Consider the following 113,138-nt stretch of genomic DNA (forward strand, 5'->3'; position numbering starts at 1 on the left):
GCCGACGCCGGTGCTGGGGGTCAACCTGGGGCGGCTCGGGTTCCTCGCGGAGGTCGCCGTCGAGGACCTGCCGGCGGCGCTGAGCTCGATCGACGCCCACCGGTACACCGTGGAACCCCGCATGGCGATCCGCACCCGGCTGCCCGACGGCACCGACGTCACCGCCTTCAACGACATCGCACTGGTGCGGGTGCCGGGGCAGGGCCTCGCCGCGGTCGGCATCTCGATGCAGGGCTACCCGTTCGTGCGCTACTCCGCGGACGCGCTCATCGTCGCCACGCCGACGGGGTCGACCGCCTACAGCTTCTCCGCCGGCGGGCCGATCGTCTCGCCGAACGTCGAGGGCATCCTGGTCGTGCCGGCGGCGGCGCACTCCGCGTTCAACCGGGCGATGGTCCTCTCCCCGGACGAGGTCCTCGACCTGGAGCTCCTGCCGACCAGCGGCCGCCTCGTGATGGAGGTCGACGGCATCCTCAGCGGCGAGCTGCAGGCCGGTGACACGCTCACGGTGTCGGCGGCCCCGTCCGCGGCGAAGGTGGTGCGCCTCGGGTACACCACCTTCTACGAACGGGCCCGCCGCAAGCTGCAGGTCAACGGCAGCCTGGAGGTCGAGGAGCAGTAGCTCACCCGAAGGCGACGTGACCCAGCCAGTGGCGCAGCACGCCGGCGTCGCCGTCGACCGCCAGACCGTCGGCGTCGCGGCGCCGGTACACCAGCAGCAACAGCTCCCGCAGTGGCGCCCGGACGGTGACGGCCGCGGGCCCACCGCCGCGACGCCACGTGTTGACGTCCCCGGTCAGGTCGACGAACCAGGCGGCGGGCAGATCGTCGGCGCGCAGCGCCAGGGTGCGGCCGGGGCCGAGGATCGCCCGCTTGCCGGGGTTGAGGTCGAAGTGGACCGGGTGCGCGTCGAGCTCCATCCACTCGTCGAGCGCGTCGGCGGCGACGTCCGCCGAGACCACGAACGGCACCCCGGCGGCCAGGCACGCGTCGGCCCGGTGCATGAGCGTCTCGTGCGCGAAGCGGCGCGCCCAGAAGGGCATGCCACCGACGTCGAACGGGGTCCACACCGGCGCGTCCGGGCCGGCCGCACGGAGCGCGCCGGCGAGCTCGCGGGCGCCGTCGAGGAGCCACGCCGCCGGGACGGGCCCGGTGTCGTCGCCGGTGACCTCGCGGACGATGCCGTCGGGCAGGAACCCGGTCGCCCTGGTCCGGACGATCTCCGCGGCCCAGCGGTGCCCGCCGCCGACGTGCCGCAGCAGCGCGCCGAGGGTCCAGCCGGGGCACGACGGCACGGGCGCCGCCAGAGACGCACCGGACAGGCCCCCGACCAGCAGCTCGGTCTGGGTGACGATCCACTCGCAGTGGTCCTCGAAACGCATGGCTCTCCTCGTGTACGCGACGATGACGCTGTCACGAGGAGGTCGGAACCACCACGGATTCCTCGACATACGCCGACGACCCCGGAGACCCAGGAGACCCAGGGGAACCAGAGGACCCGGGAAGCTCCGGCGCCGCGGCGACCGCGATCGACTCCATCGCCCACAGCATCGCCTCGGCGTCGTCCGGGGCGAGGAGGTGGCTGTCCACGTACATCGTGATCTCCACCGCCTCGTCGGAGCCGTCGACGCTGAGGAACAGCGCCGAGGAGGGTTCGTCGGAGCGGTCGATCCAGGTGAACTCGCTGCGTTCGGGGCGCGGCACGTCCTGCAGCTCGCCGCCGAGGCGGCGGTCGTTGAGGCTGAGGTCCAGGGCGAACTGCGGCCCCCGGTCGGCGACCACGGCCGCGATCACCGCGTCGAGGTCGAAGCGGTTGAAGTACGCGTGCTTGTACGCGGCGAGCGCGGCCCGGCGGGTGCGGTGCAGCACGTCGGTGAAGTCGCCGGCGGTGTCGATGACGCACAGCCCCATCTGCGAGACGGGGGCGACGACGCCGGCCAGCCCGGACCGGTAGCGGTTGCTCGAGATCAGCCGCAACGGCACCACTGTGACGCCGGTGACCTGCGCGAACGCGATGGCGAACGCGGCCGGCAGGGCCGGCGCCGGCTCGACACCGGCCCGCAGCGCCGCCGCGCGCAGCGCCGACGGCAGGAGGGTGGAGCGCAGCACGCCGGTCCAGTGCCGCGGGGTGCGCACGTCGCGGGACGGGGCGAGACCCGGGTCGGGGATGGCCCGCAGGTGGGTGTCCCAGTGCCGCAGCGAGGCGGCGTTCTGGCGGACCCCGGCCGGCGACGCCTGCCGCCGGGCCTGCTCGAGCGCGGAGTGGCCCTCGACGGGGGCGTCGGTGCGGGCGTCGGTCTCGGCCATCATCCGGACCGCGCCGGCACCGTCCATGACGAGGTGCGACATGATCAGGACCGCGTGGGAGCACACCCCGGCGGTGCGGACGACGGCCATACGGACCGGCCACTCGCGGACGTGGTCGAAGGGGACGGCGCGGTAGCGGGCCTCGACCTCAGCGGGGTCCACGTCGTCGAGGACCTCGAGGTCGATCGAGCCGGCGCCGTGCACGACCTGGTGCGGCGGCCCGTCGCCGTCGAAGACCAGCCGCGTGCGCATGCTCTCGTAGCGGCTCATCAGGTAGCGCAGCTCGCCGGCGACGTCCTCGGGCGAGGTCCCGGGCGGCAGCGGACGGGTGCCGCCCAACGCCAGGGAGTGCCCGAGCGTGGTCATCTTGAGCCAGATGTCCAGCTGGCCCCAGGACAGCGGTCCGGTGCCCGCGCCGCCGCCTTCGAACGTCACCCGCATCCGCTTACTTTAGGACGCGAAAAAATGCCGGTCTATGGGTGGGACCGCGACGGCAGGCCGTCGACCTTGAGCAGGGCGTCGTCGGCGTAGCACCACACCCACTCCTCGCCGGGCTCGAACGACTGCACCAGAGGGTGGCCGTCGGCGTGGAAGTGCGCGGTGGCGTGCTTCGCCGGCGACGAGTCGCAGCAGCCGACGTGCCCGCAGGTCAGGCACAGCCGCAGGTGCACCCAGCGGCCGCCGGTGGCGAGGCAGTCCTCGCAGCCTTCCGCGCTCGGCTGGACGTCGTGGATCTGGTCGAGGTGCTCACACGGGTTGCTCACCGGCACACAGTATCCAATGGGCGATCGAGGAAACCCGTGGTTGGATTGGCACCATGGCCAAGCCAGCGATCTTGACCGTTGACGACGATCCCGCGGTGTCCCGGGCCGTCGCCCGTGACCTCCGGAAGCAGTACGCCGAGGACTACCGCATCATCCGCGCCGACTCCGGCCAGGAGGCTCTGGACGCGCTCAAGGAGCTGAAGCTGCGCGGCGAGCAGGTCGCGGTGCTGCTCGCCGACTACCGCATGCCCAACATGACCGGCCTGCAGTTTCTCGAGGCCGCGATGGACCTGTTCCCGCGCGCCCGGCGGGTGCTGCTGACCGCGTACGCCGACACCGATGCCGCGATCCAGGCGATCAACGTCGTCGACCTCGACCACTACCTGCTCAAGCCGTGGCACCCGCCGGAGGAGAAGCTGTACCCGGTGATCGACGCCATGATCGAGGCGTGGAAGGCCGCCCCCGACCGGCCGGTCGCCGACGTGAAGGTCGTCGGGCACCGTTGGTCGGCGCCGTCGTTCAAGGTGCGCGACTTCCTGGCCCGCAACATGGTGTCGTACCGCTGGTACACCACCGACGACGCCGAGGGCCGGCGGCTGCTGACGGCGGCCGGGCTGACCGAGGCCGACGTCCCGCTCGTCGTCACCCAGGAGGGCAAGACCCTGGTCGCGCCGGGTGAGGCCGAGCTCGCGGCGCAGGTGGGCCTGACCACGACGCCCGCGTCCGACTTCTACGACCTTGTCGTCGTCGGCGGCGGGCCCGCCGGCCTCGGCGCGGCCGTCTACGGCGCCTCCGAGGGCCTGCGCACCGTGCTGCTGGAGGAGCGCGCGACGGGCGGGCAGGCGGGGCAGAGCAGCCGGATCGAGAACTACCTCGGCTTCCCCGACGGCGTGTCCGGCGCGCAGCTCACCGACCGGGCCCGCCGGCAGGCGGTGAAGTTCGGCGCCGAGCTGCTCACCGCGTGCAAGGTCACCCGCCTGGCGGTGCAGGGCTCGGCCCGGGTGCTGCACTTCGAGGACGGCACGACGATCGCGGCGCACAGCGTCATCCTGGCCACCGGGGTCGCGTACCGGCGGCTGCACGCACCGGGGCTGGAGCAGTTCCACGGCCGGGGCGTCTACTACGGCTCCGCGTCGACGGAGGCGCCGAGCTGCTCCGACCAGGACGTCTACATCGTCGGCGGGGCCAACTCGGCAGGGCAGGCCGCGATGTTCTTCAGCCGGTACGCGCGCCGCGTCCACCTCGTCATCCGCGCCCCCAGCCTGGACGCGTCGATGTCGCGGTACCTGATCGAGCAGATCGCGGCGGTCCCGACGATCGTGGTCCACCCGTGCACGGAGATCGTCGGCGCGGACGGCGACGAGCACCTGGAGCGGCTGACGCTGCGGACGGTCGACGGCACCGAGCGTACCGTCGACAGCTCCTGGCTCTTCATCTTCATCGGCGCGGAGCCCCGCACCGACTGGCTGGAGGGCGTGGTGCAGCGCGACGCCCGCGGGTTCGTCCTGACCGGGCCGGACGTCGCCGCGGGCAGCGACCACCTGGCGCTCGGCCGTGACCCCTATCACCTGGAGTCGAGCGTTCCAGGAGTGTTCGCCGCGGGCGATGTGCGCGCAGACTCGGTGAAGCGGGTCGCCTCGGCGGTCGGCGAAGGCGCGATGGCGGTGTCACTGGTGCACCGGTACCTGGTGGAGGCGCAATGAGCAGGTCTCTGGACGTCGCGGAACTGCGGACGCTGTTCCTCTTCGAGGCGCTCGACGACGCCCAGCTGGAGTGGCTCGCCGCCCGTGGCACCGTGGCGCGCTACGGCGCGGGGCAGCCGGTGTACCGGGAGGGCGAGCCGGCGACCTGCTTCGTGGTGCTGCTGTCCGGCACCGTGAGCCTCAGCCGGAACGTCCGGGGCGACGACATCGAGCTCAGCCGCACCGATCAGGTCGGCGTCTACGGCGGCGCCACGCAGGCGTACCTCGGCGACCGGGTCCCGCAGGTCTACAACAACACGATGCACGCGATCACCGACTCCGAGCTGTACGAACTGCCCGCCGTCGAGCTCGGCGCCGCGATGCGCGAGTGGTTCCCGATGGCGATGCACCTGCTCGAAGGCCTGTTCTTCGGCATGCGCAACGTCAACAACGCCGCCGCCGAACGGGAGCGGCTGCTCGCGCTCGGCGCGCTGTCCGCCGGCCTGACCCACGAGCTCAACAACCCGGCCGCGGCGGCCGTGCGCGCCACCGCCGTCCTGCGGGACCGGGTCGCCGGGATGCGGCACAAGCTCGCGATGATCGCCGACGGCCGCCTCGACGGCGAGCAGCTGCACGGCCTCGTCGAGCTGCAGGAGCGTGCCGTCAAGCTGGCCGCGAACGCCCCGAAGCGCTCCGCGCTGGACGCCAGCGACGCCGAGGACGCCATCGGCGACTGGCTCGACGAGCGCGGCGTCAACGGCGCCTGGGACCTCGCCCCGACCCTCGTCGCCGGCGGCGTCGACGTGCCGTGGCTGGAGGACGTGAAGCTCTGCGTCGGCAAGCTCGACCTCGAGCCGGCCGTGCGCTGGCTCGTCTACACCATCGAGACCGAGCTGCTGATGGGCGAGATCGACGATGCCGTCACCCGCATCTCCGGCCTCGTCGGCGCGGCGAAGCAGTACTCGCAGCTGGACCGCGGCCCGTTCCAGGTCGTCGACGTGCACGAACTGCTCGACGCGACCCTCATCATGCTCAACGCGAAGATCTCCAAGCGGGGCGTCCGCGTCGTCACCCGCTATGACCGCGACCTGCCGCACATCCCGGCGTACGCGGCCGAGCTCAACCAGGTGTGGACGAACCTCATCGTCAACGCGGTCGAGGCGATGGACAGCGGCGGCACGCTCACCATCACCACGTCGCGCGACGGCGACTGCCTGGCGGTCGAGTTCGCCGACACCGGCACCGGCATCCCCGCCGAGGTCCGGCCGCGCATCTTCGAGCCGTTCTTCACCACCAAGCCGGTCGGTGAGGGCACGGGGCTCGGGCTGGACATCTCGTACCGCATCGTGGTGAAGAAGCACCACGGTGACATCCGCGTCACGTCGAGCCCCGGCGACACCCGCTTCCAGGTGCTGCTCCCGCTGACCGAGGCGGCACCGACGGCGTGACGGCGCTGTCCGCGGGGTGTTCCTGGGACGGCGACGGCGACGGCGACGGCGGTGCGGTGGACACGGTGCGGTGGGTCAGCAGCGTGATCGCCGCCGCGGCCACCGCACCGGCCAGGGCCACCGCGACCGCGGCCCTGGCCGCCGTGCCGTCGACGGCCGCGCCCGCGAGCGCGCTGCCGAGGGCCGCCCCGGCCGCCGTCGCCGTGCTCGTCCACATGCGGGCCTCGGTGCCGGTGCCCGGCGGGGCGGCCAGGTCGGTCAGCTCGTAGGCGAGCGCGTTCAGGGGCGCGAGGGGCACCCCGGCCAGCACGAACAGCCCCGCCAGCCACCACAGGCCGGCGGGCAGGAGCAGCGGCGCCAGCACCAGTGCCATCGCGGCCGACAGCAGGGTGAACCTCGCCGGCGCCGCGTGCGGCCCGAGGCTGCCCAGCAGGCTGCCCGCCGCGAACCCGCCCAGCAGCACCCCCGCGAACCCGGCCCGCCCGCCGGCGGTGGCGAACGCGGCCGCCGCCACCTGCACCGCGCCGATCGCGACACCGAGCGCCGCCCGCGAGCCGACCAGCGACAGCACCGCCGGGGCCCGCAGCGGCCCGAGGACGCCCGACCGTGCCCCGCGCGCCGCCGGCCGCCACGCCCTGGCCGGCGGCAGCAGCGCAAACCCTGTCGTCGCCACCGCCGCGAGCCCCGCCGTGAGCACCAGCCCGAGCGCCGGCCGCCCCACCGCCACGACCGCACCCGCGACGACCGGCCCGGCGATGAACCCGACCTCCAGCAGGGCGCTCTCGAGCCGGTACGAGGCCCGCAGCTGCGCACCCTCGCCCAGCATCGCGATCCAGATGCCGCGCATGCACGCCGCGACCGGTGGCCGTGCCGCGCCCGCGACGCCGGCGAGCGCGGCGAGCACCCACAGCGGCGCCGACGGCCGTGCCGCCACGCCGAGCAGGGACCCTCCGTGCAGCGCCGCGGTCGCGAGCAGCACCGGTGTCTGGCCGGTCCGGTCGACGAGCCGCCCGACGATCGGCGCCGCGGCGGCGGTACCGACGGCGAACACACCGGCGACGAACCCCGCCGCGCCGAAGGACCCCCGCTCGTGCTGCACCAGCAGGACCAGCGCGAGGGCGACCGCCCCGGCCGACAACCGGGTGAGCAGGTTCGTGACCGCCAGGGCCGTCGCGAACGGCCGCCGCAGCACCGCCGCCCAGAGTCGTAGCACCCGGCAGTTCTACGCGACCGGCCCCGCAACCCGCACGCGCATTTTCCCGTGCCCGTGTATGGTGCGAGCGCCGTTCGTCGATCGGGGAGATCACAAGCATGGACACGCCGGATCCCGCACCGGGGTCGCGCCGCAGCTGGGTCGGGTGGGCCACCGGGCTCGCCGGTGCGCTCACCCTCGGCGCGCTGGGCGCCGGCCTCGGCGGCTGGCTCGCCTGGTCGGTCTCGCCCGACCTGCCCAGCGACCGGGTCGCGCTCTCAATGTCCCAGCCCCTCGTGCCGGGCACCCGCCTGCACGCCCCCGACCGCCGGCACGACCCGGCGTTCGGCTACGACCCGCCCGAGGGCGTCCAGGCGCTGCTGTTCGGCGGCGACGACTACAACGGCGGCTACGTCGTCTACCGCGTCGATCCTCCGGCGCAGAACGTCACGGGCGCGATCGGCGTCGCGCGGGAGGATCTCGTCAAGGGCAACTGGACGGTGAGCACCCGCGCCCCGGACCTTCCCGGCCAGGCCGAGGGCGTCACCGCGGTCAGGGGCGAGCTGGTCATGCAGGTGTACCAGGAGGGGGCGGGCATGCTCATCCTGGAGATCGGCCGGCGGGAGCCCTCGGCGGTCACGCCGCTGGTCACCCTCCTCGGCCTGGGCGGGCTCGCCCTCGGCTGGGCCGGGATGCGCCGGGCCGCGGGCGACCGGGTGGCGGCCGTGACCGCCTGGGCCGGCGTCGGGTTCCTGGCCCCGTGCACCCTGCTGACCTACGCGGTCGTCGCCACGATGTACCTGTCGCCGGTGACCGGGCCGGTCGCATCATGGGACGCCTACACCGGCATCGGCCTCCGCCTCCTGGCCAACATCGGCGTCCTCCTGCTCCTCGTCGCCACCGCCAGCACCGTCCTGACGGAACGCCGCCGCCGTCTCGTGCTGGCCTGACGCTGCGGTCGTCGCTCGATCCACCCACCTGAGGAGGCCGAGTCATGCGAACATGTGTTCGTGTCCGACGGGGCCTCGATCCTGCACGCTGACCTGGACGCGTTCTACGCGTCGGTGGAGCAGCGGGACGATCCGCGCCTGCGGGGGCGGCCGGTGATCGTGGGCGGCGGGGTGGTGCTCGCGTGCAGCTACGAGGCGAAGCGGCGCGGGGTGCGCACCGCGATGGGCGGGCGGCAGGCGCGGCAGCTGTGCCCGGAGGCGATCGTCGTGCCGCCGCGGATGCGGGCGTACTCGGAGGCCAGCCGGCGGGTGTTCGAGGTGTTCCGGGACACGACACCGGTCGTGGAGGGGATCTCGATCGACGAGGCGTTCCTCGACGTGCGGGGGCTGTGGCGGATCGCCGGGACGCCGCGGCGCATCGCTGAGCGGCTGCGGGCCGACGTGCTGCGGGAGGTCGGGCTGCCGATCACGGTCGGGGTGGCGCGGACGAAGTTCCTGGCGAAGGTGGCCAGCGGGGTCGCCAAGCCCGACGGGCTGCTGGTCGTGGAGCCCGCCGACGAGCTCACGTTCCTGCACGCGCTGCCGGTGCAGCGGCTGTGGGGCGTCGGGGCCGTCACGGCGGCGAAGCTGCACGCGCACCGGGTCATGACCGTGGGGCAGGTCGCCCGGCTCGGTGAGGCGACCCTGGTGTCGATGCTCGGCGAGGGCACGGGCAGGCACCTGCACGCCCTCGCGCACAACCGGGATCCGCGGCCGGTGCAGCCGAACCGGCGCCGCCGCTCGATGGGGGCGCAGCGGGCCCTCGGCCGCGGGCCGCACGAGCCGGCGTTCGTCGACGCGGTCCTCGCGGAGCTGGTCGACCGGGTCTGCCGGCGGCTCAGGGCCGCCGAGCGGGGTGGTCGCACGGTGGTGCTCAGGCTGCGGTTCGCGGACTTCACGAAGGTGACCCGCTCGCACACGCTCGCCAAGGAGACGTGGCACACCGCGACGATTCTGGACGCCGTGCAGCGGCTGCACCACAAGGAAGCGTCGTTGATCGCGAACCGGGGGCTGACGCTCATCGGCATCGCCGTCGCGAATCTGGACGGCGACGGCGCCGTACAACTGGAGCTGCCGCTGCGGGCGCACACCGGCGGTGAGCTCGACACCGCCATGGACCAGGTCCGGGACAGGTTCGGCTCGGCCGCGCTGACGAGGGCGTCGCTGCTGGGCCGGCAGCAGGGGCCCACAACTCCCCTGCTGCCGGACCCGGTCAACCCCGCAGGGCCTTGATGGTGTCGCGGTACCAGAGCGCGGACTGCTTCGGGGTGCGCTCCTGCGTGTCGTAGTCGACGTAGACGATGCCGAAGCGCTTGTCGTAGCCGTACGCCCACTCGAAGTTGTCCATGAGCGACCATGCGAAGTAGCCGCGGATGTCCGCGCCCTGCTGGCGGGCCAGGGCGACCGCGCCGATGTGGGAGTCGAAGTAGGAGATCCGGTCGTCGTCGCGGACGAAGCCGGTCTCGTCGGGCTCGTCGTAGAAGGCGGAGCCGTTCTCGGTGACGAAGATCGGCAGCCGGTAGTCCTCCCACAGGCGCACGAGGAGCTGGGTGAAGCCCTCGGGGACGATCTCCCAGCCCATCGCGGTGATCGGGCGGCCGGTCGGGACCGGGCGGCTGACGGGCAGGCCGGTGGCGTCGTGGGTGTTGCCGTCCTCGTCGACGCCGGAGACCGTCTCGCTGAAGTAGTAGTTGACGCCCAGGACGTCCAGCGGCGTCTTGATGACCTCGAGGTCGCCGTCCTGCACGGGCAGCTCGATGCCCCGCGCGGCGAGGTCCGCGACGAGGTCCGCGGGGTACCGGCCGTGGACGAGGGGGTCGAGGTAGATGCGGGTGCTGAGCGCGTCGCTGCGCCGGGCGGCGTCGCGGTCGGCGGCGCTGTCGGTCTCGGGGGTGCTGACGCCCATGTTGAGCGTGATGCCGAACTCGTGGTGCGGGGCCGCCGCCTCCTTCATGCGCTGGGTCGCGAGGCCGTGACCGAGCAGGAGGTGGTGCACGGCGTGCATGCTGGCGGCGAAGTCGCGCCGGCCGGGTGCGTGCACGCCGTAGGCGTAGCCGAGCATCGCCGAGCACCACGGCTCGTTGAGCGTCGTCCAGGTCTTGACGCGGTCCTTGAGTGCGTCGAAGACGAGCATGCTGTAGTCCGCGAAGCGGTAGGCGGTGTCGCGGACGGGCCAGCCGCCCGCGTCCTCCAGCTCCTGCGGCAGGTCCCAGTGGTACAGGGTGATCCACGGCTCGACACCGTTGGCGAGCAGCTCGTCGGTGAGCCGGTCGTAGAAGCCGAGCCCGGCCGGGTTGACCGGGCCGCGGCCGCGGGGCTGGACCCGCGGCCACGCCACAGAGAACCGGTAGAGGTCGACGCCGAGGTCGCGGATCAGCGCGACGTCCTGCGGCATGCGGTGGTAGTGGTCGCAGGCGACCTCGCCGGTGTCGCCCTTGTCGATCGCGTCGGGCACCTCGCAGAAGGTGTCCCAGATGGACCGGGTCCGCCCGTCCTCGTCGACCGCGCCCTCGATCTGGTAGGCCGAGGTCGCCACTCCCCAACGGAAGGCAGGCGGGAGTGTGGCGATCGGGTTCTGCACATCGAGGGGTGTCGCGGTCGTGTCCATTGTTCTCCTGTTTGCAGTTACTGGGACGGTGTGCCCGCTGGCAGGCTCAGCCGGCGGTGACCGGATGCAGCCAGCAGGCGACGGTGCGGGGCTCACCGACGTGATCGTCGGGCTTGCCCAGGATCGGCAGCTTGGTCGGGCACGGCTCGAACGCCTTCGGGCAGCGCGGGTGGAACGAGCAGCCGGACGGCATGCCGCGCAGGTCGGGCGGCGAGCCGGGGATGCCGGCCAGCTCCCGGCGGGCGCCGCGCAGCGCCGGGAACGAGCGCAGCAGCCCTTCGCTGTAAGGGTGCTTCGGGTCGCGGTAGATCGCCGCCGAAGGCGCCTCTTCCACGATCCGCCCGCCGTACATGATCGCGATCCGGTCGGAGAACTCGACCAGCAGCGACAGGTCGTGCGTGATGAACAGGACGGAGAAGCCGAGCCGCTCGCGCAGCTCGACGAGCTGGCCGAGGATCTGCCGCTGCATGACGACGTCGAGCGCGGTGGTCGGCTCGTCCATGATGACCAGCTGCGGCTCCAGGGCGAGCGCCATGCCGATCATGACGCGCTGGCGCATGCCGCCCGACAGCTGGTGCGGGTACGCGTCGAGCCGGTCCTCGGCGATGCCGACGAGCCGCAGCAGCTCCTTGGCCCGCGCGACCCGGGCCGCCTTGCTGGAGCTCGGGTCGTGCGCCTTGATCGCGTCCATCAGGCCGACGGAGATCTTGTGCACCGGGTTGAGCGAGTTCATCGCGCCCTGGAACACGATCGACGTCTCCGCCCACCGGTACTTGCGCAGCTCCTCGTTGGAGAGGTTCAGCACGTCGTACGGGTCACCGGTCGGCGGGTGGTAGATGACGGAGCCGTTGGCGACCACGCCGGGCGGCGGGAGCAGCCGGGTGACGCCGTAGGCGAGGGTCGACTTGCCGCTGCCGCTCTCACCGGCGAGGCCGACGACCTCGCCGCGGTGGATGGTGAGGCTGACGTCGCGGACCGCCTTGACCCCCTCCTCGCCGAGACCGTAGTCGACGTCGAGGTTCTTGATCTCCAGCAGCGGCCGGGTCAGGGTACGGGTCATGGCTTCGCTCCATCGGTGCCGGTGCTGTGACCCTCGATCGCCGCGTACTCCACCGAGCCGACGGCGTCGTCGCGGGCGTCGGTGTCGCGCGGGTGCTTGATCTCGATCTCGGGGGTGGTGTCGGCGCGGCCGCGGATGACGGGCGTGAACCCGACCCGCATGGTGACCTTGTCGCCGTTGGGGGCGCGCCGGGAGCCCGCGCCGGAGGTGCGCAGGCGGGGGCTGACGAACTCGTCGATACCGAAGTTGATCAGGCTGAGCGCGGTGCCGAGGAACGCGATGGCAAGACCGGCCGGCACGAACCACCACCAGGCGCCCTGCGCGAGGGCCTGCTGCCCCTGCGCCCAGAACAGGATCGTGCCCCAGTTCCAGGTCGACACCGACGAGATGCCGATGAACGCGAGGGTGATCTCGGACATGACGGCGAAGATGACGGTGCCGACGAAGCTGGACGCGATGATCGCGGTCAGGTTCGGCAGGATCTCGAACAGCACGATCCGCCAGGTCTTCTCACCGGTCGCGCGGGACGCCTCGACGTAGTCCCGCCGTCTCAGCGACAGGGTCTGTGCTCGCAGCACCCGGGCGCCGTACGCCCAGGACGTACACCCGATGACCAGCGCCACGACGATGTCGCCGGCGTTGGTGATGGTGGACGTGACGATGATGATCAGCGGCAGGCCCGGGATGACCAGGAAGACGTTGGACACCGCGGAGAGGCTCTCGTCGGCGGCGCCGCCCAGGTAGCCGGACGTGACGCCGATGAGCACCGACAGGACCGTCGCGACGATGCCGGCGATCGCGCCGACCACGACGACGCCGCGGGCGCCGACGAGGATCTGGCTGAAGATGTCCTTGCCGAGGTGGTCGGTGCCGAACCAGTGCGAGCCGGACGGCGCCTGCAGCTTGTCGGCCGTGATGAGGTCCGGGTCGTAGGGGGAGATCCACGGCCCGATGATCGCGATGAGCACGTAGATGCCGAGCACGATCAGGCCGGTCGCGGCCTTGCCGTTGGCGATGAACCGGAACCGCTTGCGCTTCGCCTTCGACGCCGGCTTCACGCTCGGCTGGGCCATCGAACCCTGGCCCGGGATCACCTGCTCGATGCTGGACGGGGTGACGGTCATCTCAACCACTCTTTCGGGTGCGCGGGTCGAGCAGCAGGTAGGCCACGTCGGCCAGCAGGTTGGCCACCAGCACCGAGATCGTGATGACCAGGAAGATGCCCTGCATCAGCGGGTAGTCGTAGGCCTGGACACCCTGGAAGAGCTGGTAACCCACGCCCGGGTAGGAGAACACGATCTCCACCAGGAGCGTGCCGCCGACGATGTAACCCAGCGACAGCGCGAAGCCGGACACGTTGGGCAGCAGCGCGTTGCGGGCGGCGTAGCTGAAGGCGACCCGCTTGTCGGACAGGCCCTTGGCGTGCGCGACGGTGATGTAGTCCTCCGAGGAGACGGTGACCATCATGTTGCGCATGCCGAGGATCCAGCCGCTCATCGAGGAGATGAGGATCGTCGCCGCGGGCAGGATGCTGTGGTTGAGCGCGCTGCCGATGAAGTACTGGTCGAACGCCGGCACCAGGCCGGGGGTGAAGCCGCCGGACGACGGGAACCAGCTGCCGGGGCCGGCGAGCAGGGCGATCGCGACGAGACCGAGCCAGAAGTACGGCACCGAGGACAGGAACGTGGTCGCCGGCAGCAGGCTGTCGATCCAGGAGCCGCGCTTCCAGCCGGCGCCGACGCCCAGCGCGGTGCCGATGAGGAAGCTCAGGATCGTGGTGATGCCGACCAGGCCGATCGTCCACGGCAGGCTCTGGCCGATGACCTCGGACACCGACGTCGGGTAGAACGTGAACGACAGGCCGAGGTCGCCGTGCAGCAGCTGCTTCCAGTAGCCGATGTACTGGTCCCAGAGGCTCTGGTCCTTGTCGAGACCGAACAGCACCTTGATGGACTGGATCGCGTCGCTGGACAGCCGGCCCTGGTTCTTGGAGATCAGGGCGCTGACCGGGTCGCCGGGCATGACCCGCGGGATGAAGAAGTTGAGAGTGATCGCCGCCCACGCCGTGAACAGGTAGAAGGCGATGCGTTGCAGCAGGAACTTCATCGTGCCTCCTCCGTCAGCGTCAAAGCCGGCGGCGTGGGGATGGCGGCGCTGCCGTCGGCCCCTTGACCGGCAGCGGAGCCGATGCCTTCCTTGGCGACGGTGTCCGCGTCGTACAGCCAGCAGGCGGCCCAGTGTCCGTCCCGGTCACCGATCTCCAGCCGCGGCGGCAGGTCGACCTTGCAGCGGGGCATGGCGTGCGGGCAGCGGGGGTTGAAGCGGCAGCCGGCGGGGGGCCGGATCAGGCTCGGCGGCTCGCCGTTGCCACGGTCCAGGTTCGCCGGGTCGGCGATGCCTTCGATGCGGTCCGGGTCGGGCGCGGACTCGATCAGCAGCCGGGTGTAGGGGTGCGCGGGGTTCTGCGTGACGGTCTCGCTGTCGCCGCCCTCGACCATGCGGCCGGCGTACATGACCATGGTCTCGTCGGCGAAGTAGCGGGCCGAGGCGATGTCGTGCGTGATGTACAGGATGGCGAGGTTGAGCCGTTCCTTCAGGTCACGCAGCAGGTTGAGGATGCCGAGGCGGATCGACACGTCCAGCATGGAGACCGGCTCGTCGGCGAGCAGGGCCTCGGGGTCGGCGCCGAGGGCGCGGGCGATCGCGACACGCTGGCGCTGGCCGCCGGACAGCTCGTGCGGGAACTTGTCGATGTAGCGCTCGGGCGGGGTGAGGCTGACCCGGGTGAGCAGGTTCGCGAGGGCCTCCTCGAGCTCGGCCGCGGTCCTGCCGGCGTTGCCGTGGATCTTCAGCGACCGGGTCAGGTGGTAGCGGACCGTGTGCACCGGGTTGAGCGAGCCGAACGGGTCCTGGAAGATGAGCTGCACGCGCTTGACGTAGGCGCGGAAGCGACGACCGCCGTTGACCTTGGTCGACGTGCCGTGCAGCAGGATGTCGCCGCCGGTGCGCGGGTAGAGCTGCGCGAGCAGCCGGGCGACTGTGGACTTGCCGGAGCCGGACTCGCCGACCAGTGCCGTGACTCTGCCCCGTCGCAGAGTGAAGGAGACGTCGTCCACCGCGTGGACGGCTGCCTTGGTGCCGGAGAAAAGGTCACGCATCCGCCTGCGGACGGGGAAATGCTTGGTCAGGCCGACAGCCTCCAGCACCACCTCGCCGACCGGCGCCGCCGTGCTTTCGCTCAACGTCATGCCGATGTTCCTGTCTTGGGGTGTCGTCACGGGGTGGCGCTCCCCGGGTTGCCCGTGCGGGCAACCCGGGGAGCGCCGTCACTAGCGACCGGTCAGGAGGCCGGCTTGAGGTGCAGGATCACGTCGAGCGCGTTCGCCTGGGTGGGCTGGGCGGCGCCGTAGGGGTTGGCGTCGTCCGGCCAGCCGGTCCACTGCTTCGTGGAGTAGGCCCCACCGACATTGTCGGCGCCGACGGGGATCATCGGCATGTGCTCGACGAAGATCTTCTGCAGCGTGTTCATCGCCGCGACGCGGACCGAGTCGTCGGTCGCCGACTGGTAGTCGCGCAGCGCCTTGGTGGCCTCGGGGTTGTTGAAGCGCCCGAAGTTACCGGCGGGGCTGGCGGTGCCGATCGGCTTGAGCAGGTCGCCGTCCATGATCGTCTGGTAGATGTCGTACGGCGTGTTACCGCCGTTGGTCCACCGGAAGCCCGCGTCGAACTGGCCGGCCTCGACGTTCTTGAACCACGCGTCCTGGTTGGCCTTCTCGACCGTCGCCTCGATACCGATCTTCTGAAGGTTGGCCTTCACGATCTCCAGCGAGGTCTGGTAGTCCGACCAACCGGCCGGGTCGGTCAGCGTCAGGGTGACGGCCTTGCCCGTCTTGTCCTTCAGCGTGGTGCCCTCGTACTTGTAACCGTTGGCGGTCAGGAGCGCCTTGGCACCCTCGACGTCGATCTTGTAGTCCTTGCCCTTGAACTCCGGCGCGAGGAACGCGTCGCCGGCGGGGCTGGGCAGACCGGTCACGCTCTTCACCAGCGGGTGGAAGTAGCCGGCCTCGGCCGTGTTGAAGATGTCGTCACGGTCGATGACCATGCTCATGGCCACGCGCAGGTTCTTGTCGTCGAACGGCGCCTTGGTGGTGTTGATGTACAGGCCGTGGATGCCGAGGACCGGCGGGGCCCAGATCTTGTGGTGCGCGGCGTCCTTGTCGATGAAGACCGTCTTCACATTGGGGATGAAGACGAAGCTCCACTCCGACTCACCGTTGGCGAGCGCGGTGGTCTGCGCGTTGTTGTCGGTGTAGGAGGTGTACCGCAGCTCCTTGACCTGCGGCAGCGCCTGCCAGTAGCCCTTGTCGCGGACCGTCAGCGTGGCGGTCTGCGGGGTGAACGACTTCAGCGTGTACGGGCCGGAGCCGATCGGGTTCTTGGCGAGCTCCGCCTTCGGGTCCGAGACCTTCTCCCAGATGTGCTTGGGGACGATCGGCACCTGGGCGATGGCCTTGTGCTGGCTGACGAACTGCGGGTTCTTGAACGTGATGGTCACGTCCGCGCCGCTGGCCGAAGCGTCGGAGATGGTGAGACCGCCGGTGTTGAGCGCCTCGTTGTCGCGCAGCAGCTTGTACGTGAACGCGACGTCCTCGGCCGTGACCTTCTGGCCGTCGGACCAGGTGGCGTTGTCACGGATGGTGGCCTTGACCGAGGTGTAGTCCTTCGACCACTCCGCCTTGGTGGCGAGCCACGGCTTCATCGGGTCGGCCGGCTTGACCGGGTTCCACATCATCAGCGGCTCGTAGAGCGCCCAGCGGTAGCCCGACTTGGACGCCGCGGAGGTGCTGAGGAACGGGTTCTGGTTCTCGGTCTGCGGGCCGTTCGGCATGCCGACGTTGAGGACCGTCGGGCCCTTCTTCGCGTTTTCGGCGTTCGGCGAGTCGCCACACGCGGCGAGGGCGCCGGTGGCGAGCAGGCCGGCGAGGCCGAGCACAACGGAGCGTCTGGTATGCACGGGGGTGTCTCCTTACGTACCTGGATCGACAGGTGGGGCGGGCATTCGGGGTATGACGACGGGGCCTTCTTGCGGCAGGTCCCGCCCTTTGGTGCGGTATCGGTGGTGCGTCGTGCCGGGTGGTACGGGGTGGTGCGGGATGGCGCGGTGGAGCGCTCGGGCTACGCCGGGATGGTCGAGGACCGCACGACGAGCGTGGTGGACAGGATGTTGGGCTCACTCGTCAACGGCGTGCCGTCGAAGTGTGCGATGAGCCGCCGGGCCGCCATCTCGCCCATCTGCCGCATCGGCTGGCGGATGGTCGTGAGTGGGGGCTCGGTGTGCGCGGCGTGGACGATGTCGTCGAAGCCCACGAGGGCGACATCCTCCGGCACCGCGCGGCCCGCTTGGCGCAGCGCCTGGAGGGCGCCCGCCGCGGACAGGTCGTTGTGGGCGAAGACCGAGTCGAACTCCAGCCCCAGACCCAGCGCCCGCCGGATCGCCTGGGAGCCGCAGTCGTACGTGAAGTCGCCCTCCATCACGAAACGCGGGTCGACCGGGTGACCGGCGGCCGCGAACACGTCCGCGAAGCCACCGAGCCGGTCCTGTGTGCAGCCGAACTTCTCGGAGCCGGTGATGACGAGGGGACGCCGCCGGCCGATCTCGAGCAGATGCCGGGCGGCGAGGGCCCCGCCGGCCCGGTTGGTGGTCCCCACCGACGGCATGAGCGGCTTGTCGCCGCGGTCGTCGATCAGCACCACCGGCAGGCCGCCGGCATACAGGTCGGCGAGGTAGTCCAGGGTGCCCTCCGGCTCGATCGCCAGCAGGCCGTCGAAGGCCTTGCCGGAGACCTGCGCCGAGAACTGGCGCATCGACTCGGCGCCACGGTTGCACGTGAAGAGCAGCAATCCGTAACCCTCCGCCTCGACGACATCAACGGCTCCCTGCACGATCTCGCCCATCCAGGGCCAGATCAGCGAAGGCACCAACATCCCGATGACCCTGGTGTGGCCCCGGGCGAGGTTGACCGCCCGCGCGCTGGGCGTGTAACCCAGCTCGTCGATGACCCTCCGCACCCGTGCCGCGGTCGACTCGTCGACCTCGCCTTTGCCGTTGAGCACCCGCGAGACGGTGGTCTTGCTGACCCCGGCTCGTGAGGCAACATCGGCGATGGTGATCGGCACGCCGCGATCCTCTCTGTGAGAGCGCTTTCTGGCAAGAGAGCGTTTTCTGGAACCGGTTCCGCAACCGGTTCCGGGACACTAAATCCGATTGCGGACTGTGGTGTCAATAACACGGTGGTAACGAAAGGTAACGCCTACGAAAAGCTTGCCAAGGCGCCAGAGGGTGGTGTTTGCTCGGCAGCGCGCCGGCGCGCTCGCGGCCACGGCGGCGGGCGATCGCGCCCGCCGCAGCCCGTGCGGCCCGCACGGCTCTCGTGAAAGCGCTCTACCGGCTGGGGAGGCGGATGACCGTGCCGTCGCTGAGCGGCTGCTGCTTGACCACCAGGACGTCGAACCGGAGCCCCTTCGGCACGTCGAAGACGAGCGTGCCGGTGACCGGTTTGCCGGCTTTGATTTCCCCGTAAAGCGGTCGGGTGGCAGCGTTGTAGAGCCACGACCAGTCGTCGGCCTTGTGGTCGTTGCCGTCGGTGTCGCGCAGCCGCTGCGAGCCCTGATAGATGCGGGTGCTGCCGGTCCCGAGGTTCTCGACCCGCACCTCGACCAGGCAGAACTCGCCCTCGGCGTCCTTGACGATCGGCCACTCGCCGATGCGTCGCACGCCGCACTCGAAGCCGGTGACGGTGAACCGGACGCCCCCGTCGGTGCCGACCGGGCTGGGCTTCTTCGACGGCGCCCGGCTCGCCGGCGCGGCGGTGCTGGGGCCGGCCTTCGCGGCGCCGTCCTCGCCCGCGCCGACCGAGCCGGCGAGGTCGAACACGCCCCACAGGCAGCCGAGCACGATCAGCACCGCGACGACGCCGGCCACCGCCCTGCCGATGCGGCGCGGCGGCCGGCGGGGCGGCGGCGGCACCGGCGGCAGCGGCGGGCGCCCGTGCCGGATGTCCGCATGTTGGGACGACAGCGGGACGCCAGAGGCCGGGTCGAGCATCGTCGGGCTGACCGGCACCGGCGAGACGGGCATCGCGTGCACCGCCGTCGGCGACACCGGGATGACGGGCGCCGCGCCGGGCGCGAACCGGCCACTGGCCGGCCGGTGCGGCCGGGGCGGCGCCACGCCGCGGACCGCCGCCATGGGGCGGGTCGCGGGGCGGGTCGTGGTGCGGGTCGTGGGGTCGGCGCGCGGCGACGTCACGTGCACCGCCGCCGGGTCGTCGTCGCCGACGAGCGCGAGCAGCAGCTGGCGGGCCGTCGGCCGGGCAGCCGGGTCGGGCCGCAGCGCCCGGGCCACGATCTCGGCGATGCCGGGCGCCAGGCCGTCCGGGACGGCGCCCGCCGGCATCACGCCCGTGCCCGCCCACGCGACGAGGACGCCCCACGCGTACACGTCGGAGGCCTGGCTCGGCGGGGCACCGCGCTCCTGCTCGGGCGCCAGCCAACCCGGGGTGCCGAACAGCTGCCCGACAGGCCCGTCGTGGCCGTGCGGGCGGGCCACGCCGAAGTCGATGACCTTCGGGCCGAACGGTGACAGCAGCACGTTGCGCGGGCTCAGGTCGGCGTGCACGAGCCCAACGGCGTGGATCGCGGTCAGCGCCGCGGCCACCCCGACCGCGACCGCCTCGACCTGCCCGCCGAGCGGCCCGTTGACGGTCGCGTAGTCGTGCAGGGACGGCCCGGACACGTACTCGGTCACCAGGTGCGGCACCGGGCCGTCCAGCGCCACGTCGAGAACCCGCGCGGTGCAGAACCCGGCGACCCGCGACGCGGCGGCGGCCTCGGCCGCGAACCGCTGCCGGAACTGCGGGTCGCCGTGCCAGACCGGGTTGATGACCTTCAGCGCGACCCGGCGGTCGCCGGGGCCGGCGGCGAGGTAGACGGTGCCCATGCCGCCGACGCCGAGCACGCCGAGCAGCCGGTAGGACCCGACGGTCGGCGGGTCCTCGGCACGCAACGGCGCGGGCATGTCCCCCATGCGACCCATCGTGCCCTATGCGCGCACGCGTGTGTGCTCAGTGCGCCCGTCTCGACGCGAGCAGCGCCGCACCGACGATGCCGGCGTTGTTCTGCAGGGCGGCCGGGACGACCTTCGTGGGCACCGAGACGTGGTGCAGCCACCTGTCCGTCTTCTTGCTCACGCCACCGCCGATGATGATCAGGTCGGGCCACAGCAGCGCGTGCAGGTGGCGCAGGTAGACCTGCACCCGCTCGGCCCAGTCCTGCCAGCTGAGGTCCTCGACCTCGCGGATGCGGTCCGAGGCGTAGTCCTCGGCGTCGCCGCCGTGCAGGTGCAGCCCGCTCATCTGCAGGTGCCCGAACTCGGTGTTGGGCACCAGCTTCCCGTCGATGAACAGCGCACTGCCGATGCCGGTGCCGAGGGTGACCATCACGACCAGGCCGTCGACACCCTTGCCGGCGCCGTACTCGATCTCGGCCACCCCGGCCGCGTCCGCGTCGTTGAGGACCGTCACCGGCATCCCCAGCTTGTCGCTGAACAGCTGCTCCGCCGGCGCGTCGACCCACGACGCGTCGACGTTCGCCGCGGTCTTCGTCACGCCGTGCTGCACGACGGCAGGGAACGTGATCCCGACGCTGCTCGCCGGCGGGAACTGCCCGACGACCGCCGCGACCGTGTCGACGACCGCGGCGATGTCCGCCGGCTGCGGGGTCTCGATGCGGTGCCGATCGGCGGTGAACTCGCCGGTCGCCAGGTCGACCGGCGCTCCCTTGATGCCCGAACCGCCGATGTCGATACCCAGGACCACCACAGCTGCTCCTCCGACGTGTGCCTCAACCAATGCCCTGCTGCTCCAAGACCCAATCATGCAGGGCACTGGCAAGGATCACCCGGGGTACGCCTCCACGGTGTCGCGGATCTCCAGACCGAGCGTGCTGTCGGCCGTGCGGGCACAGTGCGCGCTGCAGTAGAAGCTGCCGGACACCTCGGCGCCGTGGCCGACGATCTTCGTGCCGCAGTGCTCGCAGACCGGCGCGAGCCGGTGGATCGCGCACTCGAAGGAGTCGAAGACGTGCACACCGCCGCCGACCGTCCGGATCTCGAAGCTCATGTAGTAGTCGTTGCCGCAGGTCTCACAGACCGCCATGATGATGCCCCCCATTTTCGGTTCACCGCAGCGTGTGCGGCCGGTGGGCACCGGCGCAACCGGTTCAGCCGGAATCCACCCTGCGAATCACCAGGAGGGCCACGTCGTCGTCCCCGGACCCCGCGCTCAGGGCGCGCAACAGCCGGTCGCAGAACTGCTCCAGGTCGTCCTCGACGTCGCCGACGGCGCGGCACAGCGCGTCGAGACCCTCGTTGAAGGTGTGCCCGCGGACCTCGATCAGCCCGTCGGTCACCAGGATCAGGGTCTCCCCCGGCGCCAGCGTCAGCCGGATCTCGTCCTCGTGCGAGGTCGGCACGCCCAGTAGCGCCACCCGCCCCTCGACGATGCTGACCCGCCCGTCCCGGACCCGCAGCGGCGGCGGGTGCCCGGCGTTGGTGAGCCGCACCTCACCGCTGGCCGGGTCCATGCTGAGCAGGCACATGGTCGCGATCTCCTCCGGCAGCAGCCGCAGCATCATCCGGTTGAGCCGCTCCATGCTCGGCCCCGGCGACGCGTCCTCCACCAGATAGGCGCGCAGCGCGTGCCGGACCTCCGCCATGATCGTGGCGGCGCGCAGCGAGTGCCCGGCCACGTCGCCGATCGCCGCGACGAGCCGGCCGTCCACCTGCAGGATCTCGTAGAAGTCGCCGCCGACCGACGCGTGCTCGCTGGCCGGCTGGTACCGCACCGCGAGCTGCACGCCCGGCACCGCGGGCAGCCGCCGGGGCAGCATGCTCTGCTGCAGCGTCAGCGCGGTGCGGCGCTCCTCGTCGTAGCTGCGCAGCGCCTCGACCGCGAGCGCGACCGCCTGGCCGAACTGGCGCAGCAGGTCGGCGTCGTCGTCGCTGAACCCCTCCGCGGGCACGGCGACGTGCACCGGCTCCCGGCCCCGCTTGGCCCGCGCGACGACCCGCCACACCGCGCCCGGCCACCACGGGCCCTCCTCCAGCCGGAACAGCACCATGCCGGCCTGACCGTCGAGCGGGTCGTGCTCGTACTGCTCGCGCATCGCCGGACGCAGGACCGGCTCGCCGGCGCCGGGGTCGGCCTGCACGGCGATCGGCCCGGACTCCTCCGAGGAGGCGGCGACGGCGGCGGGTCCCTCGAAGACCCGGGCGGCTCCGGTCGCCGCCGCCAGCAGCAGGTCGGTGAGGCTGGTCGCGGCGTTGAACTCGGTCGTGGTGTCCACCAGCCGCGTCAGCCGGCCGGCGAGCCGCTCGGCGCGGCGGCGGGCCCGGTACTCGCGCAGCTTCGCCCGGACGGTGGCGAGCAGCTCGTCCGGGTCGATCGGCTCGGCCAGGTACGCGTCGGCGCCCCGGTTGAGACCCTGGGTGCGGTCCACGACGTGGACGGCGGTCGCCGAGATGTGGATCACGGGCACGGCGGTGGTCCGCGGGTCCTCCTTGATCCGCTCCGCGACCTCGAACCCGTCGACGTCCGGCAGCCGCACGTCGAGCACGACCAGCTCCGCGTGCAGTCCTTCGGCGTGCAGCAGGTGCAGGGCCTCCGTGCCGGTGGCGGCCTCGGTGACGCGGTGCCCGTCGCGGCGCAGCCAGCTGGTGATGACGTACCGCTTGGAAGGACTGTCGTCGACCACGAGAATGTCGGCGGCCGCCTCCCCGGTCACGACGCCACCTCCGCTACGCTCCGGCGCCGCCGCGACCCAAGACTGCACCCATGGTGACCAGCTCCTCCGCTACGCTCCGGGCCGGTCACGACGCCACCTCCGCTACGCTCCGGCGCCGCCGCGACCCAAGACTGCGCCCATGGTGACCAGCTCCTCCGCTACGCTCCGGGCTGGTCACGCTGTGACCCGGGCGACGACGTCGGCGACCAGCCGGCGGGTCAGCGCCGGCTTGGCCAGGACGGCGGCGGCGCCCTCGACATGCCCCACGTCGGCGCCGGTCACCACCACGACGGGCACGTCGCGCAGCTCCGGCACGCCGGCCAGCGCGGCGATCAGCTCCCCGCCGTCACCGCCCGGCATCCACAGGTCCAGGAAGATCACCGACGGCCGCTCCCGCGCCGCGATCGCGAGCGCCGAGCGGGTGTCGGCGGCCTCGTGCACGTGCTCGGCGATGCCGGTCAGGTGCTCGCGCAGCATCTGCCGGGCGGCCGCCTCGTCGTCGACGACGAGGACCGCGGGCACGTGCGGCAGGTTCTGGTCGTCCTCCCGCGTGGGGCGCAGCGGCAGGTCGAGGGTGAAGGTGCTGCCCTCCCCCGGCTCGCTGACCATGCTGAGCCCGCCGCCGAGCAGGGTCGCCAGGCGCCGCGCGTAGGGCAGCCCGAGGCCGGTCCCGCCCGTCTGGTGCGCGCCGCGCACCTGATGGAACTCCTCGAAGACGCGGCGCTGCTCGGCGAACGGGATGCCGATGCCGGTGTCGGCGACCGCGATGTGCAGCCGGCCGTCGAGCACGAGCGCGCTCATCGCGATGCTGCCCGCGTCGGTGAACTTGAGCGCGTTGGTGAGCAGGTTGCGCAGGATCTGGGTGAGCAGCAGCTCGTCGGTGACCAGGTCCACCGGCTCGGCCGGGTCGGCGATCTCGAACCGCACGCCCGGCTTGGCGAGGGGGCGCAGGGTGCCGCGCAACTGGCCGAGGACCGCGCCGAGGTCGACCGGCGCCCAGTTGGGCTCGATCCGGTTGGACTCGGCCTTCGCGAGGTCCAGCAGGTCGTTGACGCGGCCGAGCAGGTCGGCGGCGGAGCCCTGGACCAGCTCCAGCTGGTGCGTCTGGTCGGCGGTGAGCGGCTCGGAGCGGGGGTCGAGCAGCAGTCGCGTCAGGCCCATGATGGCGGTCACGGGCGCGCGCAGCTCGTGCGACACGTTGGCCAGGAAGCGGCTCTTCGCCTCGTTGGCCTGCCGCAGCTGCGCGGAGCGCTCCTCCAGCTCCGCGTACAGGGCGACGACACCCTGATTGGTCTGCTCCAGCTCCTCGGACAGCTGCGTGTAGAGCGCCATCACCCCGCGGTTGGTCTCCTCCAGCTCCGCGTTCAGGGTGAGCAGCTCGTCGCGGTGCGCCTGGACCTCCTCCAGGGCGCTCACGAGCTGCCGGTTCTGCACACTGAGCTCGTCCAGTGCGGTGGTGGGCCGGCTGGCGGCCAGCTCCTCCCGTGCCACGGCCAGCCGTTCCGGACCGACCTGGGCGGGCAGCCTGCGCACCAGGCTGATCCGGTCCCGTTCCACGTGCACCTCGTCCATCAACCGCCCTGCAGCCCCTGTGCCCTCGGGCGGACTGATCCCGATGCCGTCCGCTGCTACAACGATGACCAATCGGGGCCGTCCGGAAACCTCGGCGGTGAACGTCACGGTGGCGCCGATCGCGTGCCGGCCGATCTCGCTGAGCGCGGTGGCGACCCTGACCTGGTCCTGATGCTCCATGCCGACGGCGGCGGCGACCTCACGGCCGCGCTGGCGCACCACGAACACGTCCTGGTCCTCGTGCAGTGTCATGCGCAGCAGCGGCGCAGGCTCCGGCTCCCTCGGCGCGTTCACGGGCGCACCGCCGCCACGCAGGCGTCGTCGCGGCGCACCCCGGCGTCGCGCAGCAGGGTGCCGGCGATGAGCAGCGGGTCCTGGCGGCTCAGGCCCGGGTAGTCACGCAGGTTCCAGCGGTCCGACACGCCGTCGGAGTGCAGGACGACCACCGCCTCCGGCGGCAGGTCGTAGGTGAACTCGCGGACGCCCCGCGACTGGTGCCCGACGATGCCCGGCATGCTGACCATGCCTCGGCGCTCCCCGGCGGGCGAGGCGATCACGCCCGCCACGTTGCCCAGGCCGGCGAAGCGCACCGTGCCGCCCTCGACCCGGGCCACCGACACGGCCGCGCCCCGGGTGTGCGAGATCACCCGGTGCAGGTGCCCCACGATCGCCGCGGGCGCGTCGAGGTCATCGGCGGCGAGGAACGCGTCGACAGCGGCGGACGCGGCCGTCGCGGCGAGGGCGCCGTGCCCGAGACCGTCGGCGACGAGCACGAGCAGCGCGTCGCCGCGCACCCGCGCCGCCCAGCGGTCGCCGCACAGCGTCTCACCGGTGATCGGCCGGGTCAGGCCGGCGACGACCGGCACCCCGGCGTCCCGGCGGTCGGGCCACAGCTGCGCGGTCAGGACGGTGCCACGGCCGGGCAGCGAGTAGCCGCCCGAGTGGCTCGACAGCCGGCGCACCGCGCCCAGCCCGATCCCCAGGGTGCCGGCGGTGCTCGTACCGTCGGAGCCGCTGAAAACCAGGTCCGCCATGCCCGGACCGCTGTCGACGGCCACCAGCTCCACCGCGCCGATGTCACCGCTGCGCAGGCAACGCACCGACAACGCTCCCACGTCGGCATGCCGGTGCAGGTTGCTCGCCAGCTCGGCGGCGACGATCGCCACCTCGCCGGTGCGCTCGTCGCTGAAGCCGAGCCGGCGGGCCAGGTCGACGGCGACGCGCCGGGCGACACCCGCCGCGCCCGCCTCGTCGACAGGGATCCAGCCGAGCTCCTCGACGAGCGGGATGTGCCTGGGGACCTGCGTGGGCGGCGTCACCGTGCCCACTTGGTCACCGTGATCCGGGTGCCCTCCCCGGCGGCGGTGACGATGTCGAACTCGTCGACGAGGCGGCGCGAGCCGCTGAGGCCGAGCCCCAGGCCGCTGCCGGTGGTGTAGCCGTCGGTGAAGGCCAGGTCCAGGTCGGCGATGCCCGGCCCGGTGTCGGCGAACTCGGCGCGAACCCCGGCCCGCCGCCCGTTGTGCACCTGCCTGACCACGGCGTGGCCGCCGCCGCCGTGGATGAGCGTGTTGCGCGCCAGCTCGCTCGCCGCGGTGACCAGCTTCGTCTGGTCGACGAGCGGCAGCTTCGCGGCGATCGCCATGACCCGGACCGCCTGGCGCACCCGCACCACGTCCTTGTCGTCGGCGATCTGGAGCCGCTGCTCGTCTTGCTGCTGCTGGGTCATACGGGCACGTCGTCGGAGCCACGGAAGCCCAGCACACCCACGCCGCGGACCTGCTTCGCCTCGGCGAGGATCTCCAGGGCCTTGTCGACGTTGAGCGCGGTGCGGACGCCGCTGAGCGACAGGCCCAGCTCGACCAGGGTGATCGCGACCGCCGGGCGCATGCCGACCACGACCGTCTCGGCGTCCAGCACCCGCGACACCGACGCGATCGTCGACAGCATCCGGCCGATGAACGAGTCGACGATCTCCAGTGCTGAGATGTCGATCACCACGCCGTGCGCGCCGGTCTCCACGATCCGGTCCGACAGGTCCTCCTGCAGCTGCAGGGCGGTCTGGTCGTCGAGGTCGATCTGGATCGAGACCAGCAGGATCTCGCCGATCTTCAGGACGGGGACGCGGTCCATTACAGTGCCTTGTCGCGGCTCGCCCGGCGGACCAGCTCGACACCACTGGCGCGCAGCGCGTGCAGCAGCGCGTCGGCGAGGTTGGACTTCGTCACGATGTCGCCGAACTCGATGCCCAGGGCCACCACGGTCTGCGCGATCTGCGGCCGGATGCCGGAGATGATGCACTCCGCACCCATCAGCCGCGCCGCCACGACCGTCTTCAGGATGTGCTGCGCGACCTGCGTGTCCACCGCCGGCACGCCGGTGATGTCGACGATCGCATACCCGGAGCCGGTCTCGACCAGGGTCTGCAGCAGCTTCTCCATGACCACCTGGGCGCGGGCCGAGTCGAGCGTGCCGACCAGCGGCACCGCGACGACGCCCTCCCACAGCTTCACGACCGGCGTCGACAGCTCCAGCAGCTGCTCGGTCTGGTCGGCGATCACCGACTCGCGGGCCTTCGTGTAGGTCTCGAACGTGAACAGGCCCATGTCGTCGACGAGCAGCGACAGCACGAGGAAGTCGGTCGTCGCCAGGTCACCCGCACCGGCCGCACCGGCCTCGCCCAGGCCGAGCACGACCTCCTTGACGGCGAAGACGAGGCTCGCCGTCTCGCTCGGCGTGAAGCCCTGCCGGGCCCACGCCCGGGACAGCTCCGCGAGGGCCGCCCGCGACTCGCCGCTGTCGGCACCCGCGACATCGCCGTCACTGTCCGTGCCGAGCATCGCCTGCAGCGCGTCGAACACGTCCCGCACCTGCCGGGTCAGCTCGATGCTGGTGAGCCGGCCACGCAAGGTGCGGGCGGAGATCTCCGTCCAGTGCCGCACGATCGCTTCCTCGTGCGCCGCCAGGAACGCACTCAACCGCTGCCGCGCGTCGGCATCCACCTTCACTCGTGATCTCCTTCGACCTCGTCCGTCGGACCAGACGGTACCGTCCCGCACAGCCAGCGGCGAACGTTGCACCAGATCGGTGTGTCACAACCGCGCCACCCGGGAACGAATACGGCATGGAGACGACCTGGAGACCATTCGAGGCACACGGCACCCTGTCCGAGGAGACCCGCGAGCGCCTGCCCGACAGCGTCTACGCGTTCCCGGAGCAGCGCAAGCTGCCGCTCACCGACGCCAAGCACGTGCGCAACGCGGTCGCGCGGTTCGACCAGGTTCGCGGCGTCAACGACAAGGACCGCGACCTCGCCTTCGCCAACCTGGCGGTGGCGGCGAAGCACTATGACGTGGAGCTGTCCGAGTCGAGCTGGCACGAGCTCGGCCGCACGCCCCACTGAGACCGCTGGCCCGCTCACCGTGCGGGGTGGGCGGGCCAGCGCACTTCCGCAGGGCTCAGATCAGGCCCAGGCGCTCCACCGCGGTGCGCTCCTCGGCCAGCTCGGCGACCGACGCGTCGATCCGGGCCCGGGAGAACTCGTCGATCTCCAGACCCTGCACGATCTCCCACTTGCCGCCCCGCGAGACGACCGGGAACGACGAGATCAGGCCCTCCGGCACGCCGTAGGAGCCGTCGGACGGCAGCGCCACCGACGTCCAGTCGCCCTCGGCGGTGCCGTTCACCCAGTCGTACACGTGGTCGATCGCGGCCGACGCGGCCGACGCGGCCGACGACGCGCCGCGCACGTCGATGATCTCCGCGCCGCGCTTGGCGACCCGCGGGATGAACTCGTCGGCGTACCACTGCTGGTCGCCGACGGCCTCGGCCGCGTTCCGCCCCGAGACCTCGGCGTGCAGGATGTCCGGGAACTGCGTCGCGGAGTGGTTGCCCCAGATCGTGACCTTGCGGATCTCCGACACCGGCACGCTCAGCTTCTGCGACAGCTGCGCCACGGCCCGGTTGTGGTCCAGGCGGGTCATCGCGGTGAACCGGTCCGCGGGCACGTCCGGCGCGTTGCGCTGGGCGATGAGGGCGTTGGTGTTGGCGGGGTTGCCGACGACCAGGACCCGGATGTCGTCGGCGGCACCGGCGTTGATCGCCTCGCCCTGCGGCTTGAAGATGCCGCCGTTGGCCTCCAGCAGGTCGCCGCGCTCCATGCCCTTCGTGCGGGGGCGGGCACCGACGAGCAGGGCGACGTTGGCGCCCGAGAACGCCTGCTTCGGGTCGTCGAACACGTCCACGCCGGCCAGCAGCGGGAACGCGCCGTCCTGCAGCTCCAGCGCGGTGCCCTCGGCGGCGCGGGCGGCCTGCGGGATCTCCAGCAGGCGCAGCTTGACGCGGGTGTCGGCGCCGAGCAGCTGACCGGACGCGATGCGGAACAGCAGCGCGTAGCCGATCTGGCCGGCGGCACCGGTCACGGTTACGTTCACGGGCTCACTCATCAGAGTTTCTCCTGCGGCAGCGGCGGGTGTGCTTCTCCACACAAACTATCCCCGCCCCCAACGACCGTTCACCCACTGTCGTGCCGATGTGGCTTGCAGCACTCGATCAGGTAGCGGGTGGAGTACGCGACGAACGGCCCGTCCGCCCGGATCCGCTCGTGCAGGGCGCGCAGCTGCTCGCGGTACGCCGCCACGGTGAACCCCGGCACGATCCAGATCACCTTCCGGAGGAACACCGCGACGGCGGCGACGTCGCGGAACTCCATCCGCAACCTCACCTCCCGCAGGTCGCGCACCTCGAGGCCGGCGGCTCGCGCGTCGGCGGCCGCGGTGTCCGGGTGGCGGCCCTGGCCGACTGGGGTCGGGCCGAGCATCGCCTCGGTGACCTCGTGCGCGGAGCCGACGCCGACGTGCTGGGCGAGGTAGGTGCCGCCGGGGCGCAGGACCCTGGCGATCTCCGGCCAGACCGCGACGACCGGGTGCCTGGCGCTGACGAGGTCGAACGTGGCGTCGCCGAACGGCAGCGGATCCTCGTCGGCGACGTGGGCGACGGTGCCGCCGTACGGTGCGAGCGCCCGCCTGGCGAGCTCGACGTTCGGCTCCCAGGACTCGGTCACCGCCAGCGGCGAGGGGGCCCGCTCGGCCGTCTGGCCGGCCCGGCGCAGCGCCCAGGCGACGACCTCGCCGCCGCCGGTCTGCACGTCCAGGGCGCTGCCGGTGGTGCGGTAGCGCTCCGCGAGCAGCTCCGCGTAGCCCCAGGGCGGCCGCTCCTCGGTGGCGCGGCCGGAGAACCAGGAGAAGTCCCAGCCCTCGACGGGGACGGACGCGCCCTCCTCGAGCAGGGCTTCGAACTCTGACATGACGTGGTTGCACCTTCCGTTGCCGGGGAATCACTGACAGCATGACGATCATTCCGCAGACCCAGACGTTGTGGCTGGCCACGGCCGCCGACGAGGACATCCAGGCCGGCCGGGTCATCGGCTGGGAGACCGAGCACGTGCAGCCGCTGCCGCTGGTGGCGTGGACCGACGAGACCGGCCTGCTGAGCCGGGTGGGCACACCCGTGAACGCGGTCGTGTGGCTCGGCGAGACCCGCGGCGAGGTCATCGAGTCCGCGCAACGCGAGACCCGGCAACCCGCGTTGCGTTAGCGGCTCCTGTACGACTGACGCCACATCACGCACGCAGGGGGCGGCCCGGCCGGGTTCGTCCACGCGGGTGCCCTGGACGCACCGCGGCGCTCGCGTCGCCCGCTGCTCAGGCGGCGGTGCGGGGCCGGGCGGTCGCGCCGCGGACGAGCTCGGGTCGCTCCCGCATCAGCTCGTTGAGCCGGACGTGCCACGTCGACATGTGCCAATGCTGCGCCGTCCTCGAACCGTGACGCAACCCACTTCGCGTCCCGGAGGTCTACGAGTTCACCGTGGGTGTCTGGCCGGGTGGCGGGTGATCGTGAGGGCCGGGGGGCTTGACGATCGCCCGCTGCTCGACCTCCCGCCGGTGCCAGCCATCGAAGGTCTGGCGCTTGGTGGCGGCGCGCTCGGCGACCGCTGTCTCGATGCCGTTGGCCGCCGCGAGGTAGCCGAGCGCCGCGAGCAGGTCGCCGCACTCCTCGATCAGGCGGTCGCGCAGGTCCGTGCCGTCGTGGTGCTCGGGACGCCCGCCCATGGCCACCAGTTTGCCGGCGACCTGGAGCAGCTCGCCGGCCTCCTCGGCGACCTTCGCCAGCCCCGGCCACACCTCGGCCCCGATGCCGAACGGCTCGGTCACCGCGGCCCACCGCCCGCCGCGCGCCGCTCATCGACCGCCGCCCGCCGCGCACAACCCGGCGCTCGGTGCCGCCGCGGCGGACGCCGCTCATCGCCCGACGCGCAGGCCCTCCGCGGCGACGAACTCGAGGAAGTCGTCGGCGGCCGGTTCGACGGCGCCGTCCTCGTGGTACCGGAAGCTGACCGCGTCCTCGCAGATCCCGTCGCGGACCACGAACCCCCAGTAGTCGCCGGTGCCGACCGGGGCGACCGCGACGAACCCGGATCCGTGCTCGTCGACGGGCTCGTTGGCGCCGAGCAGCGTCTCCACCCAGCGGCGGCCCTCGTCGGCTGGGAGGAGCTCGACGAAGAGGAAGCGGCCGGCACCGTACCGCAGCAGGAACCCGCGATACTGCTCCGGCAGCCGCACGCCCAGCTGCCGCTGGACCCGGACCAGGTCGGCCTCGGTCGCCCGCCAGTGGTCGAAGACGGCGACGTCACCGTCGCGTTCGAGGGCCGCGTAGCGCCGCAACGCCTGCCGCAGCAGGACGTCGAAGTCGGCGAATCGCATTGCGGCAGTCTGCCACCGGCGGCCGCTCCGGCGGCGCCCGGCCCTTGTCCACCGGCCACGCCGGCCATGCGGCGGGCGTCGCCGGCGGCCACGTCAGCGACGCCGAGCCCTTCTCCGGTGGTCACTTCAGCAGTGCCCTGGCCTTCTCCGGGTCGAGCTCGCCCTTGCCGCCGAGGCCGGCCGACGGGCACTCCTCGGCGAGCGGGCAGGCGCCGCACGCGGGCTTGCGGGAGTGGCAGGTGCGCCGCCCGTGCAGGATCAGCAGCAGGTTGACCGGCACCCAGTCCTTCTGCTCGAACAGCGCCGCGACGTCGGTCTCGGTCTTCTCCACGTCCTTCTCCGGCCCCCACGCGAGCCGGTGCGCGACCCGGCCGACGTGCGTGTCGACGGAGATCGCCGGCGTGGCGAACGCGTTGCCCAGCACCATGTTGGCCGTCTTGCGGCCCACCCACGGCAGCTCGATGAGCTCGTCGAGGGTCTTCGGCACCTCGCCGTCGTGCCGCTCGACGAGCGTCGCCGCGAGCTTCATGACGATCTGCGTCTTCTTCCGGAAGTACCCGACGGGCTGGAGGATCTCCTCCATGTCGGCCGGGTCGGCGGCGGCGAGGTCGGCCGCGGTCGGGTACTTGGCGAACAGCACCGGCGTGACCAGGTTGACCCGCTCGTCGAGCGTCTGCGCGGCGAGGACGGCGGCGACGAGCAGCTGCAGCGGCGACTCGAAGTCCAGCTCCAGGACCGGGTCCGGATACCGGGTGGTGAGCAGCTTGAGGATCCGCCGGGCCCGGCGCGTCTGCTCGAGGTCCGGACCGGCCGCCACGACCGCCACGGCCGCCTCGGCGACGGTCCCGGCGGCCTTCGCGGCCTTCTTCGCGGCGGCCTTCTTCGCCGGCGAACCCTCGGTGGCGGCCGTCGCCCCGGCCTTCCTGGCGGTGGCCTTCTTCGCCGGCAGCGCCTCCGTGGCGGTCGTCTCCGCGGCCTTCCTGGCGGTGGCCTTCTTCGCCGGCAGCGCCTCCGTGGCGGTCGTCGCCGCGGCCTTCCTGGCGGCGGCCTTCTTCGGCGCTGCCTTCCGCGGCGCCGCGTTCTCGACCGGCGTGGCGTTCACCGCTGCGGCGGTGGCGTCCGTCGGTGCGGTGGCAGCTGTCGTGGTCCTGTTCCGGCTCGGCACGCTGATGAGCCTACGTCGGAACGCCGGCCCGCCGGGGACCGCCGCGCGCAGTCCCCGGCGAACATGCCGGTCAGTGTCTGAAGCCGCCCACGATCGCGCGCAGCTCCTCGGACATGGCGGTCAGCTCGACGGCGGCGGTGTGGGTCGCCTGCGCGCCGTGCATGGTGTTGTCGGCGGCCTGCACGACCTCGCCGATGCCGCTGTTGATGCGGTCCGCGCCGCTCGCGGCGACGTTCAGGTCGGTGGCCATGCTGGTGGTGACCGCGCTCTGCTGCTCGACGGCCGAGGCGGTCGTCGTCTGGTACTCGTTGATGCGGCCGATGACCCGGGCGATCTCCCGGATGGAGGCGTTCATCTCCTCCGCGCCGGACGCGACGGCCTGGACGCTGCTGGAGACCTCGTGCGACGAGCCGCTGATCTTCGACACCTCACCCGCGGTGCGCTCGGCGCCGTCGACGAGCCCCCGGCTGGCCTGCTGCAGCTCGCCGGCGCGGTCGGGAGCTGAGCAGTACCCGACAAACCGGGCAGTCACAGTGAGGCGGCGACCATCCGGAGCGCCTCGGCGAGGTCGCGGCCGGAGGGGGCGTTGGCCGGGTCGATCAGCCACTGGGTCAGCACGCCGGTGATCAGCGCCTGGTAGAACGAGCCGAGCTGGAACGCCTTCTGCGGCTCGGCCGCGGCGTCGACGCCGTGGAACACCGACGCCCACAGGCCGCGGGCGTCCTGCATGCCCTCCGAGATCATCGCCCGGATCGCCGGCGCGTGCTCCATCTGCACGAACGCGTCGAACGACGCCATGAACGCCGGGCGGTGCGTGCCCATCGAGGCGATGACGCTGCTCCAGTACGCCTCGAAGCGCTCACGGCCGTGCAGCCCGTCGGCGTCGGTGGCGAGCAGCGCGGTGGCCAGCTGCCTGCCCCAGTCCTCGAGGGCCTTCTCGAGGGCCGCGTTGAGCAGCGCCTCGGTGGATCCGTAGTGGTAGCCGATCGAGCCGAGGTTGGTGCCGGACGCGGCGACGATGTCGCGGGCCGTGGTGCGCCCGTAGCCCTTCTCGTAGATGCAGCGCACGGCGCCGTCGAGGAGGTCCTCGCGATGTCCCATGGTCCAGATCCTAGGGTCTATACAAGCGTATAAGACGAATGTATATTTCCGATCCATGGACATCCTCATCTCCGGAGCGAGCGTCGCCGGCCCGTCCCTCGCCCTGTGGCTGCACCGCACCGGCCACCGGGTCACGGTCGTGGAGCGCGCCCCCTCGCTGCGCGGCGGCGGGTACGCCGTCGACTTCCGTGGCCGCGTCCACCTCGAGGTCCTGCGGCGGATGGGCCTCCTCGACGCCCTGCGGGCGAGGGCCACGCACATGGGCGACATCGCGGTCGTCGACGCGGCGGGCACGGTCAAGGCCGCCATGCCGTCGGCGATCTTCAGCGGCGACCTGGAGGTGCTGCGCGGCGATCTCGGCGCGGTGCTGCACGAGGCCACCCGCGACGACGTCGACTACGTCTTCGGCGACTCGATCGCCTCGATCACGCAGGACGCGGACGGCGTCGACGTCACCTTCGAACGCGGCGCGCCGAGGCGGTTCGACCTCGTCGTCGGCGCCGACGGGGTGAACTCCAGGGTCCGCGAGCTGGTCTTCGGCCCGGTGCCGCAGCAGTCCCTCGGCGTCTACGGCTGCATCTTCACGATGCCCAACGAGTTCGGCCTGGACCGTGCGGCGCTTATGTACAACGAGCCCCGCCGTACCGTCACGATCGCGGGCGTCACACCCGACAAAGCCGTTGTCTCTCTGTTCTTCACCTTGGATCAGGCACCGGCGCGCAGCCGCGACGTCGATCAGCAGCGACGCCTCGTCGCGGACGCGATGCAGGGAACCGGCTGGCGGGTGCCGCGCCTGCTCGAGGCCATGCGCACCGCGCCCGACTTCTGGTTCGACGGCACCGCGCAGATCCGGATGGACCGCTGGTCACACGGCAGGGTGGCGCTGCTCGGCGACGCCGGCTACGCGGGCGGGCCCGGCGGCAACGGCACCGGCCTCGCGGTCGTCGGCGCCCACGTGCTCGCCGGCGAGCTGGCCACGCTCCCCCATCCGCAGGCCTTCGCGGCGTACGAGCGGCGCCTGCGACCCTACGTCGCCACCTGCCAGAAGCAGGCGTCCGGCGGCGCCGACTTCCTCGTCCCGTCCACCGAGCGCAAGATCGCCCAGCGGGACCGCTTCTTCCGCACCATCCGCTACCTGCCGCCGGTGAAGCACCTGTTCAGGCACCTCGCGACACGGACCGCGACCGCCTTCGACCTGCCGGACTATGGTGTCCTGGGTCACACACGGGACCTTTCGGGGAACAGAGGGAACGCTTTGTAACTTAAGCCTGACACGCTCAACCCCACAGTGATGGCAGGTGTCTGACATGGCTACTCTCCCGGTTCTTCCCCTGACCGACGACGTCCTGCTCCCCGGCATGGTCATCCCCGTGACGCTCGACGCCACCACGCAGGCGGCCGTCGACGCGGTGCGCCTGAATGCAAGCACTGGCGGCGACAAGCGGGTCCTCGCGGTGCCGCGGGTCGACGGCGCATACGGCTCGTTCGGTGTCGTCGCCGTCCTCGAGAAGGTCGGCCGGCTGCCCAGCGGCGAGCCCGCGGCGGTCGTCCGCGGCCTGTCCCGGGCCCGCATCGGCGCCGGCGTCCCCGGCCCCGGCGCGGCGCTGTGGGTCGAGGCCACCCTGCTCGACGAGCCCGCCCCCGCCGGCAAGGCGAAGGAGCTCGCCCGCGAGTACAAGGCCCTCGTCATCGGCGTGCTCCAGGAGCGGGGCGCGTGGCAGGTCATCGACACCGTCGAGCGCATGACGGACCTGTCGGAGCTCGCCGACTCCGCCGGCTACGCGCCGTGGCTGACCCTGGAGCAGAAGATCCAGCTCCTCGGCGCCCCCGACGTCACCGCCCGCCTGGAGCTGCTCGTCGAGTGGGCCCGCGCGCACGCCGCCGAGCAGCAGGTCAACGAGAAGATCAACCACGATGTCCGCGAGGGCCTGGAGAAGACCCAGCGCGAGTTCCTGCTGCGCCAGCAGCTCGCCGCGATCCGCAAGGAGCTCGGCGAGGACGAGCCGTCCGGCTCGGCCGACTACCGGGCCCGGGTCACCGAGGCGACGTTGCCGGATGTCGTACGCGAGGCGGCACTGCGCGAGGTCGGCCGCCTGGAGCGGGCCAGCGACCAGTCGCCGGAGGCCGGCTGGATCCGCACCTGGCTCGACACGGTGCTCGAGATGCCGTGGGACGTCCGTACCGAGGACAACACCGACCTGGCGCAGGCCCGGGCGATCCTCGACGCGGACCACGCCGGCCTCGCCGACGTGAAGGACCGCATCCTCGAATACCTGGCGGTCCGCAACCGCCGGGCGGCGCTGGGCAAGGAGGTCGTCGGCGGCCGCGGCTCCGGCGCCGTCCTCGCCCTCGCCGGCCCTCCCGGGGTCGGCAAGACCAGCCTCGGCGAGTCCGTCGCCCGCGCGCTGGGCCGCAAGTTCGTCCGCGTGTCCCTCGGCGGCGTCCGCGACGAGGCCGAGATCCGTGGCCACCGCCGCACGTACGTCGGGGCCTTGCCGGGCCGGATCGTCCGCGCCCTGCGTGAGGCCGGTTCGATGAACCCGGTCGTGCTCCTCGACGAGGTCGACAAGCTCGCCGTCGGCTACGCCGGCGACCCGGCCGCGGCCCTGCTCGAGGTCCTCGACCCGGCGCAGAACCACACCTTCCGCGACCACTACCTCGAGGTCGACCTCGACCTGTCCGACGTGCTGTTCCTGGCCACCGCCAACGTGGTGGACACCATCCCCGGCCCGCTGCTGGACCGCATGGAGCTGGTGACCCTCGACGGCTACACCGAGCAGGAGAAGGTCGCCATCGCCCGCGACCACCTGTGGCCCCGCCAGCTCGACCGGGCGGGACTGTCTTCCGACGAGGTCACCATCAGCGATCATGCTCTGAGCACGATCGCCGGCGAGCACACCCGTGAGGCGGGCGTCCGGCAGCTGGAGCGGGCCCTGGCGAAGGTCCTGCGCAAGGTGGCGGTCGCCTACGACGGCGCGCCGGTGCACGTGGACGACGTGGTCAAGTACCTGGGGCGGCCCCGGTTCACGCCGGAGTCGGCCGAGCGCACCGCCGTTCCCGGCGTCGCGACCGGCCTCGCCGTCACGGGCGCCGGCGGCGACGTGCTCTTCATCGAGGCGACCTCGATGGAGGGCGAGCCCGGCCTCACCCTCACCGGCCAGCTCGGTGACGTGATGAAGGAGTCGGCGCACATCGCCCTGTCGTACCTGCGCTCCAACGGCCGTCGCCTCGGCATCGACCCGAACGAGCTCGCCGGCCGCCGCATCCACCTGCACGTCCCGGCGGGCGCGGTGCCGAAGGACGGCCCCAGCGCCGGCATCACGATGGTCACGGCGCTGGCGTCCCTGGCCACCGGCCGGCCGGTCCGGCCCGAGTTCGGCATGACCGGCGAGGTCACCCTGGCCGGCCGGGTCCTGCCGATCGGCGGGGTGAAGCAGAAGCTCCTGGCGGCGCACCGGGCCGGCCTCACCGAGGTCATCATCCCGAAGCGCAACGAGCCCGACCTCGACGACCTGCCGGAGGAGGTGCGGTCGCAGCTGACCGTGCACGCCCTCGCCGACGTCGCCGACGTGCTCGCTCTCGCCCTGCGCCCCGCGGACGTCTCCACCCTGGTCCCGTCCGCCTGACGACGACGCCCGAGCCCGCGGTGGTGGCTTCGCTTCCAGGGCCGCCACCGCGGGCTCCCGGCTGTCCGGAGCATCGACCCTGCTCCGTCGCCCTGCTCCGTCGCCCTGCCCCGTCGCGCCGAGGCCGGCGGTAGCATCACGGCCGTGCTGGACGGCGCGCTGTACGCGATCACCGACGCGCAGGAGCGGTGGCTGCTCGCCCTCGACGCGGCCGAGGTTCGGCACTTCGCCGAGACCGCCGACGACGCGCCCCCGCATCTGTACCCCGTGACCGCCGGGGTCGGCACCGCCTGGGCGCCGATCCAGCGGTGCCTCGGCGAGGAGTACCCGCTGTCGCACGCCCTTCTCGGCGGGCGGGCGCTGTGCGACGGCGAGGCGGTCGTCCGGCACGTCACCGCCGCGCAGGCGCAGGCCGTCGCGCTCGCGCTGCGGCAGGTCGACGAGCAGTGGCTGCGGCACCGGTACGAGCACCGCGTCGGCGGCGACCCGGATCCCGCGATGGCCGTGTTCCGGCGCCTGCGTGACTTCTACGCCGCCGCGGCGAAGGCCGCCCGGGCCGTGATCTTCACCGCCGTCTGACCGCCTGCGTACCTCCGGATCGCGGTGCGTTAGGTTGGGCGGCGTGGATGATCAGCTGGCGTGCCGCCTGCGTGTCGCGGGGGACGTGTTCGACCTGGCCGGACCGGCGGACGCCCTCCGGGAACTCGCCGCCCGGCTGCGGACTGCGGGCGACGTGCACGAGCAGCGCATCCTCAACGGCACCTTCGTCCAGCGGCGAGCCGGTGGGCCGGTCACGGTCGCGCTGCGGGGCGGTCCTGCCCTCGAGGTCACCGGCTCGGACGAGGCGCTCGAAGCGCTGTGGGACGCTCTCGAGATCGTCGCCTCGGAGGCGGACGCCGCTCCTGACGCAGACGGTCCGGCACCGCACCGGCACGTGGAGGCGCTGACCGTGACCGCCGAGCGACCCGCCGCCGAGCTGGTGATCTGAGGCTCCCGTCCGCGGTCCGGCGCGGCCTCAGAAGACCTTGACGACGACGGCGGTGGCGTTGTCGCGGCCGCCGGCCTCCAGGGACGCCGCGACCAGGGCGGACGCCATCGCGTCCGGGGGCGCGCCGGAGCTCAGCGTCGCCTCCATGCGCTGGTACGGCACCTGTTCGGCGATGCCGTCCGTACACAGGCAATAGACGTCGCCCGGGAACATGGTGACGCTCAGGACGTCCGGCTCGGGCAGGCCCGGGTGACCGATGAAGCGGTGCAACTGGTAGCGGGCGGCCTCGGCCTGCGGCGAGTCGGCGGGGAACCAGCCGTGCACGGCGCCGAGCCACGCCTCCGTGTGGTCGATGGTGAGGAGCTCGAGGAGGCCGCCGCGCAGCCGGTACACCCTGGAGTCGCCGATCTGCGTGACCCACGCCCCGGTGGCGTCGGCGACCAGGGCGGTGAGGGTGCAGCCGGTCAGCTCGCGCAGGGACTTGCCGGCGGCGCGGACCTGCCGCTGGGCGTCGGCGACCGCGGCGAAGAGCGGCTGCGGTGCGAACGGCCCCCGGTGCTCCTGCACGGCGGTCGTGAAGATGTCCACGGCGGTGCGGCCCGCCGTGCGGCTGCCCTCGCCCGCGCCCATGCCGTCGGCGACGACCGCGCACAGGCCCGGCCGGCGCTGCAGCTCGGCGGTGTGCAGCACGTCGAAGTTGGCCGGATACCGCCGGCCGATCTCCGTGGCGGTGCCGACCTGCAAGCGGCGCCCCGCGCCCTGGACCTCGATCGTCATCGACGTGAGCGTAACCCGGGCAGACCCCGGAGGTGACCCGGGTTCATGTGCCGTCCACCTCACCGCCGCCGAAGGGCGGAAAGTTGCACCGCGTGGTATCCGCGCCGCTGCGGACCGTGTCTACCGGCGGGACTCGACGCGCCAGGTGCCGTCCTCCAGGCGCTCCCAGCCGTCGACCTCACCGCCGAGCTCGGCGAAGAGCACGACCCGGTCGTAGATCCAGTCGGCGAACTCGTCCTGCTCGTCCTCGTCGAGGCCGGCCCGGATCACCGCGCCGAACGTGATCAGTCCGGTGCCCTCCAGCGGCGACGCGCCCAGGATGCCGATCACCGACAGGTCGTCGGGGGCGATGTCGGTGCGCTCCTCGACCTCCAGGAACCCACCGTCGGGCATCTCCACCAGAAACGCCATCGTGGGTCAGCGCCTCGCCGCGGCGTGCATCCTCATGAGCAATCAATACCTCCCCGAGGTCCCCGGCGACCAGCGACACGCTCGCACCATTGGGGCGTTTCGGCTGGTGCCGGCGGGTTGGGCCACCCCGGTACAGTGCCGGCATGGAGTCCGCCGCGGCGCTACCTGCCCCGCTGACCAGCCTGGTCGGCAGGGACGCGGAGGTGCGCACCGCGGGCCGTCTGCTCGCCTCACCCGACCACCGGCTGGTCACTCTCGTCGGCCCGGCGGGCAGCGGCAAGACGCGCCTGGCGATCGCGGTCGGCGCGGCCGCTACGACGCCGGTGTGGTTCGTCGACCTGACCACCATGCTCCCGTCCCCGCCCGCTCGCCAGTCCCCCTCCTCACCCCCGGATAAATCCAGGCGCAAGCGCCCGGATTTATCCGACATTTCGTATTTGTCGCCGGATGAAGAGGCGGAAGACGGAGCCACGCGTGAAGAGGCGGTAGACGCAGCCACGCGTGAAGACGCGGAAGACGGAGCCACGCGTGAAGAGGCGGTAGACGCAGCCACGCGTGAAGACGCGGAAGACGGAGCCACGCGTGAAGACGCGGAAGACGGAGCCACGCGTGAAGAGGCGGAAGACGCGGCCACGTTCGCGCTCGACGCGTCCGAGACGGCGCGCCAGTCCAACCCCGACATGACACGCCACGAAGAGATAGAAGACGCCGCCGGGTTCACGCTCAACGCGTCCGGAGCGGCGCACCGGCCCGACCTCGACTCGACGCGCGATGAAGAGGCGGAAGACGCCGCCGCGTTCGCGCTCGACGCGTCCGCAACAGCAACAGCAACAGCACGCCAGCCCAACCCCGACACGACACGCCACGCAGCGACGGAAAACACCGCCGCGTTCGCGCTCGACGCGTCCGTAACAGCACGCCGGCCCGACCCCGACACGACGCGCGATGAAGAGGCGGAAGACGCCGCCGGGTTCGTGCTCGACGCGTTCGGAGTGGCGCGCCGGCCCGACCTTGGCGCGACCGGCACGCTGCTCGCCACGCTCGGCGACGGGCCCGTGCTGCTCCTGCTGGACAACTGCGAGCACGTCACCGTCCCGGTCGCCGCGCTCGTCGCCCGCCTCCTCGGAGCGGCGCCGGCCCTGCGGCTGCTCGTCACCGGCCGGCAGGCGCTCGGCCTGCCCGACGAGACCGTGGTCGCGGTTGCGCCGCTGGACGAGGCGACCGCGCTGCGGCTGTTCGAGACGCGGATGTTCGAGCGGACCGGCCGCCCGCTTCCCGGCGAGCACCGGGCCGGCGCCGCCGCGATCTGCCGGGCGCTGGACGGCCTGCCGCTCGCCGTCGAGCTCGCCGCCGCGAGGGCCGCGCTGCTGTCGGTGCCGGAGGTGCGCCGGCTGCTCGCCGACCGGTTCCGCGTCCTGGCCGACGCCAAGGCGACCGGACCCGAGCACCATCGCACGCTCCGGGCGGCGCTGGACTGGTCGTACCAGCTGCTCTCCCCGGACAAGCAGGCGCTGCTGCGGCAGCTCGCCGTGTTCCAGGGGGGCTTCACGCCCGCGGCGGCCGCGGTCCTGCCCGCGCACGGGCCGGGCCTCCTCGACGCCCTCACCGAACGCTGCCTGGTCTCCTCCCCGGTCGGCGGGCCCAGGCGGCGGATGCTGCAGACCGTCGCGGCGTACGCGGCCGCCCGCCTCGCCGAGCTCCCCGACGAGGCCGCCGCCGCCCGGGACGCGCACGCCCGCCACTTCGTCGCCCTCGCCGAGCACGCCGCCGACGGCATCCGCGGCCCGGGCCAGCGGGACCTCCTGCGCACCGTCACCCTCGAGCAGGACAACCTCCGCGCCGCCATGGCCTGGCTGGCCACCCGCCCCGGCGCCGAGGACCTGCGTCTCGCGACGGCCCTCGCGCCCTTCCAGCATTTCACCGGCGTGTACCGGCAGGGCCGCGACTGGCTGGCCGCGGCCCTGCACCGCCACCCCGACGCACCTTCGTCGCTCCGCGTCGCCGCCTGCTCGGCCGCCGCGAGCCTGGCGATGCTCGACTGCGACTACCCGGCCGCCGCCACCCTCGCCTCGCAGGCCCTCGCCGGCTCCCCTGAGGTGCAGGTCCGTGGGCGGCTGCTCACCCTGCTCGGCTGCGTCGAACGTGAACGCGCCGACTACCTCCGCTCCCGCCGCCACCTCGACGAGGCACTGGCCCTCTACCGCGCTGCCGGCGACGCGTGGGGCGAGGGCCGCGCCGGCCAGCTCGCGGGCGGCACCGCCTGGCTGTCCGGCGACCTCACCGCGGCCGCCGCGCTGCTGGACGCGAGCCTCACCGCGTTCCGGGACCTCGCCGACGACGAGTCGGTCGCCTCGACCCTCACCCACCTCGGCGCGGTCGCCCACTTCGGCGGCGACCAGCCCCGGGCCCGCCGCCACCTGGTCGACGCCCTGGACCGCTTCACCGAGCTGTCGTTTCCCGAAGGGATCGGCTGGGCCCAGGACCTGCTCGGCCGCGTCGACCTCGCCGACGACGCGGTCGCCTCCGCCGCCGAACGCCTGCGCGCCAGCCTCTCCATCCACCGCCGCGTCGGCGACCGCTGGCGCTCCGCCAGCGTCCTGGAGGCCCTCGCCGAAGCCCGCCGCCGCCTCGCCGACCCGGCCCACGCCACCGCCCTCCTCGCCGCCGCCGACGCCATCCGCCACGAGATCGGCGCCCCGACCCCCGCCTGCGAGCTCCCCGCCCGCCGGGCCACCGAGGAGGCTCTGCACGCGACGCTGCCGGAGGCGGCCTTCTCCCGCGCGTACCGCTTCGGCACCCGGACCCCCGTCGACGACCTCCTCGACCTGTCCGGCTCCCCCGCCCCCTTGGCCCTGCACCCCGCCCCCTGACCTCGCGGCCAGCCGGGCGGTAACCAGACCTTAAGTGGCGGCCAAGTGGGAGGCGGTCTGCTGGAGGCAGGAAGCAATTGAGCTGAGGAGCGGATCGTGCCGAATCTTGTCGGGATCACTGTGAACCACCGGTCGATGCGCGGGGATGCGCGGCGGTTCGCGGCGTTGTTGCGGGACATGGCGGACGGCAGGGCGGTGAACACGGCGGCGCGGGCGAAGGCCATCGCGAGCTACCTGGAGACGCTGTGCGACGGGATCCACCACCATCACCAGGCGGAGGACGACGTGCTGTGGCCGGTGCTGGAGGCCAGCGCGGGCGCCGAGGTGGACCTGCGGGAGCTCACCGAGGACCACCGGCAGCTCGACCCGCTGCTCGACGCGATCCGGCGGGACGCCAGGGCCCTCGCCGTCGCGCCCGGGGACAGGGACGCGGCGGAGCGCCTCGCGGGTGCGCTGGCCCTGCTGCGGGACATGCTGGACGAGCACATCGAGGACGAGGAGCGGACCTTGTTCCCGGTGATCCATCGGTACGTGTCCGACGCCGACTGGAACAAGGTGGAGACGGCGGTCCGCAAGGGCGGCAAGATGGGCTTCGAGCTGCCGCGGATCGAGAAGTACGCCACCCAGGCCGAGCTGGCGGAGCTCAAGCGCATGGCGGGGCCGGTGCTGCGGGTGCTGCTCGCCGTGACCCGCCGCGGTTTCGCCCGCCGCGAGGCCGTGATCTTCGGCGTCTGACCCCGCCGGGCCCACGGGAGCGCACCTGTCCCCGGCGGGCCCCACGGGAGCGCGCCTGTCTCCGGCGGGCGCCACTGGAGCGTGGCAGACCCCGGCGGCCCCACGGGAGCGTGCCGTGTCGCCGGCAGGCACCACGGCACCACGTCAAACCCCGGCGAACAGCACGGGAGCGCGCCTCACGCGGGCGGGCACCACGGCAGCGCGCCCGTCGCGGCGGCGAGGGCGTGGCCGGCCGTACGGTGCCCGGCGGCCGCACCGGTGTCGCCCAGGACCTCGGCCAGGGCCGCGAGGACCAGGTCGACCGGCGGGCCGCACAGGGATCCGCTCGCCAGGCCCACGAACTGACCCGCCCACGGCAGCAGGTCCGCGTACAGCGCGCGGGCATGCGGCACGGAGCGCAGCGCGGCGGCGTTCAGGGCGCGCAGCCCGGTCCAGGCGAGCCAGTAGTAGTCCTCGCGGACCGGCGCCGTGTCGGGCGACCACATGGCGCGGGCCTCGTCGGCGCGGCCCGCGTCGAGCAGGGCACGGACCATGAGATCGTTGACGGCGTCGGGGATCCGCTCGTACACGGGCTGCAACAACGGCAGGAGATCTCCTGTCGTGCCGTCGGCGAGGTGCACGAAGAAGACGCCCGCGATGCCGACGAGGGCGGCGTTCGGCTGGCCGGTGCGGGCGATGCGGGCGGTGAGGTCCGTGTAGAGGCGTTCGGCGGTGGCGAGGTCGCCGGCGAAGAGGGCGCGCACCGCGGCGAACAGCGCCATCACCGACAGCGCCACGCCGAGCTGACCGGCGGTCGCGTGCCGGACGGCGCGGTCGACGTGGTCCTGGGCGGCGGTGAGGTCGTTGCGTTCGAGGGCGGCCTGGAACAGCACGTGGTGCGCCTGCGCCTGGAACTGCACCAGCCCCGCGGCGGTCGCGACCTCGAGCAGCTGGGCGCCGACGGCGGGGAGCTCGTGCCGCCTGGCGGGGTTGAGCACCGCGAAGTAGCGGGCGTTCAGCGCGTGGCAGCGCAGCAGTGGGTCGTCGCCGGCGAGGGTGAGGGCCTCGGCGCTGGCCGCGTCGCAGCGCTCCAGGTCATCGCCCTCCAGCTCGTAGACCAGCGCGACGAGCAGCCGGCACCGGACCGCCGCGTCAGCCCCCGCCAGCACCGCCCCGGCCGGCGAACCAGACGGCAGCGCCGAATCGGCCGGCGAACCGGACGGCAGCGCCGGATCGGCCGGCGAGCCGGACAGCAGCGCCGCTTCGAGCTGCGCGACGAGCGCGGTGTCGACGGCGCGGTCGGCGCGGATCGTCCAGGCGACCGGGGCGTCGTACGCGGTCAGCGCCGCCGCGGACGGCACGCCGGCGCGCTCGGCGGCAGCGATGGCCTCGGCGCGGGCGGCCCGGGCGGCGATGACGTCGCCGGCGTTGGCGAGCGCCGACGTGAGCCCGCACAGCAGGTCGTGGCGCAGCGCGGGCGGCAGCGGACCGGCGTCCAGCGCGCCGCGGAACAGCCCGGCGGCCTCCCGGTGCGCGTACAGCGCGGCGGCCTGCCGCGCTGCCGCCGCCGCATACCCGGCCGCGACTGCGGCGGTGGCGGGGGTGGCGGCGGCCAGGGCGTGGTGCCCGAGCGCGGCGACGTCCGGCTCCGCGGCGGCCGACAGCACGTCGAGCACCCGGGCGTGCAGGCGGCGCCGGCGCAGCAGCGGCATGTCGTCGTAGAGGACGTCGCGCAGCAGCGCGTGCGTGAACCGGACCCGCCCCGCCGCCGGCTCTTCGAGCAGCCCCGACACGACACCGGCCTCGAGGCCGTCGAGGACGGCGTCCTCACCCGAGCCGTCCGCGGCGACGAGCAGGTCGATGTCGACGTCCCGGCCGAGGACCGCGGCGTGCCGCAGCACCGTCTGCGCGGGAGCGGGGAGCCGGGCGAGGCGCCGCCGGAGGACGTGGCCGATGCCGGACGGGATGGCGCGGACCGCGCTGTCGGCGCCCTCGGCGGAGACGAGCCGGGCGGTCTCGGTGAGGAACAGCGGGTTGCCGCCCGTGCGCGTGACCACGTCGTCGACCGCGTCGGAGGGCACGCCGAGGTGCTGGAGGAGCGCCGCGCCGGCGGAAGCGTCGAGCCCGCCGAGGTCGACGTCGACGGCCCGGTGCCCGGCGAGCGCGGCCCGCACCGGGTCCAGGTCGGGCAGTGCCTCTCCGGGCCGGTGGGTGGCGACGAGCAGCAGCGGCCGGTCGGCGAACGCGACCGCCACGTGCCGCAGCACCTGCAGCGTCTCGCCGTCGGCACGGTGGACGTCGTCGAGCACGACGAGCAGCGGCCCGAACCCGGCGAGGTGCTCCCCGACGGCCTGCGCGAGCGCGAACTGCCCGCCGCCGCCCCCCGTGCTGCCCTCCGTCCCCAGCAGCGGGGCGAGCCGCACATCCGGCCGGTCCGAGGGCAGCGCGCCCAGCACCTCGCTCCACGCCCACGCCGGCGGCGCCCCGTCGACCTCCGGGCACCGTCCCCACGCGACCTTCCAGCCGGGCCCGAGCCCCGCCGCGAACATCCGCAGCAGCGTCGTCTTCCCCGCGCCCGCCTCCCCGCCGACCCACACGACCCGCAGCCCGTCCCGCAGGACCTCCTCGGCGACGTGGCCGAGCGTGGCCAGCTCCTCCGCGCGGCCGAACGTTCCCCTGTTCGCGTTCGCGGCAGATGTACCGCGTAGCCTCCCGGACGGATCGGCATCCAGCAGCGACCCGGACGGAGGGGGTCCCAGCGGTGCCTCCCGCCACGGCCAGTCCGGTGCTGCGGCCGCCGCGCCGGACGCACCCGTCCCGGTCGGCGACAGTTGCTCCGCCGCGCCGCCCCCGTGCCCGTGCCCGTGCCCGTGCCCGTGCCCGTGCGGAGCTGAGCCACCTGCCTGCCCGTGCGAAGCGCCGCCCGCCTGTCCACGCGCGGCGGCACCATCCGCCTGCCCGTGTCCAAGACCGCCGGCCTGCCCGTGCGGAGCAGCGCCACCCGCCGGCCCGTGTGCGACACCGCCAGCCACCTGTCCGCGCGGAGCGGCACCAGCTCCCTGCCCGTGCGGAGCCGCAGCCGCCTGCCCGTGCGGGGCGGCGTCGAGGTGCGGGGCGTGCGCGAGGACGTCCGCCTCGAGCGCCCGCAGCGCCGGCCCCGGATCGACCCCCAGCTCCGCCGCCAGCCGGTCCCGGGCGGACCGCAGCACGGCGAGCGCATCCCCTTGCCGGCCGGCCGCGTACAGCGCCGACGCGAGCAGGTGCACGGCCTCCTCCCGCAGCGGATGCGCGGACACGTGCCGCTCCAGCGACGGCACGGCCAGCGAGGCCCGGCCGAGCCGCACCGCGACCCGCCCGCCCTCCTCCACGCAGACCAGCCGCAGCTCCTCCAGGCGCCCGGCCTCCGGGACGGCCCACGGCTCGTCGGCGAACTCCGCGTACGCCGGACCCTCCCACACCGAGAGGGCCTCCCGCAGCAGCGCGTCGGCCCGCCCGGGGTCGGCGCCCGCGACCGTGGTGCCCTCCCGGAGCAGCGCCTCGAACCGCCACGCGTCGACGGCGTCCGCGGGCAGGTGCAGCGCATACCCGGGCGCCGCCGTCACGAGCACGGTGGCGGGGGTGCGCGGCGGACGGCCGGGCTCCAGCACCCGGCGCAGGTTCGACACGTACACCTGCAGCGCGGCGAGCGCCTTCGGCGGCGGCACGCCCTGCCACAGGTCGTCGATGAACCGGTCGGTCGGCACGACGTGCCCGCCGGCGACGACGAGCCGCGCGAGGACGGCCCGCTGGCGGGGCCCGCCGAGGTCGACCGGCCGCCCGCCGATCAGGCCCCGCATCGGCCCGAGCACGCCGAGCACCGGCTGTTTCATGTGCATGAGGAGCTTCAGTGGAACAGCGAGCTGACCGACTCGCCATTGTGGATGCGGCGCATCGCCTCGGCCATCGCGGGCGCGATCGACAGCACCCGCAGCTTCGGCACCCACTTCTCCTTCGGGATGGGCACGCTGTTGGTGCAGACGATCTCGAGCACGTCGGGCTGGGCGGCGAGCCGGTCGAGGGCGCCGTCGGTGAACAGGCCGTGCGTGCAGGCGACGCGGATGCTCGCGACGCCCCGCTCGCGGAGCCGGTCGATCAGCTCGATGACGGTGCTGCCGCGGGCGATCTCGTCGTCCAGGACGATGACGTCCTTGCCCTCGATGTCGCCGATGACGGCGCTGATCACCACCCGGTCGTCGCTGAAGCGCTGCTTGGCGCCGGCGGCCACCGGTACACCCAGCAACCGCGCGAACGCGGAGGCCACCTTCGCGTTGCCCAGGTCGGGCGAGACGACCACGCTGTTGGAGAGGTCGAGGCCGCGGAAGTGGGTGGCGAGCTCACGCAGCGCGTGCAGGTGGTCGACGGGCACGCTGAAGAACCCGTGGACCTGCGGCGAGTGCAGGGTCAGCGTCAGCACCCGGGACGCACCGGCGGCGCTGAGCAGGTCCGCGACGAGCCGGCCGCCGATGGAGATGCGCGGCTCGTCCTTCTTGTCGGAGCGGGCGTAGGCGTAGTGCGACATGACCACGGTCGTGCGGGCGGCGGAGGCCCCGCGGGCGGCGTCGAGCATCAGCAGCAGCTCGACGAGGTGCTCCTGGACGGGCGGGACGAGCGGCTGGATGAGGAACACGTCCCGCTCGCGGCAGTTGGCCTGCAGCTGCACCTCGAGGCAGTCGTTGGCGAACCGGTCGACCCGCACGGGCTGCAGCGGCACCTCGAGATGAGTGCAGATCTCCTCCGCCAGCCCGGGATGGGCGCTGCCACTGAACACGGCGATGTCCCGCACTGGTCCGGCTCCTCGGTGTGGTCGCGCGCGTGGGCGCTGGGGATCGTCACCCCGTTGATACCACACCCGAGGTGCCAGACTACCGCCTCGTCCCACCACGCCGGGCCTCATCCACCCGTGCCGGTCCGGACCTCCGCGGCCCGCCCGCGGCGCATCGGCCGACGCCGGCAAGCGTCTTCGGGGCGCTGCTCGCGGCTCATCCGCCGGCGCCGACGCGGACCTTGCGGCGCTGCTCGCGGCGGTCCTCGCCCGGGCAGGAGCCGCGCGCCACGTACCGGTCGGTGAACTCGGCGACCGCGTCCCGCACGGCGAGCGGGGCACCCTGCCGGCGCAGGACTTCACCCGCGGCGGTGAAGCAGGTCAGGGCGGCGGCGGCGAGCGCCGGGTCGGCGAGTCCTTCGCGGGCGGCACCGAGCCAGTCGCGGTGCCGGCGCAGCGGGGAGCGCAGCGGCTCGGTCGCGGCGGCGGCCGCCTCGGCGCCCTGCGGGTCGTCGAGCAGGGCGGTGACGACCGCGACGGGCACGACCCAGCCGTCGCCGGGCTGCTGGTCGATCATCCGCAGCTCCAGGTAGCCGCGGGGGCGCACCGGCGGGACGAGGGTGCCGAGGTGCCGCTCGAGGTCGTCGAGGGTGACCGGCCGGGGGCCGTGGCCGCGCAGCCAGGCGCGCATCGTCAGCCCTGCCGGCACGTGCCAGCGGCCTGAGCCGGCGACCATGGCGACGTTGGCGGCGAGGGCGTACCGGGACCAGGCGGCGCGCGGGTCGTCGTCGCGGCGCGGCGCGCGGGTGCGGCTGGCGTCCGTGCCGAAGCGCAGGCCCTGCCGGTGCGACACCCAGCGCCGGCCGGATTTCGAGCGGTGCGGCGAGTTCGCGAACGCGGCCATGACCACCGGGCCGATCGCGTCGGCGAGCCACCAGCGGCGCCGGTAGTGGCCCCAGTCGTCGGGGTCGTCGCTGCCCGCGTCCAGGCAGACCTGGATCGACGCCGAGTTGCACATGACCGCGAGCCCCTTCGGGCCGGACCGTTCGTGGTACTCGGCGAGCGCCACGTAGCGCGGGTGGTCGGTGACGAGCAGCGGCGCCCGCACGTCGTCGAGGCCGGTGCCGTCCAGGACGAGGCCGTGGCCGGCGAGGACGGCGCGGACGAGGGCGAGGTCGGCGGCGAGCGCGGCGACGCAGTCGGCCATCGACGCGCCGACGGCGGAGGACAGCTCCAGCTGCCCGCCGGGCTCGATCGTGACGCCGCTGCCGCCGGGCAGCGGGTTGCCGAGGTGGGCGAGCAGGCCGAGGAGACGGTCCGGCTCGGGCCGGTGCATCGGATCGCTCAGGTCGCGCACGCAGTACTCCAGCTCGACGCCGACGCGGCCGACAGGACCGACCCGGAACCCGGCGGCGGCCACGTAGGCGGCGGCGGTTGCCTCGGTGAGGATGTCGTTCACGGCGGGCCTCCCGTTCAAGGGGTGCGTGCTACCCAGGGTGGTGTTGCGGTTGAGTGACGCGTGCGGCGGCGGTTTCGGTTGTACTCGGTTCTGCGAGCCGTGCGGGCGCTGCTGCCGGTCCGGCGAATCCCGGATGTGCGGCGACGGCTGGCTGAACAGTGGTTGGGCAGGGTTGTGCGGGGTGCTCCGAGGGCCGCCGGGTTGCGGGCCCGGCGGGGTGCATTCCATTAGGCGGTCCGGCGCCCGATCTGTCCAGCCCACCCGGGCAACACGTGGTGAACCCTGGCTGTGAACTGGCTGAATGCCGCAAGATCTGCTGCGGTCCACCGGCGCCGGCCGAGAGCTTGCGGCCCGCGCCAATTCTGCCGGTCCGCCAAAACAAGATCGACTGTTATGGTTTTCTCGTCACTTTCTCAACGACGATTCGCCGACGTTTGGAGGAAAGTGCGCCATGACTATTCCCACCGGGAACGCCGGCCCACTGCCCCGCTCGGCGGGCGTGCGGGAAATGATCGCGAAATACGACGCCGGTGAGCTCACGGCCGAAGATCCGCACCGAGTGCGGCTCGATTCGGCGATCCGTATGGAGGCGACCTGATCGCCGATCAGGTCCGACGGGGAGCAGTGCGCGGCGAGCTTCGACGTTTCCGCTCACCTGCGCCGCTCAACCCGATCATCGAGCCGCCCGGACGGGGTCCGCGACGCGCGCATCACCGCCGCCGCGACCAAGAGGCGCCCCGGCGCCGCCGACGACCAAGAGGCGCCTCGGCGCCGACGACCACGTCGCTTTCCGGCGAGGTTCCCGCGGGCGGTCGTCGTGCCCGCGGGAACCTGGTCCCACCCTCAGCGTGGGCTGGCGAAGTCCTGGGTCCAGTAGGGCACGCCGCGTCCGTTGTACGCGACCGCGACCCCGACGTTGCGGAACCGGCAGTTGAGGATGTTGGCCCGGTGACCGGGGCTGTTCATCCAGTCGTCCATGACCTCGCGCGCGCTGCGCTGGCCCCAGGCGATGTTCTCGCCGTACGACGACCACCGGTAGCCGACGGACGCCACTCTGCTTCCCGGGCCGCTACCGCGGGGCGACCCGTGGGAGAAGTAGCCGCGGTCGGCCATGTCCCTCGAGTGCAGCCACGCGGCATAGCTCAGCCGCGGGCTCAACGTGACCGGGCCGCAGCCCGCCCGGGCGCGTGCACTGTTGGTCAAGGCGACCACACCGCGGACCACGCCGTGGTCGGCCGCGAACGCCGGCACGGCATGGACGACGGCTCCGGCCGCGACGGCACCCGCCGCCACGGCGACGGCGACACCCTTCCGGATTCCCATCTCACCTCCACGAAGTAGGGCAGATGACCCGAAGCTAAACGACCACCATGACGTTGCCAGCAATCTGACAAAACTCGCATTTTTCGGCCGTTCGTACGCTACGACGCGCACGAACGGGCCATCGCGCGCCCGCTTGTGTCACCCGTTCGAGTGATGGCGGCTCACGCCGCCGCGACCCGGACGCGGTCTTCGGGCACGCCGGCGGCCACGACCCGGGCCCGCACCTGCCCGACGCCCGCCGGGTCGTCGGCGACGAACGCGTCGTGACCCGTCCAGTCCTCGTCGTGGCCCGCGGGGAACCGGCCGCGGATCACGACGGTGCCTTCGGCCGCGACGTCGACCAGGCGGTACAGGTCCCGCTCCACCGCCGCCGGCCAGAACACCGTCACCGCCCGCGGATCTCCCGTCGCGCGGAGCATGCCCAGCAGCGCCCGCACCGGCGCCACCGCGTCCCGCCCGGCGACGACGAGCAGCGGCCGGGCCGACAGCGGGTCGGCGGCGGGCTGCCCGTACACCGGCCGCAACCGCAACACGTCGCCGGTCGCGGTCCGCTCCACGAGCGCCGCCCCGACCGGATCGATGCCGTGCGGGACGACGTGCAGCGCGACGACGTTGCCCGCGGCGGGGTCGGGCTCGGCCCAGCAGTGCCGCCAGCGCCCCGGCAGCAGCGCCGACTCGACCACCGCGAGCTGCCCGGGCAGGCACGGATACGGCAGGTACGTCCGCACCCGGAGCTCCGCACCGACCTGCCCGCGCCGCTCGTGCGCGAGCACCGGCGCGCTCCACGACACCGGCTCGTGCGCCGCGGCGGCCGCCCCGTCCGCCAGCCACCGCGCCACGAGCTTCCCCGTCGTCGCCCACGCCTCTTCCTGCTCCCGCCGGACCGGCACCCCCGGCGGGTTGGCCCGCAGCATGTCCACGAACAGCACCGCCAGGTTGTCCAGCCGCTGCGGCGCCACCCCGAGCTGCGCCACGACCGGCCCGAGCTCCGCACACCGGGCCGCGAGGACCTGCGGCTGGCCGACGTGCTCCACCAGCCACCCGACCGCTTCCCGCAGCACCTCCCGCTGCGCCGCCGGCTCCCCGGGCAGCAGCGCCCGCAGGTCCTCGAGCGGCTGCCGCCCACTGCCGGCCGCGGGCGGAGCGGCGGTGCGCGACGAGGGGATCGGCACACCCCCGGGCAGCGGAGACGGCCCCTCCCGCAACGACGGCAACGACGGCAACGACGGCAACGACGGCAACGACAACGGCACACCGTCCACCGGCGGCTGCGCGGCGCCAGGCGGTCGCGCAGAAACACCAGGGTGCTGCGGGAAACCACCAGGAGGTTGCGCGACAGGACCGGGCAGGTGTGGCGGAGCACCAGACGGCTGCGCGGGAGGACCGGGCGGTTGCGCGCCAGGACCGGGCGGTTGCGCGCCAGGACCGGGCGGTTGCGCGCCAGGACCGGGCTGCTGCGCGGGAGCACCAGGTTGCGCGGCAGGACCAGGTGGTAGCGCGGCAGGACCGGGCTGTTGCGGAGGAGGAGCGGGCAGTTGCGGACCTGGGCCGGCCGGTGGTGCGGGAGGACCGGGTTGTGGCGGGCTTCCGGATGGTGACGGTGGTCCGCCCGGTCCTACCGGAACCACGGGCCAGCGCCCTGCGACGATGCCTGGGCGGATGACGTCCCGCATCGGCAGTGCGGGAAGCGGCTCCGGCGTGGGTGCCGGACCGGGCGGTCCGGGAACGGCCCCTCCGCCCGGACGCCTGGGGAGCCGCTGCAGGTGGGTGACCAGCTCGTCCACCACCGTCGCGAGCGCTCCCGGCCGCAGAGTCTCCGCGAGCAGCAGCCGCAGCGCCGGCATCGTCAGGAACGCGCCCGCCAACGGACCGTCCGCCACCCGCACCACCGGTGCCGGTGCCGGGCCGGAGGTGGAAGCCGGCCCGGACGCGGGCACCGTCCCGGACACGGCCGCCGGGGCAGCGGCCGGCGCCGGGCGTGGCGACTGCGCCGGATTGACGGGGTGCGCCTGCGGTGCGGCCGGGTCGGGGCCGATCGTCGTCACCCATCCGAGTGTGACCCGCGACGGACGGTCCCGCCGCGAGTCACCGCATCAGGGTGCCGGTCCCACCGCGAGGGTCGCGGCCGGCGGGGCGCTCAGTCGGCGGCGACGCCCGCGTCCCGAGCCGGCGCGGCGGTGCCGGCCGGGCGGGGCTTGAAGAGCGAGCGCAGGGAGACGAGTGCCCAGACGCCCTCCAGGAGCAGGAACCCCCAGTCGCGGCCCAGGGCGGCCTCGACGGCGAGGGCGGTGGAGCCGATGAGGTTGAGCCACACGTACCGGCGCGACGTGGACGTCCACACGCCGAGCTGGACCAGCACGAAGGGCAGCAGGACGCACAGGGAACCGAGGATCTGGACGAGCATGGCACACTCCCGGGCACCACGCCGTCTTGTCTGGCCGGGTACGACGTGACTCGTCCGGGACCGCGCGCCCACCGCGCCGCCACCCATCGACTATGGCACGCCGCGGGGCCCGCCAGCACCCGGGCGAGTGGAGTGCGACCGTTCTCACCGTCCTGCAACCTGCCGCTGGTTCGCTGAATCCATGATCAGCAGGATGGCGGCGATCGTCGCCGTGTGCGTCGCCGGCGCGCTGCTCGCGGACTCCGCGGCGGCGGCCACCCCGGGCGACTGGCCGCAGCACGGCGGGGGCGCCGCCAACGACAACCACCAGAGCGGCACCGGCGACCTCGACGTGCGGCGGCAGGTGTGGCAGCGGCAGGCCGGCAGCGACGACACCGTCGGCGGCGCGGCCGTCGCCGGCGGCAAGCTCACTGTCGTCTACGGCAAGGGCGCGCTGCGCCGCGTCGACGTGCGCTCCGGCGCGGTCACCGTCGTGGGCCGGCTCGCCGGCCGCCGCCCGCTGCAGCTCGCCGACGTCGGCGGCGCCCTGTACGTGCGCAGCCTCGAGGCCGACGGCACGCGCAGCCGGCTCGCCTCGTACACCCGCGACGGCGCCCGGCGCTGGGAGGTGGCGCTGCCCGCCGACGCCGCGGTCCTGCCCTTCACCGTCGCGGGCGAGCACGTCCTGGTCACCAGCGGACCGAAGTGCCGCGCGCTGTGCACCGGGTTCCACCTCCGCGCGTACCGTGTCCGCAACGGCACCCTCGCCTGGTCGGGCGCGGTGGACGGCGACGCGGCCGGCGCGCCGGCGGTCGTGGGCGACGTCGCCGTGCAGGCCGCCTACGGCCCGGTCCGCGGCACGGGCGACGGCAGCGGCGGGGCGAGCCTGCTGTTCGCGTTCAACCTGAGGACCGGGGTCCGCCAGTGGACCCGCATGCGGCCCGGCTTCTCGCTCGCCGGGCACCGCGGGGCGCTGCTCGCCTCCGGCGCCGGCCCCGAGGCGCTGTGCTCGCTCGCCCCGGCGACCGGCGCCGTCCGCTGGTGCCGCGACACCCCCGCCGGCGACGAGTGGGTCGACGGCCTGTCCGCCGGCGGCGGTGACCTGTTCGGTTACGGCCTCACCGGCACCGTCCGCCGCTACGACCCGGCGACCGGCACCGCCACCTGGGCCACTCCCCTGGCGCTGCCGGGCTACGGGTACACCGCGCTGCACGCGGCGCTGGTCAGCGGCGGCGGGCACGTGTACGCCGCGGTGCGGCACGGCGACTTCACGCCGTCGTCTGAGTTCACGGAGATCGTCGTCCTGCGCGCCACCGACGGCGCCGTCGTGCGGCGGCTGCGGCTCGCCGCCTACCACGACACGTCCGCCGAGCTCATGCTCGCCTCCGGCCGCCTCCTGGTCGTCGGCGACCGCACGATCCGCGCGTTCGGCTGAGCGCGGTCGCCGGGGCGAAGCTGAGACCGGACGGTGTCAGCCGAGGAAGACCCGCCGCAGGATCGCCGGGGCGAAGAGGCGCCCCGGCGGCTCGGTCAGGTTCACCGTGCGGTGGAAGGCGACCGCCACCTCCGGTGAGGTCTCCGCCGCGCGCAGCAGTCTCGCCAGGTACCAGTTGAGGAACCGGATCTTCACGGTGCGCCTGCCGGGCACCGACGGGAAGGCGAGGTCGCCGCCGACGGCCATGTCCCACGGCGTGTCGATCACCGCGGACGCCCTGGCGTAGAAGCGCCGGGGCAGGCCGGCGAGCCCGTCGGCGACCGCGGTCCGCAGCTCCAGGGCCTCGAGCGCGGCGACGGTCATGCCCTGGCCGTAGATCGGGTTGAAGGCGCAGATGGCGTCGCCGAAGGCGAGGAAGCCCTCCGGATGGCGGCGGATCCGCTCGTACCGGCGGCGCACGCTCGCCGGGACGCGGAACGGCCGCGGCGGCCCGAGCGGCCGGGCGCCGTGCACCACCTCGGCGAGGTCCCCGATCGACAGGCGGGTCGCGTAGGCGGCGAAGCCCGCCTCGTCGGTGGGCGGGAGGTCGTCGCCGAGCCCGGCGAGGGTCAGGATCCAGCGGTCGCCCTCCATCGGCAGCAGCGCGGCGCCGTACGGGTACTTCGGCGTCACCCCGGTCAGCACGCCGAGCATGCCGCTGGCGAGGGGGCGGCGCTCGTACTCACGGGTGGCGTACACGACGCCGGCCATGACGCTGTCCTGCTCCGGCGGCGCGTAGCCGAGCTCGGTGAGCCAGGTGGTGCCGCGGTTGCCCCGGCCGGTGGCGTCGACGACCAGGTCGGCCCGCAGCTCCTCGGCCGGCGCGCCGGGTCCGGCGCCGGCGGGGACGGCCCGGACACCGACGACCGCGCCGTCCTCGTGGAGCAGCCCGGTGGCTTCGAGGCCGCCGCGGACGGTGACGCCGGGAAGCCTGCCGACACGGGCGCGCAGGTGGTCCTCGAGGGCCGGGCGGCTGACGGCGAGCACGACGAGGTCGGAGGCGGCGCGGGCCAGCGCGTTCGGGCCGTTGTGCCAGGCGAAGCCCGCGTGGACGTCGACGGTGAGCGCGCCGGCGGCGACGAGCTCGCCGGTGATGCCGGGGAACAGGTCCTCGATGACCTCGCGGCCCTTGGCGAAGAGCATGTGCGCGTGCCGGCCCTGCGGGACGCCCTTGCGGGGGCCGGTGCCGGTGAGGTCGTCCCGGTCGATGACGGTCACGGTGCCGAAGGTGTCACTCAACGCGCGGGCGGCGAGGAGCCCGGCGATGCTGGCACCAAGGATCACCGCCTGGGTGGAAGGTCTGGTCATCGATCCAGCCGACCATTGATCCACGACAATTCATAGGGAGAAGTACACGCAGCGCGAATCAACGGGTGCTGCGGGTCACATTCATGACAGGTTCGCCGGACAAGCAGGTGAACGTCATCCTGACGAGGTCGTTGCCGTGGCGGAGCTCGACGAACGCGGTCGCGGCCGGACCGTCCTGGCGGGTCTCCGTCTTGTACGGCCTGGTCACCGTCACGGCCACGACCCGGACCCGCCCGCCACCGGCGCACGCGGCCTGGGCGGTGGCGGCCTCGGTGGTGAACGCGACCGGCGCGGTCCCCTCCGGCGAAGGCCCGGCGGTGCGCGGCGGCGTGGCCGCCGAGGTGGGCGTGGCCGGTGCGGCCGGCGTGGTCGCGGGCGTGCCGCCCCACGGTTGCGCGGACAGCCCCGAGCCCGTGCCCTGCGTGCCGTCCCGGCCGGGGGCTCCCCCGGTCGCGCCGGTCTCCCCGGCGCCGCTCGGCCCGGCACCCCCGGACCGCGTGCCGGTCTGGGCACCGGGCTGGGCACCGGGCTGGGCACCGGGCTGGGCACCGGGCTGCACGGGGCCGCTGGTGGCCGCGCCGGCGGTGTCGCGCCGGTCGGCGCCGTCCAGCGCGGCCAGGAACCACGGGAAGGCGGCGGCGACGAGGAGGACGAGGGCGGCGACGGCGTACCGGCGACCCCGGCCCCCGCGGCCGGGTCCGGCGTCCTCCGCGGCCGTGACCGGGGCCGGGACGGGCACCGCGCCGGTCGGCGTCGTCCCGGTGGCGGCGGCCGCTGCCAGCACACCCGCGGCGGTGGCGGCGGAAGGGCGGGCGGCCGGTTCCTTCGCCAGGCTCGCCATGCACAACCGGCTGACCGCGCCGGGCACCCCGGGCAGCGGCGGCAGCGGCAGCGGCGGGGTGAAGACGTGGTCGCGGATCAGCTGGGTGGTCGTCTCCGCCGTCCACGGCAGCTCCCCGGACAGCAGCCGGTAGAGCAGCACCCCGAGGGCGTAGACGTCCGACGGCGGCGCGACCTGCCCGGTCAGCCGCTCCGGGGCGAGATACGCGGGCGTGCCGAGGACGTCCTCGGGCAGCCGCGAGCCGGCGGGCGAGGCGAGGCCGAAGTCGACGAGCTTCGCCACCTGGCCGGCACTGCCGGGGGTGACCATGATGTTCGCCGGTTTGACGTCCTGGTGGACGAGCCCGGCCTCGTGCGCGGCGGCGAGCCCGGCGGCGACGCCCGCGCAGATCCGGAACACCTCGGCCGGCGGCATCGGGCCGTCGTCCATGTGCTGCTCGAGGGTCCTGCCTTCGACCAGTTCCATGACCAGGAACGGGAAGCCGTCCTCGCCGAAGTCGTGCACCTGGGCGAGGTTGGGGTGCGACAGCGCGGCGGCGGCGCGCGCCTCCGCCCGGATCCGGCCGTCCTGCCGGTCGTCGTTCAGGTGCAGCACCTTGACCGCCACCGCGCGGTGCAGGATCTCGTCACGGGCCCGCCACACCACCGACATGCCGCCCGAGCCGAGCAGCTCCTCGAGGTGATAGCGGCCCCCCAGCAGCAGCTCGCCCATCGGGGGTCATCCTGCCTCATCGATGCGGGAAGTTCATCATCGCGATCCGCTGTTCTCCTCGCGCCGGCGGCCGATGGGAGGAGTGGGAGGGCACCATGACCACGTTTCTGATCGTGTTGGGCGGCGTCCTGGTCGGCGCCGCGATCGGCTTCTTCGCAGGCCGCCGCGGTGCCGGCGGCGGGGACGAGGCGGCGGAGGTGCTGCGCCGGGCCGCCGCGGGCGACCTCACCGGGCGGGTGCCGGCCGGCGCGTCGCCGCTGGCCGGCGCCGTGAACGGCACGCTCGACCGGGTCGCCGGCACGGTCCGCGACGTCGCCGCGTCGGCGGCCGCCCTCAGCGCCGCCGGCCGGCAGCTCGGCGGGATCGTCGAGGAGATGCTCACCTCGGCCGAGCAGTCCTTCGCCGCGTCGCAGCGCGTCCTGGACGCGGCGAAGCACGTGCACGCCCAGGTCACCAGCGTCGCCGCCGGCGCGCGGCAGCTGGACGCCAGCATCGGCGAGATCTCCCGCAGCAGCGGCGAGGCCGCGACCGTGGCCGCCGACGCCGTCCGGGTCACCGACGCCACCGGCAAGACGATGACCCGGCTCGGCGACTCCTCGTCGGAGATCGGCGCCGTGATCAAGGTCATCACGTCGATCGCGGAGCAGACGAACCTGCTCGCGCTGAACGCCACGATCGAGTCGGCCCGCGCGGGCGCGATGGGCAAGGGCTTCGCCGTCGTCGCCAGCGAGGTCAAGGACCTGGCGCAGGAGACGGCCACCGCGACCGAGGACATCACCCGCCGCATCGCCGCGCTGCAGGCCGACACCACCGGTGCCGTGCAGGCGATCGACCGGATCACCGACGTCATCGGCCGGGTCAGTGGCTTCCAGACGACAATCGCCCGCGCGGTCGAGCAGCAGAGCAGCACCACCGCCGGCATGTCGGGCAGCATCGGCCAGGCGGCCGGCGGCGCCGCCGAGATCGCCGACACGATGACCGCCGTCACCGGCAAGCGCAAGGAGGCGCACGCGACCGTGCTGCGCGCCAAGGAGCTCGCCGCCGACCTCGACCGTCTCACCGCCGGCCTGGCCGCCACCGTCAGCGCACTCAAAGTGCCCTAAACGTCATCGATCGGGTGGTGCTGCGGCGGTTCGCGCCCCGTGCCCGGCGGTTCCGCTGAGACTGGTGTTACCGGAAGGGAAGCATGCGATCGCACAAGCTCACCGGAAGCGAGATGGCCGGCCCGGGCGGGCCGCGGGCCGGCCGGCGCTCGCACCGCATGATCGTCCGGGACACCGCGGCGGGCCGCGGCCTGGCACACTTGGCGCCATGTCCTCGTTCATGTCCAAGCTGACGCTGCACGACCTGACGATGATCGTCGCGGGTGTCGGCGTGTTCGGCGTCCTGCTGATCGTGGTCGGCGTCCTGGGCGTGCGCCGCTCCCGGGCCGCCCGCCGGGCCTCCATCGCCCCGTGACCGCCGAGGCCATTGACTTCTTCGGATGCGCGCCGAGAATCTCCCCGAGCGGTCCGAGACAAGGAACTGGCGGATGGGCGGCAGCACACGTGCCGTTTCACGGTGAGGCGGCCGGAGAGTCCGACACCGCGTCGCCGACCCGGGTCGGGGAGCATCAGACTGTGGCCGGCTGAGGAGTCAGGTGGGGTTCAGGTTCGACGTCGTCGGGGTCGGGGCGCTCAACCTCGACTCGATCGCCCCGGTGTCACCGGCCGCGAAGGCGCTGGTGCGTGGCTCCGTCGACTGGGGCGCGGAGTCCAGGGTCGGCGCGGCGACGGTCGACGCCGCCATGCGCACGGTGCAGGGCGCGTCCGTCAGGGTCGCCGTCGGCGGGTCCGCGTACAACACGGTCAACGCGCTCGCGCACATCGGCGCCGGGCTCAGGCTCGGCTACGTCGGCGTCGCCGGCCGGCTGCCGGTGCCGGGCACCCCGATCGCGGCGCGGCTGCGCGGGCTCGGCGTCGACACTGGGATGCTGCGCGAGGAGCCCCGCGAGCTCAGCGGCGTGTGCCTGTCGCTGGTTGAGGACGGGGAGCGGACGCTGCTGGTCCACCCCGGCGCCAACGACCGCATGGCAGCGCACCTGGAGGTCGAGTTCGAGGCGGTCGTGGAGTACCTGTCGGCGGCCAGGATCGTGCACGTGACGTCGTTCCTGGACCAGCAGACACCGGTGGTGCTCGCCGACGTGCTCGCCGCGGTGCGGGAGCGCAGCCCGGAGACGGTGCTGTCGTTCGACCCCGGGCACGTGTGGACGGCGAGCCGGTCGGCGCCGGTCACCGCGCTCGCCACCATGGCCGACCACGTGCTGCTCAACGAGCGGGAGCTGCAGGCCCTCGGGACGACCGGCGACGACACGTGGGCCGCGGACCGGATCCTGCGGGTCGGCCGGCCGGGGCGGGTCGTGCACGTCAAGCGCCCCGCCGGCGTCACGACGTTCACGCGGTCGGGGCCGCTGCTGCGGGCCCGCTTCCACCCGCAGCACCCGGTGCCCGTGGAGCGGGTCGTCGACGCGACCGGCGCCGGGGACGTCTACGCTGCCGGGGTCGTCGCGGCGCTGGCCGGCGGCGCCGACCTGCCCGACGGCGTCCAGCTCGGGATGGCGATGACCAGGCACAAGCTGGTGCACCTGGCCGACGCGGGCCACCCGGAGCTGCCGGCCGTATTCCGCGCGTGGCAGGAGTGGGCCACGCCGGATCCCTCCTGATCATCCGCACCAGGGCGCCGACGCCGGTCAGCAGCTGCTCAGCCGGTGATGACCGGGTGCTCCGCCAGGCTCTGGGTGCGGGCCACGAGCAGGGTCCGCAGCCGTTCGGCGTCCGACGCGGTGGCCGCCGGGTCGCTGCCGCCGACGGTGCCGAGCACCTTCACGATCGAGTCCAGTGTGGACAACGCCTGCGCGCCCGCGTAGAGGCGGCGGTACAGGTCGCGGTAGGCGCGCTCGTACACCACCTTGAACGCGGGACCGGCCAGCGCCCGCTCCTTGAGGCGGTGGCCGCCCATCCGCCCGCCCATCCGGCCGGCGTCGAACGGGCCCTGGTCCGCGGCGCCGCCGAACGTGAGGTTGTGGTCCCAGGCCACGACGCGGAACCGGCCGGTCGCGGTGTCCAGCCACAGGTAGTAGTTGCGGCCGGGGCCGGCCATGTCGTCGAAGTCGGGCGGTGTGGGGCGGTCGTTCACCGTGAAGCTGCTGTACGCGTAGCGCTGCGCCGGCTCACCCACCGACCTGAGCAGATCCAGGGCGAGGGCCTCGTTGAGCACCGCGGATCCGCCGCCCATGCCGGCGACCCGGACCGCGATCTCCCGGCGCCCCTGGAAGCGGCGGCCGTCGACGTCCGTGTCGAAATTGATCAGCCAGGCAGGGTCTCCGGCTGCTCCGCCTTGAGCGTGACGCGCCCTCCCATCGGGCCGCCGCCTCCGAAGGCCGGACCGCGCTGCCCACCGCCTGGTATCGGGCCCGGGATCTGCGCGCCGCCCGGGTCCGGCCCGCCGCCGGGGATCGGGCCGGGGAGTTGCGCGCCGCCGCCGGGGCGGAAGCCGCCCGGACGGGTCTGACCGTTTCTGGTCAGGCCGCCGAGCGTGGAGTTGCCCTTCAGGCCGATCCCGACGCTGGGCACCAGGACGCCGTCGATCACGAGGTCGGCCTCGAGGTACTCCTTCTCCCCCTCGTCGAAGTACGCGTCGGGGATGCGCTGGTAGTCCGCGTCGCGGAACGTGAGCTTCAGGGTGTGCGCGACGGTCGCGTCGAACAGGTCGCGGCCGCCCTCGACGTTCACCGACACCTTGTCCCCTCCACCATTACGCGCCCGTCGCAGAGGCGGCGGGCGCTCCCGTACGGCAGCGGCGCCCGCCGCTTCGCAGCGCGTGCCCCGCCTGGTCGAAGCTCAGTCGCACGCAGATGAGGGCACCGGACGAACCTCGGAGCCGGCTGGGAGTAGCCACCCCAACTTCCTGCGAACGGAGGTGAACACAGCCTGGGAGATCACGATGCCGATCAATGCTTGACAAGTGTCACATCGACCGGCTTTGCTGTGATGGCTTATGAGCATCCGCGTTGGAAGTTGTTGCTTTTCGCCACCCCTGCTGGTCGCTGCACCCCCGCTGCTGGTCGCTCCTCTCTCCGCCGCTGGTCGCTCCTCTCCTGCTGCTGGTCGCCGAATCCCGCCCGGAGGCGAACATGACAGACGCCCGACTCTCCCGCCGCTCCGCGCTCAGAGGCCTCGCCGCCGCGTCCGCGCTCCTCGGAGCACCCACGTTCCTCGCCGCCTGCGGCGATGACGACGACGGCAAGGCGCCCGACTCAGGCGCCCCCACCGACCCGATCACGTTCGGGTCCAACTACTCCGACGACGCCACCAAGCAGGCGTTCGCGGCACTGTGCGCGGCCGCGACCTCGTCGACGAAGGTGCCGATCACCGTCAACACCACCGACCACAACACGTTCCAGAACAACATCAGCAGCTACCTGCAGGGCACGCCGGACTCCCTCGCCACCTGGTTCGCCGGGTACCGGCTGCAGTTCTTCGCCGCGCAGGGGCTGCTCACGCCGATCGACGACGTGTGGGAGAAGATCGGCGGCACGTTCAACGACGCCGCCAGAAGCCTCTCCAAGGGCATCGACGGGCACTACTACCTCGTGCCGCTGTACAACTACCCGTGGGTCGTCTTCTACAACAAGAGCGTCTTCGCCGCGAAGGGCTACCAGGTGCCCACGACCTGGGACGCGTTCATCGCGCTGTGCCAGAAGATGAAGACCGACGGTCTCGTGCCGATCGCGTTCGCGGAGAAGGACGGCTGGCCGGCGCTGGGCACGTTCGACATCCTGAACCTGCGCATCAACGGCTACGACTTCCACCTGCGGCTGATGAAGCACGAGGTGCCGTGGACCGACTCGAAGGTCGCGGCGGTGTTCGACCAGTGGCGGCAGCTCATGCCGTACGTGCAGAACGGCGCCAACGGAAGGACCTGGCAGGACGCGGCCAAGACCCTGGAGAACAAGCAGGCCGGGATGATGTTCCAGGGGTCCAACCAGGTCGCCGCCAACTACGCTCCGGCGAACCTCGCCGACCTGGACTTCTTCCCCTACCCGGCGATCAACCCCGAGCACGGCCAGTACTACATGGACGCCCCGACCGACGGGTTCATCCTGCCGAAGAAGGGCAAGAACTCGGCCGCCGCGAAGGTGGTCCTCCAGTACATCGGCACCCCCGAGGCGGAGACCAGCTTCCTGCAGAACGACCACTGGGACGTCGGGCTCGCCAACGGTCTCGTCGCGCCGACCTACAACGAGATCCAGAGGAAGTCCGTCGCCGAGATCGCCAAGTGCAAGAACGTGTCGCAGTTCATGGACCGTGACACGGTCCCCGACATGGCCACCGCGATGATCAAGCTGATCCAGACGTTCATCGACGACCCCAGCCCGGGCACGGTCACCTCCATCCTGAAGAGTGCGGAGGACCAGGCGAAAACCATCTTCACCAAGTGAAGCGGCCTCGTCGTCGTCTCCTCACCCGCCGCGACGGCTTCGTCATCGCGGCGATGCTCGGCATCCCGCTGCTGCTGGAGGCGTTCCTCATCTGGGGGCCGGCCCTGGCGTCGGTCGGGCTGTCGTTCACGAAGTGGACCGGCGTCGGCGGTGTGCGGTTGCAGTCCTGCGACTCGCTGCCGTCGGCGCCCGGCATCCCGCAGCCCGGCTGCCTGTACGGCGTCCGCAACTACGAGCAGGCGTTCACCACGTACCCGGACTTCTGGCCGGCCGTGCAGCACAACATCATCTGGCTGCTCGTCTTCGTGTGCTTCGCGACGCCGCTCGGGATGCTCTTCGCCGTCGTCATCGACCGTGGCATCCGCGGCTCCCGCATCTACCAGAGCATCCTGTTCCTGCCCGTGATGCTGTCGCTCGCCCTGATCGGGATCATCTGGGAGCTCATCTACTCGCCGAACTTCGGCCTCGTGAACTCCCTGCTGGACCGTACCGGCGACGACAACCTCATCGACTGGCTCGGCGACCCGTCGCTGAACCTGTGGGCCCTCCTGGTCGAGGCGAGCTGGCGGCAGGCGGGGTACGTGATGATCCTCTACCTCGCCGGGCTCAAGGCCGTCGACCCGGCGCTGCGCGAGGCCGCCCTCGTCGACGGCGCCACCGCCTGGCAGACCTTCTGGCGCGTCGTGTTCCCCGCCATGCGCCCGATCAACATCGTCGTCATGGTCGTCACCGTCATCGAGTCACTGCGCGCCTTCGACCTCGTGTACATCACCTCCGGCGGCAACCCGCTCAAAGGCCTCGAACTGCTGTCCGTCGCCGTCACCCAGAACATCGTCGGCGAGACCCAGCGGATCGGCTTCGGCTCCACGCTCGGCGTCATCCTGCTCGTCATCTCGCTCGTGCCGATCACGCTGTTCCTGTACCAGGCGTTCCGCCGCGAGGAGGCCCGATCGTGACCCGCCGCCCGTGGCGTGTGGCGTCCCAGGCGTTCATGATCGCGATGATCGCGCTGTGGCTGACGCCGATCCTGTTCGCGCTGTACGTGGCGCTGCGGCCGATCGCCGACACGAACGCGCACGGCTACGTCTCGCTGCCGTCGGGCCTGACGCTGTCGAACTTCCGCGCCGCGTGGACCCAATCGGACATGTGGCGCTTCTTCCTGAACTCGCTGATCGTCACGGTGCCGGCGGTGGTGCTGACGCTGTTCCTGGCCTCGGCGTTCGCCTACGTCGTGGCCCGGCTGCGGCTGCGCTGGAACCTCGCCCTGCTCATCCTGTTCACCGCGGGCAACCTCCTGCCGCAGCAGGTCATCATCACGCCGCTGTTCCGCCTGTACCTGGCGATCCCGCTGCCCCACTGGGTCAGCGAGAGCGGCCTGATGTACAACTCGTACGTCGGCCTCATCGCCATCAACGTCGCCTTCCAGCTCGGGTTCTGCGTCTTCGTCCTCAGCAACTACATGAAGACCCTCCCCCACGAGCTCGACGAGGCCGCTGTCGTCGACGGCGCGAGCGTCTGGACCCGGTTCTGGCGGCTCACCCTCCCGCTGTGCCGCCCCGCCCTCGCCGCCCTCGCCACGCTGCTCACCACCTGGATCTACAACGACTTCTTCTGGGCCATCACCCTCATCTCCACCGGCGACAAGCGACCCGTCACCTCCGCCCTGGCCAACCTCCAGGGCCAGTTCGTCGCCAACCAGAACATGATCGCCGCGGCCGCCCTCATCGCCGCGATCCCCACGCTCGTCGTCTACGTCGCCCTGCAGAAGCACTTCATCGCCGGCCTGTCCCTGGGCTCCACCAAGGGCTGAGACCCCGTGCGGGCGCCGCACGGGGTCTCGCGCATCCGCTGTCAGGCGGTGGCCGTCGCCAGCTCCTTGTGCTCGGCCGGCAGGTGGTCCTGGGCCTTGCCCTCGACGTGCAGCTCGGGCAGGAGGCGGCCCAGCCAGGCCGGCATCCACCAGTTGACGCGGCCGAGGATGTGCATCGCCGCCGGGACCAGCAGGAGGCGGACGACGGTCGCGTCGAGGAAGATCGCGGACGCCATGCCCACGCCGATGACCTTCAGGACCAGGTCGGGGCTGGGGATGAAGGCGGCGAACACCGCGATCATGATGGCGGCCGCGGCGGTGATGACGCGGGCGGTGCCGGCGAGGCCGTCGGTGACGGCGCGGGCGTTCTCGCCGGTGCGGGTCCAGACCTCGCGCATGCGGCTGACGAGGAAGACCTCGTAGTCCATGGAGAGGCCGAACAGGACGGCGAACATCAGCACGGGCACGAACGCCGGCAGCGGCGTCTCGGTGTCGATGCCGACCAGCTTGCCGGCCCAGCCGCCCTGCAGGACGAGGGCGACCACGCCGTACGCGGCGGCAACGGACAGCAGGTTCATCACGGCCGCCTTCAGTGCCACCGCGACGCTGCGGAACGACACCAGGAGCAGCAGCATCGACAGCAGGACGACGCCGCCGATCAGCAGCGGGATCCGCCGGGCGATGTTGGCGGTGCTGTCGATGGCGGTGGCCGTCATCCCCCCGACGTGGACGTCGGCGCCGGTACCGGCGACCGTCTGCGGCAGGATGTCCCGGAGCCGCTCGACGAGGTCCTCGGTGCGGGCGTCCTGCGGGCCGGTGCGCGGCAGGACCGTGATGACCGCGGCGGTGCCGTCCTGGTTGACCTGCGCGGGCATCGCGGCGGCCACCCCGTTGACGCCGGGGAGGGCGGCGGCGAGCTTGTCGAGCGCGGTGCGGTCGCCGGGGCGGGGCAGCTCGACGGCGAGCACGAGCGGGCCGTTGGCGCCCGGGCCGAAGCCCTCGGCGACCATGTCGTACGCCTGGCGCGTGGTGGTCTCGGCGCGGTTGTTGCCCGCGTCTGGGAAGCCGAACCTGACGCCGAGGAACGGTGCGGCGAGCGCGAGCAGGATCGCCACGCCGAGGAACGCGGAGACGAAGCGGTGCCGCTGGATCATTCCGCTCCAGCGCAGCCAGCCCTTGCCGGGCTCGACGTGCCCGCCGGCGGCGACCGTCACGGCGCCCTGGCGCAGCAGCGGCAGGCGCAGCTTGTCGACGTGCCGGCCGAGGTACCCCAGCAGCGCCGGGAACAGCGTGACGCTCGCGACCAGCGTGACGAGGACGCCGAGGATCGTGACGAGCGCGGCGCCGCGCATGAACGACAGGCCCATCGCGAACAGGCCGAGCATGCTGACGATGACCGTGCTGCCGGCGACCATCACGGAGCGGCCGGCGGTGTCGAGCGTCGCGACGGTCGCCGCCTCCGGGTCGAGGCCGGCGGCGCGCCACTCGCGGAAGCGGGTGACCATCAGCAGCACGTAGTCGATGCCGATGCCGATGCCCATCATGGTGGCGAGGGACGTGGACCAGTCGGGCGCGTCGACGAAGCGGATGAGGACCCCGGTCAGCGTGGCGCTGACGGCGAGCCCGGCGACGGCGACCAGGACCGGCAGGCCGGCGGCGATCACGGAGCCGAACATCAGCAGCAGGATGACGATGGCGGCGGCGAGGCCGATGCCCTCGGAGCCGATCTCGCCCTGCTCGGCGCGCTGGATGCTCTGCCCGCCGAGCGCGACGGTCAGCCCCGCGTGGCGCGCCTCGGCGGCGATGTCCATCAGGCGCTGGCTGTCCTCGACCGGCATGTCGTCGGGGTTGACCACGTCGAGGCGCAGGTCGGCGACCGCGGTCCGGCCGTCCTGCGAGATCCCGCCGGGCGCGGCGAACGGGTCGGCGACGCCCGCGACGTGGGGCGCGGCCGCCAGCTTCGCCAGCAGCGCCTGCACGTCGCTCTTCACGCCGGCGACGCCGTTGTCGGCCCGCACGACGACCGAGACGGTCGCGCCGGACTGGCTGGTGAAGCGCTCCTCGAGCAGCCGCGTCGCGGCCTTGGAGTCGGAGCCGGGCGCGGAGTAGTCGGCGGCGAAGTCGCCGCCGAAGAAGTTGGACAGCGCGAACGCCGCGGCGAGCGCGACGACCCACGCGACGACGGTCCGGCCACGTCGCCGGTACGCCACCCGGGCGAGCCGCCCGAGCGGGCCGAGCGCTGGGTTCGGGAGGTCGGTCATGATCCCCTGCCTTCAGCAGTGAACTGGCGTCAGTTGCGTTACGCCTATTAACCAACATGACGACCCGTCGCTTGTCAAGCGCCTTCACTTCTGTAACGATGCTTAACGGAACGGTCATCAGGAGGACCCATGAACACACCCAGGCGGGAGAAGGCGCGCGCGGCGACCATCGACGAGATCAAGCTCACCGCCCTCACCCAGATGCGCGAGCAGGGCACCGTCGACATCCGCTTCGCCGACATCGCCCGGGCCATGGAGATGACGCCGCCGGCGCTCTACCGCTACTTCGCCGACCGCGACGAGCTGCTCAGCGCCCTCATCGCCGACGCGTACGACGACCTCGGCCGCTGCGTGGCCGAGGCCCGCGACGCGGTCCCCCCCGACGACGTGGGCGGCCGGTTCCTGGCGGTCGCCGGCTCGTACCGCCAGTGGGCCCGGCAGGATCCGCAGCGCTTCGCCCTGATCCTCGGCATGCCCCTGCCCGGGTACGCCGCCCCCGTCGACGGCCCCACCACGGAGGCCGCCCAGCGAGCGATGTCACAGCTGTCGTCGCTGTTCCTCGAGGCCCAGGCGCTGGGCGTGCTCGGCCGGCCCCGGCTGCGCGACGTGCACCCCGCCGTCGCCGCGTGCGCCGATCAGAAACACCAGCAGTCGGGCGTGCCGGTCTCGGCGGAGACCTTCCAGGCCATGCTGCACGCCTGGTCGTCGCTGCACGGCTTCGCCGCCCTGGAGGCCTACGGCCACTTCGACTGGATCACCGAGGAGGGCCGCGACGCCCTCTTCGACGGCCACGCCCGCCTCACCGCCGAAACCGCCGGCCTCCCCGCCCCCAGGACCTCCTGACCCGGCCCGCGCATACCAGGCAACCGGCCACCATCACACCGCGACCGGCGCCGAGCGGCGGGCGGCCCTCGAACAGCAGGCGCAGCACTGTGCCGGTGTCGCCGCCCGCGGCTTCCAGCAGGCGGTTGGCGTCCAGCTGGGCGGCGTCGGTGGTGGCCTGGGCGGTCAACCGGTGCGCGGCGTGGCCGATGACGGCCGTGAGCTGGGTGACGGTGAGGGCCTGCGGCAGCGGCGCGCCGATCTCCAAGGTGAGCCACCGGGTGCGCAGGCCGAGCAGCCCGGCTTCCCTCCCCCGAAGCCCGAAGCCCGAAGCCCGAAGCCCGAAGCCCGAAGCCTGACAGGCGGAGAGCGTGGTCGATGCTCAGGCGGAGGGGAGCTCCAGCTCGTAGTGGTCGCCGACGCGGTGGAAGCCCAGGCGGCCGTAGTACGGGGCGACCATGCCGGGCGGGGTGCGGACGCGGCGGTAGCCGCGGCTGGTGAGCAGGCCGCTGCTGCGGAAGACGAACTCGCCGGGGCTGAGGTCGCGGAACCGTTTCGTGACGTAGTCGAGCTCGATCTGGGCGACACCCTCGGCGTCCGGGCCGTCGGCGGGGCGCAGGAAGAGGACGCCGACGACCTCGTCGGCACGCGTGATGAGGAAGGCGGCGCGGTCGGGGTTGTCGTCGAAGCGGAACGCCGGGTTGAACTTCGCCAGGTCCGCCCAGTGCACGCGCAGGACGTGGGCGAGGAAGGTGTCGTCGGTGCCGACCTGCACGACGGTGTAGGTGGCCTCGTCGTGGCGGGTCCGCAGCATCTTGTACAGGTGGTAGGTGTTGATGACCGTCATCGCCGCGTTGAGGCCGACCATCGGCCAGACGCTCAACGCGGCGTTGTAGACGACGAGGACGACGGACCCGATCAGGTTGAGCACCCGCAGGCGCAGGAGACGGGCCTGGGACAGCGACCAGACGAGCACCGCCGAGCCGGCCCAGCCGAGGTAATCGAGCCAGTCCACCGCTGCAGGATAGGCGCCTCGGGGCATCGTGCACGGGGCGCGCCGCCGTTCGAGGGAACGGTGAGGGTCCGGTGCGGCGCCCGTCAGCCCAGACCGGCCTCGCGGGCCAGGTCGATGGCCTGGGCACGGTCGGCGACCTGCAGCTTCGCGAAGATGTTGGAGACGTGGTTGCGGACCGTCTTCTGGCTCAGCCCGAGCCGCTGCGCGATCTGCGGGTTCGTCATGTGCTGCGCGACGAACGTGAGGATCTCGTGCTCCCGGGCGGTCAGGCCGGGGATGGTCGGGGTGGGCGGGTCCCGGTCGACGTTGGCGAAGTAGCCCATCAGCCGGGTCGCGATCGCCGGGCCGAAGATCGCCTCGCCGTCGGCGACCACCTTCACCGCGCGGATGATCTCCACCCGCCGGGCGCCCTTCAGCACATACCCGCGAGCCCCGGCGCGCAGGGCGGCGAACACCGAATCGTCGTCGTCGGCCATGCTCAGCACCAGCACGCGCACGTGCGGGCTGGCCTCCAGGATGCGCTGGGTCGCGACGATCCCGCCCATGCCGGGCATCGCGAGGTCGAGCAGCACGACATCCGGCTGCGCACGGGCGAGCGCGGTAAGGGCCTCCTCGCCGCTGGCCGCCTCGCCGCAGACCTCGATCTCCCCGGTGGTGGCGAGCAACGCCCGCAGCCCGGTCCGGAACTGCGCATGGTCGTCGACGATCAGCACCCGGACTGGCGCGTTCACACAGGACCTCCGATCGGCAGGGTGGCGGTGACGGTGGTGCCGTCGTCGGTCGCCGCCACCTCGAGGGTGCCGCCGAGCTCGTCGGCGCGTTCGCGCATCGAGTGCATGCCCACCCCCGCGCCGTTCGTCGCGAACCGGCCGTTGTCGGTGACCGACAGCCACAGCCGGTCGCCGTCCATCCGCAACGCTAGCCGGACCGTGGTCGCGCCAGCGTGGCGGCGGGCGTTGTTGAGCGCCTCGACCGCGATCAGGTACGCCGCGACCTCCACCGCGGCGGGCAGCGCCGGCAGGTCGTCGGCGGCGTCCACGCCGGCCCGCGGCCCGCCGGGCGGCCAGCCGGCGAGGTGGGCGACGAGGGCGCCGCGCAGTCCGAGCGTGTCCAGGGCCGGCGGGCGCAGGCCTTCCACGAGCCGGCGCACGTCGGCGACGGCGGTCTCCGCGTCCCGGACGATCTCCTCCAAGAGGTGCTCCGCCGCGTCCGCGCCGACCGCCAGGGCCGTCTCCGCGCGCATCGTGAGCGCGGCGAGGGTGGGGCCGAGGCCGTCGTGCAGGTCGCGGCGCAGCCGGCGGCGCTCCTCCTCCCGCGCCTGGACGAGCTGTTCGCGGGAGCGCTGCAGGTCGGCGGCGAACCGGCCGGCCTGCACGGCCGGGCCGATGTGCCTGGCCACGTCCGTGAGCAGCCGCAGGTCGCGCGGGCCGAGCGCCGGCTCTCCCGGCCGCGGGCCGATCAGCAGCGTGCCGACGGTGACGCCGCCGGCCACGAGCGGCAGCTCGACGGGCTCCGCCGGGCGGGTCCCGATCTCGTAGGAGCGCCCTCCGTCGGCGTCGATGCGGATGTACGACAGCTGCAACGCCTCCCGGACCGTGGCGGTGCTCGTCGCCAGGACCGCGAGCGGATCCTGGGTCTGCGCGAGCCGTTCGCCGAGCCTGGTGAGCACCGTGTAGGGGTCGTCGCGCTCCCCGTACACCAGGAGATTCACCCGGCGCTGGACCCAGGTGCGGGCCGTGCCGAAGACGAGGGCGGCGGCGACCGCGGCCACCACGGACGAGGCACCCAGGTAGCCGACGATGACGAGGTACGCGCAGCTGACGCCGCCGGTCAGCACGACGAACACGGCGGTGCGGCTGATCAGCAGGTCGATGTCGAACAGCCGGTGCCGCAGCACGGCGACGCCGATCCCGGCGGGGACGAGCGCGAGGGAGACGCTGCCGGCGAGGTCCCACCAGAGGTTCCCGGCCGGCCAGATCTTGTCCGGGTGGGTGTCGGTGAGCCCGGCGACGAGCCGGCCGACGACGACGAGCGCGACGAGGCCGATCGAGTACGCCAGCCAGCGGGCCTGCGCGCGCCTGGCTCCCGTCGCGGTGACGGCCTCGGCGACGACCCCGGCCGCGCCGGCGACGAACAGCAGGCCCGCGGCCGCGGTGAACACGGCCTCGACGACCGGTGCGACGCCGCCGAACGCGGCCACGCCCAGCGGGTTGGGCAGCCCGTCGGGCCCGACCTGGTCGTTGTGCCCCGGCCTCAGCGCGCCGGTGACGGCCGCGGCGGCGCCGAGCGCGGTGACCGTCCACAGCGCCCGGCGCATCCACCGGCCGGGTGCATTGGTCCGCCGGCCGTCGGGGAAGAACGCGGGTACCGCGGCCAGGGCGAGGTTCGCGGGCGCCCACAGCCAGGTCTGCGGCCACGCCGCCGCGGTCGCACCCGGCAGGCCGCGGATCGCGTACTGCCCGAACGCCTCCAGGAACACGAAACACCCGGCGCCGAGCAGCAGCAGCCGGCCCAACGGGTTGGCCGGCCGCTGCCGCAGGACGAGGCCGCCGGCCACCGTACAGGCGGAGACGGCGAACAGATGGCTGACGCCGGCGAGCGGGGCGCCGTTGGCCATCGCCAGCCAGACCGCCACGCCCGCGACGGCGAGGGTGGCCCAGGCTGCACGGTGCATCGCCTTCAGACCCTAACGATTCTTCCGCAGCCCGAACGCCAGGCCGGCGACGAACACCCACAGCGCGCCGGGGAACAGCGACGCGTACTGCACCGGGAACGCCTGCGTCGCGGCCACGAGCAGCGCGAGGACGACACTCACACCCGCGAGCCACTTGCTGGCCGAGCCGTGCCGGAACCCGCCGACGGCGACCGCGGCGGCGGCGATCCCGGCGCCCGCCCACAGCCAGCTGATCGTGTTGTAGACCTCGATCAACGCGGCGATCGTGTCGGGGTCCCAGCGGTCGGGTTCGCCGAGCGCCCAGTACAGCTCGGTGCAGATGCCGCCGCCGATGAACGCGGCCACGGCGACGAGCCCCACGCCGGCGGCCGCGATCCCGGGCACGAGGCTGCCGGCGGGCTCCTGCACGGCGAGGTGCCGGCGCAGCCCGGCCGCGAACACGATCAGGCACACCGCGACGATCACGCTGCTCACCTGGTACACCCAGACGAGCTCGCGGTGCGCGACGATCGCCGCGACGAGCTGCGCGTTGTCCTTGATGCCGTCGCCGACGTCGGCGGTCAGGTCCGCGCCGAGGAAGATGCCGATGGCGCCGGCGAGCCCGCCGATCGCGCCGGTGAGCGCCCAGCCTCTGCGGGGCGCGGTGTATGTCTGAACGGCCGCCGCGGAGCGGTCCGGCACGGTTGCGTTGGTCATGCCGTCGAGCGTGCCGGTCCCGTGTCCCGGGCCGCATGGGTCAGGTGATCCCACCCGCCCGGGACTTGCACCAGGCCGCGTCGGCCCATCAGGAGCTCACCGGGACCTGTACCGGGTCGCGCCGGCCCTTCAGGAAACGCGCCGGGACTTGTACCGGGTCGCGTCGGCCCGCAGGGACTTGTACCGGGTCGCGCCGGCCCGCAGGGACTCGCCAGGGTTTACGGGGCCGCGTTGGTCCGCAGGAACTCCGTGACGGCCGCGGTGGCCTCGGCGGTGCCGTCGGCGGTGACGGTGAGCAGCGCCGTGCCGTGCAGCCTGCCCGGGACGAGGGCGACGCGGCGGCGCGGGTCGGTGGTCGCGCCGTACATCGCCTGGGCGTCGGCGGCGAACGAGGTCTCGCCGGTGGCCGCGACGTACAGGACGGGCACGGTGATCCGGGGCGCCGCGGCGGCGGCGTCCTCGCCCGCGTAGGTGGCGGGCGCCGACAGGCTCACCACGGCGGTCACCGGCGGCTCGGCGGAGGCCGCCGCGACGAGGGAGGCGGTGCCGCCGCGCGACGCGCCGACGAGGACGACCTTCTGGACGCCGAGTGTTCGGGTGTACGCGACCGCCCGCAGGACGTCGGCGGACGGCTTGCTCCCGTCGCCGCGCTGGGAGCGGCCCTCACCAGCGAAGTCGAGCGCGAGGACGCGGTAGCCGGCGGCGGCCTCCTGCTTGGCCCAGGACAGCCAGGAGCACGCGTCGGCGCTGGCCTGCGGCGCGAGGACGAGCACGGTCTTGCTCGTGGCCTCGCCGAGCAGCACGCCGGTCAGGAAGCCGCCGTTGCCCGGGAACGCGACCTGCTTGTCGTTGAGCTCGGGGTCGGCGCAGCGCCGGTCCGTCGGGCTCGGCGCCGCCGGCGGTGCGGAGGTGGTGGCGCCCGTGGACGGTGCCGCGGCCGGGTCGCCGCCGCAGCCGGCGAGCAGGGCCACTGCCAGCAGTCCGAGTCCGATGCGTCTCATGCTGGTCTGGACCGCCGGGACGTGGCCCGGGTTGCGGCCGCTACCGGATCGTGACCCGCCCCGGCTGCGCGGCGGCGACGACGATGAGCAGCGGCGTCTCGTCGTAGCCGCAGACCAGCCACGCGTGGCTCGCATACGTCTGCTGGGTGTACGACGTGTCGTGCGGCATGTGCTGGTACCGGACGCGCTTGCCGTCGAAGTCCAGCCAGTACACGGTGACCGCGTCCTTGCGCGTGTTGACGAACGTGACCGCGGTGCCGGTGCCGGTGGTCCCGGACCTGAGCGTGCCCTCCTCGGTCACCGGCCGGGTCGCGAGCTCCGGCAGCGCCGGCGGCGTCGACGCCTCGGGCCGCTCCGGCAGCCGCGGCGGCGTGGCCTCGCCCGTCGCCGCCGGTGACGTCGCGGTGGCGGCGGGCGCCGCGGTGGTCGCCGGGGCCGCCACGGATGGGTCGTCGTCGCCGCGTCCCCCGAGGCGGACCACGACGACGACGGCGCCGACGAGGAGCGCGAGGACGGCGAGGATCGCGGCGCCGACCACCCAGGGCAGCACGCCCCCGCCACGGGGCGCGTTGCCCCGCTGCGGCAGGTGGTGCGGCGGCGGAAACGGATGCGGCTGCGCCTGCGGCGTCGGTGGCTGCGGCGCCTGCGGTGGCTGCGGCGTCGGTGCCGGCGGGGGTGTCCAGGGCTGCGGACCCGGTGGCGGGGGCCAGGGTGCGGGTGGCCGCCGGTCATCGGGGGGCACGGTCACGGCGGCAGCGTATCGCCGCGACGCCACCACCCGGATCGGCCGATCAACCCGGATCCGCTCAACTGTCACAGCACCACCAGCGAATGTCGCCCGGACACGCCGAGTAGTCGCTACATTGCGTTAGGTAGGCAATTGTCCAGAATGCTCCAGAGGGGACCGTTCCCGTGGTGACCAGATCCGTGCCGCGCCCCGCCCGCCGCGCCGTCCGCGCCGCCCGGGCCGCCCAGGCCGCCCGCGCCGCCCGGGCCGGTCTCGTGCTGGCGGCCGCGGGCATCGTCGTCGTCGGCGCGACCGGAGGCACGGCGTTCGCGGCTCCCGGGCAGTTCAACCACCCGAGCCCGGACGGCGGCGCCGAGGTGCGCAGTCACGGCGTCCACGCGACCGGCGGCAACCGGGAGGCCAACGACCGCAAGATGGGCAAGATCCCCGCGCCCGCGAAGGGCGGCACGGCCGCAGCCGCCCCGAAGTCGAAGACCGGCACCACCAAGGCAGCCCCGAAGCCGAAGACCGGCACCACCAAGGCCGCCCCGAAGTCGAAGGCCGGCTCCACCGGGACCGCCACGAAGGCCAAGGCCAAGGCCAAGGCGAAAGCGCAACGGAACAAGACCGCGCACAAGACCACCGCGAAGCCCCCGCGCAAGGCGCCCGCCGGGTCTCCGTCCAGCCCCGGCGGCACCGCCCTGGCGACCCCCGTGCAGCAGGTGGCCGCCGCACCGACCGCGGTCACGGTCACCCCCCAGTCCCCGACGTCGCTGAAGATCTCGTGGAAGGTCAACATCAGCGAGACCGGCATCGTCGACCACTTCGAGGCCACCGCGCTCGAGGACGCCACGAAGCACTGCCGCACCAGGACCAACGCCGCGACCAGCTGCATCGTGTCGTCGCTGACGCAGGGCGCGACATACACGTTCGCGGTCCGCGCGATCGCCGTCCCGGGCTCCGGCGCCCGCAGCTCGGTCCTGAGCGCCATGTCCGCCCCGGTCACGGTCGCCGGCTCCGCCGCCACCCAGGCGATCACACCCGGCGCCGCGCCGGCCACCGGACCCGCCCGCGACCCGCACCAGACCACCCCGGCCTCGACCGGCAAGGCCCAGACCACGCACGGCGCCACCCCGACCGCGAACGGCGCCCCGCTGGATGCCAGCGCCGCCGCCCAGCACTCGAACCCCACCGCCCAGACCTCAAGCGCTGCCGCCCAGACCGCGAACGGTGCCGCGCAGACCGCAGGCGGCGCCGCACAGACCGCAGGCGGTGCCGCGCAGGCCGCAGGCGGTGCCGCACAGACCGCGAACGGTGCCGCGCTGGGTGCGAACGCCGCCGCCCAGCACCCGAACCGGGCCGCGCAAACCTCGAACCGCGCCGCGCGGCACCGGACCGCGCAGGACTCGACGCGCTGGCTCTCCGGCGCCGACAAGGGCCGCGACACCGCCCAGGCAAGCACCGCGACCCAGCATCACACCGCCAACGGCTTCGGCGGACTGCTCGGCCTGCCGAACGGTACAACTGGCACCGCCGTCGTCGCCGCGGCCACCGCCGAAACCCGCGGCGGACACCAGCCCCGGACCGGCGTCCTCGCCCTGCTCGGCCTCGGCGCGCTCGCTGTCGCCGGCCTCGCCACGGCCGCCGTCACCCGGGTCCGCCGCCACCTCACCGGCTGACCCTCACGACGGGTCAGGTCCACCGCCGGAGACGCCGGAGACGCCCGAGACGCCCGAGACGCCGGTCCGAGCACCGTGACAGCGAGGCGCCCCGGCGTGGTCTCCCGAACTGGACCACGCCGGGGCGGTTCCCCCGCCCCAGGGGGCTCAGCCGAACGCGCGCAGCTCGTAGATCCGGGTTGCGGTGTCGGTCGTCTGGGTGGGTGTGGTGATGTTGAGGCGGATGTACCGGCCGGAGACGCTGACCGGGTGGGTGGTGTTCGCGGCGGTGTTGCCCGTGACCGTCACGGGGGTGGTCCAGGTGGCGCCGTCGGTGGAGACCTGGATGGTGAAGGCCTTCGTGTTGTAGTCGGCGGACTCGCCGCCGGCCTGGGCGTGGGCGACCTCGAAGCGGGTCAGGGCGCGGACCGAGCCGAGGTCGACCTGCAGCCAGGCGCCCGCGACGCCGGAGCAGAACTTGTCGGTGTTGCCGCCGGAGACGCTGCCGTTGACCGCCTTCTCGGGGCCTTCGGTGGTGGCGCAGGCGGCGGAGCCCGTGGCCGGCCTGTTCAGCGCCAGGTTCACCGGGACGGTCGCCGAGCCGTAGGCCTCCAGCTCATAGATGCGCGTCGCCCCGTCGGTGGTCTGCGTCGGGGTGGTGACGTTCAGCCGGACGTACCGCGCGGACGTCGACGCGAACTGGTGGATGGTGACCGGGTCGGCGTTGTTGGTGACGGTGACGGGGGTCGACCAGGTGCTGCCGTCGGTGGACAGCTGCAGGTTGAACGCCTTGGTGTTGAGGTTGGCGGCTTCCGCCCCGGCGCCGGCGTGCTTGACGACGATCTTGTTCAGCGAAGCAGCGGACCCGAGGTCGACCTGCAGGTAGGCGCCGGCGACCGTGGAGCAGTACTTGTCGGTGTTGCCGCCGGTCACGCTGCCGTTGACCGCCTTGGCAGGCGACTCCTCAGCGGCGCAGGCGGTGGAGCCGGTCGCGGGCTTACCCTGCGCCAGGTTCACCTGAGGGGCGGGAAGCGCGGTGTGGTTCGAGGACGGCGGGGTGTCGCCGGCGCCGGTGCCCCACGAGCCCGGGGTGCCCGTCACCGTGTACGCGAGGTTGCCGCCGTGCGCGATGTCCGCCTGCGACAGCCAGGTGCGGCTGAAGCCGGTGCCGTTCAGTGAGGCGGTGCCGATGTAGCGGTTGCTGTCGCTGACCGACGGGGCGGTGATGTTCAGGACCCCGCCCTGCTGGCTGCCGTACGAGCCGATCGTCACCTTCGCCGACGGGAACTGCGGCGTGCTGACCCCGTAGAAGTTGGCGCCGTTCATCAGCGGGTAAAGGCCCAGCGACGAGAACACGTACCACGCCGACATCGTGCCGAGGTCGTCGTTACCGGTGACGCCGTTGGGGCCGTTGGTGAAGAGGGTGTACGCGGCCCGCAGCACGGTCGACGTCTTGTACGGCTGACCGGTCCACAGGTACGTGTACGGCGCGAGCAGGTCGGGCTCGTTGTTCGGGTTGTACGTGGTGAAGCTGTAGTAGTCGTAGGCGCCGTTGACCCAGGTGTTGTGCGCTGTCCCCGACGGGTCCGTCAGCAGGTTGTTGTAGGCGAAGAAGCTGTCGAGCCGGTTGTTCGCCGCGGTCTTGCCGCCGAGCAGCGAGACCAGGCCGTCCGGGTCCTGCGGGACGAGCCACTGGTACTGGTAGGCGCCCGCCTCGTGGAAGGTGTGCGATCCGTCGGTCGGCGAGTACGGGGAGCCCCACCCGCCGTTGGCGTTGCGCGGGCGGAAGAAGCCGATCGACGGGTCGAACAGGTTGCGGTAGTTCTGCCCGCGCGCCTCGAACATGGTGGCGTCGGCGGTGTTGCCGAGGCCGCGCGCCATGATGGCGAGGGCGGAGTCGGCGGCCGCGTACTCCAGGGTGGCCGAGCTCGGGAACTTGCAGTCGTGGTCCATCGGCAGCACCGGGCCGCACGTGACGCCGGTCGGGATGTAGCCCAGCGACGCGTAGTAGGGGTTGCCGTTGCGGCCGTTGATGTTCGTGGGTACGCCGAGCGCGTTCTTGCGCAGCGCCGCGTACACCTGTGACTCGTAGCCGCCGAGCAGGCCGCGCGCCCACAGGTCGACGAGGAACGGGGTGACCGGGTCGCCGGTCATCGTGTTGGTCTCGGTGTTGGCGAGGGACCACTTCGGCAGCCAGCCGAGCTCACGGTCCACCGCGAGCAGCGACAGCCCGTAGTCCCGGGCGACCTGCGGCTCGAGCAGCGCGACGAGCTGGTTCTGCGCGCGGTACGTGTCCCACAGCGAGAACGTCTGGTAGGGCGTGTACCCGGACGCGGTCCGCACGACGTTGTCGAAGCCGCGGTAGGAGCCGTTGACGTCGCCGGACAGGTTGGGGTGCAGCAGCGAGTGGTACAGCGACGTGTAGAACGCCACCTGCCGGTCGGTCGTGCCGCCGTCGACCTCCGCCTTGTGCAGCTTCGCGTTCCAGGTGTCGCGCGCGGCATCGCGGACGGTGTCGAAGTTGAAGCCGGCGGCGCTGGTCTCGGCGGTGAGGTTGGCCTGCGCTCCGGCGATCCCGGTGTACGAGAGGCCGACCTTCGCCGTCACGACCCGGTCGGACGAGGTGTCGAAGCGCACCCAGCCGCCCTTCGCGCCGCTGCCGGACGAGGCGCGGCTGCCGCCGGTGAACGTCGTGCCCGACCAGGTGCCGAAGGAGGCGAACGGCCGGCTGAACTTGGCCGAGAAGTACACGGTGTGCGCGGGCGCCGAGGCGCAGAACCCGGCGGTCGTCACGGACCCCTCGACGGTGTCGCTGCCGACGATCGAGATCGACGACGACTGCGCGCCGGTGCCGCTGCCGCGCGCCTGCGCGGTGTTGAACAGCACGTTGGCCTGGGTGCTCGACGGGAAGGTGTACCGCTGCCAGCCGCTGCGCAGCGTCGCCGTCAGCTCGGTGGTGACGCCGTTCGGGGTGGCGAGGCGGTAATAGCCGGCGGTCGCCTGCTCCTGGGCGTGGTTGAGCGTCTGCCCGTAGGTGTTGGGGTCGGCGGAGTTGACCGCGCCGATCGTCGGCATGAGCGGCACCTCGCCCATCACGGGGCAGCCGACGCCGGACAGGTGGGTGTTGGAGAAGCCCCACACCTTGCCGTGGTCGTAGTTGTACCCCGTGCCGTGGCCGGTGTCCGGGCTGACCTGCACCATGCCGAACGGCAGCGCCGCTCCCGGGAAGGTGTTGCCCTCCTTCTGGGTGCCGATCATCGGGTTGACCAGCGTAGTCAGGTCTGCCGGCACGGCCGCCCGAGCCGGCATCGCGGGCAGGCCGGCGACCGCCGCGGTGACCGCCACCAGCAGTGTGCTGAACCGCAGTCTTCTCACAAACGCTCCGTTCGGATGCCACGGCACAGCCGCGGTGGGTGTCCCTGTGACCGCGGCGCGCCGATCGCCGGGGGATGGAAGCTGGCGGGCCTCCTGCTGGAGAGATTCGTCGCTGGCCCAAGTTCTGTCAATACTTGACATTTACTACGGCCGTCGATCCGATCCATCCACGGACACGAAAACGCCCGCCGCGCCGGATGGCGGGCGGGCGTCGTACGGTGCGGGGTCAGATCATGCCGATGACCGCCCGCAGGACGATGATCGACAGGAAGACGACGATGAACGCGAGGTCGATCCCGACCCCGCCGAGACGCAGCGGCGGCAGGGCGCGCCGGACCGGCGCCAGGATCGGCTCGGTGACCGCGAACACGCCCGCGGACAGCCGCGAGCGGATCGAGCCGTGCGCCGACGGACCGGCCAGGACCACACTCCAGTCGAGGATGGCGCGCGCGATCAGCAACAGCTGCATCACGAGCAGCACCAGACTCACGATGCCGAGAACGAGACCCATCGGATGCCTCCAGTGACCGGGCGGGACTTCCTCCAACTGTGCGTCACGAATCTGTGGATCCGCTGAGCGCGGGCTGAGATTTGGTTCATGATCCTGGTCGCCCGGCCGATGCCGACCTGTGTGAGAGGTGTGGCGGTCTGGCGTCCGACCGGTCTGCTGATCGGCGCGGCCGTCGTGCTGGTCCTCGCGGAGGCGTGGTTCCTCGTGGGGCTGGCCCGGGTGACGCCGGCGCTGGTCAGCTGGCTCGCGGTCCCGTTGGCGGTCGGGTTCGCGGTGCGGGCCTGCTGGACGACGAGCGCGGCGCCCGGGATGGCCCCGGGCGCGCGGCGCTTCTGGCGGCACGTGGGGCTCGGCATGGTCTTCATCGGCCTCGGCGGCGCCAGCAACGGCGTCGACATGCTCCTGCACCTGGTGGCGCCCCAGCACGTGAGTGGTCTCACGGCGACTGTGTACCTGGTGGGCCTGCTGGTGATGCTTCGGGGGATGGTACGGACCCCGGGCGCCCGCCGCAGCCGCGGCGAGTGGCTCCGGTTCGGCCTCGACACCGCGACCGTCCTCGTCACCGTGGTCACCTTCGCCTGGCACTTCATCATCCGGCAGTGGGAGACGTGGTCCGGCGGCAACACCGCCGGCGCCTGGGCCGTCATCGCGCTCGTCGCGACCGGGTCGGTGTGCGTGTTCGCGTTCATCAAGGTGGCGTTCACCGGCACCGGCCCGCTCGACCGCAAGGCCCTCTACCTGCTCGCCCTCGCCGGCGGTGGCGGTGCGGTCGGCGGCGCGCTGACGCCGCTGCTGACCGACCGCCCGCACCTCAACGGCACGCCGGTCGTGCTGCCCCTGACCTGCTTCCTGCTGTGCCTGGCCGCGGACCGGCAGCGGCGGGCGGCCGGGGTCGAGCCGCCGCCGGCGGCGCGGGGGGAGCGGCGGCCGCTGGTGCCGTACCTGGCGGTCTTTGCGACCGGGGTGCTGCTGCTCGCCGACGCGGCCGCCGGCGGCGACGACGTGCTCGGGGTCGCCCTGGGCACCGTCGTGCTGGTCCTGCTCGTCGCGGCCCGGCAGGCGGCGGCGCTGCGCGACAACGCCGTCCTCGTCGACACGCTCGACAGCCGGCTGCGGGAGCTGGAGGAGTACCAGCAGACCCTCGCGTGGCAGGCGACCCACGACGCCCTCACCGGGCTGGCGAACCGGCGGCTGCTCATGCAGTACACCGGCGAGATCCTCGATCCGGGTCAGAACACGGTCGCGGTCGCGCTCGTCGACGTGGACGACTTCAAGGGCATCAACGACGACCTGGGGCACGCCGTCGGCGACGCGCTGCTGACCGCTGTCGCGGAGCGGCTGGTGTGCCTGCAACCCGACGGCGGGCTGGTCGCCCGGCTCGGCGGCGACGAGTACGCGCTGGTCTTCCCCACCACCGGCGAGCAGCACGCGCTGCAGGTCCTGGAGACCGTGGCGACCGAGCTGCGCCGCCCGCTCGACGCCGCCGGGCACGCCCTCGTCGTCGAGGCGAGCATCGGCCTGGCCCTGCACGCCGGCGACGCGACCGCGGAGGAGCTGCTGCGGCGCGCGGACGTCGCCATGTACGAGGCGAAGGCGCAGGGCAAGGGGCGGCGCGTCACCTATGCGCCGCGCCTCGACCAGCACAGCGCCGAGCAGGCCCGCACCGCCGCGGACCTGCGGGTGGCGCTGGACACCGGGCAGCTGCGCCTGCACTACCAGCCGATCGTGCGGCTGTCGGACGCCCGTACCGTCGCCGTGGAGGCGCTCGTGCGGTGGCAGCACCCGGAGCGCGGCATGGTGCGCCCCGACCTGTTCATCCCCGCCGCGGAGCGCACCGGCCTCATCGTCCCCGTCGGCCAGTGGATCCTCACCGAGGCGTGCCGGCAGGCCGCCAGGTGGCGCGACGAGCTCGGCCCCGACTGCCTGGAGTACGTGTCGGTGAACGTGTCACCGCGGCAGCTGCGCGAGGCCGGCTTCGCCGCCCAGGTCCAGGCGACCCTGCAGAGCGTCGGCCTGCACCCCCGCCACCTCACCGTCGAGGTCACCGAGACGGCCGTGTTCGACGGCGGCTCCGGCCTGGAGGAGCTGCACCAGCTCAAGCGGCTCGGGGTCAACGTCGCCCTCGACGACTTCGGCACCGGCCACTCGTCCCTCGGCCTGCTGCGCACCTGCCCCGTCGACCTGCTGAAGGTCGACAAGTCGTTCGTCGACAACATCACCGACCAGGGCGAGCGGTCAGTGATCGCGGAGGCCCTCATCGGCATCAGCAACGGCCTGCGCCTGCGCGCCGTCGCCGAGGGCGTCGAGACGGAGGCCCAGGCGGAGGTGCTGCGCAGGCTCGGCTACCGCTACGCGCAGGGCTACCACTACGGCCGTCCGATGCCGGCCGCGGCCCTCGCCGCCCATGTGAAGGCCGCCCACCCCGCCACCGTCGGCTGACCGCCCCCGGCCCGGCGGACGCATCACCCGTCGAGCGGGGCGTCGCAGACGGCGCAGGCGAAGTCGCCGTCGTGCACGATGTTGCGCTGGCCGCAGCCTGTACAGCGGCGGAAGACCACGGCGTCGGTGAACCCTCCCGGGTGGGGCGTGCCGGCCGCGTCGAGGGCGGCCGCGACGGCCGGCCAGGACGCCGGGTCGGGGCAGTAGCCGGTGGACTGGTTGCTGACCCGGTCGACCCGCCCGCCCGCCGCGAACCCCATCTCCCCCGCGGCGAGGACGGGCCGGCCGCCGGCGCAGGCGACGTGCTCGCTGCGCCGCGGCGCGAGCCGGAGCGTCCCGCCGAGGTCGACGACGAACGTGAACGGCTCCGCGACCTCCTCCCGCGGCCGCGTCGCGAGCCACGCGGCGAGGTCGTCGCGGGAGCGGATCCCGGCGACGTCCACGGACGGCAGGTCGCGCAGCTCGGCGGGCCCGACGTACTCGTACCGCCGCATCACGAGGCCAGGCGGGTCGTGGCGGCGGCGCGGACCTCAGGGGTCTCCAGAGGGTCGTCGCGCAGGACGGCGAGCCGGTGTTCGACGGCGGGGCTCAGCGGTGCCCGCGCGGCGGCGAACTCGCGCACGTCCGCCTCGCAGTCCCAGAGGCCCTCGGTGAGCTGCCGGGTCGCGGCGTCAGGGTCCAGTGCGGTGAACGCCTTCAGGGTGGCGGCGCGCTCATAGGAGTGTGGGGTGAACCAGGCACGGCGCAGCTTCGGGACCGCGGTCCGGGCCGCGTCGCCGCCGATCCGGGCGAGGCCCGCGGCGAGCTGGTCGTAGCCGCACAGGTCGGCGCGGCCGTCCAGCCACGTCCAGCCGGCGAGCAGCGCCGGCCCGTCGGACTCGTCGCCGTGCTCGGCGAGCAGCCGGCACCCGGTCCAGCCGATCTGGTGCGGCAGCCTGGCCGCCCATTCCCGGGCGACCGGCACTGCCGCCGCGCCGAGCTCGCTCAGGGCGTTGCCGAGCGGGCGGTGCAGCTCCTCGACGGGCAGGGTGGCGACCAGGTCGAGCAGCGCCGGCTGCGGGCCGTGCCGGCGCAGGTGCCGCAGCGCGTGCCGGCGCTCCTCGACGGTGCCCGTGCGCACCTTGGCCAGCAGGTCACCGGCGGAGTCCCCGCGCCACGGGCACTGCCGGTCCGGCGGGCGGCACGCGGTGATCGCGACGGCGACCCGGTCGTCGCGGGCCGTCCAGTCGGTCCACGGCCGGCGCGCCCAGCCGATCACGTCCTCGGGGCGGAGCCGGTCCGCGGCCACCGGCAGCAGGTCGTCCCACAGCTCGGCGGGCCACGCCGCGGCGATCTCCTCCAGCGCGTCGACCCAGTCCGCCCCGTGCCGGACGTACTCCCGGACGCCGTCGACCGCGACCGGGTCGCCGCCGCGGCCGAGCTGCACCAGCACTTGCGTCGAGTTGCTGACCGCGTTGTCGTCGTCGTCCTCGGCCCGCAGCACGTCGACGACCCGCCCGGTGTCGATCCTCAGGTCGCGCACGAGCCGCGCCAGGTACAGGGCCCTGTCGTCGAAGACCCACCAGAACCGGTAGTCGCGCCGGACGCAGGCCATGACGTCGTCAGGATCCCGCACCAGCGCGGCGCCCCGGCCCAGCCCGCGTTGCAGCGCCCCGGCGACCGTGGACGGGCTGTCGTAGTACCAACCGCTGCTCAAGCACCCCATGCTCCGCCCGCGGCGCCCGGACCGCGAGCGAATTGCCGCCTGCTGCTCAGTAGGTGCGGTAGTGGCACCAGGAACGGGCGGCGCGGGTGTTGAGCAGGATCAGGAACAGGGCCGGGAAGGCGGCGCTCACGATGGTCGACACGGTGAGCATCGACGTGGAGTACGCCTCCCACGCGACCGAGGCGAGGCTGAGGACGTTGAGCACGGTCAGCAGGATCCGGGCCCAGTTGCGGCCGCGCTGGACCTTGCGGCCGAGGATGATGGCGATCAGGCCGACGCCGGCGAACACGGCGACGACGACCGCGACGGCGGACGTGACGGACGCGTCGTAGGTCCCGAGGCGGTCGCCGAGCTGCTTGGTCACCTCCGAGGCGGCCAGGGCGAAGAGCGCGGCGATCCCGAGCATCAGGAGGCCGCCGAGGTACTGGAAGATCGCGACGACGTGCAGCGAGGCGGGTGCCGTGGTGCGCACCGCGTACGCCGGCTGGGGCGGGTATGCGTAAGCCATACCGAGGAGCATGGCCCGGCGCCGCGGCGGGCGACTCGCACGTTCATGCCACTTCAGTCCGGTGGCCCGGCGGACGTACGGCAGGGCCGCTCCGTGCTACTCGGGTGGCCCCCGGCGGACGTACGGCAGGGCCGCTCCGTCGTCGGCGCGGACCACGCGGCGGTCGCCGAGCGGCCTGGACAGCGTGAGGGAGTCCCACGCCGTCGTGCCGTCGGAGCCGAGGCCGGCGCAGTTCGCGCCGGGGCGCTGCGTCTTGCTGACGACGTCGCCGACGCGGACCTCGGTCGACGTCTCCGCGGCGGCGATGGTGAACTGGCCTGAGCACCAGCCGTCGTGCGGCCAGTCGAAGCGGATCACGATGGTGTCGGGGTCGCCGCCCGGGCCGAGGTCCGAGTACGCGGTCGGCCGGTGCCGCGTCTGCGCCGGCCCGGCGGCGTCGCCGTAGAAGAGCGCGGTCACGACCAGGCCCGCGAAGCCGAGCAGGACGATCCACCAGTGCCGCACGCGCCGATGGTACGGCCGCGCCGCGTTACGTGAGGGCCCGCAGCGCGGCCGCGATCTGGGCGACCGCGACGGCCGCGTCCTTGGTCAGCGCCAGCTTCCTCGGGAAGTTGTGGAAGGTCCCCTGGTACCGGGTGGCGATGACCGGCACCCCCGCGGACGCGAGGAGGGCGGCGTACCGCTCGGCCTCGTCGCGCAGGATGTCGAGCTCGGCGGTGACGACGACCGCCGGCGGCAGGCCGGCCGGGTCGGCGAGGAAGGGGTCGAGGTCGGGCTGGTGCCGGTCCACGCCCGGCGGGCAGAACAGGTCCCAGAACTCGGCCATCTCCTCGGGCCACAGCCCGTCGTTGCCGAGGTCCGGGTAGTCCATGGCGGGGCTCAGCGCCGGGCAGATCAGCACCTGCGCCAGGAGTCCCCGCCCGGCGTCGCGTTCCCGGCGGGCGGTGACCGCCGCGAGCAGCCCACCGGCGGAGTCACCGGCGACCGCGACGGCCGTGGGGTCCAGTCCGTGCTGCCGCCCGTACACCCGCAGCCACCCGCACACCGTGTCGATGTCCTCGAACGCGGCCGGGAACGGCGACTCGGGCGCCCGCCGGTAGTCGACGGCGAGCACCGCCCAGCCGGTCTCGGCCGCGAGGAGCCGGCACAGACCGTCGTGCGTGGTGAGGTCGCCGAGGACCCAGCCGCCGCCGTGCGCGTAGACGATCACCGGCGTCTCCGCCGCGTCACCGTCCTGGTAGAGCCGGACGGGCACCCCGTCCGCGTCGAGGTCCCGCACGGTCCGGACGGCCCGCCCGGGCCCGACCTGCTCGCCGACCGCGTCGACCATCACCTGCCGCTGCGCCACATGATCCACGGCAGCAGTATGCCGCAGCGCCTCGCGGCTCGACCCGCGACGGCGACCTGGTCCGGCAGAGGCGGATCACCGTCGACCGTCAGGACGTCGACCGTCAGGACAAGGCCGGCTGGACGGCCGCGCAGAAGCAGGACCTCCGCGACCGTCTCGTCACCGTCACCCGGGCGCCGCTGCCGAAGGTTACGGCAGCGGTGCGTTGACGATCTGGATGTCGTCGACGTAGCCGCGGAACGTGCCGGTGGCGCCGGGCTGGTCGTAGCCGATGCGGAGCTGGTCGACGGTGCCGCCCGCCAGGCCGGCGAGGCTGACCTGCACCAGGTTCCACTGGTTGACCACCAGGCGCCGGCCCTCGCCCTGGAACTGCGGGTGCGCCCTGACGCCGAACTGGTCCACGGCGCCGGAGTCGCGCAGCGACCTGCCGTCGGTGAGCGCGAGGTCGATCGCCACATGGGTGCCGTTGACGGACTGCGGATAGATCCAGTAGGTGAGCGTCGTGCCCGTGGTCAGCGGCAGGTGCACGTCGAAGACCCGGTTGTAGGAGTACGACCCCGCGGCGCTGGTGTCGGTGCCGGAGTACATCAGCGCGTAGGTGCCGCCGTGCGCGACCTCCGCCCGGCGGCCCGACTCCATCGACGTGAGGCCGCAGCAGTACCCGGTGACGTTGCGCGACGCCTGCACCGTGTCGGTCCACGTGAGCGGCGGCGCGGCGGCCCCGAAGTCGGTCCTGAACAGCGGCCACGGCCGCCCGGCGCTGAGCACCGGCTGGAGCGCGGAGAACCACACGTCGGCGAGCTTGGCGTAGCCGCCGTCGGTCGGGTGGATCCGGTCGGGGCCGATGTCCGACAGGGTCAGGTTGCCGTGGAAGTCGGCCAGGCGGACCTTCTTGCCCGCCGCGGCCCTGGCCTGGACGATGCCCGGGATCTGGCCGTTGTACGCGCGGACTCTCGACTCCACCGCCGCGTCCGGGTTCGGCACGAGCGTCGAGACGACGACCGTCACAGGGGCGGCCCGCAGGATCTGGTCGACCAGGGCGCCGAGCCGCGCCGGCGCGTTCGGCAGGTCGTAGCTCTGCAGCATGTCGTTGGTGCCGACGTTGAGCAGCACGACGTCGGGCCGGGCCGCCGCGATCCAGGCGTCGGCGCCGGCCGCGACCTGGTCGATGCGGAACCCGGGATGCCCCTCGTTGTCGTTGTCCGCGGCGGTGCCGGAGCGCTGCGAGCCGACCATGTCGACCGCGACCCCGGCGTCGTCGGCGAGGTGCCTGCGCAGCGCCTCCCGGTAGCCGTTGCCGTCGGCGGAGCTGGTGCCCCACGTGATCGACGCCCCCAGCGACATGATCCGGACGGGCGTCGCCGCCTGGGACGCGGCCGCGGGGACCAGCGCGGCGACCGCGGCGGTCACCACCGTCGTCAGGGCGCGGATGGACGGACGCACGGCAGCTCCTCGATCGACCAGGACATTGCCGTACAGCTAAGGGCATCGATGCGTGTTGTGTCAACGATGTCAGGCGACGCCCGCTACGGGACCCCCGAGGGGTGGCGTCACCGCAGCCAGGCGCGGATGCCGTCGAAGACGGCAGGGCCGTAGTCGCCGGTGACGCTCTCGGCGAGGTCGGCGATGGTGACCGCCCGCAGCGCCTCCCGCCAGGCATGCTCGGCGGCGGCCATCGCCCTGCTGATCGCGCACGGCGCCGCGCACATCTCCGCCGGCGTCGCGAGGGGCCCCCGCTGGCGGATCTCCGTGCACACGAACGCCGGCTGCGGCCCGTCCACCGCCACCACCACGTCCAGCACGGTGATCTCACTCGCGGGGCGGGTGAGCCGGTAACCGCCGGCGTGCCCCTGCACCGAGTGGACCAGCCCGGCCCGGGACAGGCTCTGCAGCTGCTTCGCCAGATAGCTGCCGGAGACGTCGTGCAGCTCGGCGAGCCGCCCCGCTGGCACGGGCGCCGGCGCCGCGGTGAGCACCACGCAGCAGTGCAACGCCCACTCGACCCCGCCCGACATCTTCACCCCGTCATCCTACTTGACTCGGACACTTCATGTCCGGGTATGGTGATGGCGTCATCCCGGACAAGAGTTGTCCGAGTTGAATTCCGAGGAGGAGACCCTCATGAAGTTCGTCATCATCGGCGGCACGGGGCTGATCGGCGGCAAGCTCACCCACCTGCTGCGTACCGCCGGCCACGAGGTCGTCCCGGCCTCCCCGGCCACCGGCGTCAACACCGTCACCGGCGAGGGCCTTCCGGAGGTCCTGTCCGGCGCCCAGGTCGTGGTCGACGTGTCGAACTCGCCGTCGTTCGAGGACGCGGCGGTCCTCGAGTTCTTCCGCACCTCGGCCCGCAACCTCCTCGCCGCCGCCCGCAGCGCCGGCGTCTCCCACGTCGTCGCCCTCTCGGTCGTCGGCGCCGACCGCCTGCCCGACAGCGGCTACCTGCGCGCCAAGGTCGCCCAGGAGGCCGCGATCACCGCGTCCGGCCTGCCGTACACGATCCTGCGGGCCACCCAGTTCTACGAGTTCACCCAGGCCATCGCCCAGTCCGCGGTCGTCGACGGCGCCATCCACCTCCCGCCCGCGCTCTACCAGCCGGTCGCCGCCGACGACGTCGCCGCCACCCTCGCCGACGTCGCGCAGGCCGCCCCGGCCGACGGCGTCATCGAGCTCGGCGGCCCGGAGCCGGTCCGCATGGACGAGCACGTCCGCCGCTTCCTCGCCGCCCAGGAGGGCGCCGAGCCGGTCCAGCAGGTGACGACCGACCCGCACGCCCGCTACTTCGGCACCGAGCTCGACGACACCTCCCTGACCCCGGGCCCGGCCGCTCGCATCGGCACCATCCACTTCGTCGACTGGCTCGGCAAGCCCTGATCGGCCGTCCCGATCCGCCGCCCCGGGCGTCACGCATCGTGAGAGGGACAACGGGAAGCGTGATGATTGGTTACCGTTGATGGGTGACTACCGCGCCGAGCACGCCGATGTTCACGCAGGACTTCTGGGACGACCCGCATCCGGTGTACGCCGCGATGCGGGAGCAGGCGCCGGTGCACCGGCTCCAGCTGCCGACCGGCATGGAGATGTGGCTGGTCACCCGGTATGCCGACGCCAGGTCGGCGCTCGGCGACCCGCGGCTGTCGAAGCGGGTCGGCGCCACCCAGAACGCCGCCGTCCTCGCCCGGGAAGTCAGCGCCCCGCTGACCAGGCACCTGCTGGCGAACGACCCGCCTGACCACACCCGGCTGCGGCGGCTCGTCGCGCAGGCGTTCACCGCACGGCGGGTCGAGCGGCTGCGCGGCCGGGTCGAGGAGCTCAGCGCCGCCCTGATCGCCGGCCTGGCCGAGCGGGAGCGCGGCGACGTCATCGACGACTACGCGGTGCAGCTTCCGATCCAGGTCATCTGCGAGCTGCTCGGCATCCCGCAGGAGGACCAGACGGAGTTCCGGCGCTGGACCGGCGTCCTGGTCGCCGGGTCCGTCGACCGGTCCGGCGTGCCGGAGGCCGCCGCGAGCTTCCTCACCTACCTGCGGGCCCTGATCGCGACGAAGCGCGCCGAGCCGGCCGACGACCTGCTCAGCGCGCTCATCGCGACCACCGACGAGGGCGACCGCCTCGACGAGGACGAGCTCACGTCGATGGTGTTCCTGCTGCTGATCGCCGGGCACGAGACCACGGTCAACCTGATCGGCAACGGCATGTGGACCCTGCTGACCCGCCCGGAGGAGCACCGGCGCCTCCTGGCCGACCCGTCGCTGATCCCGAGGGCCGTCGAGGAGTTCCTGCGCCTGGAGTCACCCGTGGAGACCGCGACGTTCCGCGTGGCGATGGAGCCCGTCACGTACGGCGGCATCACCATCCCGGCGGGCGCCGTCGTCGCCATCTCGCTGCTCAGCGCGGACCGCGACCCGGACCGCTTCCCCGACCCGGCGGCCGTCGACCTGAACCGCCCCGACAACCAGCACCTGGCGTTCGGCCACGGCATCCATTACTGCCTCGGCGCTCCCCTGGCGCGGCTGGAGGCGCAGATCGCGTTCCGGGACCTTCTCGCGGCGTTCCCGAGGATGCGCCTCGCCGTGCCCGCGTCGGAGCTCATCTGGCGCCCCGGCGTCCTCATCCACGGCACCACGACGCTGCCGGTCCACCTCGGCTGAACACCAGGATGCCCGGCCACCTCGGCTGAGCACCACGGTGGCCGGGCACCTCGGCTGAGCACCACGGCGGCGGCCGGGCACAGGGCCCGGCCACCGGTCGAGCGCGATCGTCAGGGCAGGACCCAGCGCTGGTTCGCGCCGGCGAAGCAGTCCCAGATCTGCAGGCGGGTGCCGTCCGTGGACACGTTGCCGGTCACGTCGAGGCACCTGCCGGAGACGGGGTTGCGCAGCGTGCCGTCGGACTGCGACTGCCAGACCTGGGCGCCCGTGCCGTTGCAGTCCCACAGCTGGATCTTCGTGCCGTTGGCGGTGCCGGCGCTGGTGACGTCCATGCACTTGCCGAGGGCCCGCAGCGTGCCGTCACCCGCGACGGTCCAGTTCTGCGCGTTGGTGCCGTTGCAGGTGTACAGCTGGACCGCGGTGCCGTTGGCGGAGGACGCGGCGGCGACGTCGACGCACTTGCCGGCGATCCCGGTGATGCGGCCGGTGCGGCCACCCGGGTTCGTCGTCGGGCCGCCGGTCGGCTGGGTGCCGCCGGTGGCCGTGGTGTAGATCGCGCTGACCAGCGAGGTGCTGGTGTTGGTGTCCTGGGACAGCTCCCAGTTCATGATGCCGCCGGCGTTGGCCATGGCCCACGTGGTCTTGCGCTTGATCGTCGGAATGCCGTTGTAGCACTCCTGGACGCCGTTGATCGTGGTGCAGTCCCGGTTGGCGTTCGCCGGGTCGCGGGCCACGAGGTCGCTGTACGTGTAGTAGCCGGGCCGCGAGTAGAACGGCACGCCGAGGACCGCCTTCGAGGCCGGCAGGCCGCGGCCCTTCCAGAAGTTCACGGCCGCGATCGACCAGTCGTAGTTCGCGTGCGGGCTGCCGCCGTCGTAGGCCATGATGTTGAGCCAGTCGACGTAGCCGAACACGGCCGGCTGCACCCCGTTGGCGGTGCCGCCCTCGGACACGACGGCGGCGGTGAGGAGCTTGCCGCGGCTGTGCATGGCGGTGCTCAGCTGCGACATGAGCGCGGTGTAGTTGTTGCCGGAGGTGCCCGGGTCGGGGTACTCCCAGTCGATGTCGACGCCGTCGAGGTTGTACTGGTTGACCAGGTTCACGATGTTGTTGACGAACGCGGTCCGGGCGGTCGCGTTGCCGGCCAGGCCCTCGAAGCCGGAGTCGTTGCCGTCGTTCCAGCCGCCGACGGCGATGGAGACCTTGACGCCCGCGGCGTGGCCGAGCGACACGATCGACTGCAGCTTCGACGGATTGTCGAGGCCCTGCAGGCTGCCGTTGCTGTTGGGCAGCACGAACGCGTAGTTGATGTGGGTCAGCTTGCTGTACTGGATGCTGTTGGCACTGCCGGCCCACGACGGCATGTAACCGACGCTCTTGAACCCGTTGGGCAGCGTGGCGGCATCGGCGGCACCCTGGTTGACCAGGGCGAAGACGCCACCCGCGGCGGCGGTGGCGATGGCGAGCGCACCGGCGGCGAACGCCGACCGGCGGGCCCGGTGGCGTCCGGGACGGGCGGTCCCGGACTCCAGTTCGGACGAGGAGGACAACGGGTGCTCCTTCGGATGGTCGGCCGGCGGCGAACGGGCAGGGTGGGATACCCGCAACCACTGAAGGAGGTGCCACCGGCGCGATGACAGGTGGCTGAAACGATAGGAAAGTTAACTGTCGGATGTCAATCAAAGTCGCGAAGAAAGTCGGTACCAGCGAGTATTCACGCGCTGAAATGTGTCAACCCGACCACCGAGAGCAACGCCAGCTTCTCCGCCGCGTCGGTGCCGGGCTGCGGCGTCAGCACGAGCAGCTTCTGCCCCAGGTCCGGCGTCACCAGCGTCTCGCAGTCCATGTGGATGACCCCGACCTGCCGGTTGACGACCCGCTTGCGGTCGGAGCGGCGGACCGCGACCTCGTGCTCGCCCCACAGCGCCGCGAACTGCGGGCTGACCGCGAGCAGCCGGTGCACCAGCCCGTCGACGTCCGAGTCGCCGTGCCGCCGGGCCGCGGTCGCACGCAGGTCCGCCACCGTGACCCTGCTGTGGTGCTCGGCATCCTCCTGCGGGTACACCTGCCGCCACTCCGGATCGGTGAACCACCGCCACGCGTGGAAACGCCGGTCGCCGCGGAAGCGGGTCTGGTCGCCGAACAGCAGCGTCGCCATCCGGTTCTGCGCCAGGGTCTCCCCCAGGTCGCTCACCACCGTCGCGGGCGTGTCGCCGAGCAGGTCGAGCATCCGCAGCAGGCCGGCCCGCGCGTGCGTGGTCCCGCCCGACGACCGCGGCGGCCGCTGGCCGGCCAGGTGGTACGGTGGTCCCGCTCGTCCTCGGTCAGCCGCAGCGCCCTGGCCAGGGCCGACAGCATCTGCGCCGACGGCTGCGCGCTGCGGCCCTGCTCCAGGCGCACCACGTAGTCGGTGGACATGCCGGCGAGCAGGGCGACCTCCTCGCGGCGCAGCCCGGCGGTACGCCGTCTCGGCCCCTCCGCGAGCCCGACGTCCGCCGGGCGGATCGCTTCGCGCCGGCGGCGCAGGAAGTCGGCGAGGTCGTCACGCTGCATGCCTTCATCGTCGCCGCTCGCGGGGGCGCGCAGCCAGGGACCGCCGCTCCTACGAAAAGCGCTCCGCTGTGTGTTGCCCTCCATCAGGGGCAGTGTCGAGGCATGGAGCAAAACATGAACGGCCCCGTGATCGGGCTGGGCGCGATGGGCATGTCGGGCATGTACGGCCCGGCGGACCGCGCCGAGAGCATCGCCACCATCCACGCCGCGATCGACGCCGGCGTGACCCTGATCGACACCGGCGACTTCTACGGGATGGGCCACAACGAGCTGCTCATCCGCGACGCGCTGCGACCCGGCGACCGCGACAAGGTCCGGCTCAGCGTCAAGTTCGGCGCGCTGCGCGGCCCCGACAACGCGTGGGGCGGCATGGACACCCGCCCGGCCGCGATCCGCAACTTCCTCGCGTACACCCTGGTCCGCCTCGGCGTCGACCACGTCGACGTCTACCGCCCGGCCCGCCTCGACCCCGCGGTGCCGATCGAGGAGACCATCGGCGCCATCGCGGACCTGGTCAAGGAGGGGTACGTCCGCGAGATCGGCCTCTCGGAGGTCGGCGCCGACGTCATCCGCCGCGCGCAGGCCGTGCACCCGATCGCCGACCTGCAGATCGAGTACTCGCTGCTGTCCCGCGGCGTGGAGGACGAGGTGCTGCCGGTGCTGCGCGAGCTCGGCATCGGCATGACCGCCTACGGGGTGCTGTCCCGGGGCCTGCTGTCCGGCCACTGGCGCGCCGACCGCCCGCTCGCGGCCGGGGACTTCCGGGCGCACGGCCCGCGCTTCGCACCCGAGAACGTGGGCCACAACCTGGCCCTGGTCGAGGCGCTGCGGTCCGTCGCGGCCGCGAAGGGCGCCACGGTCGCGCAGCTGGCGATCGCCTGGGTCGCCGCGCAGGGCGCCGACATCGTGCCACTGGTCGGCGCGCGGACCCGCGAACGGCTGGCCGAGGCCCTGGTCCCGGTCCCGCTCACCGCCGCGGATCTCGCCGCGATCGAGGCCGCCGTGCCGGCGGACTCGGCCCGCGGCTCGCGCTACCCGGCGCCGATGATGGCCCACCTGGGCACCGACCGCTAACTGACCGACGGTGCGTGACTGACCGTTCGCCCTGTGTACATCTGTCGATCCCATCTTTACCGTCGAGGCAAGCCTGGCGGTGGGAGGCGAGCACGGCGGGTGGGCCCGGCGATGCGGCGGTCATGGCGGTGACGGCCGCGCTGGCGGTGGGCTCGGGGGGTGTGGCGGCGCCCCACCGGGCCCCGTGCCCACCACCGCGCCGGCGCCCCCGCCATCCACCGCGACGGCCGCACCCACAACAGAGCCGGCACGACCCCGCCCGTGTCGGTGCCGTCCGTCCCCGGCGTGCTGCCGTTCTCCTGCGCGGTTTTCCTGGGAGATGGAGCTGTCCGGCGGCACGTTCAAGGTCACGCGGGCGCGGGGCGTCTGCCCGCCCCTGCCGGTGGACCGGATCTGGCTGCTGGACGCGAAGAGCGGCAACGCCGTCGTCTGGCCGGTCGTGCCGGCCGGGTGCAGCCGCCCTTCACGTTCCGACCGGGCGGCGCCCGGCCCGGCCCGGCGACCGGCCACATGTACACGGTGATCTACGTGACCGAGTCGGTCGCGCGCAACCTGAAGCCGGGCGAGGACGCCACGCTCGCCTACGACACCGCGCACGACATCTCCCTGACCGTGATCGCATAAGGTCGCGACGCCCGGTGCCGAACTGGTCATCGTGGGTCCCAACGTACGCCGGCTGTCCCGCCTGCTGCTTCCGGCCGCGGGCGGGCTCGCCGGTCTCGCGGTCGCGTTCCTGGTGATGCAGCTGATCACCACCGGGGCGTTCGAACGGCTCGAGGCGCGCCAGGTCGCCCAGGACGCCGACCGGATCCGGATCGGGCTGAACTCGCAGGCGGCGCTGCTCACCGCGTTCGGCGCCACGAACGCCGTGTGGGACAACGCCTACTACGACGTCGGCAACAGCGACAAGGCCGGCTTCGCCGCCGACTTCCCGCCCGAGGCGCAGAGCTCCGCCAACGACATCGACGGCATGTTCGGCATCGGCGTCGACGGCACGCTCCGGGTCGGCGGCATGACCACCGACCAGCCGACCCACGGGACCCCGCCGCCGCAGCTGCGCGACCCGTCGGTGCTCAAGCGACTGTTCGACCCTTCCGCCGCGCCCGGCGTGTCGCGCTGCGGCGTGGTGGCGGCGGACGCGCCGTACCTCTTCTGCGGCGTCGGCACGTTCCAGAGCAGCGGCGAGGGCGCCCCGTCCGGCGGCATGATCATGCTCAAGCGCCTCGACGACGCCCGGGTCGCCGGCCTCGCCAAGTCCCTCGACCTGCCGCTGCGGCTCGCCCCGCGGGCCCGCTCCGGCGCCGACCCGCAGCCGGCGCTGCACAGCGAGCTCGGCGACCTGCGCATCACCACGAAGGTCCTCGGCGCCGACCACATCGCGGTCGACGCCGTCATCGACACCGTGAACGGCGACAGCATCGTGCTGGAGGTCGTCGCGGCCCGGCCGATCCACTCCGCGGCGAGCGCGACCGCGGTCAAGCTGTTCGCGTTCGTCGCGGTCGCGACCGTGCTGCTCGTGGTCGGGATGCTGTGGGGGGTACGGGCGGCGCTGCGCCGGCGGGTCGGTCCGCTGCGCCGCACGACCGAGCAGATCATCGCCTCCGGCGACCACAAGCTGCGGATCAACCCCACAGGCACCGACGACATCGCCGTCCTCGGCAGGGCCGTCGACGCGATGCTGGACTCGCTGCAGGAGCAGGAGCGCAGCCTGGCGGAGGAGCGCGCGACGAAGGAGGCGCAGCTGCTGACGACGAACGTGCGTCAGCAGCTCGCCGAGCAGACCGTCCGCCGCCGCGCCGGCGAGGTCATCGACGAGACCAGCGCGTCGGCGCTCGCCGAGCTGCGCACCGTGATGAGCGACGCCGCCGACGTGCTCGCCGCCGCCGACGCGATCGAGCAGCAGGCGACCACCGCGGACCGGGTCACCTGCACCGTCGTGGACCGCGCCGCGGACGCCGACGCCGTGATCCACGCCGTCACCACCAGCCTCGGCCGGGTCGACGGCATCGCGAACCTGATCGCGGGCGTGGCCGGCCAGACGAACCTCCTCGCCCTCAACGCCACCATCGAGGCGGCCCGCGCCGGCGAGGCGGGCCGCGGCTTCAGCGTCGTGGCGGGCGAGGTGAAGAACCTGGCGACGAAGACGAAGGAGTCGACGGGCGACATCACCAGCACCGTCGAGGCCCTCGGCGCCGACGCGGCCGCCATGGCCGGCGTGATCACCGACATGAGCCAGGGCGTCAACGCCGTCGGCGACGCCACCGCCCAGCTCACCGCGGTCGCCGCCCGCCAGCGCGCGTCGGTCGAGCAGCTCGTCGGCGCGGTGCACACCGCGATCTCCCGCATCGAGAGCCTGGCGCAGGTCACCGACCGCCTGGAGCGCCGCCGCCACAACCGCGCCGCCGTCGAGGGCACCGTCATGCTCAGCCAGGGCCCCACGCGGGCCGAGGCGGACCTGCTGGACCTGAGCGTCTCCGGGCTGCGCTGCGCGGCGAAGTCCGGCTGGCGCCCGCCGCTGGAGTCCGTGGTCGACCTGACCCTGACGCTCGGCACCGAACAGCTCCACCTGCAGGGCCGCGCCGTGCGCCACCTCGACACCGACACCGCGGGCGAGGTCGGGATCGAGTTCGTTAAACCCCCGCCGCAGACCGTCACCACGATCGCCCGCTACATCACCACGCTGCTCGGCGACGAGTGACCCGGCGGCGGACAACTGCCGACTCCGCAGGCGAGGTCGGCATCGAGTTCGTGACCGACACCGCGGGCGACGTCGGGATCGAGTTTCGTGAACCCCCGCCGCAGATCGTCGCCACCATCGCCCGCTCCATCACCACGCTGCTCGGCGACGAGTGACCCGGCGGCGGACAACTGCCGACTCCGCGGGCGAGGTCGGGATCGAGTTCGTGGACCCCCGCCGCAGATCGTCGCCACCATTGCCAGCTACGTCACCGCGTTGCTCGGCGAGGAGTGACCCCGGCGGCGGGCACTCCGCTTGAACCGACCGTACATCACGCCTGCAAATCGCCCTCACACACAGCGGTCCTGCGCGCCACTCATCGTAGTAGCACGCAGGTCAGCGACGCGAATCCGAGCGGCCGTTCCCGGCCGGCGCACGCGCGGTGGCGTGCTGCGCGCACGGCTCGCCGCGGCAATCCGGTGCTGCGCGTCCGGCCCACGGCCTCCGCACTGATCGGAGTCGGCGCTACGGGCGTGGCGGGAGGGTAGGGCCGTACATCGGCGGCAAACGCGTCACGGGGAAGGCTGGCTGTCAGGGAGGGCGGCGATGATGGCGTCGCGGGTGGGGCGGCGGTCGATCTCCATGAAGCGGCTGGGGCCGCCCACGGGTTCGAAGCCGGAGCGGCGGTACACCTCGTGGGCGTCGCGGGTGGCGAGCAGGAAGCGTTGCAGGCCGGCGGCCGACAGGTCCGCGACGAGGCTGTCCACGAGCCACTGGCCGAGCCCGCGGCCGCGGTGCGCGCGGTCCACGAACACGTCGCAGATCCACGCGAACGTGGCGCCGTCGGTGACGCTCCTGGCGAAGGCGACCTGCGCGCCGTCGTGCCAGACGCTGTACGGGCGTGAACCGGCGATCGAGCGGGCGACGACGTCGCGTTCGCGGCCGAGTGCCCAGTAGGACTCCTCCGACAGCCACCGGTGCACGGTGTCGAGGTCGACGCGGGCGGGGTCGCTGGTCAGCTCGTAGCCGTCACGGTCAGGTCCGGGGCCCATCGGGAGGGCGCTCATCGGGTGGCCTCCGACAGCCAGTGCAGGGCGGTGTGGGCATGACGCATGACGGTGAGGTGACCTTCCGACGGGACGATCCGCACTGTCGCGCCGGGCAGGGCGGCGGCGAGGCGGGTGGCGTGGACGCTCGGCACCATCCGGTCGGCGGCGCCGTGCATGAGCAGGACCGGCGCGGTGACGGCGTCGAGCGGGAAGCCCCACGGCCGCACGAACGCCAGGTCGTCGTCGACGAGCGGTGCCGGGCCGTGCGCGACGCCGGCCGCCACGACCTGCTGGAACCAGGACCAGTCGGTGTCCAGCGCGGTCCAGTCGGCGGGGAGGAAGCCGATGTCGGCGCCGTCCCCGGGGCGGGCCGCGTGCGCCTCCTTGGCGGCGCGGCCGTCGAGGGCGGCCCGCAGCGACGCGACTCCCCCGTCGGCCATACCCTCGAAGTAGTTGGAGTTCGCCGTGTACGGGCTGAGCGACGCGATGCTCGCGACGGCCGTGACCCGGTCGGGCAGCAGGGCGGCGCAGGCGAGGGCGTGCGGCCCGCCGCCGGAGTGCGCCATGACCGCGAACCGCGATACCCCGAGCGCGTCGGCGACCGCGGCGGCGTCAGCGGCGGCGGAGGCGACGCTGCGGTCGGGCCGCGGGGTGGATCCGCCGTAGCCGGGCCGGTCGTAGGCGATCCACCGGATGCCGAGCGGCTCGGACTCCGCGAACAGCGGCGACGGTGGTGCCCCGGTGTTGGGCGTGCCGTGGTGCCAGAGGATCACGAGGTCGCCCTGGCCGGTGTCGTACGCGTGGAGCGTCCGCCCGTCGTGGAGCCGTACGTCGACCTCTGCCCCCATGGCCAACGACCCTAGCGGCTCGTCCCGAGCCCGGTCGCCCCAATTCCAGGGCCGTGATTCCGCGCACGACGCCGTCCCACCCCGACCGCGGGTTGCGCGAACGCATACCGGGTATGCATACTCCGTATCCATGTCCATCAAGTACGGTCTGCTGGCGCTGCTGCAGCGCGGCACGATGTACGGCTACCAGCTGCGGACCTCGTTCGAGGAGTCCACCGGCGGGACGTGGCCGCTGAACATCGGGCAGGTGTACACGACGCTGTCGCGGCTGGAACGCGACGAGCTCGTCCGGTCGCTGCCGGAGCACGACGGGGGGCAGCGGCCGTACGAGATCACCGACGCCGGGCGCGCCGAGCTCGCCGCGTGGTTCGCCACCCCGATCGGCCGCGGCGACCGGCCCCGCGACGAGCTGGCGATCAAGCTGGCGCTCGCGCTGACCACGCCGGGCGTCGACGTGCCCGGCATCATCCAGAAGCAGCGGACCGCCACGGTGCGGGCGCTGCAGGAGTACACGCGGATGAAGCAGCGCGCGAGCGGCCCGGCCGACCTGTCGTGGCGGCTCGTCCTCGAGTCGATGATCTTCCAGGCGGAGGCCGAGGTCCGGTGGCTGGACCACTGCGAGGCCAGTCTGGCCCGGCACGCCCCCCTTCCCACACCAGAGCCGCAGGCGGCGCCCGTACCGGAGAAGGAGAAGACGACATGAGCGTGTTGGAGCTCCGGGAGGTGCACCGCACCCACGGGCACGGGGAGGCGACGGTCCACGCGGTCCGCGGCGTGTCCCTCACGGTCCAGCCGGGTGAGCTGATCGCGGTGATGGGCCCGTCCGGGTCGGGCAAGTCGACGCTGCTCAACCTCGCCGGCGGGCTCGACTCGCCGACCCGGGGCGAGGTCGCCGTCGAGGGGACCGCCCTGGGCGGGCTCGGCCGCAAGGCCCTCGCCGCGCTGCGCCGGCGCCGGATCGGCTACGTGTTCCAGGACCTCAACCTGCTGCCGAGCCTCACCGCGGCGGAGAACATCGCGCTGCCCCTGGAGCTGGACGGCGTCGGGGTCCGGCGGGCCCGCCGGGCCGCGCTGACGTCCCTGGCCGAGGTGGAGCTCGAGGGGTACGCCCAGCGCTTCCCCGACGAGATGTCCGGCGGGCAGCAGCAGCGGGTCGCGATCGCCAGGGCGCTCGTCGGCGAGCGGCGGCTCATCCTCGCCGACGAGCCGACCGGCGCCCTCGACTCGACCACCGGCGAGGCGGTGCTGCGGCTGCTGCGCGCGAAGGTCGACGCCGGCGCCGCCGGGGTGCTCGTCACCCACGAGGCGCGGCACGCGGCCTGGGCCGACCGGGTGGTGTTCCTGCGCGACGGGGTCGTCGTGGACACGTCCGGCCCCCTCGCGGAGCCGGAACACCTGCTGGACGGGGCGGCCTCGTGAGCGGGTGGCTGGTGTCGCTGCGGATCGCCCGGCGGGAGGCACGCCGGGCGAAGGGGCGCACCGCGCTCGTGCTGTCACTGATCCTGCTGCCGGTCCTGGGGCTGTCGTTCGCCGCCGTCACCTACGACATGTTCACCCTCACCCCGGCCGAGCAGCTGGACCGCGACCTGGGCCGGTTCGACGCGTCGGTGCACTGGCCGTTCTCGGGCACGATCACCCAGGACGCCGAGGGCTTCGGGATGATGAGCCCGGGCGACGGCGGCCCGTCGACCCCGACCGCCGAGGGGCTGCTGGCGCTGCTGCCCACGGGGTCCCGCCTCGCCCAGATCGACGAGCGGGACGTGTTCCTGACCGGCACGACCGGTGAGCAGAAGCTGCGGGGGCACCAGCTCGACCTCGCCGACGCCTCGTACGGCGGCAAGGTGTCGGTCCTGCGCGGCGCGCCGCCCGCCACGAGCACCGAGATCGCCCTGAACGCGGCCGCCATGGAGCTGCTCGGCGTGCGGCTCGGCGGCACCGTACGCCTGAAGGACCGGGGCGACGTGAAGGTCGCCGCCGAGATGGAGTTCCCCGAGAGCCTCCGGCCGCTCGCCGTGCTGCGCCCCGGCACCCTGCCCGTGGAGCCGCCGGGCAGCAGCACCCAGTGGCTGGTCGACGCGCCCGCCCCGATCACCTGGGACCAGGTCAGGGCGCTGAACCAGCACGGGATCGTCGTGCGGTCCAGGGCCGTCGTGCTCGACCCGCCACCGGGCGCGCCGACGTGGAACTCCAGCGACGGCGAGGTGTTCCGGCTCGGCATCCTCGTCTTCGGCCTCGGCGTCCTGGAGGTCGTGCTGCTCGCCGGGCCGGCGTTCGCGGTCGGTGCCCGGCGCCGGCGGCGCGAGCTGGCCCTCGTCGCCGCGAACGGCGGCACCCCGGCACAGCTGCGCCGCATCGTGCTCGCCGACGGGGTGCTCCTCGGCGTCGTCGCCGGGGTGGCGGGCACGGCGGTCGCGATCGTCGCGGCGTTCGCGCTGCGGGGCGTGTTCGAGGAGCACATCTCCTACGCCCGGGCCGGCGGCTACCGGGTCTTTCCGCGGGCGCTGCTCGGCATCGCCGCGCTCGCGTTCGTCGCCGGGGTCGGCGCGGCGCTCGTCCCGGCGTTCACGGCCGCCCGGACCGACGTGGTCGCCGCCCTCGCCGGCCGGCGGAACCGGACCGGGCCCGGCCGCCGCTGGCTGGTCATCGGGGTGTGCACCATCGGTGCCGGTGCGGCCGTCGCCGCGTACGGGGTCGCCGCGATCGACTCGACCGTCGTCATGGCCGGGCTCGTCCTCGCCGAGCTGGGCCTGGTCGTGTGCACGCCGTCGCTGGTCGGGCTGCTCGCCCGGCTGGGCCGGCGGCTGCCGCTGGCGCCCCGCATCGCGGTGCGGGACCTGGCCCGCAACCGGTCCTCGACCGCGCCGGCGATCTCCGCGGTCATGGCCGCCGTGCTCGGCGCGGTCACCATCGGCGTGTACTTCGCCAGCGACGTGCAGCGGCAGCTCGACATGCAGGCCAAGGCGCTGCCCGACGGGTACGCGGAGATCACCCGCGGATGGGACAACAACGGTGGGCGCGCCGCGCCGCTGCCGACGTCGCGGCTGGTCGAGGCGGCGACGTCGACGCTGCCGGTCGCGCAGACCGTCGAGCTGCGGGGCCCCGGATGCGGCCCGGCGGTCACGGGCGAGACGTCGTGCTGGATCACCCCGGTCAAGCCGGCGCACCGGCGCTGCCCGTTCCGGCCGGGTGAGACGACCAAGGAGCAGGAGCGCAAGGCGGCCCGCGACCCGCGCTGCCACCAGGACTCGTACATGATGAGCGGCGGCGGCAACGCGACCACGATCGTCGACGACGGCTCGACGATCGGCATGATCTCCGCCGCGACCGGCGACGACCTCGCCCGGGCCGTGGCCACCCTGCGCGCCGGCGGCGTCGTCGTCGCCGACCCCGACCTGGTGGAGGACGGCAAGGTCATCCTGGCCGTGCCCAGCAAGGACGACCCCGACGGGACAGCGCACACCGTCACCGTCCCCGGCTACGTCAGCACCACCGCCGTCTCCCGGATCTTCGTCGCGATCTCGCCGGAGGCCGTCGCCAAGGCCGGGCTCGCCGTGGAGGTCAAGGGCATCGTCGTGGCCACCAGCCGGATGCCGACCAGGGCCGAGATGGGCGCGTTCAACGCCGCCGCCGAGGCCATCGGCAACAACTACCACGGGTCGGTGGCCTGGCCGTACAAACCGGACTCGACGGTCACCCTGATCGTGCTCGCGATCGTCGCGGCCGTCATCGCGCTCGGCGCGGCGGGCATCGCGACCGGCCTGGCGGCCGTGGACAGCCGCCCGGACCTCGCCACGCTCGGCGCCATCGGGGCCTCGCCGGGAGTCCGCCGCCGGCTGACGCTGAGCCAAGCGGGGGTGATTGCCGGTGTGGGCTCGCTGCTGGGCGCCGCGGCCGGATTCGGCGCCGGATGGGCGGTACTCGCCGCGCTCAATCGCAAGGAGCTGAGCACGTGGCCGAGCGACCCGCTGTATCCGCTGGTGGTGCCCTGGTTGAACGTGGTCGTGGCGGTGCTGGTCGTGCCGCTGGTCGCGATGGCGGGCACCGGCCTGCTCACCAGGGCCCGGCTGCCGATCGAACGGAGGGTCTGATCTCCTGGAAGTCGCCGGGCCACGCTAGGATGTCCCGCAAGTCCGAATAGGGAGATCCCGTGACTTCCGACGAAGAGCCCGAAACGTCCGAATTCCAGGACGGCGGCGCCAGCACCCACGGTTCCGGCGCGCTGATCCTCTACGGGGTGATCGGTGTGCTGGTGATCGTCGGCTTCCTGTACTCAGTGATGAGCCGCTGACGTCGTGGGGCGCCCGCCATCGCGGTGGGCGCCCCACATCCTTTTCAGCCGGTGCCGTCAGGCGCCTGCTGGTAGCCGGCCGGCCGGGTGGTGAACGTGCCCCGGCCCTGGGTGCGGCTGCGGAGCCGGGTCGCGTAGCCGAACAGTTCGGCCAGCGGCACCGTCGCCGTCACGACAACGGTCCCGGCCCGGGTGGTCGAGTCGGTGACCCGGCCGCGGCGGGCCGCGAGATCGCCGAGGACCGCGCCCACGGTGTCGTCGGGGGCGGTCACGGTGACCTCGGCGACCGGCTCCAGCAGCGCCATGGTGCTCTGCCGCAGCGCCTGTTGCAGCGCGAACCGCCCGGCGGTGCGGAAGGCCAGCTCAGAGGAGTCCTTCGAGTGGGTCTGGCCGTCCACGAGCGTCACGTGCACGCCCGTCACCGGGTGGCCGCCGAGCGGGCCTTCGAGGAGCGCGTCGCGGCAGCCGGCCTCGACCGCCTTCACGTACTCCTTCGGGACCCGACCGCCGACGACCGCCGACGTGAAGGCGAACGGCTCGTCCGACGGGGCCACGTCGATGAGCACGTGCGCGAACTGGCCGGCGCCGCCGTCCTGCTTGACGTGCCGGAACAGCACGCCACCGACGCCGGTCACGACGGTCTCACGGTAGGAGACCTGGGGTCGGCCGACGGTGACGGTCACGCCGCTCGTCTGGCGCAGCTTCTCCACCGCCACCTCCAGGTGCAGCTCGCCGAGGCCGGACAGGACCGTCTGCCCGGTCTCCGGGTCGCTGCGCACCGACAGGGACGGGTCCTCGTCGACGAGGCGGGCCAGCGCCACCGCCAGCCGCTCCGTGTCGCCGGCCACGCGGGCCTCCACCGCCACGGAGACGACGGGCTCCGCGGTCGAGGCGGCCTCCAGTACCAGCGGCGCATCCGGCGAACAGAGGGTGGCGCCCACGCCGGCGTGCTTGACGCCGACGACCGCGACGATGTCGCCCGCGGCCGCGTCGTCCAGCTCGGTGTGCCGGTCCGCCTGGACGTGCAGGATCCGGCCGACGCGTTCGGTGCGGCCGGTGCCGGTGTCGAGCACGGTGGCTCCTTTCGCGATCGTGCCGGAGTACACCCGGACGTAGGTGAGGCGCCCGGTCGGTGCGGCGTGCACCTTGAACACCAGGCCGGCGAACGGGGCGTCCGGGGTCGCCGGGCGCTCCGGGTGGACGGGCGGGACGTCCAGCGGTGACGGCAGGTACGCCACGACCGCGTCGAGCAGCGGTTCGATGCCCCAGTTCTTGTACGCGGACCCGCACAGCACGACGACACCGGCCCTGGTGTTCGTCAGTTCGCGGAGCGCGTCGCGCAGCGTGGCGTCCTTGAGGGCGTCGTCGGCCACGAACTCCTCCATCGCGGTGTCGTGCAGGTCGGCGACGGCCTCCTCCAGCGCCCGCCGGTGCTCGCCGGTGCTCGCCGGGGCGTCCGTCTCGGTCATCGCGCCATCCGCCCACCTGAATGCGCGGCGCGTCACGAGGTCGACGACGCCGTCCCCCGTCGCGAGGGGCAGCTGCACGACCAGCGGCGTCACCCCCAGCCGCGTCCGGATGGACCCGACGGCGGCGCCGAGGTCGGCGCCGGCCCGGTCGAGCTTGTTCACGAACGCGATCCGCGGCACGCGGTGCAGGTCGGCCTGCCGCCACACCGACTCGGTCTGCGGCTCGACCCCGGCGACCCCGTCGAACACGACGACGGCGCCGTCGAGGACGCGCAGCGAGCGCTCCACCTCGGCGGAGAAGTCGACGTGGCCGGGCGTGTCGATGAGGTTGATCCGGTGGCCGTCCCAGGTGCAGCTGACCGCGGCGGCGAAAATCGTGATGCCGCGCTTGCGCTCCTGGGCGTCGAAGTCGGTGACGGTGGTGCCGTCGTGGACCTCGCCCTGCTTGTACGTGGCGCCGGCGCGGAACAGGATCCGCTCGGTGGTGGTCGTCTTGCCGGCGTCGACGTGGGCGAGGATGCCGATGTTGCGGGTCAGGGACAGGTGATCGGTGCGCACGGCTCTGCGGCCTTTCAGGGGAATCTGAACAGGGCAGCGCGATTACCCCGCCACGGTCAGGGCAGGGTCCGGCCGGTGTAGCCGCGCGGGCTCACACCAGCGGGCGGGAAGACACCAGGATCACCTCGTGCCGGGACTGGGGGACGACGACGCGGTAACGCATGGCGGTCTCCCCCTTCCTCAGCACGGTCCGGCGATCATCTCAGACGGTGGTGGTGACCGGAACCGATTTTCCGCCCCGCAGCGCGTACGCCCCGGCCAGGCCCGTCCCGACGCACAGTGCGGCGGCGCTGAGCCCGAGCGACCAGTGCACACCGATGGCGGCGCCGAGCAGCCCGACGGTGAAGCCGCTGCCGGCCCGCAGCCCCTGCGCGGACACGCCGTAGACGCCGATGACCCGGCCCCGGTCGGCGGGCGGCGCGAGCAGCTGCACGACGGTCTGCCCGATCGACATCGACGCGAGGTTGGCCACGCCGCCGAGCAGCAGCAGCGCCACCGCCACCGGGTAGCTGGTGGTGATCGCGAAGCACAGGCTGGTGACGCCGTAGACGGCGGTGCTGATCACCGCGGCGAGAACCGTCGGCCTGATCCTGCCGGTCGCCTCGAGGAGGATCCCGCCGATGACCCCACCGGCGCCGTTGGCGAAGAGCAGCACCCCGTAGGCGAGGCTGGCCCCGTCGATCCCTTCCCCGCTCGCCGCGCTCCCTGTCCCGGTCGCAGCCCCGAGGTCGTGGGCGAAGATGGGCATCGCGGACTGCATCGACGCGCCGACGAAGAACGACCCCAGCCCACCCAGGATGATCATGCTGACCAGCGTGTGGTTGCTGCCGACGGCCTTGAGCACCCGCACCGACTCCATGAGCCCGACCCGCGCCCGCGGCACCCCGTGGTCGCGGGTGTGCCCGGTGAACTTCGTGCGGAACAGGAACAGCGTCAGCGGCAGGAAGAACAGCACGTTGACGAAGATCCCGGCGGTCGCCCCGAGCCCGAGCAGCAGCGCCGACCCGACGACCGGCCCGAACAGCACCCCGAGGCTGCGGAACGTGGCGTTGAGCCGGACCGCGCTGGGCAGGTCCTCGTCGCCGACGAAGTCGTGCAGCATGAGCTGCTCCCCCGGCCCCCACAGCGACCCGGCGAGGCCGTGCAGGACCAGCAGCACGCACGCGTGCCACACCTGCAGCGTGCCGGTCACGAACAGCACCCCCCACGCCACCGACACCGAGGCGAAGAGCAGCTGCGCGACCTGGATGACCCGCCGGCAGTCGAACCGGTCCGCGAGCGAGCCGAAGTACACGGAGAACAGCAGGAACGGCACCCAGTGACTGATCACCTGGAACCCCGACAGCGCGGGCGAGTGGAACTTCTCCCACAGCACCCAGTACGTGATGACGTGCTCGATGTTGTCGGCCATCATGGCCAGCGCCGCCCCGAACAGGTACGGCCGGCAGTCCTTGTTCCGCAACGCCGCGAACTTCCGCGGCTTCTGGACCTGCCCGGCTGCGCTCATGCCGTCCAGCCTGCACCCCGCAGCTTCTGGCGGTCCCGCCCCGCTCACCCCGAAGTGATCACCGCCACGCGCCGACCACGACGGTCAGCCGACCCGCTCCTGGCGATCCGGACCACGACCGGCGGCCAGCAGTTCCCGCGGTCCGTTGTGCGGGTGCGGCGCGGGTCACGGGCGGGGAAGGGTGAAGCGGAAGGTCGAGCCCTCGCCGAGGGTGCTCTCGACGGTGAGGTCGCCGGCGTGGTCGCGGACGATCTGGCGGGCGATGGTCAGGCCGAGGCCGCTGCCGCCGGTGGCGCGGTCGCGGGCGGGGTCGGCGCGCCAGAAGCGCTGGAAGACGAAGGGCACGTCGGCGGGGGCGATGCCGCAGCCGGTGTCGCGGACCTCGACGGTGATGTGGCCGGCGTCGGGGAAGGCGCGCAGCGACACGTGGCCGCCGCGGTCGGTGTACCGGATGGCGTTGCCGATCAGGTTGCCGAGGACCTGGCGGAGGCGGTCGTGGTCGGCGTGCACGGGCAGCGGGCCGGCGGTCTCGGCGGTCAGGCGGACGCCGGCGGCCTCGGCGACCGCGAGGTGCGCCACCCGGGCGATGTCGACGAGGTCGGCCAGGTCGAAGACGCTGCGGCGGTACGTGAGGTGCCCCGCCTCGGCGAGGGTCAGGTCCTGCAGGTCGTCGAGGATGCGGCGCTGCAGCTCGGCCTCGTCGTGCAGCGAGGCGAACAGCTCGCGGCTCGGCGCGACCAGGCCGTCCTGCAGCGCCTCGAGGTAGCCGAGCAGGTTGGACAGCGGGGTGCGCAGCTCGTGCGCGACGCTGGCGACGAGCCGGCGCTGCGCCTGCTCGGACGCCTCCAGCGCGGCCGCCATCCGGTTGAACGAGTCCGACAGCTGCCCGAGCTCGTCGCGGCCGCCCGAGCGCACGCGGGTGTCGAGGTGCCCGTCGGCGAGGCGCCGGGACGCGGCGGTGAGGTCGCGGACGGGCAGGCTCACGTGCCGGGCGATGACGGCCGTGCCGAGGATGACCAGGATCAGGACCCCGCCGCCGGCGATGAGGCCGGGGCGGCTGATGAGGTTGGTCGCGTCATCGGCAACGGCACCCAGGTACAACAGGAGGGGCTCCGGCGTGAACGTCGCGACCCGCTCGCCGAACGACCTCGTCAGGCACGGCGCCGGCTGGTCCTCGCTCCGGCAGCCGCTGATGAAGGCGAGGTCGCCCTGCTGGTCCTGGGCGGCACTCGCCTTGGCCTCCTCGCCGCAGCCGTGGTCGTCCGCGAGGTGGACGTTCGCGACCGGAATGCCGTACTCGTCGGGGGCGACCGGCGGCGGCTGCACGTACTGGTTGGTGAGGCAGCGGGCGAAGAGCACGGTCCTGCGGTACTGGGCGATGGCCGACGCCGTCACCGGCTCCAGCCGCCCGCCGCCACCGGTCTTCGCCCTTTCCGGGTCGGCCGCCGACAACAGCTTCTGCGGGAACGTGAGCGTCGGCCGCGGGTCGATGAGGGCCGGCGCGGCGACGACCTTCCGGGCCTGGCGGTTGGCGAGGTGGTCACTGTCGACGGTCACCTGGCCGTACAGGTTGGTGAGCCTGATCCTCTGCTGGTTGGTGTTCGACAGCCGGCGCACGAGGTTGTCGATCCCGGCCCAGGTGCCGTGCCGGACGGCGTACTCGCGGATCTCCCGCACGGTGGCGACCTCGTTGCGGGTCGCGGTCTGCTGCGACTCGGCGATCTGCAGGGCGGTCAGCCGGATGCTCAGCCACGCGGTGACCCCGATCGCAATCACCGCGACCAGCAGCACCAACCCGAACACCCGGAAACGAAAGCTCATGCCGACTCGTTCAGCCGGTAGCCGCGGCCGTACACCGTCTGCACGTAGCGCGGGTCGGCCGGGTCGGACTCGATCTTGCGGCGCAGGTTGACGACGTGGGCGTCGACGGTGCGCTCGGAGACGTCGCGCTCGAAGCCGAAGACCCGGTTGATGATCTCGCCGCGGGTGAAGACGCGGCCGGGCTCGCCGGCGAGCAGCTCCAGGATGCCGAACTCCTTCGCGGTCAGCACGACCACGGTGCCGTCGACGCGGACCTCGAACCGGCCGGCGTCCACGACCAGGTCACCGACCCGCAGCACCTGCTGGTGGCCGGGGCTGCTGATGCCGGAGCGGCGCAGCAGCGCCCGGACCCGGGCGGCGAGCTCCCGCGGGCTGACCGGCTTCGTCATGTAGTCGTCGGCGCCGAGGTCCAGGCCGAGCAGCAGGTCGTCCTCGGTCGAGCGGGCCGTGACCAGCAGGATCGCGACCGTCGACTCGGCGCGGATGATCCGGCACACGTCGAGGCCGTCGACCAGCGGCATCATGACGTCGAGGACCAGCAGGTCGGGCCGGCGCGACCGGCACTGCTCCAGGGCGAGCCGCCCGTTGGGGACGGTCAGCACGCTGTGGCCGTCCCGCTCCAGGTACAGGCGAATCAGCTCGGCCTGCTTCGGGTCGTCTTCGGCGACCAGGATCCGTGCGCTCATCGCCGATCATTGTCGCGCGCAGGATGTGAAGAACCTGCGAAACCTCGTTCGGGTTTCGATCCGGCGCACACTTCTTCATCAGTTCCCAACGACCGGCTCCGCACCATCACCGGCATGTGTGGATTCCTGGTCTTCATCAGTGCCTCCGGTGAGGTGGACGCCGACCGGCTCGCCGAAGCCCTCGACCTGCTGCGCCACCGCGGCCCCGACGAGACGACGCTGCACGTGGAGGGCGGCGCCGCGTTCGGCTTCCAGCGGCTCGCCATCGTCGACGTCGCGCACGGCCGGCAGCCGGCGGTGTGGGGCTCGTGGACGGTCGTCTTCAACGGCGAGATCTACAACTACCAGCAGCTGCGCGCGGAGCTGGCCCGCGACCACGCGGCGATCTTCGCCACCGAGGGGGAGGCGGAGGTCCTCGCGGCGGCGCTGCACCACTGGGGGCCGTCGGCGGTGCGCCGGCTGCGCGGGATGTTCGCGATCGTGGCGCTGGACCGGGCGACCGGCACGGTCCACGCGTTCCGGGACCCGTTCGGCATCAAGCCGCTGTACCACCTGACCACGCCCGACGGCATCTACCTGGCGAGCGAGAAGAAGGCGCTGCTGCCCTTCGCCGGCACCGGGACCCGCGTCGACACGGCCGCCCTGTCGCACTACCTGACCCTGCAGTACGTGCCGGAGCCGGAGACGCTGCATCCGTCGGTGCGCCGGCTGCCGGCCGGGCACGCGCTGACCGTACAGGCGACGGAAACCGAGATCAGTGCGTACTTCCGGCACTCGCTCCGGCCCGCGCAACGGCCGGACGCGATCACGGCCGTCCGCGACGCGCTCAGGGACAGTGTGCACGCCCACCTGCAGGCGGAGGTGCCGCTCGGCGCGTTCCTGTCCAGCGGCATCGACTCCACCGCCGTCGTCGCGCTCGCCCGCGAGAAGCACCCGGACCTCCACACGTACACCGTGGGCTTCGACGACGAGCGCTACAGCGAGATCGAGGCGGCGGAGGAGACCGCGGCCGCGCTCGGCGTCGGGCTGACCGCGACCCTGGTCCACGACGCCGACGTGATCGCCGAGCTGCCGCGCATCGTGTGGCACCTCGACGACCCCGTCGCCGACCCCGCGATCGTCCCGCTGTGGTTCCTGGCCCGCACCGCCGCCCGCGACGTCACCGTCGTGCTGTCCGGGGAGGGCGCCGACGAGCTCTTCGCCGGCTACGAGATCTACCGGGAGCCGGCCGCGCTCGCCGGCGTCGCCGCGCTGCCCGCCCCGCTGCGCCGCGGCCTGCGTGCCGTGTCGGCGGTGCTGCCCGAGGGGGTGCGCGGCAAGAGCTTCCTGGAGCGGGCCACCACCCCGATCGACGAGCGCTACTACGGCAACGCCCGCATCTTCGGCACCGCGGAGAAGGCCCGCCTGATGCGCGGACCGGCCGACCCGCACACGACGGTCACGGCGCCGCTGTACGAGGCTGCCGCGCACCTCGACGACGTGGCCACCATGCAGTACGTCGACCTGCACACCTGGCTGCCCGGCGACATCCTCACCAAGGCCGACCGGATGTCGATGGCGCACTCGCTGGAGCTCCGGGTGCCGTTCCTGGACCGGGCCGTCTACGCCGCCGCCGCGCAGCTGCCGACGGCGCTGAAGCTGGCGAGGACCACGAAGTTCGCGCTGCGGGAGGCGATGCGCGGCATCGTGCCGGACTCGGTCGTCGACCGCCGCAAGCTCGGCTTCCCCACGCCGACCCGGGTCTGGCTGCGCGGCGGTATCGGCGAGTGGGCCGGCGACGTGTTCGCCGACGCCGCCGTCGACCACCTGCTCGACCTTGGCCACGTCCAGCGGCTCCTCGCGGCGCACCGCCGTGGCGACGCCGACCACTCCCGCAAGATCTGGACCGTGTTGATGTTCTGCCTCTGGTACGGGCAGCAGAACGCCCGGCCTTCCCGCTCCCGCGATGAGCAGGTCCGGCCCACGGCGTAGGCGCGCTCCAGCGCGTCGCCGATGGAGTCGGCCGCGGCGCGCCTGACGAGCCGGTCGGTGTGATGCCGGACAGGGTGCCGTCCGGCTGCTTGGCGGCGGTCGGCACGCCGTCAGTGCCGGTCCACGGAGTACCTGGCCTGCTTGCTCAGGGACACCTTGCGCAGGGGCGTGCGGAAGCCGCGCCCGCGGACCGCCGTGACGGCGGACGGCTGCCTGGGCGGCGCCGCACGGTTTGAGGATCCGCCCGGCGGGTAGGCCCCGCGCCGGCGTATCCCGGAGGGGAGTGAATCGGCGATGACGACCCGCACGCTGCCCGACCTGTTCACCTGGCTGGAGCACGCGCGCCTCGCCGGCGACGTGCACTACGACGAGCGGCAGCGCTCGTGGCTGGTGCTCGGGCACCCCGAGGTCACGGCGGTGCTCGGCGACCCGCACCGGTTCTCGTCCGACCTGGGCGACCTGCTGCCGCGCCAGGAGGACCTGGAGCTGTTCCGGCGCGGCAACTTCGTCCAGATGGACCCGCCCCGCCACGACTCGCTGCGGCGGCTGGTGAGCCGGGCGTTCACGCCGCGGGTGGTGGCCGGCCTGGCCCCGCGCATCACCGCGGTCGCCGAGGACCTGCTCGACGAGGTCGCCGGGGCGCAGCGGTTCGACCTGGTCGACGACCTGGCGTACCCGCTGCCCGTCATCGTCATCGCCGAGCTGCTCGGCATCCCGGCGGCGGACCGGCCGGTGTTCCGGCGGTGGGCCGACGCGCTGTTCGAACGGCCGGAGATCGGTCCGGACGAGCCGCTGACCCGGATGATGGACGACCACGCGGTGCGCACGCTCGCACCGATGCTGCGGGAGATGAACGAGTACCTCCTGCGGCACGTGCGGGCGCGCCGCGCGGCCCCCGGCGACGACCTCACGAGCGCACTGGTGCACGCGGAGGCCGACGGCGAGCAGCTCGACGACGAGGAGATCATCGGCTTCGTCGGGCTGCTGCTGCTCGCCGGGCACATCACGACGACGGCCACCCTGGGCAACACGGTCGCCACCCTCGACCAGCACCCGGACGCGGCGGCGCAGCTGCGGGCCGACCCGGCGCTGCTGCCGGACGCGATCGAAGAGGTGCTGCGCCTGCGCACCCCGTTCCCGCGCCTGGCGCGGCGGGCCACCGCCGACACCGCCGTCGGCGGGGTGACCGTGCCGGAGGGCGACGTCGTCGTCGCATGGCTGGCCGCCGCCAACCGCGACGCCCGGGTCTTCGCCGACCCGGCGCACTTCGACATCCGGCGCAGCCCGAACCCGCACCTGACCTTCGGGCACGGCATCCACTTCTGCATCGGCGCGCCGCTGGCCCGGCTGGAAGCGCGGATCGCGATGGAGCTGCTGCAGCGGCGGTACCGGACGATCGCCGTCGACACCGACGCGGCGGTGTTCCGCAACCCGTGGGTGATGCTGGCCCCGACGAAGCTGCCGGTGACGGTCGACCTGGCCTGAGCCCCACTGTGGCCCGGCTGCTGTCGCGCCGGGATGCATTCGAGGGTCAGGACCCGGATCTCGTCGTCCTTCTCACCGCCGAGAAGGACCGCGGCGGGACGGACGGGCACGGGACTCAGGTCACCAGTCCGTGCCGGTACGCGTAGATCACGGCCTGCACGCGGTCGCGCAGGTCCAGCTTGGTGAGCAGCCGCGACACGTACGTCTTCACGGTCTCGGGGCTGATGACGAGCGTGGCGGCGATCTCGGCGTTGGTCAGCCCCTCGGCGATGAGCCTGAGCACCTCCAGCTCGCGCGGGGTGAGCGGCGAGCCGTCCGCGCCGTCGGCGGCGGGCCGGATCCGCGCGGCGTAGCGCCCGATCAGCTGCCGGGTCACCTCCGGGTCCAGCAGCGAGGCGCCCGCCGCCACGGTGCGGACGCCGTGCAGCAGCTGGGCGGTCGGCGCGTCCTTGAGCAGGAAGCCGCTCGCCCCGGCGCGGAGGGCCTCGTAGACGTAGCCGTCGAGGTTGAACGTCGTCACCACCAGCACCTTCACGGGCTCGGCCACGCCTGCGCCGGCCAGCCGCCGGGTCGCCTCGATCCCGTCGAGGACGGGCATTCGCACGTCCATCACGACGACGTCGGGCCTGAGGCGCCCCGCCAGCTCGACCGCGGCCCGGCCGTCGCCGCACTCGCCGACGACCTCCATGTCGGGCTGCGCGCCGATGATGGTGACGAATCCCGCCCGTACGAGGGCCTGGTCGTCGGCGACCAGGACGCGGATCGTCACAGGGGGATCCTGGCGGTCGTGGTGAACCCGCCGTCGGGCCGCGGCGCCGCGGTGAAGGTGCCGCCGACGGCCTGGACGCGTTCGGCGAGGCCGGTCAGGCCGCGACCGCCGTCGGTGGAGACCTCGACCGTGAGCTCGTGCGCGCCGTGATGGAGGTGGACGACGGTACGCCGGCCGTGGGCGTGCTTGAGCGCGTTGGTCAGCGACTCCTGGACCACGCGATGGGCCACGGCCTCGGGGTCACCTGGCGTCTCCCGGTGGCGACCGGACTCGGTGACCTCGACCGGCTGCCCGGCACCGCGCGCCAGCGCGACCGGGGCGTGGAGATCGGCCTGCACGACCGGGGCACGGAGGTCAGCCTGCACGACCGGGGCGTGGGAGCCGGCCTGTCCGCCGTGGACGGGGTTCAGGACGTCCAGGAGCCGGCGGAGGTCGGAGATGGCGCGGCGGCCCGTGCCGGCGACCGCGGCCAGCGACTCGTCGAGGCGGTCGGGCGCGGCGGTCAGATAGCGGGCCGCTTCCGCCTGCACGACCATCGCGGTCACGTGGTGGGTGACGACGTCGTGCAGATCGCGGGCGATCCGGGCACGCTCGGCGGCGCGGGTGCTCTCGGCGACGTGCCTGCGGCGCTCGGCCTCGGCGGCGCGGGTCACGCGCAGCCATGCGCCGATCCCCCACGCGAACGCCACGGCGAGATAGAACGTGAGGTACCCGGTGATGCCTTCTCGTGAGCCCTGCCGGTCGAGGGCCACGGCGAGCGGCACGTACGCGACCGTGACCGCCACCGCCGTGAGCACCCGGACCCGGCGGGCGGCACCTGGGCGCCCGCCGGGCAGCTCGCCGGTGCCGAGGTGCGCACCCGCGCTCACCAGGGCGATCGGCAGCGCGGTGCCGGCGACGAGGTGGTAGCCGAAGAGCTGGTCGGCCGCGAACCCCGCCGCGACGAGCATCAGGCACAGAGCCGGCCGGCGCCGCCGGAGCACCAGCGGCAGGCACTCGAGGGCGGCGACCGCGACGGCCCATCCGT

100 protein-coding genes, 1 pseudogene and 1 riboswitch (2 of these 102 cut by a window edge) are annotated in these 113,138 nt (G+C 73.1%); of the genes and pseudogenes, 35 read left to right on the forward strand and 66 right to left on the reverse strand.

Annotated features, from left to right (window positions below; all coding sequences use genetic code 11):
• Positions 1–622: the 3' portion of an NAD(+)/NADH kinase gene (locus ACFY3L_RS14655; RefSeq protein WP_389322865.1), read on the forward strand. Its footprint begins 248 nt before the window's first position; the window shows 622 of its 870 coding nt (coding positions 249–870); the start codon falls outside the window, past its left edge; the stop codon is at positions 620–622.
• 1 nt (position 623) lies between these two features.
• Here the strand turns inward: ACFY3L_RS14655 and ACFY3L_RS14660 are convergent, their stop codons facing one another.
• Genes ACFY3L_RS14660 through ACFY3L_RS14670 form a run of 3 tightly spaced genes read right to left on the reverse strand, consistent with a single transcriptional unit; the run spans position 624 to position 3,071 of the window.
• Positions 624–1,382, reverse strand: coding sequence for a maleylpyruvate isomerase family mycothiol-dependent enzyme (locus ACFY3L_RS14660; protein WP_389322866.1), 759 nt, complete (start codon positions 1,380–1,382; stop codon positions 624–626).
• 31 nt (positions 1,383–1,413) lie between these two features.
• Positions 1,414–2,748 (reverse strand): condensation domain-containing protein, encoded by a 1,335-nt coding sequence (locus tag ACFY3L_RS14665; RefSeq protein ID WP_389322868.1) that lies wholly within the window; start codon positions 2,746–2,748, stop codon positions 1,414–1,416.
• Between the two features lie 32 nt (positions 2,749–2,780).
• On the reverse strand, positions 2,781–3,071 hold the full coding sequence (locus ACFY3L_RS14670) for a ubiquitin carboxyl-terminal hydrolase 14 (protein ID WP_389322870.1): 291 nt from the start codon (positions 3,069–3,071) through the stop codon (positions 2,781–2,783).
• Positions 3,072–3,124: 53 nt separating this feature from the next.
• Between ACFY3L_RS14670 and ACFY3L_RS14675 the strand changes: the two genes are divergently transcribed.
• Both ACFY3L_RS14675 and ACFY3L_RS14680 read left to right on the forward strand, forming a co-directional pair.
• A complete protein-coding gene (locus ACFY3L_RS14675; protein WP_389322872.1) occupies positions 3,125–4,774 on the forward strand; it encodes an FAD-dependent oxidoreductase in 1,650 nt (549 codons plus the stop codon).
• On the forward strand, positions 4,771–6,201 hold the full coding sequence (locus ACFY3L_RS14680; protein WP_389322874.1) for an ATP-binding protein: 1,431 nt from the start codon (positions 4,771–4,773) through the stop codon (positions 6,199–6,201). Before ACFY3L_RS14675 ends, ACFY3L_RS14680 begins: the two co-directional genes overlap by 4 nt.
• Here the strand turns inward: ACFY3L_RS14680 and ACFY3L_RS14685 are convergent.
• Complete coding sequence (locus ACFY3L_RS14685; protein ID WP_389322876.1) at positions 6,131–7,414, reverse strand: MFS transporter; 1,284 nt, start codon at positions 7,412–7,414, stop codon at positions 6,131–6,133. The two genes, ACFY3L_RS14680 and ACFY3L_RS14685, sit on opposite strands and share 71 nt — an antisense overlap.
• Before the next feature lie 98 nt (positions 7,415–7,512).
• On the opposite strand from ACFY3L_RS14685, the gene ACFY3L_RS14690 reads away from it, so the two are divergent.
• Both ACFY3L_RS14690 and dinB read left to right on the forward strand, forming a co-directional pair.
• Entirely contained in the window at positions 7,513–8,343 is an 831-nt protein-coding gene (locus tag ACFY3L_RS14690) for a hypothetical protein (protein ID WP_389322878.1), read from the forward strand.
• Positions 8,344–8,403: 60 nt separating this feature from the next.
• On the forward strand, positions 8,404–9,615 hold the full coding sequence (gene dinB / locus ACFY3L_RS14695; protein ID WP_389322880.1) for a DNA polymerase IV: 1,212 nt from the start codon (positions 8,404–8,406) through the stop codon (positions 9,613–9,615).
• Here the strand turns inward: dinB and ACFY3L_RS14700 are convergent.
• The 16 genes from ACFY3L_RS14700 to ACFY3L_RS14775 form a co-directional block, all read right to left on the reverse strand.
• Positions 9,596–10,990 (reverse strand): GH1 family beta-glucosidase, encoded by a 1,395-nt coding sequence (locus tag ACFY3L_RS14700; RefSeq protein WP_389322882.1) that lies wholly within the window; start codon positions 10,988–10,990, stop codon positions 9,596–9,598. The two genes, dinB and ACFY3L_RS14700, sit on opposite strands and share 20 nt — an antisense overlap.
• A 46-nt stretch (positions 10,991–11,036) precedes the next feature.
• On the reverse strand, positions 11,037–12,050 hold the full coding sequence (locus ACFY3L_RS14705; RefSeq protein ID WP_389322884.1) for an ABC transporter ATP-binding protein: 1,014 nt from the start codon (positions 12,048–12,050) through the stop codon (positions 11,037–11,039).
• On the reverse strand, positions 12,047–13,174 hold the full coding sequence (locus ACFY3L_RS14710) for an ABC transporter permease (protein ID WP_389322886.1): 1,128 nt from the start codon (positions 13,172–13,174) through the stop codon (positions 12,047–12,049). The genes ACFY3L_RS14705 and ACFY3L_RS14710 overlap by 4 nt, the downstream gene beginning before the upstream one ends.
• A 1-nt stretch (position 13,175) precedes the next feature.
• Positions 13,176–14,156 carry an ABC transporter permease gene (locus ACFY3L_RS14715; protein WP_389322888.1) on the reverse strand — a complete coding sequence of 327 codons (981 nt, stop codon included), beginning with the start codon at positions 14,154–14,156 and terminating at the stop codon, positions 13,176–13,178.
• Positions 14,153–15,298, reverse strand: coding sequence for an ABC transporter ATP-binding protein (locus ACFY3L_RS14720; protein WP_389322890.1), 1,146 nt, complete (start codon positions 15,296–15,298; stop codon positions 14,153–14,155). The genes ACFY3L_RS14715 and ACFY3L_RS14720 overlap by 4 nt, the downstream gene beginning before the upstream one ends.
• Before the next feature lie 92 nt (positions 15,299–15,390).
• A complete protein-coding gene (locus ACFY3L_RS14725) occupies positions 15,391–17,064 on the reverse strand; it encodes an ABC transporter substrate-binding protein (protein WP_389322892.1) in 1,674 nt (557 codons plus the stop codon).
• 161 nt (positions 17,065–17,225) lie between these two features.
• Complete coding sequence (locus ACFY3L_RS14730; protein WP_389322894.1) at positions 17,226–18,227, reverse strand: LacI family DNA-binding transcriptional regulator; 1,002 nt, start codon at positions 18,225–18,227, stop codon at positions 17,226–17,228.
• A 265-nt stretch (positions 18,228–18,492) separates the two neighbouring features.
• Positions 18,493–20,136, reverse strand: coding sequence for a protein kinase (locus tag ACFY3L_RS14735; protein WP_389322896.1), 1,644 nt, complete (start codon positions 20,134–20,136; stop codon positions 18,493–18,495).
• Between the two features lie 37 nt (positions 20,137–20,173).
• On the reverse strand, positions 20,174–20,929 hold the full coding sequence (gene ppgK, locus ACFY3L_RS14740) for a polyphosphate--glucose phosphotransferase (protein WP_389322898.1): 756 nt from the start codon (positions 20,927–20,929) through the stop codon (positions 20,174–20,176).
• Between the two features lie 75 nt (positions 20,930–21,004).
• Positions 21,005–21,265: a Prokaryotic metallothionein gene (locus ACFY3L_RS14745; RefSeq protein ID WP_389324549.1), complete on the reverse strand. Its 261-nt coding sequence runs from the start codon at positions 21,263–21,265 to the stop codon at positions 21,005–21,007.
• Positions 21,266–21,329: 64 nt separating this feature from the next.
• On the reverse strand, positions 21,330–22,892 hold the full coding sequence (locus ACFY3L_RS14750) for a SpoIIE family protein phosphatase (protein ID WP_389322900.1): 1,563 nt from the start codon (positions 22,890–22,892) through the stop codon (positions 21,330–21,332).
• Between the two features lie 174 nt (positions 22,893–23,066).
• Positions 23,067–24,758 carry an ATP-binding protein gene (locus tag ACFY3L_RS14755; RefSeq protein ID WP_389322902.1) on the reverse strand — a complete coding sequence of 564 codons (1,692 nt, stop codon included), beginning with the start codon at positions 24,756–24,758 and terminating at the stop codon, positions 23,067–23,069.
• A complete protein-coding gene (locus tag ACFY3L_RS14760; RefSeq protein ID WP_389322904.1) occupies positions 24,755–25,792 on the reverse strand; it encodes a SpoIIE family protein phosphatase in 1,038 nt (345 codons plus the stop codon). The genes ACFY3L_RS14755 and ACFY3L_RS14760 overlap by 4 nt, the downstream gene beginning before the upstream one ends.
• Positions 25,780–26,193, reverse strand: coding sequence for an ATP-binding protein (locus ACFY3L_RS14765; RefSeq protein ID WP_389322906.1), 414 nt, complete (start codon positions 26,191–26,193; stop codon positions 25,780–25,782). Before ACFY3L_RS14765 ends, ACFY3L_RS14760 begins: the two co-directional genes overlap by 13 nt.
• On the reverse strand, positions 26,190–26,597 hold the full coding sequence (locus ACFY3L_RS14770; protein ID WP_389322908.1) for an STAS domain-containing protein: 408 nt from the start codon (positions 26,595–26,597) through the stop codon (positions 26,190–26,192). The genes ACFY3L_RS14765 and ACFY3L_RS14770 overlap by 4 nt, the downstream gene beginning before the upstream one ends.
• Positions 26,597–27,472 carry an STAS domain-containing protein gene (locus tag ACFY3L_RS14775; RefSeq protein WP_389322910.1) on the reverse strand — a complete coding sequence of 292 codons (876 nt, stop codon included), beginning with the start codon at positions 27,470–27,472 and terminating at the stop codon, positions 26,597–26,599. The genes ACFY3L_RS14770 and ACFY3L_RS14775 overlap by 1 nt, the downstream gene beginning before the upstream one ends.
• Before the next feature lie 116 nt (positions 27,473–27,588).
• Here ACFY3L_RS14775 and ACFY3L_RS14780 point away from each other — a divergent pair, with 116 nt between their 5' ends.
• On the forward strand, positions 27,589–27,867 hold the full coding sequence (locus ACFY3L_RS14780) for a DUF6582 domain-containing protein (RefSeq protein WP_389322912.1): 279 nt from the start codon (positions 27,589–27,591) through the stop codon (positions 27,865–27,867).
• Positions 27,868–27,922: 55 nt separating this feature from the next.
• Here the strand turns inward: ACFY3L_RS14780 and ACFY3L_RS14785 are convergent, their stop codons facing one another.
• Positions 27,923–28,909: a malate dehydrogenase gene (locus tag ACFY3L_RS14785; RefSeq protein WP_389322914.1), complete on the reverse strand. Its 987-nt coding sequence runs from the start codon at positions 28,907–28,909 to the stop codon at positions 27,923–27,925.
• A gap of 68 nt (positions 28,910–28,977) precedes the next feature.
• On the reverse strand, positions 28,978–29,769 hold the full coding sequence (locus ACFY3L_RS14790) for a methyltransferase domain-containing protein (protein WP_389322916.1): 792 nt from the start codon (positions 29,767–29,769) through the stop codon (positions 28,978–28,980).
• A 41-nt stretch (positions 29,770–29,810) separates the two neighbouring features.
• Between ACFY3L_RS14790 and ACFY3L_RS14795 the strand changes: the two genes are divergently transcribed.
• A complete protein-coding gene (locus ACFY3L_RS14795; protein ID WP_389322918.1) occupies positions 29,811–30,059 on the forward strand; it encodes a hypothetical protein in 249 nt (82 codons plus the stop codon).
• 256 nt (positions 30,060–30,315) lie between these two features.
• On the opposite strand, the gene ACFY3L_RS14800 is transcribed toward ACFY3L_RS14795, so the two are convergent.
• The 5 genes from ACFY3L_RS14800 to ACFY3L_RS14820 all read right to left on the reverse strand — a co-directional run bounded on the left by ACFY3L_RS14800 (position 30,316) and on the right by ACFY3L_RS14820 (position 33,490).
• Positions 30,316–30,675, reverse strand: a complete 360-nt coding sequence (locus ACFY3L_RS14800) for a hypothetical protein (protein ID WP_389322920.1) — start codon at positions 30,673–30,675, stop codon at positions 30,316–30,318.
• A gap of 87 nt (positions 30,676–30,762) precedes the next feature.
• Entirely contained in the window at positions 30,763–31,224 is a 462-nt protein-coding gene (locus tag ACFY3L_RS14805; protein ID WP_389322922.1) for an SMI1/KNR4 family protein, read from the reverse strand.
• 121 nt (positions 31,225–31,345) lie between these two features.
• Positions 31,346–32,389, reverse strand: a complete 1,044-nt coding sequence (gene nth / locus ACFY3L_RS14810; protein WP_389322924.1) for an endonuclease III — start codon at positions 32,387–32,389, stop codon at positions 31,346–31,348.
• A gap of 70 nt (positions 32,390–32,459) precedes the next feature.
• Positions 32,460–32,921, reverse strand: a complete 462-nt coding sequence (locus tag ACFY3L_RS14815; RefSeq protein WP_389322926.1) for a hypothetical protein — start codon at positions 32,919–32,921, stop codon at positions 32,460–32,462.
• Positions 32,918–33,490, reverse strand: coding sequence for a TetR/AcrR family transcriptional regulator (locus ACFY3L_RS14820; RefSeq protein ID WP_389322927.1), 573 nt, complete (start codon positions 33,488–33,490; stop codon positions 32,918–32,920). The genes ACFY3L_RS14815 and ACFY3L_RS14820 overlap by 4 nt, the downstream gene beginning before the upstream one ends.
• Positions 33,491–33,545: 55 nt before the next feature.
• On the opposite strand from ACFY3L_RS14820, the gene ACFY3L_RS14825 reads away from it, so the two are divergent.
• The 4 genes from ACFY3L_RS14825 (at position 33,546) to ACFY3L_RS14840 (ending at position 38,104) form a co-directional block, all read left to right on the forward strand.
• Positions 33,546–34,751, forward strand: a complete 1,206-nt coding sequence (locus ACFY3L_RS14825) for an FAD-dependent monooxygenase (RefSeq protein WP_389322929.1) — start codon at positions 33,546–33,548, stop codon at positions 34,749–34,751.
• A gap of 46 nt (positions 34,752–34,797) precedes the next feature.
• Positions 34,798–37,116 (forward strand): endopeptidase La, encoded by a 2,319-nt coding sequence (gene lon, locus ACFY3L_RS14830; RefSeq protein WP_389322931.1) that lies wholly within the window; start codon positions 34,798–34,800, stop codon positions 37,114–37,116.
• Between the two features lie 144 nt (positions 37,117–37,260).
• The gene (locus tag ACFY3L_RS14835) at positions 37,261–37,695 is read left to right on the forward strand and encodes a DUF1877 family protein (protein WP_389322933.1); all 435 of its coding nucleotides are present in this window, start codon (positions 37,261–37,263) and stop codon (positions 37,693–37,695) included.
• A 43-nt stretch (positions 37,696–37,738) separates the two neighbouring features.
• The gene (locus ACFY3L_RS14840) at positions 37,739–38,104 is read left to right on the forward strand and encodes a hypothetical protein (protein ID WP_389322935.1); all 366 of its coding nucleotides are present in this window, start codon (positions 37,739–37,741) and stop codon (positions 38,102–38,104) included.
• 27 nt (positions 38,105–38,131) lie between these two features.
• Here the strand turns inward: ACFY3L_RS14840 and ACFY3L_RS14845 are convergent, their stop codons facing one another.
• Both ACFY3L_RS14845 and ACFY3L_RS14850 read right to left on the reverse strand, forming a co-directional pair.
• The gene (locus ACFY3L_RS14845) at positions 38,132–38,881 is read right to left on the reverse strand and encodes a PP2C family protein-serine/threonine phosphatase (protein ID WP_389322936.1); all 750 of its coding nucleotides are present in this window, start codon (positions 38,879–38,881) and stop codon (positions 38,132–38,134) included.
• Between the two features lie 120 nt (positions 38,882–39,001).
• Positions 39,002–39,292, reverse strand: a complete 291-nt coding sequence (locus ACFY3L_RS14850) for a hypothetical protein (protein WP_344499104.1) — start codon at positions 39,290–39,292, stop codon at positions 39,002–39,004.
• A 680-nt stretch (positions 39,293–39,972) separates the two neighbouring features.
• Here ACFY3L_RS14850 and ACFY3L_RS14855 point away from each other — a divergent pair.
• Together ACFY3L_RS14855 and ACFY3L_RS14860 are read left to right on the forward strand one after the other, a co-directional pair.
• Positions 39,973–42,162, forward strand: a complete 2,190-nt coding sequence (locus ACFY3L_RS14855; protein ID WP_389322938.1) for an ATP-binding protein — start codon at positions 39,973–39,975, stop codon at positions 42,160–42,162.
• 96 nt (positions 42,163–42,258) lie between these two features.
• A complete protein-coding gene (locus ACFY3L_RS14860) occupies positions 42,259–42,897 on the forward strand; it encodes a hemerythrin domain-containing protein (protein WP_389322940.1) in 639 nt (212 codons plus the stop codon).
• A gap of 176 nt (positions 42,898–43,073) precedes the next feature.
• Here the strand turns inward: ACFY3L_RS14860 and ACFY3L_RS14865 are convergent, their stop codons facing one another.
• The 3 genes from ACFY3L_RS14865 to ACFY3L_RS14875 all read right to left on the reverse strand — a co-directional run bounded on the left by ACFY3L_RS14865 (position 43,074) and on the right by ACFY3L_RS14875 (position 49,136).
• A complete protein-coding gene (locus ACFY3L_RS14865) occupies positions 43,074–46,751 on the reverse strand; it encodes a BTAD domain-containing putative transcriptional regulator (protein WP_389322942.1) in 3,678 nt (1,225 codons plus the stop codon).
• An 8-nt stretch (positions 46,752–46,759) separates the two neighbouring features.
• Positions 46,760–47,698 carry a ribose-phosphate diphosphokinase gene (locus ACFY3L_RS14870; RefSeq protein WP_389322944.1) on the reverse strand — a complete coding sequence of 313 codons (939 nt, stop codon included), beginning with the start codon at positions 47,696–47,698 and terminating at the stop codon, positions 46,760–46,762.
• Positions 47,699–47,894: 196 nt separating this feature from the next.
• On the reverse strand, positions 47,895–49,136 hold the full coding sequence (locus tag ACFY3L_RS14875) for a glutamate-cysteine ligase family protein (RefSeq protein WP_389322946.1): 1,242 nt from the start codon (positions 49,134–49,136) through the stop codon (positions 47,895–47,897).
• Between the two features lie 301 nt (positions 49,137–49,437).
• Between ACFY3L_RS14875 and ACFY3L_RS14880 the strand changes: the two genes are divergently transcribed.
• The gene (locus ACFY3L_RS14880; protein ID WP_389322948.1) at positions 49,438–49,734 is read left to right on the forward strand and encodes a hypothetical protein; all 297 of its coding nucleotides are present in this window, start codon (positions 49,438–49,440) and stop codon (positions 49,732–49,734) included.
• A 245-nt stretch (positions 49,735–49,979) separates the two neighbouring features.
• Here the strand turns inward: ACFY3L_RS14880 and ACFY3L_RS14885 are convergent, their stop codons facing one another.
• The 3 genes from ACFY3L_RS14885 to ACFY3L_RS14895 form a co-directional block, all read right to left on the reverse strand.
• Positions 49,980–50,459, reverse strand: a complete 480-nt coding sequence (locus tag ACFY3L_RS14885) for a CAP domain-containing protein (RefSeq protein WP_389322949.1) — start codon at positions 50,457–50,459, stop codon at positions 49,980–49,982.
• A 161-nt stretch (positions 50,460–50,620) separates the two neighbouring features.
• Positions 50,621–51,712: a hypothetical protein gene (locus ACFY3L_RS14890; protein WP_389322951.1), complete on the reverse strand. Its 1,092-nt coding sequence runs from the start codon at positions 51,710–51,712 to the stop codon at positions 50,621–50,623.
• A gap of 884 nt (positions 51,713–52,596) precedes the next feature.
• The gene (locus ACFY3L_RS14895; protein ID WP_389322953.1) at positions 52,597–52,863 is read right to left on the reverse strand and encodes a hypothetical protein; all 267 of its coding nucleotides are present in this window, start codon (positions 52,861–52,863) and stop codon (positions 52,597–52,599) included.
• 15 nt (positions 52,864–52,878) lie between these two features.
• Positions 52,879–52,945, reverse strand: a riboswitch (guanidine-III (ykkC-III) riboswitch).
• Between the two features lie 99 nt (positions 52,946–53,044).
• On the opposite strand from ACFY3L_RS14895, the gene ACFY3L_RS14900 reads away from it, so the two are divergent.
• A complete protein-coding gene (locus ACFY3L_RS14900) occupies positions 53,045–54,277 on the forward strand; it encodes a PQQ-binding-like beta-propeller repeat protein (protein WP_389322955.1) in 1,233 nt (410 codons plus the stop codon).
• Between the two features lie 36 nt (positions 54,278–54,313).
• Here ACFY3L_RS14900 and ACFY3L_RS14905 read toward each other — a convergent pair whose 3' ends face one another.
• Both ACFY3L_RS14905 and ACFY3L_RS14910 read right to left on the reverse strand, forming a co-directional pair.
• The gene (locus ACFY3L_RS14905; RefSeq protein ID WP_389322957.1) at positions 54,314–55,624 is read right to left on the reverse strand and encodes an FAD-dependent oxidoreductase; all 1,311 of its coding nucleotides are present in this window, start codon (positions 55,622–55,624) and stop codon (positions 54,314–54,316) included.
• 58 nt (positions 55,625–55,682) lie between these two features.
• The gene (locus tag ACFY3L_RS14910; protein WP_389322958.1) at positions 55,683–57,176 is read right to left on the reverse strand and encodes a serine/threonine-protein kinase; all 1,494 of its coding nucleotides are present in this window, start codon (positions 57,174–57,176) and stop codon (positions 55,683–55,685) included.
• Positions 57,177–57,271: 95 nt separating this feature from the next.
• On the opposite strand from ACFY3L_RS14910, the gene ACFY3L_RS14915 reads away from it, so the two are divergent.
• From ACFY3L_RS14915 to ACFY3L_RS14925, 3 genes are all read left to right on the forward strand, one after another.
• Positions 57,272–58,279: a methyl-accepting chemotaxis protein gene (locus ACFY3L_RS14915; protein ID WP_389322960.1), complete on the forward strand. Its 1,008-nt coding sequence runs from the start codon at positions 57,272–57,274 to the stop codon at positions 58,277–58,279.
• A 208-nt stretch (positions 58,280–58,487) separates the two neighbouring features.
• Positions 58,488–58,634, forward strand: a complete 147-nt coding sequence (locus ACFY3L_RS14920; RefSeq protein ID WP_389322962.1) for a hypothetical protein — start codon at positions 58,488–58,490, stop codon at positions 58,632–58,634.
• Between the two features lie 181 nt (positions 58,635–58,815).
• Positions 58,816–59,877: a carbohydrate kinase family protein gene (locus ACFY3L_RS14925; RefSeq protein ID WP_389322964.1), complete on the forward strand. Its 1,062-nt coding sequence runs from the start codon at positions 58,816–58,818 to the stop codon at positions 59,875–59,877.
• Positions 59,878–59,915: 38 nt separating this feature from the next.
• Here ACFY3L_RS14925 and ACFY3L_RS14930 read toward each other — a convergent pair whose 3' ends face one another.
• Positions 59,916–60,449: a CotH kinase family protein gene (locus tag ACFY3L_RS14930; RefSeq protein ID WP_389322966.1), complete on the reverse strand. Its 534-nt coding sequence runs from the start codon at positions 60,447–60,449 to the stop codon at positions 59,916–59,918.
• A 71-nt stretch (positions 60,450–60,520) separates the two neighbouring features.
• The gene (locus tag ACFY3L_RS14935) at positions 60,521–60,946 is read right to left on the reverse strand and encodes a hypothetical protein (RefSeq protein ID WP_389322968.1); all 426 of its coding nucleotides are present in this window, start codon (positions 60,944–60,946) and stop codon (positions 60,521–60,523) included.
• A gap of 401 nt (positions 60,947–61,347) precedes the next feature.
• Between ACFY3L_RS14935 and ACFY3L_RS14940 the strand changes: the two genes are divergently transcribed.
• From ACFY3L_RS14940 to ACFY3L_RS14950, 3 genes are read left to right on the forward strand one after another with little or no spacing between them, the layout of a single operon-like run.
• Positions 61,348–62,655 (forward strand): ABC transporter substrate-binding protein, encoded by a 1,308-nt coding sequence (locus ACFY3L_RS14940; protein WP_389322970.1) that lies wholly within the window; start codon positions 61,348–61,350, stop codon positions 62,653–62,655.
• Positions 62,652–63,611 (forward strand): carbohydrate ABC transporter permease, encoded by a 960-nt coding sequence (locus ACFY3L_RS14945; RefSeq protein WP_389322971.1) that lies wholly within the window; start codon positions 62,652–62,654, stop codon positions 63,609–63,611. Before ACFY3L_RS14940 ends, ACFY3L_RS14945 begins: the two co-directional genes overlap by 4 nt.
• On the forward strand, positions 63,608–64,465 hold the full coding sequence (locus ACFY3L_RS14950) for a carbohydrate ABC transporter permease (protein ID WP_389322973.1): 858 nt from the start codon (positions 63,608–63,610) through the stop codon (positions 64,463–64,465). Before ACFY3L_RS14945 ends, ACFY3L_RS14950 begins: the two co-directional genes overlap by 4 nt.
• Positions 64,466–64,506: 41 nt before the next feature.
• On the opposite strand, the gene ACFY3L_RS14955 is transcribed toward ACFY3L_RS14950, so the two are convergent.
• Positions 64,507–66,726, reverse strand: a complete 2,220-nt coding sequence (locus ACFY3L_RS14955; RefSeq protein WP_389322975.1) for an MMPL family transporter — start codon at positions 66,724–66,726, stop codon at positions 64,507–64,509.
• A 129-nt stretch (positions 66,727–66,855) separates the two neighbouring features.
• Between ACFY3L_RS14955 and ACFY3L_RS14960 the strand changes: the two genes are divergently transcribed.
• Positions 66,856–67,569, forward strand: coding sequence for a TetR/AcrR family transcriptional regulator (locus ACFY3L_RS14960; RefSeq protein WP_389322977.1), 714 nt, complete (start codon positions 66,856–66,858; stop codon positions 67,567–67,569).
• Here ACFY3L_RS14960 and ACFY3L_RS14965 read toward each other — a convergent pair.
• From ACFY3L_RS14965 to ACFY3L_RS14995, 7 genes are all read right to left on the reverse strand, one after another.
• Positions 67,526–67,816: a hypothetical protein gene (locus ACFY3L_RS14965; RefSeq protein ID WP_389322979.1), complete on the reverse strand. Its 291-nt coding sequence runs from the start codon at positions 67,814–67,816 to the stop codon at positions 67,526–67,528. The two genes, ACFY3L_RS14960 and ACFY3L_RS14965, sit on opposite strands and share 44 nt — an antisense overlap.
• A gap of 114 nt (positions 67,817–67,930) precedes the next feature.
• Positions 67,931–68,590, reverse strand: coding sequence for a YgjV family protein (locus ACFY3L_RS14970; protein WP_389322981.1), 660 nt, complete (start codon positions 68,588–68,590; stop codon positions 67,931–67,933).
• A gap of 56 nt (positions 68,591–68,646) precedes the next feature.
• The gene (locus ACFY3L_RS14975) at positions 68,647–69,294 is read right to left on the reverse strand and encodes a response regulator (RefSeq protein WP_389322983.1); all 648 of its coding nucleotides are present in this window, start codon (positions 69,292–69,294) and stop codon (positions 68,647–68,649) included.
• On the reverse strand, positions 69,291–71,237 hold the full coding sequence (locus tag ACFY3L_RS14980) for a sensor histidine kinase (RefSeq protein WP_389322985.1): 1,947 nt from the start codon (positions 71,235–71,237) through the stop codon (positions 69,291–69,293). Before ACFY3L_RS14980 ends, ACFY3L_RS14975 begins: the two co-directional genes overlap by 4 nt.
• Positions 71,238–71,249: 12 nt before the next feature.
• Positions 71,250–71,933: a hypothetical protein gene (locus tag ACFY3L_RS14985; RefSeq protein ID WP_389322987.1), complete on the reverse strand. Its 684-nt coding sequence runs from the start codon at positions 71,931–71,933 to the stop codon at positions 71,250–71,252.
• Between the two features lie 218 nt (positions 71,934–72,151).
• Positions 72,152–72,934: an alpha/beta hydrolase gene (locus tag ACFY3L_RS14990; RefSeq protein ID WP_389322989.1), complete on the reverse strand. Its 783-nt coding sequence runs from the start codon at positions 72,932–72,934 to the stop codon at positions 72,152–72,154.
• Positions 72,935–72,974: 40 nt separating this feature from the next.
• Complete coding sequence (locus ACFY3L_RS14995) at positions 72,975–73,682, reverse strand: hypothetical protein (RefSeq protein ID WP_389322991.1); 708 nt, start codon at positions 73,680–73,682, stop codon at positions 72,975–72,977.
• A 167-nt stretch (positions 73,683–73,849) separates the two neighbouring features.
• On the opposite strand from ACFY3L_RS14995, the gene ACFY3L_RS15000 reads away from it, so the two are divergent.
• Positions 73,850–75,340, forward strand: coding sequence for a fibronectin type III domain-containing protein (locus tag ACFY3L_RS15000; protein WP_389322993.1), 1,491 nt, complete (start codon positions 73,850–73,852; stop codon positions 75,338–75,340).
• 147 nt (positions 75,341–75,487) lie between these two features.
• On the opposite strand, the gene ACFY3L_RS15005 is transcribed toward ACFY3L_RS15000, so the two are convergent.
• Both ACFY3L_RS15005 and ACFY3L_RS15010 read right to left on the reverse strand, forming a co-directional pair.
• The gene (locus ACFY3L_RS15005; RefSeq protein ID WP_389322995.1) at positions 75,488–78,694 is read right to left on the reverse strand and encodes a GH92 family glycosyl hydrolase; all 3,207 of its coding nucleotides are present in this window, start codon (positions 78,692–78,694) and stop codon (positions 75,488–75,490) included.
• Positions 78,695–78,920: 226 nt separating this feature from the next.
• Positions 78,921–79,205, reverse strand: coding sequence for a YggT family protein (locus ACFY3L_RS15010; RefSeq protein WP_389322997.1), 285 nt, complete (start codon positions 79,203–79,205; stop codon positions 78,921–78,923).
• A gap of 129 nt (positions 79,206–79,334) precedes the next feature.
• Between ACFY3L_RS15010 and ACFY3L_RS15015 the strand changes: the two genes are divergently transcribed.
• Positions 79,335–81,644 carry a putative bifunctional diguanylate cyclase/phosphodiesterase gene (locus ACFY3L_RS15015; protein ID WP_389322999.1) on the forward strand — a complete coding sequence of 770 codons (2,310 nt, stop codon included), beginning with the start codon at positions 79,335–79,337 and terminating at the stop codon, positions 81,642–81,644.
• A 23-nt stretch (positions 81,645–81,667) separates the two neighbouring features.
• Here ACFY3L_RS15015 and ACFY3L_RS15020 read toward each other — a convergent pair whose 3' ends face one another.
• The 7 genes from ACFY3L_RS15020 to ACFY3L_RS15050 all read right to left on the reverse strand — a co-directional run bounded on the left by ACFY3L_RS15020 (position 81,668) and on the right by ACFY3L_RS15050 (position 87,220).
• Positions 81,668–82,138, reverse strand: a complete 471-nt coding sequence (locus ACFY3L_RS15020; protein ID WP_389324552.1) for a hypothetical protein — start codon at positions 82,136–82,138, stop codon at positions 81,668–81,670.
• Positions 82,138–83,340, reverse strand: coding sequence for a hypothetical protein (locus ACFY3L_RS15025; protein WP_389323001.1), 1,203 nt, complete (start codon positions 83,338–83,340; stop codon positions 82,138–82,140). Before ACFY3L_RS15025 ends, ACFY3L_RS15020 begins: the two co-directional genes overlap by 1 nt.
• Positions 83,341–83,395: 55 nt before the next feature.
• Complete coding sequence (locus ACFY3L_RS15030) at positions 83,396–83,857, reverse strand: hypothetical protein (protein ID WP_389323003.1); 462 nt, start codon at positions 83,855–83,857, stop codon at positions 83,396–83,398.
• A 96-nt stretch (positions 83,858–83,953) separates the two neighbouring features.
• Positions 83,954–84,361 carry a hypothetical protein gene (locus ACFY3L_RS15035; RefSeq protein WP_389323005.1) on the reverse strand — a complete coding sequence of 136 codons (408 nt, stop codon included), beginning with the start codon at positions 84,359–84,361 and terminating at the stop codon, positions 83,954–83,956.
• Positions 84,362–84,386: 25 nt separating this feature from the next.
• Positions 84,387–85,214 carry an alpha/beta hydrolase gene (locus ACFY3L_RS15040; RefSeq protein WP_389323007.1) on the reverse strand — a complete coding sequence of 276 codons (828 nt, stop codon included), beginning with the start codon at positions 85,212–85,214 and terminating at the stop codon, positions 84,387–84,389.
• Positions 85,215–85,394: 180 nt separating this feature from the next.
• Entirely contained in the window at positions 85,395–86,648 is a 1,254-nt protein-coding gene (locus ACFY3L_RS15045; RefSeq protein WP_389323009.1) for an SGNH/GDSL hydrolase family protein, read from the reverse strand.
• 107 nt (positions 86,649–86,755) lie between these two features.
• Positions 86,756–87,220 carry an RrF2 family transcriptional regulator gene (locus ACFY3L_RS15050; RefSeq protein ID WP_389324555.1) on the reverse strand — a complete coding sequence of 155 codons (465 nt, stop codon included), beginning with the start codon at positions 87,218–87,220 and terminating at the stop codon, positions 86,756–86,758.
• A gap of 106 nt (positions 87,221–87,326) precedes the next feature.
• Between ACFY3L_RS15050 and ACFY3L_RS15055 the strand changes: the two genes are divergently transcribed.
• Both ACFY3L_RS15055 and ACFY3L_RS15060 read left to right on the forward strand, forming a co-directional pair.
• A complete protein-coding gene (locus tag ACFY3L_RS15055) occupies positions 87,327–88,079 on the forward strand; it encodes an SDR family oxidoreductase (protein ID WP_389323011.1) in 753 nt (250 codons plus the stop codon).
• Between the two features lie 83 nt (positions 88,080–88,162).
• A complete protein-coding gene (locus ACFY3L_RS15060) occupies positions 88,163–89,356 on the forward strand; it encodes a cytochrome P450 (RefSeq protein ID WP_389323013.1) in 1,194 nt (397 codons plus the stop codon).
• 110 nt (positions 89,357–89,466) lie between these two features.
• Here the strand turns inward: ACFY3L_RS15060 and ACFY3L_RS15065 are convergent, their stop codons facing one another.
• Both ACFY3L_RS15065 and ACFY3L_RS15070 read right to left on the reverse strand, forming a co-directional pair.
• Positions 89,467–90,906 carry a glycosyl hydrolase family 18 protein gene (locus ACFY3L_RS15065; protein ID WP_389323015.1) on the reverse strand — a complete coding sequence of 480 codons (1,440 nt, stop codon included), beginning with the start codon at positions 90,904–90,906 and terminating at the stop codon, positions 89,467–89,469.
• Positions 90,907–91,070: 164 nt separating this feature from the next.
• Positions 91,071–91,909 (reverse strand): annotated as a pseudogene (locus tag ACFY3L_RS15070) (helix-turn-helix domain-containing protein).
• Positions 91,910–92,023: 114 nt separating this feature from the next.
• On the opposite strand from ACFY3L_RS15070, the gene ACFY3L_RS15075 reads away from it, so the two are divergent.
• From ACFY3L_RS15075 to ACFY3L_RS15085, 3 genes are all read left to right on the forward strand, one after another.
• Entirely contained in the window at positions 92,024–92,983 is a 960-nt protein-coding gene (locus ACFY3L_RS15075) for an aldo/keto reductase (protein WP_389323017.1), read from the forward strand.
• Between the two features lie 450 nt (positions 92,984–93,433).
• Entirely contained in the window at positions 93,434–93,607 is a 174-nt protein-coding gene (locus ACFY3L_RS15080; protein WP_389323019.1) for a hypothetical protein, read from the forward strand.
• Positions 93,608–93,638: 31 nt separating this feature from the next.
• Complete coding sequence (locus ACFY3L_RS15085) at positions 93,639–95,681, forward strand: methyl-accepting chemotaxis protein (protein WP_389323021.1); 2,043 nt, start codon at positions 93,639–93,641, stop codon at positions 95,679–95,681.
• Positions 95,682–96,232: 551 nt separating this feature from the next.
• Here ACFY3L_RS15085 and ACFY3L_RS15090 read toward each other — a convergent pair.
• Both ACFY3L_RS15090 and ACFY3L_RS15095 read right to left on the reverse strand, forming a co-directional pair.
• Positions 96,233–96,727: a GNAT family N-acetyltransferase gene (locus ACFY3L_RS15090; protein WP_389323023.1), complete on the reverse strand. Its 495-nt coding sequence runs from the start codon at positions 96,725–96,727 to the stop codon at positions 96,233–96,235.
• Positions 96,724–97,557 (reverse strand): alpha/beta fold hydrolase, encoded by an 834-nt coding sequence (locus ACFY3L_RS15095; protein WP_389323025.1) that lies wholly within the window; start codon positions 97,555–97,557, stop codon positions 96,724–96,726. The genes ACFY3L_RS15090 and ACFY3L_RS15095 overlap by 4 nt, the downstream gene beginning before the upstream one ends.
• A 130-nt stretch (positions 97,558–97,687) precedes the next feature.
• Here ACFY3L_RS15095 and ACFY3L_RS15100 point away from each other — a divergent pair, with 130 nt between their 5' ends.
• Genes ACFY3L_RS15100 through ACFY3L_RS15115 form a run of 4 tightly spaced genes read left to right on the forward strand, consistent with a single transcriptional unit; the run spans position 97,688 to position 101,845 of the window.
• Complete coding sequence (locus tag ACFY3L_RS15100) at positions 97,688–98,260, forward strand: PadR family transcriptional regulator (protein ID WP_389323027.1); 573 nt, start codon at positions 97,688–97,690, stop codon at positions 98,258–98,260.
• Positions 98,257–98,976 carry an ABC transporter ATP-binding protein gene (locus ACFY3L_RS15105; protein WP_389323029.1) on the forward strand — a complete coding sequence of 240 codons (720 nt, stop codon included), beginning with the start codon at positions 98,257–98,259 and terminating at the stop codon, positions 98,974–98,976. Before ACFY3L_RS15100 ends, ACFY3L_RS15105 begins: the two co-directional genes overlap by 4 nt.
• Positions 98,973–101,645, forward strand: a complete 2,673-nt coding sequence (locus ACFY3L_RS15110; protein WP_389323031.1) for an FtsX-like permease family protein — start codon at positions 98,973–98,975, stop codon at positions 101,643–101,645. The genes ACFY3L_RS15105 and ACFY3L_RS15110 overlap by 4 nt, the downstream gene beginning before the upstream one ends.
• 59 nt (positions 101,646–101,704) lie before the next feature.
• On the forward strand, positions 101,705–101,845 hold the full coding sequence (locus ACFY3L_RS15115; RefSeq protein ID WP_389323033.1) for a hypothetical protein: 141 nt from the start codon (positions 101,705–101,707) through the stop codon (positions 101,843–101,845).
• A 44-nt stretch (positions 101,846–101,889) separates the two neighbouring features.
• Here the strand turns inward: ACFY3L_RS15115 and fusA are convergent, their stop codons facing one another.
• The 4 genes from fusA to ACFY3L_RS15135 all read right to left on the reverse strand — a co-directional run bounded on the left by fusA (position 101,890) and on the right by ACFY3L_RS15135 (position 107,886).
• Entirely contained in the window at positions 101,890–103,872 is a 1,983-nt protein-coding gene (gene fusA, locus ACFY3L_RS15120; protein WP_389323035.1) for an elongation factor G, read from the reverse strand.
• Positions 103,873–104,074: 202 nt separating this feature from the next.
• Positions 104,075–105,379 carry an MFS transporter gene (locus tag ACFY3L_RS15125; protein ID WP_389323037.1) on the reverse strand — a complete coding sequence of 435 codons (1,305 nt, stop codon included), beginning with the start codon at positions 105,377–105,379 and terminating at the stop codon, positions 104,075–104,077.
• 165 nt (positions 105,380–105,544) lie between these two features.
• Positions 105,545–107,200: a sensor histidine kinase gene (locus ACFY3L_RS15130; RefSeq protein ID WP_389323039.1), complete on the reverse strand. Its 1,656-nt coding sequence runs from the start codon at positions 107,198–107,200 to the stop codon at positions 105,545–105,547.
• The gene (locus ACFY3L_RS15135) at positions 107,197–107,886 is read right to left on the reverse strand and encodes a response regulator transcription factor (protein WP_389323041.1); all 690 of its coding nucleotides are present in this window, start codon (positions 107,884–107,886) and stop codon (positions 107,197–107,199) included. The genes ACFY3L_RS15130 and ACFY3L_RS15135 overlap by 4 nt, the downstream gene beginning before the upstream one ends.
• 114 nt (positions 107,887–108,000) lie before the next feature.
• Here ACFY3L_RS15135 and asnB point away from each other — a divergent pair, with 114 nt between their 5' ends.
• Both asnB and ACFY3L_RS15145 read left to right on the forward strand, forming a co-directional pair.
• Complete coding sequence (asnB, locus tag ACFY3L_RS15140) at positions 108,001–109,857, forward strand: asparagine synthase (glutamine-hydrolyzing) (RefSeq protein WP_389323043.1); 1,857 nt, start codon at positions 108,001–108,003, stop codon at positions 109,855–109,857.
• 294 nt (positions 109,858–110,151) lie between these two features.
• Positions 110,152–111,342, forward strand: coding sequence for a cytochrome P450 (locus tag ACFY3L_RS15145; RefSeq protein ID WP_389323045.1), 1,191 nt, complete (start codon positions 110,152–110,154; stop codon positions 111,340–111,342).
• A 115-nt stretch (positions 111,343–111,457) separates the two neighbouring features.
• On the opposite strand, the gene ACFY3L_RS15150 is transcribed toward ACFY3L_RS15145, so the two are convergent.
• Together ACFY3L_RS15150 and ACFY3L_RS15155 are read right to left on the reverse strand one after the other, a co-directional pair.
• Positions 111,458–112,111: a response regulator gene (locus tag ACFY3L_RS15150; protein ID WP_389323047.1), complete on the reverse strand. Its 654-nt coding sequence runs from the start codon at positions 112,109–112,111 to the stop codon at positions 111,458–111,460.
• Positions 112,108–113,138, reverse strand: the 3' portion of a protein-coding gene (locus tag ACFY3L_RS15155; protein WP_389323049.1) for a sensor histidine kinase. 157 nt of this gene lie beyond the right edge of the window; 1,031 of the gene's 1,188 nt are visible here — the last part of the coding sequence; its start codon lies beyond the right edge, outside the window; its stop codon occupies positions 112,108–112,110. The genes ACFY3L_RS15150 and ACFY3L_RS15155 overlap by 4 nt, the downstream gene beginning before the upstream one ends.

The sequence above is a fragment of the Dactylosporangium sp. NPDC000521 genome, from assembly GCF_042898305.1.
Taxonomy (GTDB): domain Bacteria; phylum Actinomycetota; class Actinomycetes; order Mycobacteriales; family Micromonosporaceae; genus Dactylosporangium.

What these genes read in the sequence shown, in the direction of transcription:
- asnB (WP_389323043.1), top strand. Translation starts at nt 108,001, where the DNA reads ATGTGTGGATTCCTGGTCTTCATCAGTGCCTCCGGTGAGGTGGACGCC.
- ACFY3L_RS14985 (WP_389322987.1), bottom strand. Translation starts at nt 71,933, where the DNA reads ATGACCAACGCAACCGTGCCGGACCGCTCCGCGGCGGCCGTTCAGACA.
- ACFY3L_RS14880 (WP_389322948.1), top strand. Translation starts at nt 49,438, where the DNA reads ATGCCGCAAGATCTGCTGCGGTCCACCGGCGCCGGCCGAGAGCTTGCG.
- ACFY3L_RS15145 (WP_389323045.1), top strand. Translation starts at nt 110,152, where the DNA reads ATGACGACCCGCACGCTGCCCGACCTGTTCACCTGGCTGGAGCACGCG.
- ACFY3L_RS14905 (WP_389322957.1), bottom strand. Translation starts at nt 55,624, where the DNA reads ATGACCAGACCTTCCACCCAGGCGGTGATCCTTGGTGCCAGCATCGCC.
- ACFY3L_RS14865 (WP_389322942.1), bottom strand. Translation starts at nt 46,751, where the DNA reads ATGCACATGAAACAGCCGGTGCTCGGCGTGCTCGGGCCGATGCGGGGC.
- ACFY3L_RS14990 (WP_389322989.1), bottom strand. Translation starts at nt 72,934, where the DNA reads ATGAGACGCATCGGACTCGGACTGCTGGCAGTGGCCCTGCTCGCCGGC.
- ACFY3L_RS14825 (WP_389322929.1), top strand. Translation starts at nt 33,546, where the DNA reads ATGGACATCCTCATCTCCGGAGCGAGCGTCGCCGGCCCGTCCCTCGCC.
- ACFY3L_RS14690 (WP_389322878.1), top strand. Translation starts at nt 7,513, where the DNA reads ATGGACACGCCGGATCCCGCACCGGGGTCGCGCCGCAGCTGGGTCGGG.
- ACFY3L_RS14820 (WP_389322927.1), bottom strand. Translation starts at nt 33,490, where the DNA reads ATGGGACATCGCGAGGACCTCCTCGACGGCGCCGTGCGCTGCATCTAC.
- ACFY3L_RS15030 (WP_389323003.1), bottom strand. Translation starts at nt 83,857, where the DNA reads ATGGCTTACGCATACCCGCCCCAGCCGGCGTACGCGGTGCGCACCACG.
- ACFY3L_RS14720 (WP_389322890.1), bottom strand. Translation starts at nt 15,298, where the DNA reads ATGACGTTGAGCGAAAGCACGGCGGCGCCGGTCGGCGAGGTGGTGCTG.
- ACFY3L_RS14675 (WP_389322872.1), top strand. Translation starts at nt 3,125, where the DNA reads ATGGCCAAGCCAGCGATCTTGACCGTTGACGACGATCCCGCGGTGTCC.
- ACFY3L_RS14770 (WP_389322908.1), bottom strand. Translation starts at nt 26,597, where the DNA reads ATGGACCGCGTCCCCGTCCTGAAGATCGGCGAGATCCTGCTGGTCTCG.
- ACFY3L_RS14805 (WP_389322922.1), bottom strand. Translation starts at nt 31,224, where the DNA reads ATGCGATTCGCCGACTTCGACGTCCTGCTGCGGCAGGCGTTGCGGCGC.
- ACFY3L_RS14705 (WP_389322884.1), bottom strand. Translation starts at nt 12,050, where the DNA reads ATGACCCGTACCCTGACCCGGCCGCTGCTGGAGATCAAGAACCTCGAC.
- ACFY3L_RS15055 (WP_389323011.1), top strand. Translation starts at nt 87,327, where the DNA reads ATGAAGTTCGTCATCATCGGCGGCACGGGGCTGATCGGCGGCAAGCTC.
- ACFY3L_RS14735 (WP_389322896.1), bottom strand. Translation starts at nt 20,136, where the DNA reads ATGGGGGACATGCCCGCGCCGTTGCGTGCCGAGGACCCGCCGACCGTC.
- ACFY3L_RS14660 (WP_389322866.1), bottom strand. Translation starts at nt 1,382, where the DNA reads ATGCGTTTCGAGGACCACTGCGAGTGGATCGTCACCCAGACCGAGCTG.
- ACFY3L_RS15050 (WP_389324555.1), bottom strand. Translation starts at nt 87,220, where the DNA reads ATGTCGGGCGGGGTCGAGTGGGCGTTGCACTGCTGCGTGGTGCTCACC.
- ACFY3L_RS14850 (WP_344499104.1), bottom strand. Translation starts at nt 39,292, where the DNA reads ATGGCGTTTCTGGTGGAGATGCCCGACGGTGGGTTCCTGGAGGTCGAG.
- ACFY3L_RS14710 (WP_389322886.1), bottom strand. Translation starts at nt 13,174, where the DNA reads ATGACCGTCACCCCGTCCAGCATCGAGCAGGTGATCCCGGGCCAGGGT.
- ACFY3L_RS15095 (WP_389323025.1), bottom strand. Translation starts at nt 97,557, where the DNA reads ATGGGGGCAGAGGTCGACGTACGGCTCCACGACGGGCGGACGCTCCAC.
- ACFY3L_RS14700 (WP_389322882.1), bottom strand. Translation starts at nt 10,990, where the DNA reads ATGGACACGACCGCGACACCCCTCGATGTGCAGAACCCGATCGCCACA.
- ACFY3L_RS14885 (WP_389322949.1), bottom strand. Translation starts at nt 50,459, where the DNA reads ATGGGAATCCGGAAGGGTGTCGCCGTCGCCGTGGCGGCGGGTGCCGTC.
- ACFY3L_RS14765 (WP_389322906.1), bottom strand. Translation starts at nt 26,193, where the DNA reads ATGACCCAGCAGCAGCAAGACGAGCAGCGGCTCCAGATCGCCGACGAC.
- ACFY3L_RS15100 (WP_389323027.1), top strand. Translation starts at nt 97,688, where the DNA reads ATGTCCATCAAGTACGGTCTGCTGGCGCTGCTGCAGCGCGGCACGATG.
- ACFY3L_RS15130 (WP_389323039.1), bottom strand. Translation starts at nt 107,200, where the DNA reads ATGAGCTTTCGTTTCCGGGTGTTCGGGTTGGTGCTGCTGGTCGCGGTG.
- ACFY3L_RS14920 (WP_389322962.1), top strand. Translation starts at nt 58,488, where the DNA reads ATGTCCTCGTTCATGTCCAAGCTGACGCTGCACGACCTGACGATGATC.
- ACFY3L_RS14900 (WP_389322955.1), top strand. Translation starts at nt 53,045, where the DNA reads ATGATCAGCAGGATGGCGGCGATCGTCGCCGTGTGCGTCGCCGGCGCG.
- ACFY3L_RS14955 (WP_389322975.1), bottom strand. Translation starts at nt 66,726, where the DNA reads ATGACCGACCTCCCGAACCCAGCGCTCGGCCCGCTCGGGCGGCTCGCC.
- ACFY3L_RS14790 (WP_389322916.1), bottom strand. Translation starts at nt 29,769, where the DNA reads ATGTCAGAGTTCGAAGCCCTGCTCGAGGAGGGCGCGTCCGTCCCCGTC.
- ACFY3L_RS14780 (WP_389322912.1), top strand. Translation starts at nt 27,589, where the DNA reads ATGGAGACGACCTGGAGACCATTCGAGGCACACGGCACCCTGTCCGAG.
- ACFY3L_RS15020 (WP_389324552.1), bottom strand. Translation starts at nt 82,138, where the DNA reads ATGCGGCGGTACGAGTACGTCGGGCCCGCCGAGCTGCGCGACCTGCCG.
- ACFY3L_RS14895 (WP_389322953.1), bottom strand. Translation starts at nt 52,863, where the DNA reads ATGCTCGTCCAGATCCTCGGTTCCCTGTGCGTCCTGCTGCCCTTCGTG.
- ACFY3L_RS14745 (WP_389324549.1), bottom strand. Translation starts at nt 21,265, where the DNA reads ATGGCGGTCTGTGAGACCTGCGGCAACGACTACTACATGAGCTTCGAG.
- ACFY3L_RS15105 (WP_389323029.1), top strand. Translation starts at nt 98,257, where the DNA reads ATGAGCGTGTTGGAGCTCCGGGAGGTGCACCGCACCCACGGGCACGGG.
- ACFY3L_RS15135 (WP_389323041.1), bottom strand. Translation starts at nt 107,886, where the DNA reads ATGAGCGCACGGATCCTGGTCGCCGAAGACGACCCGAAGCAGGCCGAG.
- ACFY3L_RS15010 (WP_389322997.1), bottom strand. Translation starts at nt 79,205, where the DNA reads ATGGGTCTCGTTCTCGGCATCGTGAGTCTGGTGCTGCTCGTGATGCAG.
- ACFY3L_RS14980 (WP_389322985.1), bottom strand. Translation starts at nt 71,237, where the DNA reads ATGCACCGTGCAGCCTGGGCCACCCTCGCCGTCGCGGGCGTGGCGGTC.
- lon (WP_389322931.1), top strand. Translation starts at nt 34,798, where the DNA reads ATGGCTACTCTCCCGGTTCTTCCCCTGACCGACGACGTCCTGCTCCCC.
- ACFY3L_RS14960 (WP_389322977.1), top strand. Translation starts at nt 66,856, where the DNA reads ATGAACACACCCAGGCGGGAGAAGGCGCGCGCGGCGACCATCGACGAG.
- ACFY3L_RS14665 (WP_389322868.1), bottom strand. Translation starts at nt 2,748, where the DNA reads ATGCGGGTGACGTTCGAAGGCGGCGGCGCGGGCACCGGACCGCTGTCC.
- ACFY3L_RS15075 (WP_389323017.1), top strand. Translation starts at nt 92,024, where the DNA reads ATGAACGGCCCCGTGATCGGGCTGGGCGCGATGGGCATGTCGGGCATG.
- ACFY3L_RS14845 (WP_389322936.1), bottom strand. Translation starts at nt 38,881, where the DNA reads ATGACGATCGAGGTCCAGGGCGCGGGGCGCCGCTTGCAGGTCGGCACC.
- ACFY3L_RS14785 (WP_389322914.1), bottom strand. Translation starts at nt 28,909, where the DNA reads ATGAGTGAGCCCGTGAACGTAACCGTGACCGGTGCCGCCGGCCAGATC.
- ACFY3L_RS14910 (WP_389322958.1), bottom strand. Translation starts at nt 57,176, where the DNA reads ATGGGCGAGCTGCTGCTGGGGGGCCGCTATCACCTCGAGGAGCTGCTC.
- ACFY3L_RS14930 (WP_389322966.1), bottom strand. Translation starts at nt 60,449, where the DNA reads ATGGGCGGCGGATCCGCGGTGCTCAACGAGGCCCTCGCCCTGGATCTG.
- ACFY3L_RS14940 (WP_389322970.1), top strand. Translation starts at nt 61,348, where the DNA reads ATGACAGACGCCCGACTCTCCCGCCGCTCCGCGCTCAGAGGCCTCGCC.
- ACFY3L_RS14915 (WP_389322960.1), top strand. Translation starts at nt 57,272, where the DNA reads ATGACCACGTTTCTGATCGTGTTGGGCGGCGTCCTGGTCGGCGCCGCG.
- ACFY3L_RS14680 (WP_389322874.1), top strand. Translation starts at nt 4,771, where the DNA reads ATGAGCAGGTCTCTGGACGTCGCGGAACTGCGGACGCTGTTCCTCTTC.
- ACFY3L_RS14855 (WP_389322938.1), top strand. Translation starts at nt 39,973, where the DNA reads ATGACACGCCACGAAGAGATAGAAGACGCCGCCGGGTTCACGCTCAAC.
- ACFY3L_RS14715 (WP_389322888.1), bottom strand. Translation starts at nt 14,156, where the DNA reads ATGAAGTTCCTGCTGCAACGCATCGCCTTCTACCTGTTCACGGCGTGG.
- ACFY3L_RS15125 (WP_389323037.1), bottom strand. Translation starts at nt 105,379, where the DNA reads ATGAGCGCAGCCGGGCAGGTCCAGAAGCCGCGGAAGTTCGCGGCGTTG.
- ACFY3L_RS14970 (WP_389322981.1), bottom strand. Translation starts at nt 68,590, where the DNA reads ATGCCCCGAGGCGCCTATCCTGCAGCGGTGGACTGGCTCGATTACCTC.
- ACFY3L_RS15090 (WP_389323023.1), bottom strand. Translation starts at nt 96,727, where the DNA reads ATGAGCGCCCTCCCGATGGGCCCCGGACCTGACCGTGACGGCTACGAG.
- ACFY3L_RS14795 (WP_389322918.1), top strand. Translation starts at nt 29,811, where the DNA reads ATGACGATCATTCCGCAGACCCAGACGTTGTGGCTGGCCACGGCCGCC.